This is a genomic window from Victivallis lenta, from assembly GCF_009695545.1.
In the GTDB taxonomy this organism is placed as follows: domain Bacteria; phylum Verrucomicrobiota; class Lentisphaeria; order Victivallales; family Victivallaceae; genus Victivallis; species Victivallis lenta.
The window spans coordinates 1-111,030 of sequence record NZ_VUNS01000019.1 but is presented as its reverse complement, the minus strand read 5'-3'; the positions used below and the strand labels follow the sequence as shown (position 1 = coordinate 111,030).

Sequence of the window (111,030 nt, the reverse complement as noted above, 5' to 3'; positions counted from 1 at the left end):
TCGCTTTTTAGGACAGCTGATTTACAACAAAGGGGGGCTACTTTTGAGAATTGGTGTGAAATAGATGAAAATGAGGGGGCGTAATCAGAAAATTACGCCATTTTGAAAATTGTTAGGACAGGTGTGATCTCAAATTTCAAATTCCACATTGAGAGCAACAGATGGATGACAACTTATATCAGGACGTGACTTTCAAGTAAAATGATATGAAACTTAACAATCCAAACCCTGATTGGCTTATTCAACGAATCGGCATATGGTCAAATGAAACTTTCAAATTTGAAACTGGGACTTTACGCTCAGAATCTCAAAATTATCGTTTCAAATTCTCCACTTGCAGAGTCATTTTAAGGGTGAAACGTCTCAAAAAGAAAGCCTCCAGTTTCATTTTCTGGAGGCTTAGTCTCAAGATACAAGCTATTATAAATAAGTATTTACACTTTCAGAACGTGCCGGACACGGTTCAAAATTTCCTCGGCAGGGATATCGGGAGTATCGAGCAACTTCAATGCTTCTTCGATCCGCTGGCGGTCGGATTTGGTCGTGATGGAAGCCACCGCCGCAATCGCTTCCATTTGAGCCTCCTCGCCGATATGAACGTAGTATTTATCTGCAATATCGGAATCGGTGCCGAGGATTGAAAGTAATACAGCTTTCGGGACACCCGCCTCAGCACAATGACTGGCGAAGCTGTGGCGCAGGGAATGAAAGCCGTAGACCGTAGCCTTCTTCTTGCGCCCCGGCACCTCCACGGATGGTTCCAACCCGATCCAGCGGATCACCCGGAGAATGTCCAAGCCGACTTTATTGCATCCGACATCTTTGCCGCTGGCATCTTTCTGCTTATAGCGAGCCGCACAGTTCGGGCAGATATATTCATCACGCTTCCATGCCAACGCTTCCTCAAGTACCGTCAATAGCTGATCGGCGATTGGAATCGTGACTTCTTTTCCGGTCTTGAATTGCTTGACCCAGATGCGCCGCCGTTCAAGATCAACCTTATGCCATTGCAGCAGAACACAGTCTTTCAGCCGCTGGCCGGTAAACATCCCCAAATGATAGATGACCCGGATTTCCGGTTTGTTCTTCACCTTGTGCGTAGAATCGGCCAGTACGTCCAGCAATGCCTGTTCCTGTTCGCGAGTAAAGGCAAGACGGCGTGTATTGTGTTCCTGCTCTTCGCGGTCTTTACGCCACAGGACGGGAGATTGAAAAGGAGAACCGTCGGGACAATACTCGATAAGCGTAGAAAAGATTTTCCGCAGCCGTTTGATCTTGCGATTGTGCGTATCGACGGCCAGTTGACGTTCCCGAAGCTTTTGCGCATAGGCATCAGCCAGCTCCGGCGTCACTTCATGAAGATATTGGCAGCTTTCCGGCAGAGATGCCAGGAAGTCCCGCAAGTCGGCTTCATAATTGAGCCGTTCGTTTACGGTCGCAGGGGTGGCGCGGTTCGGATGCTTGGAATAAGTGTTCCACACCTCGGCAAGCGGCAACACGTTTGCCGGTTTGATCAGATTGCGCGCGTGAGCGACGTGTGCCGAAACGACCTCTATGCTGGTTGCTTTCAGAACCGGAAGCAACTCTTTGACTTTCCGCTTCGCTTCTTCCTGATTTTTGGTTTTCAGGCTGATCGCTTTTCGTTCACCATTGATCTGATAGCGATAATAGTAAGTTCCGCTTGGTTTCTGGTAGATGGTGCCGACTTCCTGCTTCATGACTTTCCTCGCCATTGCCCTGTTTCCTCGTAACTATCCTTGTGAGCTAAAATACCACTGATTTCGAGGATTGAAAGGCTGAAACGGCACCGAGTGGCACTTTTTTGAGGAATCTGAGGGTAAAATGGTACACCCAAAGGGACTTGAACCCCTAACCTTCTGGTCCGTAGCCAGACGCTCTATCCAATTGAGCTATGGGTGCATCGCATGATATTATTTAATATAGCCCGCCTGAGCGGAAAAGCAAGCCGCTTTGAGGGGAATTTCAAGAAAAATTCCTGTCAGCGCCGGGCGAAGCGCTTTTCGATCTCCCGCAGGGTTATCGTGATCATCGTCGGACGTCCGTGCGGACAGAGCGTGCCCTGACGGCACTCTCCGAGCTGGCGCAGAAGCTCTTCCGCCGCCTGGCGGGGCAGCGCATCGTGCGCTTTGACCGCCGCGCGGCAGGCGGCGCGGGCAACGTATTCCAGCTCGACCGGCAGCTTGTGCTCGAGATTGTCCAGCAACTCCTGAAGCATGTCCGGAATCATCACCGTCAGCTCCCGGCTGCTCGGCAGCGCGGCAGGAACCGCATTCAGCATGACCGTGTTGCTGCCGAGCGGCTCCACGTCGAAGCCGACCGCTTCGAAGATTTTCCGGTTCCGCAGCAGCAGGGAGGCCATCGTCTGCGGCAGCTCAAGTGTCTGCGGCAGAAGAAGCGCCTGCGATGCGGCACCGTGGCGCGCCGCATCAAGCAGCCGCTCAAACATGATCCGCTCGTGCGCCGCATGCTGGTCGATCAGGATCAGCCCGGTTTTGCCGGAGGCAAGCAAATAAGTGTCGTCAAGCACGCCGATGATTCCGGTCGGCCATTCGCCGTTGAACGGAATATCCGGATAGTCGAACTTTGAACGGACCGCGAGCGCAGCCGCCGCCTCCGGCTCCGTTCCCGGCGCTGTGTCGGTCAGAAAACCGGCGTTTTCATTCGGCACCGGAGGATAATCCGGGGCCGGGGAGACATAAAGATCGTTTTCCGCCGGCTCCGGCCGCGATTCGGAAGAAACGGCGGAGTCCGCCGGAGACAGCCCCGCCGGGGGCGTCGCAGCCTGCGGGGGCGGAGTCGTCTCATACTCTTCGGCGGACGGCTGTCCCGGGGCAGGGGGGATGATCTCCGGCATCACCGGCTGCTCGCTCCGCCGCGGCTCGTATTGCACCGCAGCGGAATCCAGCACCATCCGGAGCGGGATTTGTCCTGAAAGCGGCAGTCCCTCCGCCCCGGCCGGAGGCCCGGCCTCGCGGGTGCGTTTGAGCGCATTCCCGACCGCCGCCGCAATCGCCCGGCTCACCGCGTATTCGTGCTTGAAACGGACTTCGCGCTTGGCCGGGTGCACGTTGACGTCGACGTCGAGCGGCGACATGACCAGGAACAGAATCGCCGGAGGAAAGCGGCCGCTCTCCGCCAGCGTCGCGTAGCCGTCCCGGATTCCCCGGTAAATCGCTAGCGACTCGACCGCACGCCCGTTGACGAAGGTCCGCTGCTCCCGGCGGCTGTTGCGGGTGAAGCCGGGAGAGGCGATATAGCCGGTGATCTCCATTCCGTTCTCGCGGTGGCTGACCGGCCAGAGGGAATCGGCGTAAACCCGCCCGAAGAATTCGCGCAGGCGCGGCGCGGCGTTTTCCGCTGCCGGGGAGTGAAAGACGCTTCGCCCGTCCATGACCAGTTCGAACGCGACCTCCGGGCGCGGGATGGCCAGTGCGAGAACGGCCTCTTCGATATGGTGCGCTTCGGTCGCATCGGCCTTCAGGAACTTTTTCCGCGCGGGCGTGTTGAAAAAGAGATCGCGCACCCGGATCGTGGTGCCGACCGCGCCGCCGCACGGACCGGCGTCGATAAGTTTTCCGCCCTCCACGACGATCTGCGTTCCTTCCAGCTGCCCGGCCGTGCGGGTCGTCAGCGTCAGGCGGCTGATCGACGCGATCGAGGGGAGTGCTTCCCCTCGGAATCCCAGCGTTACAATATTGTCGATGTCGTCTTCGCTCAGCAGCTTGCTCGTGCCGTGGGGCTCGAGCGAAAGCATCGCATCGTCCCCGTCCATGCCGCAACCGTCGTCGGAGACCGCAATGAGCCGGGAGCCGGCGCGTTCGATTTCAATGCGGACCCGCCGGGCACCGGCGTCGATCGCGTTTTCAACCAGCTCCTTGACCACCGACGCCGGGCGTTCGATGACTTCGCCTGCCGCGATGCGGTTGCTGAGCTGTTCGGACATTACTTTGATTTTACTCATGATCCGGCTCCTGGGCGGGGGCCGGCTCTGCGGCCGTTCCCCCTGCGGGGTGATTTCTTCTTTTGGCGTCGGCTTCGGCCAGGGAAAGATAATAGGCCGCCGTGCCGTCGTCGCCGAGCTCCTTGTAGGCCATGCTCAGATTCAGGTCGATTCCGGGCAGGTTCGCGTCGATGGCGCACGCGGCCAGAAGCTCGCGGATGCCCGCCTCGTACCACTGCATGCGGACCATCGACTGCCCGAGGTTGTTCCGGGCAACCGGGTCTTTCGGATAACGTGCGAGGATGGCGCGGAATACGTTGCTTGCGTCGTAGTAGCGCCCCGCCATGTAATAGACGTTTCCGAGCATCCGCTGTGCCGTGATATTGTCCCGGTCGAGATTCAGAATCCGTTTGAGTGAACGCTCCGCCTCCGGATAGCGTTTCTCTTCGAAGAGCCGGGTCGACTGGCTCAGCAGCTGGCGGATGATCTGCGGGGAGGGGGCCGGAAGCCGAGCGCTCCGGCGGCTTGCCGCATTCTGGCCGCCGTAACTGTAAATGACCGCGGCGGTCAGCAGCACGACGCCGAGCAGCGAGCCAGCCATGATGAACAGCTTCGAGGAATCCCGCTTCATCCGAGCGCGTCCCTTTCCGCCGGAAACGGGTGGAAACAGCGGACAAAGTGGCCGTTCTCCGGCTCCGTGCGCCCGGGGATGCAGTTCCGGCACTGTTCGCGTTCGGCCTCCGAGAGCGTTTCGAACCGTTCGCAGCGGTCGCTGAACCGGCAGCCGGGCGCGAAATCGTCGGCCGACGGCACATGGCCGGGAATGGTGGAGAGGCGTTTCCCGTCTCCGCCGAGATGCGGCACCGCCTTCAGCAGCGCGCGGGTGTACGGATGCGACGGGTGCTTCAGAAGCTGCCCGGTTGCCGCGTATTCGACGATGTTGCCGGCATACATCACGGCGACCCGGTCGGCCTTCTCGGCCACGATGCCGAGGTTGTGCGTGACGAGGATCACAGCCATGTCGCGCTTCCGGCGCAGGTCGTCGATCAGCTCGAGAATCTGCGCCTGAATGGTCACGTCGAGCGCGGTCGTCGGTTCGTCGGCAATCAGCAGCTTCGGGTTCCCGGCCAGCGCCATTGCGATCATGACCCGCTGCTGCATGCCGCCGGAGAGCTCGTGCGGATAGGCGTCGACCCGGGTTTCGGGCGCGGGGATGCCGACCAGCTTCAGCAGCTCGACGACCTCCGCGCGGCGGTCGGTCACCTCCGGCCGGTGGAGTTCAAGCACCTCGGCGATCTGGCTGCCGATGCGGAACACCGGATTGAGCGAGACGGACGGTTCCTGGAAAATATATGCGATGCCGCCGCCGCGGACCTTTCGGAGCCGCCGCGCGGAAACGCGGGCTAGATCGATCTCCTCCGCCCCCTCCCGGAACAGGATTGCATCGGCGGAGACCCGGGCCGGAGGCGTCGGCAGAAGCGACGTCAGCGCCAGGCAGCTGATGCTTTTCCCGCATCCTGATTCCCCGACGAGAGCGAGAATTTCGCCGCGCTCGACCTCGAAGCTCACGTTGTCGACCACGTGGGGAGCCCGGGAGCCGAATGCGATACAGAGATTTTTCACCGTCAAAAGAGCCATGTCGCAGAATCCGAAAAAACGCCGTGATATTTTTTATTCAATATAACACGAAATCCATTAAGATTCCACAATATTTCGATGCGGGGAGTAGAAAAAAGGGAAAATCGCAGTTATATTACATCACGAAAATGTGGTTGAATGATTTGAAATCCATCAACGGAAAGAGGATGCATGGAAAGAGCATTTATCTCCGGCCGGGGGCTGATCAGTCCCATCGGCGGAACGGTCGCGGAAAATGAAGCCGGGCTGCGGTCCGGAAAAAGCGGAATCATCCAGGAACCCTCCTTTGTCGAGCACAAACTCGAAAGCATCGTCGGCGGCAGCGCCGGGCCCGTCCCGTCCTGTTCGCTCATCGACCGCAAGACGCTCCGTTTCTGCCCCCCCGTCGGCGTCATGTCCGTCGTCGCGGTTCTCGAAGCACTGAACGAGGCCGGAATCGGGCTTGACGAGCTCCGGAACATGCGCGTCGCCGTCATCGGCGGCGTTGCCGGCGGCAACTACCTCGAGCTTTACAAGGAGACCGACAGCTACATGAAGGCCAATTACCGGCTCCGCAACGTGAGTCCGTACTGCGTTCCGCGCATCATGCCGTCGAACGCGGTGGCGAGTCTTTCGCTGATTCTCGGGCTGACCGGCGAATCGTACGATATTTCGGCCGCCTGCGCGTCGAGCGCGATCTCCGTCATGGTCGGAACACGGCTGATCCGTTCCGGACAGTATGACGTCGTCATCGCCGGCGGCGCCGAAAAGCTCGACTGGGTCCAGGCGCTCGGTTTCTGCGCCTGCCGCGCGCTGTCGCGCAAATTCAACGATACGCCGGAAAAGGCGAGCCGTCCGTTCGACCGCGACCGCGACGGCTTCGTGCTTGCCGAAGGAGCGGCCTACGTGGTCCTCGAATCCGAAAAACACCTGAAGGCGCGCGGCGGCCGGGCGATTTCGGAGGTCTCCGGCATCGCGTCGAACAGCAATGCGAAGGATATGGTTGTGCCGGACGCGACGGCGTCGGCCGACGTCATGCGCGCCGCGATCGCCGATGCGGGGCTCCGTCCCGATGCGGTCGGGTACGTCAATACGCACGGCACGGGCACTCCGGTCGGCGACCCGGTCGAACTGGCCGCAATCCGCGAAGTGCTCGGCACCGGTGCTGCGATCAACAGCACGAAATCGCAGACCGGCCACATGGTCGGAGCGACCGGCGCGGCGGAGATCATTTTCACGTCGCTGATGCTTGAGCGCAAATTCCTGTCGCCGTCGATCAATCTCGACAATCCGGACCCGGAATTCGGCTGGGCCGACCTGGTCCGCGAATGCCGCGACGGCGTCGATATCCGGCACGGCATTTCGAACAGTTTCGCCTTCGGCGGCACCAACGCCGCCGTCGTCATCTCCGACTGCGGGAACTGACATGAGGGGCGAGGGCAGGCCGCTGCGGCCGAAACTGCCGGACTGGCTGAAGGTCCGGGTTCGCGCCGGAGGCGGGGAAGGGGTGGCCGGAATCCTGCGCGACCTGCGGCTCAACACGGTCTGTTCCGGCGCGCTCTGCCCGAATATCGGTGAGTGCTTCTGTTCCGGAACCGCGACGTTCCTGATCCTCGGCGGAAGCTGCACGCGCAACTGCAGATTCTGCGCGATCGACCACAATCCGCATCCGGCTCCGCCCGAGGAGGACGAGCCGGAGCGCCTGGCCGAGGCCGCCGCCCGGCTCAAGCTCAATTACGTCGTGGTCACCAGCGTGACCCGGGACGACCTGCCGGACGGCGGCGCCTCCTTTTTCGCCGCCGTCATCCATGCGCTGCACCGGCGGCTGCCGGAAGCCGGAGTCGAGGTGCTGACCCCCGACTTCAACGGAAGCGGCGAAGCGATTGCGGCCGTTCTCGCGGCCGGACCGACGGTGTTCAATCACAACATTGAAACGGTCGAACGGCTGTCGAATGAAATCCGGACCCGAGCGACCTACCGGAAATCGCTCGAGGTACTGCGGCTCGCCGCGAAGGCCGGGAACGGAATTCCGGTCAAGTCCGGCATCATGCTCGGACTCGGCGAGACGGACGATGAGGTTGTCGAAACCCTGAAGGATCTCCGCCTGGCCGGCGTGTCGATCGTGACCATCGGCCAGTACCTGCCGCCGTCGGCCGATCATTGGCCGCTCGACCGGTTCGTGACGCCGGACGAATTTGCTCGTTTCGGGAAGATCGCAGAGGAGCTCGGCTTCTCCGCCGTCGCCAGTTCGCCGCTCGTGCGGAGCAGCTATCACGCCGGCGAACTGCAGAGGAAGGGCGAAGCCGGATCATAGGCGGCGGCGTTTTTCCGCGCCGAGCCGGGAGTGCGGTTGGCGTAGCAGTAGAGGCAGCCGTGCGGACAGCAGTTGACGCTGCCGATATCCGCGCTTCTGACGCAATTGCAGAGCGGGCGCTGCCCCGGGTCTTTCCGCTCATCGATTCCGCGCCCGCAGATCGCCCGGACCCAGGAGCTGCCGATGCAGGCGGCCGCCGGCAGACAGAGGCCGGACTCCGCGCACGCTTCGACTTCGATGCCGTATTCGCGCCCGATCCGGGCAAGCTCGGCTGCGAGGCGGTTCCTGTCCTTCGGCGGCGGGTCGCAAACCGATTTCCCGGCGGTGTTCCGGACGGTCCTGGCGTAGAAATCGAGAAAGCTGACGATGCAGCGCTCCGTATGACCGGCCAGGGCCTGCGCGAGCCGGCCGAAACGGTCGATATGGAACGTTTCGTCGTACTCCGGGGTAAAGAGGATCGGATCGTAACGCCAGGTCATTTTCCGCCTTCCGATCCGGCCGGCGAGGGCGCGGAACGTGTCGAGCCGCGTTTCCACCGGCGGCAGCCTCGGTTCGAAGTCGGCACGGTACGCATTCAGGGTGAAGTTGATGCCGAACGGAATGCCGAACGACTCAAGTTCTCCGATCCGGGCGAGAAGCGGCGCCGGATTCTTGCTCCAGAACACGATGCAGTCGGCCTCTTCCGGCGTCAGCCCGACCCGGCGGACCTGCGCCGGATTCATCGGGTTGCGGACCAGCGCGAAGCCGGCCCGCAGCCGGGCGAGCATCCACTCCATGTAGAAGGCCGGAATGTCGGTCCGGCGGCTGGCGCTGACGATCATTCCCCGGCGAGCTCCCACAGATAGAACGCCGCAATGCTGCCGTAGGGCGAATACCGCTTCCGGTAGCGCAGGAAACGTTCGCGGGGCAGGACTTTGTGTCCGTAAAGCCGCATGATTCCCTGCCGGATGCCGAAATCCCCATAGCTCAGCACATCCTGCCGTCCGAGTGAAAAGATCAGCAGCATCTCCGCCGTCCAGACGCCGATGCCCGGCAGCGCCGAAAGCTGTTCGACTACCTCGGCGTCGCTCATCTCCGGGAAACGGCCGATGGGCAGCGTTCCTGCCAGCACGGCTTCGGCTGCGCTCCGGATGTTGCGCGCTTTCTTCATCGACATGCCGCAGGATTGAATCTCCTCCGGGGACAGCGCCGCGACCGATTCCGGCGTGATGCGCTTCACCTTGTCGAGCAGCCGGTTTTCGACCGTGACCGCCGCCTTGCCGGAGATCTGCTGCGCGATGATGCCGCCGGCCAGGGCGGCGAACAGATCCGGCGTGAGCTCCCGCTCGAGCCGCCCCATCCGTTCGATCAGCGCCGCGAATTTCCTGTCGCGTTTCGACAGATGTGCAAGCGCTTCGTCACCGTATTCAAAACATGCCATCGATTCCGGCCTCCTTCTGTTCGAGATCATGATATCGATACCATATCTCGTTTTTTCCGGAATGCAACCGGTGACGCTCATCGAAAACGCTGCAGCGCGAGAATACCGAGCGTCAGCGCATAAAACGGCGCTGATAAATCGAACGAACCGTATACGCACCAGATGAAGGTGCAGCCGAGCAGAAACGGCAGCAGCGTCTCGAAGAAGGCGGTCACGGTTTCCGCCGTTCTCCCGGCGCCGCGCCGGAGTTCCGGCAGGTGCGCGAGTCCGAGCACGATGATCCAGAGCCCGATGCCGATCACGCCGAGCCGGTCGCGCCGGGGAAAGAGGAAAAAAACCGCTCCGGAGGCGACAGGCGCGAGAAGCGCCGAAGCAATCCAGTAACGGGCCGGTGCCGCGAGCGCGCGGAGCAGCGCCGCGCCGGACAGCAGGAAGAACACCGCGCAGCCCGCCAGCGCCCCGAGCGGCGGCCGCAGCCAGACGGCGAAAGCCAGAGCCAGTGTGAAGCCGGCCCGCAGATTGGATGGAAGGCGCCGTCTGCCGAACAGCAGCTCCCGGGTTATTTCGACGGTTTTTTTCATACGGTATTTGTGTTTGCATCAAAGATATAGTATATTTCTCAAATATCAAGTTGTGCAAGGATTTTTTTCAAAATGGCTCTGATTCTGGGAATCGAAACCAGCTGCGACGAAACCGCGGCTGCCGTTGTGAAAGACGGATATGAAGTTTTATCGAGCAGCGTCGCGTCGCAGATTGCGAAACATGCGGCGCACGGCGGCGTGGTGCCGGAGCTTGCGGCGCGCGAGCATCTGACCGCACTCACGCCGGTGCTCGACGGCGCGTTGCGCGAGGCCGGCGTCACGCTGGCGGAGATCGACGCGATCGCGGTCACGCAGGGGCCGGGCCTGATCCCGGCGCTGCTGGTCGGGCTGTCGTTTGCAAAGGGACTCGCGATGGGAAACCGGATTCCGTATGTCGGAGTCAATCATTTCATCGGGCATATCTACGGCGCGTTCCTCGATGAGGCGAATCGCGCGCTCGAGGACGGGGCAAGCTACCCGCTGCTCGCGCTCGTCGTTTCGGGCGGACATACCTCGCTCGTCCTCATCGGGCGGGACGGAAAGGCGACCGCGCTCGGCGGCACGATCGACGACGCGGCGGGCGAGGCGCTCGACAAGGGCGCGAAGCTGCTCAATCTCGGCTATCCGGGCGGCCCGGTCATGCAGCGGACGGCCGAGGGCGGAGATCCGCACCGGTTCGAATTCCCGCGCCCGCTGACCGGCGCGGCCGGGAAACCGCTCGCGCCGGAAAACCGGTATAATTTCAGTTTCAGCGGCATCAAGACTGCGCTGCTCTACCATGTGAAGCATCATGCGGACGAAAGCGGCAGACTGCCGGAGGCGCTGCTCAGGGATACCGTCGCCTCCTATCAGGAGGCCGTCGTCGACGTGCTGACCCGCAAGACGCTGGCCGCCGCGAAGGAGACCGGCGCGAAAACCATCGTGGTCGCCGGCGGCGTCGCCTGCAACAGCGTTCTGCGGGAGAGGTTCGAGCGGCTGACGCCGCCGGGCGTCCGGCTTCGCCTCGCGGCCCGCAAATACTGCACGGACAATGCCGCCATGATCGGCGGCCTGGGATATCATTACTGGAAGAAGCGTGAATTTTCGGCATTCGACATCGATTCGTTCGCACGGCTGCCGCAGATCACGCAGATTCCGTTTCTGGGATAGGAGTCATACGGAACAATGGTGAAATTGATTGTATTCGATCTGGACGGGACGCTGATCGACTCCCGGCACGATCTGGCCGGAGCAGTGAACCATATGCGCGGTTCGATGGGGCTTGAGCCGCTTGCCACCGAGAGGATCGTCCGTTTCGTCGGCAACGGCGTGGCGAACCTGGTGCGCCGCGCGATTGCGGATTCCGACGTCGATTTCGAGGAAGCCCTGCGGCGCATGAAGCGTTATTATGCCGGGCATCTGGTCGAGACGACCGCGCTCTATCCGGGCGTTTCGCGGGGACTCGCGGAGCTGCGCGAAGCGGGAATCCAGCTCGCTGTTCTGTCGAACAAACCGACCGATGCGAGCCGGAGGATTCTGGACTGCCTCGGCGTCGGCGGATGTTTCGCCGACATCATCGGCGGCGACTCGGATTTCCCGCTCAAGCCGGAGCCGGACGCATTGTTCGCTCTGATGCGGAAGCACAATGTGCCGCCTGAACAGTGCTGGATGTTCGGCGATCACTATACGGATCTCGAAGCCGCGCGACGGGCCGGCTGCCACCGCGCGCTCGCCCGTTACGGGTTCGGAGAGCCGCGCGAGGAAAAGTTTGAGTTCGAAGTCGGGTCGTTCCCGGAATTCGTCATGGCAATCAAGGGATTTTGAACGATAAAACAGGTCGACGAGGGAGGTTGTATGCATCACTTGAGATTCCGTCAGGTTCATCTTGACTTTCACACTTCGCCGGATATCCCCGGCATCGGAGAGAAATTCGACCGCAAAGAGTGGCAGGAGCGGCTGAAGAAGGCGCACGTCGATTCGATCACCTGCTTTTCCGCCTGTCATCACGGCTGGAGTTACCATCCGACCAAAGTCGGGGCGATGCATCCGCATCTGAAGTTCAACCTGCTGCGCGAGCAGATGGATGCGGCGAAGGAGATCGACGTCAAGGTGCCGGTCTATGTGACCGCCGGACTCAACTACCGGATTTCGCAGCTGCACCCGGAATGGAACGAGTATTCGCACGAGGGGAAGGGGCCCGAGCCGCTCACCGGCGGTTTCATCAAGCTCTGTTTCAACACGCCGTACCTCGACTATCTGTGCAGCCTGATCGAAGAGACGGTCGAACTGTTCCCGGATGCGAACGGCATTTTTCTCGACATCATCAACCAGGGGCAGTGCTGCTGCAATCACTGCATGAAAGGGATGCTGGAATCCGGGCTCGACCCGGAGAAGGAGGCGGACAGGATCGCCTTCGCCCGCAAGGTGCTGGAGAATTATTACGTCCGCACCACCGCCGCGGCGCGGAAATTCAATCCCGACATGCCGGTGTTCCACAACAGCGGCCACGTGACGGTCGGCGACACGGAAATCCTGAAACATTTCAGCCACCTCGAACTCGAAAGCCTGCCGACCGGCGGCTGGGGGTACGACCACTACCCGATGTCGGCCGCCTACTGCCGGAACCTCGGGCTGGACTTTCTCGGCATGACCGGGAAATTCCATACGACCTGGGGGGAATTCGGCGGGATCAAGCATCCGAACGCGCTGCGCTACGAGTGCGCCGCGATGCTGGCCAACGGCTCGAAATGCAGCGTCGGCGACCAGCTCCACCCGGACGGCGAGCTCGACGAGAGCACTTATGAGTTGATCGGCAAAGCCTATGCCGAGGTCGAGCAGAAAGAGGCGTGGTGCGACAATGTCGAGTCGCTGGCCGAAATCGCGATTCTCGCCTCTTCGGCGGTGAACTGCAAACGCGAGTCGCCGAGCGACGTCGGCGCCGGACGGCTGCTGCTCGAGGCGCATATTCCGTTCGACGTGATCGATTCCGGAATGGAGTTCGGACGCTACAAGTTCCTGCTGCTGCCGGACGACATCCGGCTCGACGACGCGCTGAAGGCCAAACTCGAACTCTTTGCCGCGCAGGGCGGCAAACTGATCCTGTCGGCCGGCAGCGGGCTCGCGGCGGGATCGGATGCGTTCGCGCTCTCCCTGCCGTTCACCGATGCGGGCTGGAGTCCGTATTCGCCGGACTATATCGAAGCGGCGCCGGGTTTCGCGCCGGAGTTTGCGAAGACGCCGTTCGTCATGTACCTTCCGTCGCGCCGGATCAAGGTCCGCGATGCGGAATCGCTCGGCAAGGTCTTCGACCCGTATTTCAACCGCAGCTTCCGCCACTTCTGCAGCCACCAGCATGCGCCGTACCGCACGGAGCCCTCCGGCTTCGACGCCGGCGCGATGAGCGGCAATGTGCTCTATTTCGCACACCCGGTCTTCACGATCTACCGCGCATTCGGCATGGTTTATCTGCAGGAGTTCGTCCTGAAGGCGATCCGCCGCTTCATCGGCGCGGAGCGGCAGGTCGAATCGAACCTGCCGACCACGGCGCGGGTCACGCTCTTCGAGCAGCCTGCCGAACAGCGGGCGGTCCTGCACCTGCTCTATGCGAATACGGTCAACCGGGGCGGCCCGGGCATCGCAATTCCGAATTCGCCGTTCAGGGAGAGCCGCCCGATCGAGGTCGTCGAAGAGCTGCTGCCGCTCCGCGACGTCGGAGTTTCCGTGAAGCTCGGCCGCCCGGTCCGCTCCGTCCGGCTCGTTCCGCAGGGGACGGAGCTGCCGTACCGGGAGAAAGAGGGGCGCATCTCCTTCACTGTGCCGGAGCTGCTCTGCCATCAGATGGTGGAGTTCGCCTACCGGTGACCGGTTTCACGGGAGAGCTGTTTGCCCGAACAGGAGTAAAGCAATATGACAGAACTGAAATTCCATGTCGATGAATCGAAATGCATCCGCTGCGGAGCCTGTATTCGCGACTGCGCGCCGGCGATTCTTGAATTCGATCCCGATTCCGAGTATCCCCGGGTGATCCCGGGGGCGGAGCCGGGCTGTACCCGCTGCCAGCACTGCCTGGCGGTCTGCCCGCGCGCGGCGGTCGAAATTTTCGGCCGCGATCCGGAAGAAAGTCTGCCCGGCAACGCGGTTCCGGACCCGGACGAAATCCTGTCGCTCATTGCGAATCGCCGTTCGTTCCGCAGTTACCGGCATGAGAATCTCGACCGCGTAACGCTCGACAAGCTCAAGGACATGCTGCGTTTCGTGCCGACCGGGGTCAATGCGCATTCGCTGCATTTCGCCTTTATCGACGAAGTCGAGGTCATGGATTCGTTCCGCAATTATGTCATGGACCGGGTCGCCGGCATGCTCGCGGAGGACCCGGACAACCCGTTCCTGAGCCGGATGGAGCGTTACCGCAGGCAGTTCATCGAAGGGCGCGACGTGATCTTCCGCGGCGCGCCGCATATGGTGGTTGCGGCGGCGAAGGAGGATTCGCCGTGTCCGGCTTACGATCCGGTCATCGCGCTGTCGTATTTCGAGCTTTACGCGCAGTCGCTCGGCGTCGGGACGGTCTGGTGCGGGCTTGCCCTGGGAACGCTCAATTATTTCCCCGAACTTATGGCGCGGCTGAAACTGCCGGAGGGCTACAAAGCCGGCTACTGCATGCTGTTCGGGCCGACCGGCCTGCGTTATCCGCGCGCGACGCAGCCGGATCCGGCCGGAATGCACTCGGTCGAATAAGATGCGGCTCCTCCCGGTTCAGTTCCGGCCGACGCCGCTGCTCGAAGCCGCCTCTTCGGTGATCCGCACGCTGAAGGGCGCCGGATTCGACAGCGGGATTGTCGGGGGAGGGGTACGCGACTCCCTGCTCGGGCGGCCGCTCTCCGACTGCGATATCGTGACTGCGGCGCGGCCGGAGGAGCTTGCGAAACTGTTCCCCGGGAGCCGTCTGGTCGGTGCGAGCTTCGGCGTTTCGCTGGTCCGGCACGGCGGTTTCGAATTCGAGGTCGCCGCCGCGCGGCAGGAGCGTTTCTACCTCGACGGGCGCCACCCCGGCGAGGTCAGGTATACGCGCGACCTCGCCGTCGACATGCAGCGGCGGGATTTCACCGTCAATGCGCTCTGGTACGATCCGGTGACGGAAATCGTGCATGATGCGGTCGGCGGAATCGATGATCTCGAACGCGGCGTCCTCCGCACGGTCGGGGAGCCCGAAGAACGGTTTTCGGAAGATTATCTGCGGATGCTCCGGGCCGTGCGCTTCGTTTCGCGTCTCCGGTTCCGGCTGGACCCGGCGGCCGAACGCGCAATCCGCCGTCTCGCCGCGAAGTGCGGCGAACTCACCGGGGAGCGGCTGCGCGGCGAACTCTCTTCGATGCTGACCGGGCCGGACCCGGCCGGAGCCGTGCGGCTTCTCGAACGGACCGGGATTCTTGCGGTCGTGCTGCCTGAGGTCGCGGTGCTGCGCGGCGTCGAGCAGCCGCCGGAATTTCACCCGGAGGGAGATGTTCTCACTCACACGCTGCTGATGCTCGAGCATATGGCGAAGCCGGACCCGCTGCTGGCCTGGAGCGTCCTGCTGCACGACGTCGGCAAAGCGGTCACGCAGAGCCGCGATGAAACCGGGCGCATCCGTTTCTTCGGCCATGAGACGGCGGGGGCGGAGACGGCGGCCGCCATTCTCGAACGGTTCCGCTTTTCGACGGCGGAGCGCGACGGCATCGTTCAGGCGGTCCGGAACCACATGCGGTTCGCCTCGGTTCCCCGGATGAAGCCGGCGAAGCTGCGGCGGCTTCTGGCCGACCCGAATTTTCCGCTTGAGCTCGAACTGCACCGGCTGGACTGCATCGCCTGTCACGGCATTCTCGACGTCTTCGTCTTTTTGCTCGACCGGCTGGCGGAAACGCCGCATCTGCAGACGCTGCCGGAGCCGTTCGTCATGGGGCGCGACCTCGTTGCGGCGGGAGTCCGGCCGGGGCCGCGCTTCCGGCCTGTGCTGGAAAAGGTGTTCGACCGGCAGCTTGCCGGGGCGTTCGCGTCGCGGGAGGAGGCGCTTGCCTGCGCGCTCCGGCTTCTGGATTCCGGCGGATGAAGCGCCGCCTTTTCTCGCCGGAACGGTTGTTTTTCGGCGGTTTGCGGTGTATATTACCCGATTCAAACAAACGAGGGTCTGTAAAAAATGTCGCTTTACCTGAACGATGACTTGAGTGCGCTCGATTACGTGCAGCTCGATTACCTGCGCGAATTGCAGCTGGAACGCCTGAAGAAAATTGTCCGCCACGCCTATACGAACGTCACCCTCTTCCGCAGCCGCATGGATGAGCGCGGGCTCACGCCCGACTGCATCCGGACGCTGGGCGATCTCGGCAAACTTCCGTTTACGGTAAAGGCCGACCTGCGCGACACGTATCCGTTCGGGCTCTTCGCGGTTCCGATGTCGCAGGTCGTCCGGCTTCACGCCTCGAGCGGTACCACCGGCAAGCCGATCGTGGTCGGCTATACCCGGCAGGATCTCGACATCTGGATGCAGGTCATGAAACGCGCGCTCGCGAGCTGCGGGCTCACCCACGAGGACGTCATTCAGGTTTCGTACGGCTACGGGCTTTTCACCGGCGGACTCGGCGCCCATTACGGTGCCGAAGCGCTCGGTGCGACCGTCGTGCCGACTTCCGGCGGCAACACGCAGCGCCAGATCATGCTGATGCGCGATTTCGGCACCACCGCCGTCTGCTGCACGCCCTCCTACTTCTACTATATGGTCGAGCAGGCGGCCGCGGTCGGCATCGACATGCACAAGCTGCCGATCCGCGCCGGCATTTTCGGCGCCGAGCCGTGGACCGAGGAGATGCGCAAGCGCATCGAGCACGACGCCGGCATCAAGGCTTACGATATCTACGGTCTCTCCGAAATCATCGGTCCCGGCGTCGCCATCGAGTGCTGCTGTCAGAAGGGCATGCATATTTTCGAGGACCACTTCTACCCGGAAATCATCAATCCGGAGACTGGGGAGGTTCTGCCTGACGGCGAATTCGGCGAACTGGTTCTGACCACGCTTTCGAAGTACGCGATGCCGATGATTCGCTACCGCACGCGCGACCTGACCCGCATCGTCGCCGAGCCGTGCGAATGCGGCCGGACCATCCGCCGCATCGAACGAATCTCGTCCCGCAGCGACGACATGTTCATCATCCGCGGCGTGAACGTCTTTCCGTCGCAGATCGAAACGGCGCTGCTTTCGGTCGAGGGGACCACCGCGAACTATAACATCCTTCTCACCACCGAGCACGGACTCGACAACATCGAAGTCGATGTTGAAGTCACGGAAGAGCTTTTTTCGGACAAGGTCCGCTCGATGGAAGGGCTTCAGCAGCGGCTGACCGCCGCCATCGAAGGCGTGATCGGACTTCGCGTCCGCGTTAAGCTCGTCGCCCCGAACACGATCCAGCGCAGCGAGGGCAAGGCGCGCCGCGTCATCGACCACCGCGAACGCTGACGGCGGGAAACCGGGAGGATGCACTCTTCCCGGCCGGGCTGCAGGAGAAGCCATGAACAACCGGTGGATGTCGCGAATTTTACTGTTTCTCTCGGGAATCAGCTGGCTGACGATCCTTATGATCGTCGTGAAGGCCGCGACCGGCTGGAGCGGCCCCGGCTGGTTTTCGCTCTGGATTTTTCCGGTCATGACCGCGGCGGCGGTCGGATTCCTGACCAATTTCATTGCGATCGAGATGTTGTTCAAGCCGTATGAACGAACCGGTTTCCACTGGCTGCGGCTGCTTTCACTCGGACTTTGGAAGCAGGGGATGGTTCCTGCCAACAAGGCGAAGATCGGCCATGTACTCGGCGAAGAGATTCCCGAGCGGCTGCTGAAACCCGGGGAAATCTCGCGCGAGATCGGCGCCCGGATTTCGGCTATGGCTTCGGATCCCGAGCTGCTCACGCAGGTGCGTTCCGCCGTGCAGCTTCTGCTGCGGAAGAACGAGGAGTCGGTCATCGCATTTCTGCAGCCCCGGGTCGAACAGTCGCTGCTTGCGGCGCTCGACCGGAACCTGACGCCGGAAAATCTGCGGAAATTCTGGGACGACGTTCTGGCCGGGCAGCTCGCTTCGCCGCAAGCGAGGGAACGGATCGCTTCCGGCATCGTCGCCGGGCTGAAAACGCGGACGCCGGAGATCCGCGAGCTTCTGCGGGAATTCATGCGTGACGGCGTCCGGAACTACGTCAACGACCGGCTGGCCTTCATCCCGCGCTCGGGCGATTTCGCATCCGGAATCGTCAACCATCTGAACTGGAACGATATCGAGCGGGAGATCGCCCGGAAGCTCGGCGATGCGAAAATTCACGGCCTCATCAGCGAAGAGCTCGCCATGCAGACGGAGCGGCTGCGCGCGTGGCTGCACAGCGACGAAGCCGCTCCGGAGCTCCAGGCGTTTCTCGACGGCGCCAAGGTCAAGCTCGCCGATTTCCTGCACGCCTACCTCGCCGAAATCGTTCCGCAGGCCGCGAATGAGATCCTGAGCTCGGATGCGCTCTGGAACTGGGTCCGTTCGGAGCTGCTGCCGGCATTGCAGCGCTACCTGGACTACTGGATGGCCCGCGACGGCCGCCGGCTCATCATCGACATGCTCGACATGAACCGCCGCATCGAGCAATCCATCGCCGACCAGAACGTGCGGGAATTTCACGCCATGATCAACCGGATCGCGGCCGAACATCTCGGCGCCATTCAGGTGCTCGGCTACATCCTCGGCGCCGCCGTCGGCCTGCTGCAGCAGTTCGCCGTGCTGCTGGCGCATTGAGTCCCGCCGTTTCTTTTCCGCATTTTACGCGTGCCGCCGCTTGACACGGAGCGCCGCGCACATTATGTTAGATTCATTGAAGGAAAGGACGTTTCGCCGTTCTGCCGCACAGGAGGAGTTATGAAAAAAACGGTTTCATTTTTATTGGGCCTTGCAGCCGCCGTCGCTTTGTATGCGGGGGAGACGGCCCCGTACAAGGTCTGCGTGCTCGACTTCACGACCGCTGATATAATCGGGCAGAAACGTTTTCTCGATGCGGCAAACAAAAAGATCGAAATTCCGGCGCAGGAAAGTCTGAATACGGCCGACCGGCTTTCGATCAACCGGGTCATGCAGGGTTTTATCCGGATGATCGACGCCTTCGACAGCGCCCGCACCAACCAGGCGAACCGCGACGCGCAGATCGAAGACAACCGCTGGAATCGGGCCAGAGCGCTTGAGCTGTACAATCTTACCGTCAGGGGAGAGGCCCGCCCGGTCGTTCTCGGCGGCGAATATCTGGCCGCGTATCTCGGCAGGATGAATCATCTGTTTCGCCCGGTCGAGGTTTCGCAGGTTACTGCGGCAATGGAGAAAGTGGCGGCCCGGCCCGGCTTTCCGGAACATTTCCAGCAGCAGCTTGCGGCCGAATCCGGTGCCGAGCTGCTGATTTTCGGGACCGTCTCCGACCTCCGCAGCCGCGAACGTTCGTTCAGGGGATACGGCATCGAGACGAAAACCATCACCTGGGAGCTCGACGTGATTCTGAAGGTGGCCGACCTCGGAACCGGGCAGATCGTGTACGGCAATGTCTACACCGGGACGCTCAGCGAACAGCAGCGTCCGTCCGCATCCGAAATCGACCATAACCGGTTTCAGACGCTGATGACCTCCGCGTTGAAACAGGCGGCCGAAGACCTCGCGGCAGTGGCCGAAAACGGCTTCCGCGCCCCGGCGCCCGCCGCGCAATCACAGGGAGAATAGCAGAATGATCAGGAAAATTCCGGCGATTGCCGCCGTCTGCATGTTGTTCGGCGCTCTTTTTTCCGCCGACCGGATCGCCATCGCCGAACCGGCCGCGAAGGGCGGCGTGACTCCGCAGGAGATCGAAACTTTCTGGGGCATGCTGGAGAGTTCGGTCGACGGCGGTTACGAGCTTGTTTCGCGTTCGGCGCTGAAACAGATGCTGGCCGAAATCGGTTTCACCGACAACTCCGGACTGGCCGAGCTGAACGCGAAGCAGAAGGCGAAGCTCGGCGAAATCAGGACCGTCAAATATATCCTCGTTTCGACCATCGGGAAATTCGGCAGGAGGCTGAATCTCTCGCTTTCGCTGATCGACGCCTCCACCGGGGATGTCCTGCCGGACCGGAAGGTGACGGATACGGTCGGCACGCTTGAGGAGCTGGCGGACAGGCTGCCCGGGCTCCTGCGCGAAATCGGGCTCGGCACCGAGGCGAAGAAGCGCGGAATCTACGCCATGCTGCACCCGGTCATCACTGCGAAGAATCCTCCCGATTACCTGTCGGCCAGTTTCAGCTCGGGGCTCGAAAGCTTCCTGCTGGGAAAAGGGATGCGGCTGCAGAATCTGAAGACGGTCGACTCGATTCTGCGTAAAAACGGAATCGGCAGCCTCGATGCGGCCGAGCCGGCGCTCTTCGCCCGGATCGGCGAGCTGCTTCGGGTCGACAGTCTGATCCGTCCCGAAATCACGCGTTTTTCGGTTACGGTGAAGCGGGAGTACATCGCGGCCTCCAAGCGGACCGTCGAGCGCCGGATCTGCAATCTTGACGGCGAAATCCGGATTCTATCGACCGGAACCGGGGAGGTCGTCGCCGTTATTCCGTTCCGTCAGAAGATCGATTTCGACGATGTTGAAGCGAAGGAGGACACCGACGACTGGACCGCCGAGGATTACGGCAAGTACGCCGTCGAACAGCTGATTCCGGCCATCGGCGAAAACGTGTTCCGGGCGATCGGCCGATAGAATTCGCGGGGAGGCTCGGGTGAAGGTTCTGACCAGGTTCCGGTTTGCGGCGGCGGCCGTGGGAGTGCTGCTGTTCACCGGCTGCTCGAGCATCACGAACTCGCATCTGCAGAAAGAGCCGCTGATGGCCGAGTATCTCGCCGGAAAGGACGCCCGGGTCGAGCTGCGTCTTTCGGAAAAGCTCAAGTCTGCCCTCAACACCGGCGACGAGCTCATGTGGCGGCTGGAAGCCGGAGCCTTCTTTTTCAATATCGGCGACTACCGGCGCAGCGTCAACGAATTCGAGCGGGCCGAGGCGCTGATCGCCGATTACGACGACCGGCCGACCGTCAGTGTGCGCGATGCGGGCGGGGAGGGCGGCGCGCTGTTGACCAATTTGAATGCGCTGCCGTATCGCGGCTTCGGCCGGGACCGCATCGCGCTCTCGATCTTCAAATCGCTGGCCTATCTCGGCGAGGGGAGGCCGGAGTCGTTTTTCGCTCAGCTCCGGCGGCTCCGCACCGCTCAGAAGGAGGTCCACGAGAAGTACCGGAAGTTCTTCGAGGAGGAGGAAAAATCGCTGGCCGAGGCGAAGAAGCGCAATCCCGGCGCCGCCTCCAGCGTCAGGGGAGGAGGTGCCGCCGTGGCAGGCCGGAGCGACAGTGCGGAATTCAACGCGGCGCTGGCCGAAACACGGAAAATCGCGCATCGCGGCTACGGAAACTTCCTGAATCCGGCTGCGCTGTTCCTGTCCGGGCTCGGTTCGCTGCTGGAAGGGGATGCGGACAATGCGCGCATCGACTGGGCGCGGCTTTACGAGGCGCTGCCGTCGAATCCGCTGGTGCGGCAGCTGTATGTGACGATTCTCGACCGGACGAAACAGAAAGTGCCGGAGGACCTCAAAGAGGTCAGGCCGTTCGATTTTCCGCTTGACCGCGACTGCGTGTATGTGCTCTTTGCGAACGGGCGCAGCGCGGCGTTCCGGCAGGTGGCGATTTATTACCCGGTCATGACCGCTTATCCGGTCTGCGAATATTATCCGGCGCCGTACCGCTTTCTGAAGGTCATCGCCGGCGGTCAGAGCGGCGAAACCCGGCTTCTGGCCGACATGGACGCGATTCTCGCGCAGGAGTACGACGAGCGGCTGCCCGGCATGATCACGCGGATCGTCCTTTCGACCGCGATCAAGGAGGGTGCCGGCTATGCGGGCGCCTGGGCGGTCGGCCGGGAGAATGAAGCGGCCGGAGCGGCGGTTCTGCTGGCCTCGATGGTCTACCGCGCGGCATTCAACACGGCCGACACCCGGAGCTGGGAGATTCTGCCGAAAGAGTTTCAGTTCTGCATTCTGCCGATGCCGGAGAACCGGACCGTCGTGCTTGAACCGGACGGCCGGAAGAGCGGAGAGAGAAGCGTGGTCATTCCGGAGGCGGACCGTTCCGCCATTGTTTACGTCAACGCCCCTGCCGCCGGAGAGCTTCGCGTGCAGGTGCTGGGGTTGCCTCAATAAGACAAGAAGGAGTCCGATATGAAAAAATTGTGGTTGTCTCTGTTGTCTGGCGGCTTGCTGCTCGCCGGAACCGGGTGCCAGAACACCGTGAACCGGGTCGAGAACGCCGACAAAACCATGACGCCGAACGTCGTCAACGACAAGCGGTTCGTGACCGACGGCTTTCTGGCCGACCGCCTGCAACTGACCGGGATCAATACGGCGACGACGCCGGACGGCCTGCTGCGGGTCCAGATTACGGCGGTCAACGTGCGCGTCGGCTTCTTCTCGCAGATGTGGAGCGGCCTGACCGGAGAAAATCCGTACAGAATCCAGTATCGCTTCACCTGGTTCGACAAGGACGGCATGGCGGTCGATTCGATTGTCTCGACCTGGAAGGAGATGACCGTCATTCCGGGCGAAGAGGTTCAGATCCAGTCAATCGCTCCGAGCCGCGATTGCAAGGACTTCTCCATCAGCCTGAAGGAGGCGGAATAACATGCGCGCGCTGCTGCTGGCGGCCGCCGCTGCCGTGGTGACGGGTGCCGTTCTCTGCGGCTGCAGCGGCCCCGAAACGAAAACTGAAGTGTACAACTGGGATGAATATACGGAAGATCATCCCGCCCAATAAGGAGAAAAATACCGATGAAAACAATCATGCTGTTTGCCGCCGGTCTCGTTGCCGCCGGTCTCGCTGCCGGCTGTTCTTCGACGAAAACCACGACCTTCGACCCGACCGATCCCGGCGCGAACACGGCCCGGGCGCTCGGCACGGTGTCGCAGGCCGAATGCTTCATGGCCGCGCGGGCGGCGGCCGAGAACGCGATGGCCAGCCCGAGTTTCGACCGCTTTCTCGCCCAGTACCGGCGGGAGAAGGGCGACACGCTCGCCGTGCCGCTCATGCAGGTCGGACACCTGCAGAACAAAACCGACGATCCGAATCTGCAGATGGGGCTGGTGACCGACGAACTCTGCACCGCGCTGCTGAATTCCGGGAAGGTCGAAGTCACGCTGGCGACCGGCCGCGATGCCTCGGCGACCTTTTCCGAGGCGCGCGACCTGCGTAAGGACGACAACTTCAACCAGAGCACCGTCGCCAAAAAAGGACGGCTGGAAGCGCCCCGGCTCAGTCTCGAAGGCGGCATCCTCTGGAACCGCGTCGACACCGACGGCGAAAAGGTGCAGGTCTACTCCTTCAATCTGAAGCTGGCCGACATCGACACCGGCAAAGTGATCTGGACCTATAACAAGCCGTTCGGCACGAAGAAAATCAAGGGCAGCTTCGGCTGGTAATCATCCGGGGCGGGCCGGGAAAGGGGAGAAATCATGAAAAAACTTCTGTTGCAGAGCGCTCTGCTGGCGGCCGGTTTCCTGCTGCTGGCCGGGTGCACGAATGTGGCGACCTTCGATTACAGCGCCGCCGCGGAGCCGATGGTCAGTTTCGCAGGGCCGCCGGAGGCGAAAAGCATCGCCGTGCTGCCGTTCCTCGATCAGCGGAGCCGTAAGAGCCTGCAGCAGCTTGCGCCGGCGGCGGACAGCGGATCGTTCTACCTCGGACTTCTGCCGCTGATGCCGTACGGCTACGTGAAGAAGCCGTTCCCGGAACGCAGCGACGACTTCGTGTCGCTCGGGCGGTTCCACTTCAATCCGTCGCTGGATCTGGCGGAGGCTTCGGTGCTGAGCTTGAAGGCGTCCCGCCTTTTCGGCCGCGTGGAACTGGCCGATTCGGCCGGCCGGACCGACGCGGAGTACCTCTGGCGCGGGAGCGTCAACAATACGTTCTATTCGGGTGCGATGCTGACCTACTGCATCAGTTACTTTCTCTCCCCGGCGCTCTGGGCGGTCGGCGCGCCTGAAGGTGTGTCGCGCAACGCGCTCGGCGTCAGCTTCGAGCTGGTTGAGCGCGCAACCGGCAGAATCGTCTGGCGCTACGATTACGACGGCGAGGATTACATCGTCCACTGGATCTATGCGCGGATCGGCAAAGACGTCAGCCTCTACGCGGACCTCATGCGGCAGGCGCTGAATCTCGCGCTGAGCGACCTCGCGCCCAGGCTGCCGGAACTTCAACGCTCCCGTTAAATTGCTCGCCGGGAAATCGCAGATGAATTGGAAAGCGATGTCGAGCGAAAGAATCGCAGTACAGTGCCGGATTCAAATAGAGCGGAGCAATTTGAATCCGTGGAAGCCGCTTTCCATTCTTCACGAACGCGGCGGCCGGCATGAATTTGAAATTGGAAAAAAATACCTGGAGAGCGGGGTGCGCCTGAACCGCATCTGCGGGGCGCAAATCCTCTCCCAATTGCAGCGACGGAGGAGTGAGCGAAGAAGCTTGCCGGCCGAAACGGTCGCTTTGCTGCTGCCGGCGATCGATGAGGCTGCGGACGATGAAGAGCTCGAAGTGCTGCTCCGAGCCTTGAGCTGGCAGGGGATTCCGGCGGGATTCCGGAAGCTTATGATCTATTCCCGCCATCCGAATCCGGCAATCCGGCATGTCGTCGCCTGGGGACTGCCGGGCGAAAACCGGGACGAGGCGGAGGTGCTGGCAGAACTCTCGCAGGATACTGAAATCGATGTTTGCGACTGGGCGCTCTTCAACCTCTCCAGCTGTACAACCGATTATCCGGAACTGCATGAGACATTGTGGAAGTTGACACAATCGAAGCTCCCGGTCATGCGCGGTCAGGCGCTGCTTTCCCTTGCACGCCGTCATGTAGCGGGCACGGAAAGTGCACTGATCGCCGAACTCTCCAGAAGCGATGGAGAAATGGAATTCAACTATATCTCCGAAGCAGTTGAACTTCTCGCCTCACCGGCTTTCCTGCCGATTCTTCAGTCTTTGACCAATCGCAATTTTCCGAAAGGAACATTCGCTCATCAATACATTCGCCGAATGCTCCATTGCTGCTTAAAACCCGGGAAAATTTCGAAAAGGACTTGAAACATCCGCTGTTTCGTGTTATACTGAGAAACAGTTTTCCGGTAGGCGAAGCTATCGGAGGGATACGGGTTACTGCCGCGAAGCAGTGGAGACACTGCAAGCCGGTCAGCAGTCCACATCGAAACCAAGGTGTGGACTAATGTAATTTCATCGCCCTCCGATGCCGAAGCTTGGACGGTGGGCGGTTCGAAAAGAAAGAGCCGCAGGAACGAACTCGAGAGTTATGCATCCGCCGCCGTCCGCACACGGCGGTTTTTTTATGCCCGGAATGCCGTTCCGCCGGAAACCGGAGCGGGCGCAAACCAACCAGAGGTGAAAAAATGGACGAAGGAAGCAAACGAAACGTGGAGCCTCCGGGACGAGGCGCTTCCGGCTGTCCGCATTCTTCGCGGCGCCGGAAGTGATTCCGTCCCCGGCTCCTCCCCTTTGCACACTGACGCAAACTGGAGATTTTGAGCATGAAGAAGAAAGTTTTTACCGCCGAACTCGAACGCAGGAGAAAACTGGTCCGGGAACGGCTGCTGGGCGCCGCACGAAACGGCGCGGAATCGGTGCTGCCGGAGTTTTCCGTCAGGGGACTGCAGGAGGATACGCTCCGCCGCATGCGCCGCGAATACGGCGAAAACCAGATCACCCGCCACGGGGAAGCACCGTTTCTTTCGCGGCTTGCCGAAGCGTTCATCAACCCGTTCACCCTGATTTTGTTCGCGCTTGCGGCGGTCTCATTCGTGACCGACGTCTGGTTCGCCGTGCCGGAAGAGAAAGACGCCATGACCGTCGGAATCGTGCTGACCATGGTGTTCGTGAGCGGGTTCCTGCGCTTTATTCAGGAGACCCGTTCCGGCAATGCCGCCGCCCGGCTGAGCGAGATGGTCCGTACCACCGCCGCCGTTGAACGCGATCCGGCGGGAAAAGCCGAGCTTCCGCTTGAGGAGCTCGCGGTCGGCGACATCGTCCATCTCGCCGCCGGCGACATGGTTCCGGCCGATGTCCGCATCCTCCGCTCGAAGGATCTCTTCATCAGCCAGGCCGCCCTGACCGGCGAGAGCGAACCGCTGGAGAAATCCGCCGCGGCTTCGTCCTGCGAAACCCTGCTGGAGAATCCGGCGCTGGCCTTCTTCGGCAGCAATATCGTCTCCGGCACCGCCGTCGCCGTCGTTCTCGCGGTCGGCGACGACACCGTGCTCGGCGGCATGGCCGGTTCGCTCGACGCCCCGAGGCCGGCGACCGGTTTCGAGAAGGGGGTCAACTCGGTTTCCTGGGTGCTGATCCGTTTCATGCTGGTCATGGTGCCGGTCGTGCTCTTCCTGAACGGCTTCACCAAAGGGAACTGGCAGGGGGCGTTTCTGTTCGCCGTTTCGATCGCGGTCGGCCTGACGCCGGAGATGCTGCCGATGATCGTGACGACCTGCCTTGCAAAAGGCGCGGTCGCGATGTCGAAGAGGAAGTGCATCATCAAGAATCTGAACTCGATCCAGAATTTCGGTGCGATGGATATCCTCTGCACCGACAAGACCGGAACGCTGACGCAGGATAAGGTCGTGCTTGAAATCCATATGGACATCCACGGCAACGAGGACCTGCGAGTGCTGCGCCATGCCTTCCTCAACAGCTTTCACCAGACCGGTCTGCGCAATCTCATGGATGTCGCGATCATCGAAAAGAGCCGGGAGATGTGGCCGGACGGCATTGATTCGCTCATCGAATCCTGCGAGAAGGTCGATGAGATTCCGTTCGATTTCGAACGCCGCCGCATGAGTGTCGTGGTCGCCGACCGCAGCAGCGGAAAAACGCAGATGATCACCAAAGGCGCGGTCGAGGAGATGCTTGCCGTATCGTCCCATGTCGAGTACCGGGGCCGCGTGGAGCCGCTGACAGACGAAATCGCAGCCGAAATCCTGCGCACGGTCGAACGCTTCAACGACAACGGCATGCGGGTGATCGCCGTGGCGCAGAAGAACAGCCCGTCTCCGGTCGGCGCGTTTTCGGTCCGGGACGAAGCGGATATGGTGCTGATCGGTTATCTCGCCTTTCTCGACCCGCCGAAAAGCACGACCGAGGAAGCGATCCGGGTGCTCGGCGAACACGGTGTGGCGGCCAAGGTGCTGACCGGCGACAACGACCGTGTGACCCGCTGCATCTGCCGCCAGGTCAAGTTCGGCATCGACCGCCTGCTGCTCGGCAGCGAGATCGAGCATATGGATGACGGCGAACTTGCCGCTGCCGTCGAAAAGACGAATGTGTTCGCGAAGCTCTCGCCGCAGCAGAAAGCACGGATCGTCGAAGTGCTGCGCCGCAACGGCCACACCGTCGGCTTTCTCGGAGACGGCATCAACGACGCAGCCGCGATGAAGGCCGCCGATGTCGGGATTTCGGTGGATACCGCGGTCGACATCGCGCGCGAATCGGCCGACATCATCCTGCTCGAAAAGGACCTGATGGTGCTTGAAAGCGGCATCCTTGAAGGGCGGCGGACCTACGCGAACATGATCAAGTACATCAAGATGACCGCGAGTTCGAATTTCGGCAACATGTTTTCGGTGCTGATCGCCAGCGCATTTCTGCCGTTCCTGCCGATGCTGAGCATGCAGCTCCTGCTGCTTAATCTGATCTACGACATCTCGTGCACGGCGATTCCGTGGGACAACGTCGATGCGGACTACCTGAAGAAGCCGCGCACCTGGGATGCATCGTCGGTGGCCGGCTTCATGCTGCGGATCGGACCGTCGAGCTCGGTGTTCGACATCACGACCTATCTTTTGATGTTCTACGTCATCTGTCCGGCCGTGTGCGGCGGGCTGCTGTATCACCAGCTCGGCAGCGAAGAGCTGCGCGAATACTACGAGGCCGTGTTCCAGGCCGGCTGGTTCATCGAATCGATGTGGTCGCAGTCGCTGGTGATTCATCTGATCCGCACGCCGAAGCTCCCGTTCCTGCAGAGCCGGGCTTCCTTTCCGGTGTTCGTGCTCTCGGGCGCCGGGATCGCTCTGGCGACCGCGCTGCCGTTTACCGGGTTCGGGGAACGGATCGGGCTGGCTCCGCTCCCCGGCATCTACTTCGGTTATCTGGCGCTGACGCTGATTCTCTACATGGCATTGACTCAGTTCATGAAGCGGCGCTACATCCGGCGGTACGGAGAGCTGTTGTGAAAGAGACGGATATGCATCCCGGAAATCGAATCCGCACTTGCTTTTTCGGAAATAACAGGTATAATGAATAAGTGAAGAGTGGAGTTGCAATGCGCCGGAAAAAAAGGACATTCCGGCGCAGCGGTCGCTTTTGGGAGGTTCGACATGAAGCAGGTACTGATCATTCTCGCGTCGCTCGACAAAGAGACCTGCCGCCGCTGCGTGAACGGCGGAGGGCTGGACGAATTCACGATTCCGTATTACCTGTTCCGCAAGGCCGGCTATGCGGTTTTCGTGGCAGCCCCGCACTGCGCCGGCAGGACGTTGGATCTCGAACTTCTGCGCGGAAACGCGCCGGAGTATCTGCAGGAGTGCTGGAAGGACGGTTTCGACCCGGCGCTGGCGCGGCTTTTCCCGCTCGAATCGGTTGCGGACTGGCAGTTCGACGCGGTGTTCTACCCGGGCGGCCGCTGCTGTCCCGGGGAACGGCTCGCGGCCGACCCCGGCAACACGCGGCTGCTCGGCCGCATGCTCGACTCCGGGAAGGTGGTCGGCGCCGTCTCCTACGGCCCTGCTGCGCTGCTCGGGGGAACCCGCTGCGACGGGCATCCGCTCGTGTTCCGGCGCGGCGTGACCGGACTCTCGAACGCGGAAGAGGATGCGAATCCGGAGGATTCTTCTTCCGTCCGCTTTCGGCTGGAGGACCGCCTGAAGAGCGCGGGAGCCCATTACCTGAGCCGCGAACCGTGGCTTTCGCACATCGTCGTCGACGGCAACCTCGTGACCGGGCAGAATCCGGATTCCGCCGCAGCCGTGGGCGAGGCGATGATTCACCTGCTGGAGCACGGCTGAAAGTTCATTCTCCCGTCTGCCGGATCGATCCGACTCCCTTGCCGGGCGCCGGATTTCTTTTTTTCGGGCGGGAATGGTCGAGAAAGAAGCTTTCGGCAACTGGAATTATCCGTTGTGCGGTGATAAAGTAAGGAAAAGTACCGGAAATCGGGCGGTCTCACTCCGGAAAGCGTGTTCCGCCCGAAGACAACGAAAAGGCATCCACAGTTATGAAATCGATTCTGACCATGCTCGGTATTGCGGCGGCGCTCCTGGCCGCCTGGAGCGCCCGGGCGGCAATTTACGACGCGATTCAGTTCGGCGAACCCGGTTCCGAAAAAAGCCACGGGCTGGAGAGCGACGACAGCGAAGTCATCCGGGGCGGTCTGGATGAGCCCGCCCGAATCCTTCTGCCCCGCGCCCCGGCCTCCTGGCAGGGCGGCAGCGTCAAATTCAAGCTCCGGGTCAATCCGAACCGGCAGAACTACGTGACGCTGAAGCTCTGGGGCGGCGACGTGAACGAAAATCTGCTGATACTGCATGCCGACGGCAGGCAGGTCGGCTACCGCAGCCGCGGGGATATCGGTCTGCTCGATTACGGCAGCCCGGAACCGGCCGTTCCGGGCCGGTTTTACTATGTGACGCTGCCGCTGCCGATGTCGGCCACCTACCGCCGGGAGCGCGTCGAATTCGAGATCGTTTCGACCGGCCGCATCTGGGAACCTGGACGGACCTTCGAGCAGTACCAGAAGAAGATGCTCACGCCGAGCCGCGGGCTCTACCGCTTTTACGTTCACGATCACAGCTACTTCAAACCGCCGGCGGAGGACAGGCAGGGCGCCCGTCCCGAGCCGGTGCTTCCGCCGCAGCAGCCGGAGTCGTTCGAGGCGCTGAAAGAGCGCGTCAACCGCGAACTCGACCGGCTCCTCGGTCCGGACGGGCGTTTTACGAACCAGATGCAGCTCCTGATGGCCGCCGAAGCCGCCGGGCTGGAGTGGAGCAGGGCCTGCCGGAATCCGGAGGCGGTCAGGCGGATCGTCGCCGGGCTGGACAATTGTTACCTGCGTTGGCGGGAGGACCCGTCTCTGGCCTCCGACGACCGTTCGGCGGTCTATCCGGCATGGACCGGGTTCGGCCCGGCCGCCGAGGCGGTCCGGCTGCTTCACAAGGATCTCGGTCCGTATCTTGACGAAGAGCTGCGCGGACCGGACGGGCAGCCGGTCCGGCGCCGCAAGGCGTGGGCCGATATGCTTGAGGCGGGCGTTCGTCACCTGGCCGCCTCCCGCAGCCGTCATCCGAAGCAGTCGATGATCGTCGATTTGAACCTGTACCGGAACAACCGGGGGCTCAGGCTGCTCGATCCGTCGAAGGGGCTGCCGCCGGAGGTGGTCCTCGGCTGTCTTTACGAGTCGGTCGGGCTCGAACCCTGGTCCGGCCCCCTGGACGGCAAAGGGAAACCGGTTCTGAAGTCCGGCGGGAGCGATCGTCTGTTCACCGCGAAGCGGCTGCCGAAGGAGTTCGGCTACGACGGCAATGACGGGGAACTGCCGGCGCTGGCTGCCGCGATCTATCAGGCGACGCGGCCGGAGCCCGGCAAGCCGGGGGATGAACGGATTCTCGGCGTGTTGCGCGAAATGATCCGGGCACGCAGCTTTTTCCGTTATCCGGCGCTGAATTTGGCGCACAATCCGGTCATGCGGCTCGAGACGGTCATCGGCTGGCGCGACATGCAGTTTCCCGGTGATGTGACCTACGTCCAGCGTCCCGAAAGCGGTGCATCCGTGCTGCAGGCGGCTGCGGCGGTGCTCGAACCGTACTCGACCGGAATCGTTCAGCAGATGTTCGGGGAGCGGCAGTTTTTTCCGTCGCTCGACAGGCAGATGGAGGACCGGGAGTTCCGCACGACGTTCGGGCTGCTGCATGTGCCGGAGCACTACCGGCTGCTGACGGCGCAGCCGGCGAGCTCTTCCCGGCTGCCGATGAGTGAAGGACAGCCGGACTTCGTCTTCAGCGACGAAGAGAGCGGTGTGCTCGCGGTCAAATACGGCTCGGAGATCCTGTACGCCTCGCTCTACTGGCGGGCTCCGCACGCGGTGAACTTCCTCGCCCGGATTCACCACGTCACGCCGGTGCTCGAACGTCTGGCCACAGTCCGGCAGGAGGTCGAATTCCAGCCGTCCGGCCGGATCTTCGTCCGGCCCGGCTGGACCAATTCCGGCGTCGGTGCCGGCGGGCTCAACTACCCGGACAACGTCCGCTCGATCCATGCCGGAGAAACCCTTCCGATCGCCCGGCTTCCGAAAACGGCCGGAACGGGGCAGGAGAATCCGCTCGCCGGACGGGGGGATTTCTACAAGCTTCTTTACGGTCCGTATCTCTTCGCCATGAATGCGTCGTCCCGGGAGTTCACCTTCACGACGCCGAAGAATATTGTCTATAAGCGCCTGCCGGACGGCGGCGAAATCGCGGGCGGAACCGTGCTGAAGGTCGCTCCGATGTCCACCGTCGTCCTGCGGAGGGCCAGATGAACCAATAACTGAAACAGACGGAGAGTTATGAGCAGGCTTCTGATCGGCATTGATTTCGGTTCGGACAGCGTCCGGGCGGTTCTGATCGACGCGGAGACCGGAGAAAATCTCGCTTCGCACGTCCATCCCTACCGGCGCTGGAGCGAAGGACTTTACTGCGATGCGGCGCAAAGCCGCTTCCGGCAGCATCCGCTCGATTATCTGGAGGGCATTGAAGTCGTCATCCGGCGCGTCGTCTCCGGAGTCGATCCGGCCCGGGTGGCAGGCATCGGCATCGATACGACCGGCTCGACGCCGTGTGCGGTCGATCGTGAAGGCACGCCGCTCGCGCTGAAGCCGGAATTCGCCGAAAATCCGAATGCGATGTTCATCCTCTGGAAAGACCATACCGCCATCGCCGAGGCCGCCCGGATCAACGAATACGCGAAAACGCACGGCGGAACCGACTACACGATGTACGAGGGCGGCATCTATTCAAGCGAATGGTTCTGGAGCAAGATCCTGCACACGCTGAAGAGCGACCCGGCAGTCCGCGGCGCCGCGTTCAGCTGGGTCGAGCACTGCGACTGGATTGCCGGCGAGCTCTGCGGACGCACTGATCCGCTGACCATGGTCCGCAGCCGCTGCGCCGCCGGACACAAGGCGATGTGGCATGCATCGTGGGGCGGGCTGCCGCCGGAGGAGTTTCTGAGCGGAGTCGATCCGCTGCTGGCCGGCCTCCGTTCCCGGCTTTACACCGAAACCTGCACCGCCGACGTTCCGGTCGGCACACTCTCGCCGGAATGGGCAGGCAGGCTCGGACTGCCCGGAAACGTCGTTGTCGCCGGCACCGCGTTCGACTGTCACTTCGGCGCGGTCGGCGCCCAGATCGCGCCCTATGAACTGGTCAAGGTGGTCGGAACCTCGACCTGCGACATCCTGGTCGCGCCGGAGGTGGACACCTGCGTCCGCGGCATCTGCGGGCAGGTCGACGGCTCGGTGATTCCGGGCATGGTCGGACTCGAGGCCGGGCAATCCGCTTTCGGGGACGTCTACGCATGGTTCAAGCGGCTGCTCGGCTGGGCCGGCGAAGTTTCGATTCCGGAGCTGGAAAAAGAGGCGGCGGCGATTCCGCCGGGTTCAACCGGCATCCTCGCGCTCGACTGGTTCAACGGCCGCCGCACGCCGGACGCGAATCCGCACCTGCGCGGCGCCGTCCTCGGGCTCAATCTCGGTTCGAGCGCTCCGATGGTCTACCGGGCGCTGGCTGAATCGACCGTGTTCGGCGCGCGCCGGATCATCGAACGGTTCCGCGAAGAGGGTGTTCCGGTCAAGGCCGTCGCGGCCATCGGCGGAATCGCGCGCAAATCCCCGTTCATCATGCAGATGTGCGCCGATGTCTTCAACCTGCCGATCAAGACGCCCGCCGCCGAACAGGCGTGTGCGCTCGGCGGGGCGATGTTTGCAGCGGCGGCGGCCGGGGTTTATCCCGACCTCGACGCGGCCATGCGCAAAATGGGCGCCGGGGTCGACCGCGTCTACGAACCGGATCCGGCGCACGCGGCGGTTTATGAGGAAGAGTACCGGCGATATCTCGCATACGGCAAACTTCTGGAAGAGGAGACCATGAAAAATGTTTAAGAAACTCAGGGAACAGTGCTGGAAGGCGAATCTCGAGCTGCCGAAGCTCGGGCTCGTCATCTATACCTTCGGCAACGTGAGCTCGATCGACCGCAATCGCGGCGTTTTCGCCATCAAGCCCTCCGGCGTCGATTACGACCGGATGGAGCCGAAGGACATGGTGATCGTCGATCTGGACGGAAACGTCGTCGACGGCGAGCTGCGCCCCTCCAGCGATGTGAATACGCACCTTGTCCTGTACAATGCATTTCCGCACATCGGAGGGATCGTGCATACGCACTCGACCCATGCGGTCGCCTGGGCGCAGGCGCTGCGTCCGGTGCCGATCTACGGCACGACGCACGCCGATCATCTCGCCGGCGACATTCCCTGCACGCCGCTGATGGCGGACGAACGCATCGCCAATGACTACGAAACCGAAACCGGCAACCAGATCGTCGAAAGCTTCAGGGCGGAAAAGTTGAATCCGGATGAGATTCAGATGGTTCTGGTGGCCGGGCACGGCCCGTTCACCTGGGGAGTCAATGCCGAGAAGGCCGTCTACCATGCGAAGGTGCTCGAAGAGCTCTGCCGCATGGCATACCTGACCGAACGGATCAATCCGGATGCGCCGCGCCTCAAAGCTTCGCTGATCGAAAAGCACTACAGTCGCAAACACGGAAAGAACGCTTATTATGGCCAGAAGAATTGACGAAAAAAAGTATGACATCTGGTTCATCACCGGCAGCCAGCACCTGTACGGGGAAGAGACCCTGAAGAAGGTCGCCGCCGACAGCCGCGCCGTCGTCGATGCCCTGAACCGGGACGGCAACATTTCTCAGCGCATCGTCTGGCGTCCGACCGTGACGACGCAGGCTGAAGTGACCGAAACCATCGTCGCGGCCAACAGCGATCCCGGCTGCGCCGGCGTCATCTGCTGGATGCACACGTTCAGCCCGGCCAAGATGTGGATCAACGGCCTCAAACTGCTGCAGAAGCCGATGCTGCATCTGAATACGCAGGCGAACTGCGAAATTCCGTGGTCCGAAATCGACATGGACTTCATGAATCTGAACCAGGCGGCCCACGGCGACCGGGAATTCGGCTTCGTCTGCACCCGGCTCGCTCTTTCGCGCCGGGTTGTCAACGGCTTCTACAAGTACCGCGAAGTGCAGCGGAAGATCGACGTCTGGGTCCGCGTAGCCGTGGCGTGGCGGGATTCGCAGACCATGAAAATCGCGCGTTTCGGCGACAATATGCGTGAAGTCGCCGTCACCGAAGGCAACAAGGTGTCGGCCCAGATCGCCTTCGGCTATACGGTCGACGGCTATGGCGTCGGCGATCTTCTCGAATATATCGGCCGGATCACCGACGGCGAAGTCGATTCGCTTGTAAAGGAGTATTTCGAGCTCTACACGGTTCCGGACCGCTCCGGCGCGGCCATGGCCTCGATCCGCGAAGCGGCCCGGCAGGAGCTCGGCATCCGCGCATTTCTCGAGACCGGAGGCTACTCCGGCTTCACGACCACCTTTGAAGACCTTCACGGACTCCGGCAGCTGCCGGGCCTTGCCGCGCAGCGGCTGATGGCCGACGGTTACGGCTTCGGCGCCGAAGGCGACTGGAAGACCGCGGCGCTGCTCCACTCGATGAAGGTCATGGCGTCCGGCCTTCCCGGCGGGGTGAGCTTCATGGAGGATTACACCTACCACTTCGAACGCGGCCGCGAGCGGGTGCTCGGCTCACACATGCTGGAGGTCTGTCCGTCGATCGCGGCAGGAAAGCCGTCGCTTGAGGTGCATCCGCTCGGCATCGGCGGAAAGGCCGATCCGGCCCGCCTCGTTTTCAACACCAGGCCGGGCCCGGCCGTCAATGCGAGCATGATCGAACTCGGCGACCGTTTCCGGCTCGTGGTCAACGAGGTTGAAGTCGTCGCTCCCGACGCGGACCTGCCGAAACTCCCGGTCGCCCGAACGGTCTGGATTCCGAAGCCGGATCTCGCCGAGGGGGCCCGGCTCTGGATCGAAGCGGGCGGCGCCCACCACTCCGTTCACGCTCCGGCGCTGACGTTCGAATTCATGCGCGACTATGCGCGCATGTCCGGCGCACAGTTGATCGAAATCTGCTGAAACGAAAAATTCCCGGAGGAAGCATGTCGTCTTCCTCCGGGAATTCATAATGCGGTTCAGACTCCCATGGATTTGAGGATTCCATGCTCGAGTCCGCGAATTTCCGCCAGTCCCTTCAGGCGGCCGATCGCGGTGTAGCCGGGATTCGGGCAGGGGGGCTTGGCCAGATCGTCGAGCATCGTATGGCCGTGATCGGGCCGGAACGGAATGCGCCAGTCGGCGCGTCCGGCCTTCTTGCGGCGCATCTGCTCTTCGATGATCGCCTTCACCAGGCCATACATATCGACAACGCCTTCGAGATGGTTGGCTTCGTAGAAGTTGCCTTTTCCGTCATGGGCGGTGCTGCGCAGATGGATGAAGCCGACCCGGTCGGCGCAGGCCTTGAACATCTCGACCACGTTGTTGTCGAGACGCCCGCTGAAGCTGCCGGCGCAGAAACAGACGCCGTTGGCCGGGGAATCGACCATGGCGAGCAGGCTCTTCACATCGTCGATGGTGCTGAAAATGCGCGGCAGCCCGAGGATCGAGTACGGCGGGTCGTCCGGGTGGATGACCATGATGCAGCCGGCCTTTTCGGCGACCGGGCACACTTCGGAGAGGAAGTGCTTCAGGTTCGACTCAAGATCGGAGCGCGTGAGCGTTTCGTACTTCTTCAGCATCGCGCGGACGTCTTCGAGCGTAACGCCTTTGAAACCGGGGAAGTTGTCGATGAGGCCGGTCGTGAACTTTTCGAGCGCTTCCGGGCTCAGGCTCTCATGGAACGCCTTCGCTTCGGCGACCTTTTCCGGCGTATACTCCTTTTCGGCGCCCTTGCGCTTCAGGATGAAGATTTCGAACGCCGCAAACTGCGCCTGGTTGAAGTACAGCGCCTCGGAGCCGTCCGGCAGCCGGTAGGCGAGGTCGGTGCGGATCCAGTCCAGCACCGGCATGAAGTTGTAGGTGATGACGCGGATGCCGCACTTGCCGAGATTTTCCAGCGAAATCTTGTAGTTTTCGATGTACTCTTCGCAACGGCCGCTGCGGGTCTTGATGTCCTCATGCACGGGCAGGCTCTCGACGACGCTCCAGGTGAGCCCGGCGTCTTCGATCAGCTTCTTGTGCTTCTCGATCTCCTCGACCGTCCACACTTCGCCGTACGGAATGTGGTGCAGTGAGCTGACCACGCCCGTCGCGCCGGTCTGGCGGACGAAAGCGAGCGGAACCGGGTCCTTCGGCCCGTACCAGCGAAAAGTCTGTTCCATATTGTACGGCATGACCTAGACTCCCGAAAAGGCGGAGAACGCGCCGTCGACCGGCAGCACCACGCCGTTGATGAAGGACGAAGCCGAGTCGTCCACGAGGAAAAGCAGCGCCCCCGTAAGATCCTCCGGCGTGCCGAAACGCCCCATCGGCGTATGCGCAAGAATCGTGTTGCCGCGCGCCGTCAGGCTGCCGTCCGGATTGGTCAGCAGCGTGCGGTTCTGCTCGGTCAGGAAGAAGCCCGGAGCGATCGCGTTCACGCGGATGCCGACCTTCGAAAAGTGAACCGCCAGCCACTGTGTGAAGTTGCTGACCGCCGCCTTGGCGCCCGAGTAGGCCGGAATCTTCGTGAGCGGCGTAAACGCATTCATGCTCGAAACATTGACGATGCTGCCGCATCCCTTTTCCGCCATGGCGCGGCAGAAAACCTGCGTCGGCAGCAGCGTGCCGAGGAAATTCAGATTGAAGACGAAACCGACGCCGGCCGGGTCGAGATCGAAGAAGGTCTTGAGCCCCTCGACCTGATTCTTCAGATCCTCGGGAAACAGATACTCTTTGCTCGTGGTCCCCTTCGGATTGTTGCCGCCCGCGCCGTTGACCAGAATGTCGCAGTCGCCGAACGCCGCCTTGACTGCCGCTTCGGCTTTTTTCAGGCTCTCGATGTCGAGCACGTTCGCAGCGACGCCGACCGCCCGGCCGCCCGCCGCGACGATCTCGTCGGCGACCTTCGCGGCCGCCTCTTCCTTCAGATCGAGAATTGCGACCTTTGCGCCGCTCGCCGCCAGGGACTTCGCCATGACGCTGCACAGGATCCCGCCGCCGCCGGTGACGACGGCCACTTTTCCGGTTAAATCGACTTTCATGATTCCTCCTTGCCTCCGGCGCCGGGCCGGAGCGTATGTTAATGTTGGCGACGGCGCTTCTACGCCGTCTCCTTATTGATGTTCTCGATGATGACCTTCAGCGCCGCCCCGAGCGCAGCTCCGATGCGGCCGCTTTCGGAGATTGTGATCGCCAGAGGACGGACCGGTTCCACGGCGAGACGCGCTTCCAGTCCGGCCGCAAATTCGGTTCCGAGGTCGCGGAAACGGCCGCCGAGCACGATCTGGGCCGGATCAAGCAGCATGGTCAGGAACGTGATGACATAAGCCGTTGCATCCGACAGATAGCCGATCGCCGTCACCGCACCCGGCTCGCGCCGTTTCCATGCTTCGGCCAGCGAAGCCGCATCGGGATTGCCGCCCGCATATTCAAGCAGAAACTTTTCGCTCATCGCCTGTTCGATCGGCAGCAGGGAACACCCGTCGGGGGAGGGGACGCACAACGTGCGGATTTCCCCCGCCGCACCGGAGCGCCCCTGCAGCAGCCGTCCTCCCAGGTAGATGGCAGTGCCGATGCCTCGCTCGGCCGAGATGAAGATGAAGTCCTCCGTCCGTCCGGCCGCGCCGAAATAGTATTCCCATAAAGCGGCGGTGCGCGCCCGGTTTTCCAGCAGAACCGGCAGCGAGGTCCGTTCGGAGAGCAGACCGGCGAAATTCCGCCGTTTCAGCGGGAAGTTCGCGCAATAAACGATCTCGTTCGACGCATGGTCGATCTGCCCGGCTATGGCGGCGCCGACGCCGCAGACCGGAGCCGCGGCCGCGTCCTTCAGCTCTCCGACCAGCCGGGCCGCCTGTTCAAGAATGGTTTCGAAACGGTTGTCGTGTGTAATCTCCCGGGTTACGACCGGAGTCCCGGCCGCATTGCAGAGAACGCCGCGCAGCAGAGACTCGTGGCCGATGTCGATTCCGATGCTCGCAAACCGGTCCGGTTCGAGCGTCAGCAGAATCGGCGGCTTGCCGCCGCTCGACACGCCGCATCCTGATTCCCGCAGAATCCCCTGCCGGATCAGCCCGTCCACCAGCGACGACACCGCCGGACGGCTCAGGTACATGCTCTTGGCCAGATCGGCCCGCGAACACGAACCCTGCCGGAGCAGCAGAAGCAGAAGCTTTTCGGAAGAAGACGCCATGTTTCCTCTTTGTTAATGTGATTTACAAAGTATAAAATACAGCGTTTTTATGAATTTCCAAACCGGAAATGAAAAAAAATCGATTTCTTTTGCCGCCGGAAAAAACGAGATTTGCGTTCGACGCAGTTTCAGCGCCGCCGGACCAGCCGCACGGGCGGGGCGAGCAGCTCCTGGGCGGCCAGCGACATGCCGAACAGACAGTCGTCGAGCGGATCGCCGCGAAACACCAGAGCGGGAAGATGTTCCGCCGGAATGAGCTCTCGGCTCAGCTTCATGACCGGTTCGCGCATCGATTCCTCCGGAAGTTCTCCGGCCAGCACGACAATCTCCGGATTCACCACGGCCGCGAGCGCCGCCAGCGTATCGACAATCTGACCGATCAGGCCGTTGCGGTTCGCCAGCCTCAGCGCCTGCTGTCCCCGGCTGATGCCGAAGGAAAGAAACGAGACTTCTCCGGCGAATCCGGAGAAGCCCCGGGTCAGCCTCCCGTCGACGATGATCCCGCCGCCCGGATAACGTCCGGGCGGGAATGAAAGGTAGCAGAGGGATTTCTCCGCATGGCGGACGAACCGGTTGTAATAACCGGCGGCGGCAAAATTCATGTCATTGTCGAGACAGACCGCGAACCCGAAACGTTCCTGCAGCCGTCCGGTTAAATTTTGTCCGTCGAGCTCCGGCAGTTCGCGGGAAGCGGGGAGGCCGTTCCGGACCGGGCCCGGAAACGACACGGCAGCCGCCCGGACCGGAAAGCGTTCTGCCGCCGTGGCGAGCGCTCCGGCAAGCGTCCCGAAATCGATCACTCCCGGCGAATGCGATTCGCGCCAGATGATCCGACCCGCCGCATCCGCCACACAGCAGGTCAGTATGCGGACGCCGTTTTCGACTGCCGGATGAAGCAGGGCGCTCATGGCATAGGTATTATTGTAGGTATAGAGCCGGGGAGGGCGCCCGCCGCCGGAGGCGGAACGAGCCGACTCTAGCACTTCGCCGGTCTTTACCAGTTCCGTCACCAGTGTTCCGCAGGTGGCGAGGCTCAGGCCGGTTTTCTCGGCCAGAAACTGCTTGGTGACTCCGCCCGGATATACTTTCAGCACAGCTTTCAGCAGCTCGAAATTCAACTCCCGCAGACGAATTCCGGTACCGTTCATTTCATTCATTTCAATGCATGTCTCAAATTAATACAAGACTTTTAATAAGTATTGTAAGAATTAATATAACAAGGAATTAATTGAAAATCAAGTCAGATAATCCTTTTTTATGAATCCTCGTGTCGAAATGTCATTCCGCAGCGGGAACTGTGATAACTTTGACCCCCTGCCGCCGAATGGTGTCGAGCAGCGGGCGGTTTTCGGTCCGGTCCGCCGTCACGAGGACATCGACCTGACTCCAGAACACCATCCGGGCCATGCCGTCACCGCTGAATTTGCTGTGGTCGGCCAGCATGACGGCGAGCCGGGCGTGCTCAATCATCGCCCGGGCGACCCCTGCGGTGGCGTCGCTTGTGTCGAGTACGCCTTCGGCGTCGAGGCCGCGCGCCGAAAAGAATACCGCGTCGGCATGGTAGCAGCCGATCGCCCGTTCGGCGCGCGTTCCGGTCAGGATGCCGGCTTTGCGGTCGAGCGTGCCGCCCGGAACAATGACCTCCGGCCCGTCGTCGGCCGGAAAACGCTCCCGCAGCAGCTCCGCGAGGCGGAGGGAGTTTGTGATCACGCTGCCGCTCTCGATGCCGCTGCCGAGACAGGCCGTCGTCGAGCCGCCGTGGATGAACAGCACGCTGTCGCGGCGGACCAGCTTCAACGCCTCCGCCGCGAGCAGGCGCTTCTCTTCGCTGAACCACTGTTCCCGCAATCCGAACGGAATCGACGGGTTCGATTCGGGCGGCAGCGGCCGGATTCCGCCGTGCACCCGCCGCAGAAGCCGGTTCTCGGCCAGGCGGTTGATGAGCCGGCGCGCCGTCGCAGGACTTGCGCCGATCAGGCCGGCGACCTCCTCCGTCGCGATGAAATCCCGCCCGGCCAGAAGCCGGAGAACCGTTTTTTCGTATTCGTTCCGCATGAAAGAATCCTCCTGTTTCCGTACAACATAACCGTTCCGTGCGCAAATCGCAAATCGAAACGTGATCGAATAATCATGTTTTCTGTTCATTTGCAAAAATATTCTCTGTTTCATGTTCGAATGCACTGGCGGCGGGAGATGGAACGCTCTATATTCGGCCAGACCAACAGGGAGGGGTTTGCTGAATCATGAAACGGAAAAAGATGCTGATCGCCCATCGCGGACTTTCCGCGACGTACCCGGAGAACACGCTTCCGGCCTTCGAGCAGGCGTTGCGGCTGGACGTCGACGCCATCGAATTCGACGTTCATATGTCGCGGGACGGCGAACTGGTCATCACGCACGACGACCGGATCGACCGCTGCAGCAACGGAACCGGACAGGTGCGGGATCTCACCTTCGAAGAGTTGCGCCGTCTCGATTTCGGCAGCTGGAAAGCGCCGGAATTCGCCGGAACGCGCATCCCGACGCTGACGGAAGTGCTCGATCTCGTCGAGGAGAGACGTCCCGGACTCTATCTCTGCGTCGAGCTGAAGGAGGACGACTGCGTCTGCGCCCGGAAGGTAATCCGGGAGCTCGAACGCCGGAACCGTCTCGGCAACTGCTCGATCATCAGCTTCCAGCCCGGCATGCTCTATTTCGCCAGAGGAATGAATGAGAATGTGTTCCCGCACGGTTTCATTCACGAATCGGAACTCGGGCTGCCGGAGAAGGAGGGGTATCTGAAACTGGTCCGGCGCGTCGGCGTGTCGCGCGGAGAACTCTCCGGAACCTTCTCGGCCAAACTGCACGCTCTCGGCATCGAAGTCGATTCCTGGGCCGCCGACAATGAGGAGGAGCTCCGCCGGATGCTCGACTGCGACGTCGACACGATCACTTCGAATGCGCCGGACCGGATCATTCATCTGTTGAAACCGCAACCATATGAAAGGAAATCCATATGAGCATCATCACCATCGTCGGCGCCGGCATGATGGGGTCGGCCATGTCCGGTCCCGCCGCCGACAACGGCCACGAAATCCGGCTGGTCGGAACTCCGCTCGACCGCGAAATCATCGACTCCGTCCGGGAAACCGGCTTTCATCCCACGCTGCATCAGCAGCTGCCGGCGGCAGTCGCCGCATTTCAGGCCGAAGAACTCGACAAGGCGCTTGAAGGCGCGGAACTGGTCATCGGCGGAGTCAGCAGTTTCGGCGTCGACTGGTTCGCCGAACATGTCCTGCCGCTGCTGCGTCCCGGCGTCCCGGTGCTGTCGGTCACCAAAGGGCTGCAGGACGGGCCGGATGGAACGCTTACGCCGTTCCCGCACCTGCTCGCGGAACGGCTGCCGGAGGAGAAACGCGGAATGATCCCGTTCAACGCGATCGGCGGCCCCTGCATCTGCTTCGAACTGCTTGAGCGCCGTCACACCATGGTTTACTTCTGCGGCGCCGACCTTGCCGTGCTGGAAAAAATCCGTGCGCTGCTGTCCACGGACTACTATCACATTCAGCTTACGACCGACGTCATGGGCGTGGAAGGATGTGTCGCCCTGAAAAACGCCTATGCAATGGGAGTCTCGCTCGCAGTCGGAATCGCCGACCGCGAGGTCGGAGAATTCGACGCGGCGGCAGCCGAGGCGCTCTGCACGCCGGGTGCGCCGGACCGGAACCCGGTCTACAATCCGCAGGCCGCACTGTTCGCGCAGAGCTGCCTTGAGATGCGACGCATCGTGAGCCTTGCCGGCGGCGACGGCGCGCTGGCCGGAGAACTGCCGGGGGCAGGGGATCTGTACGTCACGATCTTCGGCGGCCGCACCCGCCGGCTCGGTATGCTTCTCGGGCGCGGCATTCCGTTCACGGAAGCGCAGGAGATATTGAAAGGGGTCACGCTTGAGGCGGTTGTGATCATCACGCGCGTGGCGCGGGCTTTGCGCGCCCGCGGTGAAAATCCCGATTATTATCCGCTTCTGTTCCATATGGACGCCATCCTGAACGACGGAGCCGAAGTCGATCTGCCGTGGAGCAAATTCGGCCGTTGATCCCGGTCCGGCTCAACCGGCATTGTCGCGGCGAAGAACGCTCTGCCTTCGGACCAGCGCCGTCGGAACGGCGCGGTGACCGGCGGCGTCCTCCCGCTTCGCTATCCGTGCCAGGAGGCGGCGGAAAGCCGTCTCGGCCAGTTCCCGGCGGTCGAGCGAGATGGCACTGAACGGCGGCGTGCCGATCCGGCTGAGCAGCGTGTCGTCAATGGCGATAAGCGAAAGGTCCCGGGGAATCCGGATGTTCCGCTCGGCCATCCCCTGCAGAAGGAGCGTTGCGTCGTAGTCGGAGGCGACGATGATCGCATCGAGCTCCCGCGCCGCTCCGGCGACCGCATGGCCGCAGCTGATCACGGCGTCCTCTCCGGCGGCGGTAGGAGAAAGGTAACGGAACTCCCGCAGCGGCACGCCGTACTTCCGGCAGGATTCGCAGTAGGAGTCGTATTTCATCTGCTGAACCGGGTCGTGGACGAAGGCCAGCCGCCTGTGGCCGTTCTCAAGAAGGCAGCGGAACGCTTCGTCCATCCCCGGCCGGTAATCGAAGCCGACGCTGTCGTAACCGGTGTCGACCGCGTCGTCGAGCTGGATCAACGGGTAGGCGTCGGGAATTCCAGCCTGCCGGAGCGCCTTCCGGGAGACGCCGCCGAGGAAAATGATTCCGTCGGCCGAAGCGGAGTGGAGCTGGCAGATGCAGTGGAGCATTCGCGCATCGGTCCAGTCGGACTGCATCAGGATGGTCTGCAGGTCGTTCCGGTCCGCCGTGCGCTGCAGCTCCCAGGTGAGGTCCGCGAAATACGGCGAGCGGATATCCTGAACGACGATGCCGACCATCCCGCTCCGGCCGGAGACCAGACTCCGGGCGGAGCGGTTCGGCCGGTAGTTCAATTTCGCCGCCGCCAGAAAGATACGTTCCCGCGTCGCCGGAGACGCTTTCGAGAGATTGCCGTTCAATACCGCGGAAACCGCCTGGTAGGAAACGCCCGCCAGCTTTGCCACTTCTTTGATCGTTGCCATGATTCGATAATTCCAACCTTGCGTTACTGGAACAGTGGAACGTTCTACCTTCCTGTTCAGTAATTATAGATCATTTTGATCGAAAAAGCAAGCCGGAATTCATTTTTTATCGGTGAAACCGGCTCAGGCGTCGATACGCTCGCTGCCGCGATAGCCGATCGCCTCGAAAAGGTGACTCTCCTGAATGGATTCGGACTGCGCCAGATCGGCGATGGTCCGGGCGACCTTCAGGATACGGTCATAGGCGCGCGGGCTGAGCTTGAAGCGGGCGATCGCCTGGCGCAGCAGAAGCTGCCCGGCGGGCGCGATCCGGCAATGCTTCTGCAGGTCCCGCCCGGTCATCTGGCCGTTGGCGTGGAAATTCCGGTCGCGGAACCGCTCCTCCTGAATGCGGCGGGCCGCGATGACCCGTTCCCGGATCGCCGCTGACGACTCGCCGTCCGGAGACTTCAGCAGCTCCTCCTGCGTCAGCTGGCGGACCTCCACATGAAGGTCGATCCGGTCGAGCAGCGGTCCGGAGATCTTTTTGCGGTAACGCCGCTTCTCATCCGGCTTGCAGGTGCAGCCGAGCTCGTAGTCTCCCCGGCCGCAGGGACACGGATTCATGGCCGCGATCAGAATGAATTTGGCCGGAAAGGTACAACTGCCGTTGGCGCGGGAGATGGAGACGCTCCCGGTTTCCAGCGGCTGGCGCAGGACCTCAAGCACATTGCGCTTGAACTCCGGCAGTTCATCCAGAAACAGCACTCCGTTGTGCGCCCGGCTGATCTCGCCCGGCGTCGGATTCTTGCCGCCGCCGATCAACCCCACGTCGCTGGCGGTATGATGCGGAGCGACGAACGGGCGGCGGTTGACCAGCGGCTTGCCCGGCTCCAGCAACCCGAGGACGCTGTGAATACGGCTGGTTTCAAGTGTCTCCTCAAGCGTCATCGGCGGAAGAATACCGGGCAGACAGCTTGAAATGAGAGACTTGCCGGTTCCCGGCGGGCCGCTCATCAGGACGTTGTGTGAACCGGCGGCCGCAATTTCCATGGCCCGTCTGGCCATGACCTGGCCTTTGACTTCACTGAAATCCGGCAGATTTCCGTCGCCTGCCGTGCCGTCCGCCACGGCAGTCCGGCAGGGGAGCATCGGTTTACCCTGAAAAAAATCCGCCGCGTCACGAAGGGTGCCGACCGGAAAAACCGGAATGCGGCCGGAGGCCAGCGCGGCTTCCTGTGCATTGGCGGCGGGGACGAGCAGCGCGCCGACCTGTTTTTCTTCCCGCATCCTCAGCGCGATGGACAGAACGCCGCGGACCGGGCGGACCGTTCCGTCCAGCGCGAGTTCTCCGACCACTGCCGCGCCCGCGAGCTTTGCGCCGTCGATCTCCCCGGCCGCCGCAAGCATGACCAATGCGATGGGCAGGTCGAAGGCCGCTCCCTCCTTGCGCAGATCGGCCGGAGCCAGATTGATCACGGTCGTGCCCTGCAGCAGCGGACAGCCCGAGCTCTGCAATGCCGACCGGACCCGGTCCCGGCTCTCCTTGACCGCCGCATCCGGCAACCCGACGATCGACACGGCCGACGGGGAATTTGCGCCTTTCCGGTCGGCATGAATTTCGACTTCGACCGGAAAGGCGTCGATTCCGACCACCGCAGCCGAGTAAGTTTTCGCCAGCATGAGCGTCCTCTTTCCTTCGTTCCGGAACTATTATGTTACAAATACCGGGCAATCCGGTCCAGATTGAAATACCGTACCGTTCCCCCCCGGCGGGCCCCGGAGCTGATCCAGTCGGTCAGCTCCGACGGCAGATCGAAGGCGGCCAGCCGCTCGCGCTGGTCGTCGGCCCGGGCTGGAACCGCTCCGGGCGGCATCGGCTCGAGATAAAGCCTGCCGTTTCCCGGATCGAAACCGGCCGCGCGGCGGTGAGGAATCAGCGCCATCTGCAGAAAGAAATGGGCGAGGAACAGCTTCTCGAGCTCCGCCGGCTCGCCTTCGCGGATTTCGCAGTCGACGGTTTCCCCGAGCTCGCGCAACGGATTGACCGCATGCAGAACGCCGTCGATTTTACGGGTGAACTTCGGATATCCGGCCAGAATCTGGCGGCGGCGTTTCGGCCATTCCCGCCAGAGCGCATCGGCTTCGCGGTCCAGTGCACGGTCGTAAAAAGCGTCGGCGTTCGGGATGCCGCACGCCGACAGAAAAGCGGTCATCCGTTCCCGGCTCAGGATTTCGCGCAGCTCCATGGCCACCCGCCGCATGCGGTAGGCTCGGAACTGCCGGTCCAGAAAACCGGCCCGCCGCACGCCGAGCGCATCGACGAGCACAAAGCTTCGTTTCACTTTGTCGTACAGGATGTTGCCGAGATGAAAATCGGGGTGGAACAGGCCCGATTCAAGAATGTGTTTCAAAAAGGGAGCAAAAAGAGCGAGAAAGGGTTCGGGGTCCGCGCCGCCTCGCACAAACGTTCTCCAATAATACTCCGCCACCGACTCGGAATCCGGCAGTGCCCGAGTGATGAGGCATCCGCCGCGGGACGATTCACCGCAGGCCAGATATTCGACCACAGGGATTCCCTGCGACTCCAGGAGCTTCGCGCTCTTCCACTCGCTGCGGAACCGCGCCGCGCCGCGCCGGTCGCACTTCAGGAAATATCCGCCGGAACGAACCACGCGGCGAACCGGGTTCGCCTTGACCTCCTCGCCGGCCTCAAGCAGCGTCTCGGGGAATTCCCCGAGTTCGGCGCGCACGGCGTCCGAAGCAAAGCTCCAGCGGGACGGATGCGGCGTCATACCGGAACCTCCCCGAGCAGAAAATCGGTTCCGCCGAATTTGCGGATCCGCCGGTCGGCGAGCAGCGGCTGTTTCAGGAACTCTCCGACGCTGCCCGGCGCGTCCGGAATCTCCCAGACGACCAGCGCTCCGGCGGCACGCTCCCGCAGCCGCGGACTGCCGAGAATCTCCCCGAACAGCGCGGCTGACTGCGCATATGGAGGGTCGGCAAAAATGACGCCGGGGGAGGGGATGCGGCCGATATATGCCGCGACATTCCCGGCCGATGCCTGAATGACGTCGAATTCGCACTCGACCCCGGTTCTCCGCACTCGTTCGATGTTCTCCTCGATCACACGGATGTGGCGCGGATCGGATTCGACCAGCACCGCCTTCACGGCTCCGCGGCTCGCCGCCTCAAGCGCCAGCGCACCCGAACCGGCGCAAAGGTCGAGCACGCAGCTGCCGGCCAGCCGCCCGCCGAGACTGTCGAAAAGCGCTTTCCGGGCGCGTCCGGCCGTAGGCCGCACTCCGATGCCGGGCGGCACGTTCAGGACGATGTTGCGCGCGCATCCGCCGATGATCTGCATGATGTTATTCCCATTCGATGGTCCCCGGCGGCTTGCTCGTGATGTCATAGACCACGCGGTTCACGCCGTTGACCTCATTGATGATGCGGGACGAAATCCTTCCGAGCAGGTCATACGGCAGCTGGACCCAGTCGGCGGTCATGCCGTCCGAGCTCTCCACCGCGCGCAGCGCGATCACGTAGTCGTAAGTCCGTTCATCGCCCATGACGCCGACGGTGCGGACCGGCAGAAACACCGCAAAAGTCTGCCAGATGCTGTAATAGAGCCCGGCCTTCTTGATTTCGTCGACGACGATTTCATCCGCATCGCGCAAAATGTCGAGCGTTTCGCGGGTCACCGCGCCGAGGTGGCGCACGGCGAGCCCCGGTCCCGGGAACGGCTGGCGCATGACCACATCCTCCGGCAGCCCGAGCTGGCGGCCGACCTCGCGGACTTCATCCTTGAAGAGACGCGACAGCGGCTCGAGCAGCTTGAATTTCATCTCTTCGGGCAAACCGCCGACGTTGTGGTGGCTCTTGATCATCGCGGCGGGATTTCCGTCGATCGGAACGCTCTCGATCACATCGGGATAGGTGGTCCCCTGCGCAAGAAATTCGGCGTTTTCGATTTTTGCGGAGGCTTCGTCGAATACGGTTACGAACTCATTGCCGATGATCTTGCGCTTTTTCTCCGGCTCGTCGACGCCGGCGAGCTTTGAAAGGAAGCGGTCGGTCGCGTCGACGTAGATGAGCTTCATGTCGAAGTTGCGGCCGAAGAGCTCTCGGACCCGCTCCGCTTCGTTTTTGCGCAGCACGCCGTTGTTGACGAAGATGCAGTTCAGCTGCTTCCCGATCGCCTTGTGGATCAGCGCCGCGGCCACCGACGAATCGACGCCGCCCGACAGGCCGAGGATGACGTTCGACTTGCCGACCGTCGCGCGGATTTCCCGCAGCTGCTGTTCGATGAAGGACTCCATCGTCCAATCCCCCGCGCAGCCGCAGATCCGGCGGCAGAAGTTGCCGATGATGCTTTTCCCCTCCGGCGTGTGAACGACCTCGGGGTGGAATTGAATGCCGTAAAGATTCCGTTCCGGCATATGGACGGCGCAGAATTCGGTGTTGCCGCTCGAGCCGAGTACGCGGAACCCGCCCTCCGGCATCCGTGCGACTTTGTCGCCGTGCGACATCCAGACCTGCGTCTTCGGAGAAACGCCGACGAACAATTCACCGGGCTCCGCGATTTCGAGGATCGCCTTGCCGTATTCGCGCGCTCTGCCGCGGGCGATCTCTCCGCCGAGCGTCTGAATCATGAGCTGCAGCCCGTAACAGATGCCGAGGATCGGAATGCCGAGTTCGAAGATGGCCGGATCGCACTTCGGCGCGTTTTCGGCATAAACACTCGACGGGCCGCCGGACAGGATGATGCCCTGCGGGCGCTCCGCCCGGATGGTTTCGGCCGGCGTGTTGAACGGCATGATCCTGCTGTACACCCGGCATTCACGAATCCGCCGCGCGATCAGCTGACTGTACTGGGAGCCGAAATCGAGGACGATGATCGTTTCACTCATAGAGGTGGCTTCTCCTTTGCAAAGGATGGTTTCCTGATATTATTCCGTTAATATAGCACGAAAAACGGTGCTTTTAAAGGGGAGGGGACTTTCATTTTCGGAGTTTTCGGAGTATAGTTTCCCCGTTGCCAGGAAACGGGAATGAAAAACGATGAAAAAAATCGACCTGCGGCGCTTTGACGCCAATATGAAAACCGCGGAGGTGTGCGCCGGCGGCGGTGTATTCTGGATCGATGCCGACGATTCGCGCTGCCGGCTCGACGGCTTCGCCTTCCGCTCTGCCGGAGAACCGTTCCGGCGCCTGCCGTACAGTCCCGCCCTGCCGGAGGCGGTCAATGCGCTGGCCGGGCACACGGCGGGCGGGATGCTGACGTTCCGTACCGACAGCCGCCGCATCCGGCTCCGGGCGCGGCTCGAAAACCACTGCCGGATGGACCATATGGCGGCGACCGGCTCCGGCGGCTTCGATCTTTATGCGGGGCCGGCCGGACACCGCCGCTTTTCCGGCATTGCCCGGTTCGATCCGGCGGCGGCAGAATACGAAATTCTGCTGCTGGAGCGGGAACAGGGCGGCATGGAGGAGTTCCAGCTGAATTTTCCGCTGTACAGCGGCATCGGTTCATTGGCGGTCGGACTGGACGAAGGCGCCGTGCTTGAGACGCCCGCTCCCTGGAGCAATCCGGCTCCGGTCGTCATTTACGGCTCCTCCATCACACAGGGAGGCTGTGCGTCCCGGCCGGGCAGCGCATTTCCGGCCATGCTGAGCCGGATGCTCGACCGTCCGTTCCTGAACTTCGGCTTCTCCGGAAGCGGCAAAGGCGAACCGGAGGTGATCGCCGCGATCGCGGCGGTGCGAACCCCGGCGCTTTTCGTGCTCGACTATCAGGCCAATGCCGGAAGCGCCGGAATCCGCGATACGCTGGCGGGCGCCATCGACACGCTGCGCGAAACGCATCCGTCTGTTCCGGTACTCATTGTCAGCCGGATCCGCTGGAACCGGGAACGGCTCGTTACCGGCAGCGATTTCCTGCACGACGCCGAGGCGGAAGAGGCGATTGCATATCAGCGGACGGAGGCGGAGCGCCGCCGCGCGGCAGGCGACCGGCTGGTCTTTTTCCTGAACGGGGAATCGCTCACCGGGCCGGATTGGCATGAGTGCACGGTCGACGGAGTGCATCCGACCGACCTGGGTTTTCACCGGATGGCGGAAGGTCTGCTGCCGGTTATCAGCGAATTATTGACATTGACGGGAACACATCATGAATGACATGCTTTACTGCATCAAACTCGTAGACGACTCGGAAAACTTCGACCTGGCGGCCGAAATGCTCGCCGCACTTGAGCTGGAATCGAGCAGCTTTGAGGACAAGGAGAACAAGCGGGTCTGCCACACCATCTACGCGGCCGATCCGGAGACGGCGGCGGAAAACCTCGCACTGGTCACGAACGCCGTGAAAGAGTGGACGCCGCTCGGAGTGCGGATTTCCGCCATCGAACCGTTCGAACTCAAGAAAGAGGACTGGGCGGAAGTCTGGAAAAAATATTTCGACGTCATTCCGGTCTCGGAGACGCTGGTCATCAAGCCGAGCTGGCTTGATGTCCAGCGCAAACCCGGCATGGCGGTCGTTGAGATCGATCCCGGCATGAGCTTCGGAACCGGACAGCATGCAACGACTTACTACTGCCTGAAAACGATCGACCGCCTGGCCGGGAAGCCCGGCGTCAAAAGCATGCTCGACGCCGGCTGCGGCTCCGGCATCCTGACCATTGCGGCGGCGCTGCGCGGCTACGACCCGGTCGATGCCTTCGACAACGATCCTGACGCAGTGCGGATCGCGGCCGAAAACCTCGCGCTGAACCGCATCGGGACGGTCAGTCCGGTCGTCGGCGACGCGGCGGTCTGGCAGGGCAGGGCGGAGCAGTACGATCTCGTATGCGCGAACATTCTCGGCCATCTGCTCGTCGCATTCCGCAACAATATCGTCAGCTGGGTCCGTCCCGGCGGCTATCTGACGCTGGCCGGAATCCTGTCGACCGAGTTCGACGGTGTCGCGGCCGCTTTTATCGAACTCGGTTTCGAGGAACTCGACCGCGAAACATTGCGGGAGTGGACCAGCGGTCTCTTCCGCAAACGCTGAACGGAAGCGTCCGTCAATCCCAAACGGATGCTGCGGCCGCCGCATAAATGCGGTGGCCGTAGTCGTTCGGGTGGTTCACCCCGTTGCCGGTCACATCAAGAAACCGCTTCCCGGCAATCAGCGCATGCCAGAGTTCATTCACCGGAGCGTAGGCCAGGCGGGCGCCGCCATCTTCCGCGATCTGCCGCAGCTTCCGGGCGAAAACCGTATCTTTTCCAGCCGGAGTCAGGTCCCATTCCGGATTGCCGCTCATCTGCGAAACCAGCACGAACTCCATATCCGGATTTTTCGCCAGCCCCGCATCGACGATCCGACTGATATTCCGGCCGAACCCTTCCTCGGAAAGATGGGATAAATCATTCATTCCGTAAGCGATAAACAACAGGGCAGGGGGGAACTCCCGGCAGCACGCCTCAAGATGTTCCACTCCGAAAGCCGAACCGGAACCGGAAACCGCGCCGTTGACCATGCGGCAGGAGGTCCGCCGGGAAAGCCGTTCCGTCACCAATCCGGGCCAGGGGGCCTGTCCGGGCGCAACTCCGACCTTTTCCGTGGAATTCCAGCCGTCCGTGATGCTGTCGCCGATAAAGGCGATATCGAGCAATTTCTTTTCGCACAGACATTTCCTCGTCTTCGGCAACTTCGCCGGATCGGCGGCCGGAATTGCGGGGAAGGGGGCCCGGGTCCGGTAATCGATTGAAACCTGATGCCGTGCAAAGAAATCCGCCCGGTCGAAACAGACCAGCCCGGTCGGGGATCCGGACGCCGAACCGATTGCGTTTGCCCCTTCATCCGGAAACAGGACGGCGCGTTCAGGGGACGGATACAACCTCTCGCGCGTCAGAAACGGCATCGTGGAACCGGGCAGGCGGCGCAGCACACGGCCGCCCTGCTCCAGCCGGAAATCACGTCCTTCCGCATAAACCGCGCCGAGCGTCGGATTGTAAACCGCAGTCACCTCCTCCGCCGGAAACGCCAGAACTGCGCTCTCCGACTCCGTAAACAACACGGTTTCTCCACAAACATCACCGGTTTCTCTGTTCCACAACCAATCGGACAGCATCCTCTTTTTCCTTTCTGAAATTCACCTGCAACTTTAAAGTATACAGCCGATAAAATTCCTGTCAAGCCGCAATCCGTTTTTTCTCAAAAAACAGCAGTCCAAAGAGAGCTTTCTCCGCACAGATATATAACGTCGCATAATGTATGTTATGATAAATTTAAGACAGGGATTTCCGGGGAGGGGGGATCGATCGGAAAGCTGCGGCCGGTCTATCCCTCGCGGCGACCTTCGCAATCCTGCGGGATTTTATTGAATTTCATCGTCATTGATATTGATAATGTCAACCTTTGAACTTATTTTATAGGAATATCGTTTTTGACGGAGAATTCATTGCTGTTATATGAAAGAATATGATGTTGTTGTGATCGGCGGCGGTCATGCCGGGTGCGAAGCCGCTTTCGCCGCCGCGCGGGTGGGGGCGGATGTCCTGCTGATCACGCTGAATATGGACCATATCGCCCAGATGAGCTGCAATCCTGCTGTCGGCGGCATCGCCAAGGGGCAGGTCGTGCGCGAAATCGATGCAATGGGCGGTGCTCAGGGCTTAGTCACCGATGCCGCGTCAATCCAGTTCCGCATGCTGAACCGGACCAAGGGGCCGGCGGTCTGGTCGCCGCGTTCCCAGTGCGATAAAGTCGTCTACCAGCGCGCCATGAAGCTGCTGCTTGAGGAGACGCCGAATCTCGATATCCTTCAGGCCGAAGTGACCGGATTCCTGGTCGAAAACGGCCGAATCACCGGCGTAGAAAACCAGTTTGGAGACCGGATTCCATGCCGGGCGGTCGTCGTTACAACCGGTACGTTCCTGAACGGCAAACTGCATTACGGAATGCGTAATTTCCCGGGAGGGCGGGCAGGCGATTTCCCGTCCAACGCGCTTTCGACCGCGCTTTCCGGACAGCTCGGGCTCCGGATCGGACGCCTCAAAACCGGGACTCCGCCCCGCATCCTGGCGAAAACCATCGATTTTTCCCGCATGAAGCTCCAGGAGGCGGAGGGGCAGGAAGAGGAATTCTGCTGCTGGAGCAGAGAACAGCTCCCCCCCCTTCCCCATGCGCGCCGTCACGACATGCCGTGTCATCAGGTCTATTCTACCGAAGAAACCGCGCAGATCGTTCGCGACAATATTCAGTTTTCCCCGATGTATCAGGGAGTGATCAAGGGAATCGGCACACGTTACTGCCCGTCGTTCGAAGACAAGGTCGTTCGTTTTCCGCAGCACCCGGTCCATCTGCTTTATCTCGAGCCGGAGGGCGCCGACACCCGCGAATACTATATCAACGGCATCTCGACCAGTCTGCCGGTCGAAGTGCAGCGGGCCATGGTCCGGTCGATCCCGGGGATGGAACGGGCGGTCATCTCCCGGTATGCATATGCGATCGAATATGACTTTCTGTATCCGGATCAGCTCGAGCGGTCGCTGCGCGTCAAATCTTACCGGAATTTATTCAGCGCCGGACAGATCAACGGCACCAGCGGCTACGAAGAGGCTGCGGGCCAGGGACTTGTGGCCGGCCTCAACGCTTCCCGCCTCGCCGCGGGCAAAACGCCGGTCGAACTCGGACGCGACAAGAGCTACATCGGCGTTATGATCGACGACCTCTGCACCAAGGAGATTGTCGAACCCTATCGGCTTTTTACAAGCCGCGCCGAATACCGGCTGCATCTCCGGCAGGACAACGCGGATCTGCGCCTGTCGGAACAGGCGCATGAACTCGGCCTGCTCCCGGAAAAAAAATACCGGGAGTTCGAAGCGTACCGCCGGGAGCTCGAGCGGGTGCTGGCCGTCTGCCGCACGACGAAATCCTCCGGCAAGCCGCTGCTGGTTCATCTGAAGGATCTCCCGGACGGAATCTCCCGGGAGGAGGGCATGGCCCGCCTCCCCTTCCCCGCCGGGCTGCTGCCCGCGATTCCGGAGGGGCGTACCGGACGCCGGGTCTGGAACGAACTTCTGGTTGAAGCGCGCTACGACGGCTATCTGCAGCGCGAAGCGGCCGAGATCGGCCGAATGCGGAAACTCGAGGTGCTGAGTATTCCGGAAGACTTCGATTACAGCATCGTTCGCGGCCTGGCCGGCGAAGCGCGCCAGAAGCTCGAGCGGGTTCGTCCGACCACCCTGGCCCAGGCCGGACGGATCGACGGAGTGACACCGGCCGATATCGCGCTGTTGCAGGTGTCAATCGTCCGCCGGAGCCGCGAGGAGTCCGCCGGATGAGCCGCCCTGCCGCCACAGCCTGGAGCCGGCTGCGCCGAAGCCCGTCGGCCATGATCTCGCTCGGAGTCGTGCTGCTCTATGTTTTTGCAGCCGTCGGAACCGAAGTTTACGCAGCCTGGTGCGAGTCGAATCATGTGATCCCGGTCTACCAGCAGCCGGACGATACGGCGCGTTACGCTCCCCCCTCCCCCGAACACTGGCTCGGAACCGATTATCAGGGGCGCGACGTGCTGCTCCGGGCGATCGCCGGCAGCGCCACAGCAGTCAAAGTCGGCGTTATCGCCAGCCTGATCGCCGCCGTCATCGGCGTTGCGCTCGGTGCGGCGGCGGGGTTTTACGGCGGGAAATTCGATGACGCCGTGGTCTGGGCATACAGCACCTTCGCGTCGATGCCGACGCTGCTTTTCATTCTGGCCTTCGCGCTTCTCGTTTCGCGCAATTTCCTGTCGCCCGGAATGATGCATGCGGCGGAGCTGCTCGGCTCCGTGCTGCGGGCCGAACCCGGAATGCTCGCCGTCTACCTTGCGATCGGCATCACCGGCTGGATTACGCTGTGCCGGGTCGTGCGGGCCGAAACGATGCGGCTCAAAACCATGCCGTTCGTATCGGCGGCGCGGGTGGCGGGTGTCGGCAGCGCGGTCATTATCCGCCGTCATATTCTGCCGAACGTGTTCCATCTGGTCATCATCTACTTTACGCTTTCGTTCGCCGGCGCGATCATGCTGGAGGTCATTGTCAGCTATCTCGGATTCGGCGTGCAGAGTGCGCCGAGCTGGGGCGTCATGATTTCGGACGGACAGGAGCGGCTCTGGCGCGGCATCTGGTGGGAGATTGCCGCCGCGACCGGCTTCATGTTCGTCCTCGTGCTGGCGCTGAACGTTCTCGGCGACTCGCTGCGGGATGCGCTCGACCCCCGCCAGAGAACCTTGTGAGAGAAAGGATTTTTATGATGAAGACCTTCGAAGAGCTTTGCGAAATTGCCCGCAGAACCCTGAAGCCGCGCCGGCTTTCCCGAAGTTCCTCTGCCGGAGAAGTTGCGGCAGCCCTGCTGACCGATGGTGGAAACGTCTACACCGGGGTCTGCATCGACACGCCGTGCTCGATGGGATTCTGCGCTGAACATGCGGCGGCCGCCGCGATGGTGACGGCAGGAGAAAACCGGATCGTCCGCCTCGTCGCCGTATTTTCGAACGGCACGCCGGGGGCGCCGTGCGGACGCTGCCGCGAATTTCTCTGCCAGCTGCACGATGAAAACCGGCGATGCGAGGTCCTGCTTGACGGCGGCAGAATCGTCACACTCGGAGACCTGCTTCCGCACAACTGGAATTAGCTCCGATGTATGTCATGCACGAGTGGAGCCGATCAGCGCACGGAGACGGGGCGGAAGCCGCTCAGATGCTCCGCTTCGATGCCGTCCACCCGGAGATGGATGGCGACCGGCTCCCCGTTGCGGAAAAGCGCGGCATAGACCGGTCTGCGGTCCGCGGCGGGAACGAGCTTCGGGGCGGCCAGCCCCTTCAGAGCCTCTTCCGCCGGGAGAGAGGCTGACGGAGGGGAAGCCGCGAACTCGATTCGGATTTCCGCTTCCGGCGAAACCGCCCCCCTGCCCCGCAGCAGCAGAAAACACGGACGATTCCGCAGGTGTGCCTCAAGGTGCGCTTCGCCGATTTCAATCGCCAGCCGGCTTTTTTCGGCCGGAAAATTCTCCGGATAGACGATCTCCCAGCACTGCATCAGAGTGTCGTCCTCCGGGACGGCCGGCAGCGGCTTCAGGATCAGGTGCGGCAGCATCGGCCTGGCCGTTGCCGTTGAAGCCGGGCGCGGGCGGGCCGCCGGCTTCGCATTGACAGCCACGAGGCAGACCGGCGCTGCAAGGAGCGCCGCAATCAGCAAAGCCGCGACGGTTTCGAACCGTCTTTTGCCGCTGCGGGGCCGGACGGCGGCGGTCATGCTCCTGATCCGGCGCGACAGTTCACGCGGAGACTCGGCCAATCCCAGCGTCACCGCCGGGACCTGCGTTCCGGCTGAGGCGAAACGCAGCAGCAGATTGCCGTACTCGCACACTGCCTGCGGATGCCGTTCGAGGACCTTCCGGTCACACTCAAGTTCGCAGCAGCTGCGAAACCGCCGCCGGGCGATCAGCATGAACGGGTTGTACCAGATCAGCGCCCACAGAAAAAGGGCGCCCAGATTCAGGAGCGGGTCTCCGGCCCGGCTGTGATGATATTCGTGTTCGAGTAGCAGACCGAGCTCCTTGTCCGGCAAAGGGCGCAGCGCCTCCACCGGCAGGAGCAATTTGCGGCGGAATCCGCCGAACAGCGTCGGGCCGAGTCCGGGACGGCTCGAATCGAGCAGCACCACCGGAGTGCGAAGCGCGCCGTTCCGCATCAGGATTGCGCGCCAGGAGTCGAGCACCCGCCGGTCTGTAACCGGCGGCAGTCGGCGGATCACTCTTCGGCAGCGCAGATAGCGCCACAGCAAAAGCAGAAGCGCCGGAATCGGCAGGAACGCGATGATGCCGAGTTCCACATTCCGGCGGTGCTGCTGGAACCGGCGCCATGCGGCCCGGATGAGGGAGCGCGGCCGTTCTCCGGCCGGAGCGATTCCGGGCTGTCCCGCTCCGGCGGTTCGTGCCGACGGCCTTGCCGGCGCCGTTGCCGCGCCGGCCGTCCGGAGCGAAGAGAGATCAAGTTTGAGCGGCAATGCCGAAAAATTCATCTGCGGAACCAGCAGGAGCAGGATGCACCCGGCCCAGAGCAATCGGCGCAGCCCGGCGGAAAGCCGATGCCGCAGCAGGGACTCCGCGCCGAGCAGAAACAGCACGGCAAGCGCGCCGCGCAGAAGCGTTGCACAGAAATAGAGCTCAAACGTGGTCATGGGCGTTTTCCCTCTTTACTCCGGCTGCTGTTCATCCTGTGCGGCCGCCTTTTCATCGAGCAGCCGCCGCAGCTCCTCAAGTTCGCCGGGGCGGAATGACTCGTTCCGCACAAGGCAGGTCAGAAAGTTTCCGGCCAGGCCGTCGAACAGCCGGTCGATCACCGAGCGGCTGACGGTATACTGGTATTCGTCCCGACGGATCGCCGCCGAATAGAGAAACGACTTTCCCTGCGACTGGCGCTTCACGGCTTTTTTGCGGAGCAGCCGCAGCAGCAGGGTCTTGATGGTCGGCTCCCCCCACTGCGTCCGCATCTGCAGCCGGTCGACCAGCTGGCGCGAGGTGAGCGGGGACTCGACCCAGAGTTCTTTCAGGAGCTCCAGCTCCGCATCGGATATATTCATCTTTTTCATTGTATCATACCATAACCGTCCGGCGGCCCGTTGTCAAATTCATTTCAGATCTTTATAATTGAACATCAGCGTCGCCAGCAGCAGGAAGCCGACGGTGTAAAGCGAGAGCGTCGACAGATTGACCAGCAGCTTGTTGACCGGCAGCGGCGAGAGCCAGAGCAGGAACGAATTGTTCATGACCTCCGAAAGCAGATAGGGCCGGATGCTCTCGCTGAACGGCAGCGCGGCGATTACGTAGGAGACGAAGTAGAACGAGATAACCGTCACGGTCGCCGCGCTCATCCGGTTGAACACGGTCGAAAAGAAGAGCGTGATCGCCCCGAGCGCGGTCAGCGAGAAGGAGAAGTAAACGGTCGCCGCAAAATAGCGCAGCAACGCGCCGCGGACTCCCATGATGACCACGTCGGTGCCGAACACCCGATCGGTCAGCATCACCAGCTGCGTCGGAGAAATATTGAGGACAAGCACGCCGATTGCGATATTGAGAGCGGCGAAGTAGAGACAGTAGAGCAGCGTCGCCAGGTAAACCGCGAAGAACTTCGAAAGGATGATCCGGCTGCGCGAACGCGGGCGGGAGACATACAGCTTCAGACTGCCCTCCTGCATCTCCCCGGCCACGCAGTCACCCGCGAGCGTGGCGACCACGATCGGCATGAGGACGATGAAGGTCGGCACCATCGCGATCCGGGCGAAGAAAAGGCCGTCCAGGTAACTGGTCAGGTCTTCGACGTGAAAATTCATCGTCTTGTCGAACCGGCGGAAGAAGTTGCCCTGTGCCGAACGGAAAGCCAGATAGCAGAGTCCGAGAAAGAGCAGATGCCCCCCCAGCATGACGTAGTTTTTCTTCTGAATCCGCAGCTTGACGAGTTCATGGCAGAGGCTTCTAAGCATGGCCGTTATCCCCCGCCGTTTCTTTGAGAAAGAAATTTTCGAGCGTCTGCCGTTCGACGGCGAGATGCGTGACGTTGAATCCGTTCTCGACGAGCAGGCGGTTCACCGCTCCGGCGCAGGATTCGCCGAGTTCGAGCAGAATGCCGTCCGGCCCGTTCTCGATGCCGCACGGCGGCAATACGTTTCCGGCAACGGCCCGCCGCAGGAGAGCGGCTGCCGATTCCGGACGGTCGGTGCGCAGCCGGAGCCGCGGACGGCTGTCGAGCAGTTCGCCGATCTCCCCCCACGCTTTCAGCCGGCCGCCGTCGATCAGGATCAGGTGGTCGCAGATCTGCTCGACCTCGGACAACAGATGACTGCTGACCATGACGCTGACGCCGAATTGTCTGTTGTATTCACGGATGATCTGGCGGATTTCGACGATCCCGGCCGGATCGAGCCCGTTGGTCGGCTCATCGAGGATGATGAACTCCGAATCCGGCAGCAGCGCGAGCGTGATGCCGAGGCGTTGCCGCATGCCGGTGGAAAATGAACCGACCTTGCGGTCGAGCACGGATTCAAGCTCCATGAAGCGCAGGATCTCTGCACGTTTCTCCCGGTAGGCGCGCCCGTGGCCGCCGGAAAAGATATCGAGGTTCGCCCGTGCGGACAAGTCCGGAATGAAGGCGGGCCACTCGATTACGGCGCCGATCCGCCGCATGGCCTTCGTGTGCTCTCTGTGCGCGTCGAAACCGTCCACAAGAACGAATCCCTCGGTCGGCCAGATGAGTCCGGTGATGAGCTTGATGAGCGTGCTCTTTCCGGCTCCGTTCGGCCCGATCAGCCCGGTCACGCCGCCGTCGTTGATTTCCAGCGACACATCGTCCAGGACGACCCTTCGGCCGTAACGCTTGGTCAGGCAGAAGCATTCAACACTCATTGAACCTTCTCCTTCATGGCGTTATCGCTGATCCGGAGGGTCAGGTAGAGATAGTTCCGCGACTTTACTTCGCCCGCCGGGCCGTGAAACGCGCCGCCGTCGTAGAGGAGCGGGATGCGGTAGCCGAGCATCTGAAGCTCACGGTCATCCGCGCGTTTGCCGTTGATTCCCCATTCGCGCCCCCATACGTAACTGCTGCCTTCGTTTTCGAACAGCCGTTCGGTGTCGGAAGGGCAGCGGAAGACCTTTTCATTTCCACCGAGATACGGCTGAAGCGTTTCGACGATGCCGGGAAGCGATTCCTCCCCCTCCCCTGCTGTTTTCGGCATGATCCGGCAGGAGGGCAGCACGGAACGGCTGTCGTTCAGATACGATTCGAGCGCGGTGCCGATCTGCCGCAGATTGCCGGTGCAGGCGGTCCGCCGCGCCCGGCTCCGGGCTCCGTTCAGCGCCGGCATCAGCATGCCGGCCAGAACCGCGATGATCGCGATTACGACCAGGAGTTCGATCAGGGTAAAACGGCATCTCATGGTGATCTCCTTTCTTACGGCAGCTTCAGCGTCTGAATCCAGATATTCGTGATCGGCGCGAACTTGCGGCGTTCCTCCGGCGTGAATTCGCTGTGGATCATGCGCGTGACTTCGTTGTTGAACGCCCTGCCCTCTTCGGATTCGCGGATCTGGGTCAGCATCTGGCGCCCTTCGGCGCTCTGCGCCTCCTTGTGCCACTTTTCGGCCTGCTTCTGAATGGCGTCGAACATCTTGTCCTGCTCATCCTCCGGCATGGCGCGGATCTGCCGGAGCGTTTCGCCCACGGCGCCGGTCAGCGCCCGGATCCGGATCTCCCGCTGTTTCTCCTCCGGATATTTCCGCAACTGCCGCCGCAGATGCGCGAGCACCTCCCTGCGTGAACCGCGATTGCTCTGCGGCGCGAATGCGCGCGCCAGCGTGTCGGTCAATTCTTTCTCGCTCCATTCGCTTTTGGCGAGAATCTCCTCCGAAGTCAGCGGCTCCGGCTTGAGACCGACCAGCAGCCAGAGCAGCACGGCCAGCACCGGCATACCGATCAGGGCCGGATACAGCAGCATTTTCCAGCGCTCGGCCGTCCGTCGCTTCGCCCGGCCTGCGGCTTTGGATGATTCCTTCATGGTGCCCTTCCCTTCTTGCATCCGAGATTGTCACTGTGTCGTTTTTATAAAGTTACAAGTGTAATCGCAAAATGCAAGCTGGAAACGGAATATTTTTCAATTATTTTATCTGCAAATAATATAATTTATTTTAAACCAATACATTACAATAATTACACTTGTAATCAATGAGCAGATGAAAAAACGGAGTCTGCCGGCAAAACGGATGATTTTCGCCTGTCCGTCAGTCCGGCAGACTCTTTTCCGCCCGCCCATTTGGTCATGGTGATACAATTCTTGCGAATTGTCAACAGCAAAACGGGGAGATATTCAAGAAAAAGGGACGGTTTCGACACCGTCCCGGCCGGGATGCATTCGTATATGGCCGGCGCGGAGTTATTCCTCCTCCGCCTCCTCTTCGGCCGTGCGCGGCTGCCGGGTCAGGAGCACCTGCTCGACCCGCCGCTCGTCGACCGATACGACCCGGATGGTCACTCCCGCTTCCGGCAGCTCGACCACGGCGCCGACCGTCGGAATCGCGTTCAGTTCCCCGAACACCAGGCCGCCGATCGTGTCGTACTCCTCCTCCGGCAGCAGAATGTCGAGCTTCCGGGCGATCTCGTCGAGCCGCATCGACCCGCCGATGCGCCACTCGTTCTCCGCGACCTCTTCGATCTCGACCTCCGGCTCGTCATATTCGTCGTACAGGCTGCCGACGATCTCCTCTAGCAGGTCTTCGACCGAAACGATGCCCGAGGTGCCGCCGAACTCGTCGAGAATCACCGCCATGCCGAATTTCCGGCTCTGCATGTTGCGGAACAGGATGTTGGCGCGCATGGTTCCGGGGGCGAAATAGACCGGTTTCAGCAGCTTCCGGATGTCCGGAGCCGCCTCCCCCTTCAGCTTGGCCGAAAGGTATTCGCGGAAGTGCAGCATGCCGACGATGTCGTCGATGTCGTTCCGGTAGACCGGCACGCGCGAAAAACCGCAGGAGAGCAGCACACGCTCGACTTCGTCGGGAGGCGTGTCGATCTCCAGCGCCACGAGCTCCGTCCGGTGAGTCATGACTTCGGCGGCGGTCGTGTTATTGAATTCGAAGACGTTTTCGATCATGCGCTTTTCATCGCTCTCGATGGCGCCGTTCTCCTCGCCGATGTCGACCATCATGCGGATCTCCTCCTCGGTGACCTCCTGCGAGGCGCCGGGCGACAGGCCGAACATGCGGAGCACACCGTTGACCGACGCATTCAGCAGCCGGACGAAAGGAGCCGTCACCTTCGCAGTGAAATCGATCGGACCGGCCGCATAGAGCGCGACCTGCTCCGCATAACGCAGCCCGAGCTGCTTCGGCACAAGCTCGCCGAACACAAGGGACAGATAGGAGAGAATCAGTGTGATCAGAACGACGATGATCCCGTCGAGCGTTCCGCGCGGCAGGAAGGTGACTCCGCTGTCGCAGAGCAGATCGGTCACCGGGTCCGAAAAGCTCTCGGCGGCGAATGCGCTCGCCATGAATCCGGCGAAGGTGACGCCGACCTGCACGGTGGCAAGAAAACGGCCCGAATTCTCCGTCAGTCGGACCAACCTCCTGCCGCGCGCCCCTCCCTCCTGCCCGAGCCGCCGGATCACCGCCGGCTTCAGGGAGATCAATGCGACCTCGGAGGACGCGAAAAACGCGTTCAGCAAGATCAGAAAAAACAGAAACAGCAACTGCAGAAACAATAAACTGCCGTCTTCCAAAATAAATCCTTTTGTTCGAGTCAAGCCGCTGCGGTTCGGAATGAATCACGCATAAAAACGGTTAATCATATTGTAATATAACAGAAAAAAAGATAAATGCAATCCGGCGGAAACGGAACCCGGGGCGGATATCGCGGAATTTTCCGTGCGGACCGTTGCATTCGGCCGGTTCGGTTTTATATTAATGGCCGGTTGTTTTCCACTTCATTCAGACAGAAGGAGTTTTTCCCTATGAATCTCGAACACATCATCGAGGCGCAGTCCGACCTGCTCGGCGCGCTTCGGAAATTCGCGGCCGGCGAACTGGACTCCGCCGCAATGAAACCGTTCGGAGCCCCGTTCGGCATCTATCAGCAGCGCGACGGCAAATTCATGAACCGGATCCGGCTCACCGGCGGCGAAATTCCGGCGGAAACGCTCCGGTTCCTGCGCGGACTCGTCTACCGGAGCGGCGCGGAGTTCGTCCATGTCTCGACCCGGCAGAACATCCAGCTCCACGGTGTGACGCCGCTCAATTCGATCGAAGTCGTCCAATCCTGCACAGCCAACGGCCTGCCGTACCGCGGCGGCGGCGGCGACACGTTCCGGAACATCTCGATCACAGCCGGCAGCGGCATCGCGCCGGACGGTTCCTGCGACCTGGCCCCCTATGCGCGTTTCCTGACCGATGCGATCTTCGACTGGGACATCGCCTTCAAACTCCCGCGCAAGATCAAGATCGGCATGGCCTCCCCCTCGGACAAGGGACTCGCGCTGCGGCAGGACCTCGGCTTCGTCGCGGCTTCCGACGCGGACGGCAACCCCGGCTTTGCGGTTTACGGCGCCGGCGGCTTCGGCCGGGAATCGGCGGCGGGCATCCCTCTTTTCGACTTCCTGCCGGCACGGAATCTCGTCATGGCGGCGCGGGCGATGGTCGAGCTCTTCAGCGACCACGGCGACCGGACCAACCGCGGCAGGGCGCGCATCCGCTTCATCCGCAAACGGCTCGGAGACGAGGCGTTTCTGAAGCTCTACCGGGAGTATTACGACCGGCTTGATCCGGCTGACTATCCGGCGCCGCCGGCCGTTCCGCACGACTGGCCGCTCGCCGGCCGCCGCAAAACGTTCGACGCCGTGCCGGAGCCGGATAGCGAAGAGTACCGCAAATGGCGCGCTGCCGCGGTGCGCCCGACCCGTTTCGGCGCCGACACCGCGACGGTCACGCTCTTTGTGCCGCGCGGCGTGCTGAGCCCGGACGAATTTGCGGCGGTCGCCGATCTGATCTCGGATTTCGGCCTGCCGGCGGTCCGGCTGACCTTCGAACAGAACATCGTGCTGCCGGTCGTATCGGCGGCGGCGCTGCCGCACCTTTACCGGGCGCTCCGGCAGCTGCCGGTCGACCTGACGTTCCGCAGTTTCTCCGGCCAGCTCGACTGCTGCATCGGCGCAACCGTCTGCAAAATCGGCGTGCTCGATGCGCCGAAATACGGTGAACTCGCTGCGGCGGCGCTCGACCGCTATTTCGAAGCGCATCCGGAGGAACGGGCCGAAAAAGCCGTGAAGCTGATCGAACTCATGCATTTCTCGGGCTGTCCGAACTCCTGCACGGCGCACGAAGTCTCCTGTTTCGGCTTCCAGGGGTGCAAAAAGACGCTGAACGGTGTGCTGACCGACTGTTTCGTTCTCTGGCGCAATCCCGAATTCCCGGCTTCACCGATCGGAACCGATACCGGCGAAGTGATCCCGGCCGCCGAAATCGGTGAGCGCGTCATCGAACTTCTGAAAGAAGAAAAGATTCTGAACGGCTGAACCGGATGAGAACGACACAAATTCTCAGCCGCGGCTGGAAATTCCGGCGCGGAGAGCAGCCCGGCGCGGAAGCCGCCGGTTTCGACGACTCCGGCTGGGAGTCTGTACGGCTGCCGCACGACTGGGCCATCTCCGGTCCCTTCGCCGCGGAGAACGACCTCCAGGTCACCCGCATCATGCAGGACGGCGAAATGGAGGAGACACGCCATTACGGACGCACCGGCGCGCTGCCGCATATCGGCACCGGTTTTTACCGGAACGTGCTCGAGATTCCGGCCGAATGGGCCGGCAAGGCGTTCCGGCTCGAATTCGACGGGGTCATGAGCCATGCAACCGTCCGGATCAACGGCCGCGAGGCGGGCGGGCGGGCGTTCGGTTACAGCTCCTTCGCGGTTGATGCGACCGGGCTGCTGAAGCCGGGCGCGAACGTCATCACCGTCCGCGCCGAAAACCGGTCCGCCGCGTCGCGCTGGTATCCGGGCGCCGGAATCTACCGCGAGGTCCGGCTTCTCACGCTCGAGCCGTCGCATTTCAACTATAACGGGGTCCGGCTTGACGCATCGGTCGCGGACCTTGAAAAACGGCGCGGACGGCTCCGGCTCTCGGCTTCCCATACCGGGACCAGGCAGGCGCGGCTCGCTGTCTCGGTCTCGGCTCCGGGCGGCAGTTGCGCCGCCGCATTCGAATGCTCTCCGGAGGGAGGGGAAATCGAACTCGACGCAATCCGGCTCTGGTCGCCGGATGCGCCGGAACTCTACACGGTGGAAATCGAACTGCGGGAAAACGGCGTCGCCGTCGACCGGGTCACGCTGCGCTGCGGCTTCCGCCTTGTCCGTTTCGATGCCGATGCAGGGATGTTCCTGAATGGGAAAGCGTTCCGCATGAACGGCATCTGTTTGCACCACGATTTCGGGCCGTTCGGAGCGGCCTTCTCCCTGCCCGAGCTGCGCCGCCGCTTCGGGCTTTTGAAGTCCATCGGCTGCAACGCGCTGCGAACCAGCCACAATCCGCCGGACCCGAAATTTCTCGATCTTGCCGATGAGACAGGGTTCGTCGTCATCGACGAAGCGTTCGACTGCTGGGCCGCCGGAAAAGTCGCCAATGATTACAGTTGCGATTATCCGGCCTGGCACCGGACCGATCTCGCCGATCTGATCCGCCGCGACCGCCACCACGTCTCGGTCATTCTCTGGAGCATCGGCAACGAAATCAACGAACAGGGGCTGCCGGGCGGCGCAGCCGTCGCGCGCGAGCTTGCCGCGCTCTGCCATGAACTCGATCCGTCGCGCCCGGTTACGGCCGGGCTCGACCGGCCCGATGAAGCGTTCGCCAACCGTCTGCCGCAGGAACTCGACATCGCGGGGTGGAACTACAAACCGGCCCGCTATCCGGAATTCCATGCGAAACTGCCCGGCATACCGCAGTTCGGCAGCGAAACGGCGTCAACCTTCAGTTCGCGCGGCTGGTACGATTTTCCGTTCCTCGCCGAGCGGATCATCCGCGAAAACCGGCAGTGCTCGAGCTGCGACCTCGAGCATCCGCCCTATGCGACGACGCCGGATCACGAATTCGAACAGCAGGACGCCTGCCCGTGGATCATGGGCGAGTTCGTCTGGACCGGCTTCGACTACCTCGGAGAGCCGTCGCCCTACAACAGCCACTGGCCGGTCCGCAGCTCGTACTACGGAATTTTCGATCTGGCCGGACTGCCGAAGGACCGGGCGTACCTTTACAAGGCACGCTGGTCGGAGGAGCCGGTGCTGCATCTGCTTCCGCACTGGAACTGGCCCGGACGGGAGGAGACCCTCCTGCCGGTTCACGTCTACACGAATTATGACCGGGTCGAGCTCTTCCTGAACGGCGTTTCGCAGGGGGTCCGCGAACGTGCCGGCACGCCGCGGCTGGTCTGGGAAGGCGTTCCGTACCGGCCCGGCGAACTCAAGGCCGTCGCGCTCGACTCCGAAGGGAAAGCCGTTGCCTCCTCCCTCATGCGGACGGCGGAGGAACCGGCCGCGCTGCGCCTCTCCGCCGACCGGGCCGTTTTCGCGGCCGGCGGAGAAGATCTCATCTGCGTGACTGTGGAGGCAGTGGACCGCAACGGAACTCCGCACCCGCTGTCCGCGCTGCCGGTCAGCTTCCGGACCGAAGGGGCCGGCGCGCTCGCGGCGCTCTGCAACGGGGATGCGACCTCGCTTGAAGTGTTTACCGGGAATTCGATGCGCCTGTTCTCCGGCAAGTGCGCCGCATTCCTGCGCGCCGGAGAAACGCCCGGAATTCTCACGCTGACGGCGGAAGCGCCGGGCCTGCCCGCCGCAAAGCTCGCCGTCAAAGCCGAATGACCGGACGGATCACAGCACCCGCGAGAGGAAGTCGCGGAGCCGCGGATTCGACGGACTGTTGAAGAATCCGCCGGGCTCCCCTTCCTCGAGAACGCGGCCGCGGTCCATGAACATGACGCGCGTGGCGACCTCGCGGGCGAAACCGATCTCGTGGGTCACCACAATCATGGTCAGCCCCTCCCCGGCGAGCTCCTTCATGAGCGAAAGCACTTCGCCGACCATTTCCGGATCGAGGGCCGAGGTCGGCTCGTCGAACAGAATCACATCCGGATTCATGACCAGCGAACGCACGATCGCGATACGCTGCTTCTGGCCGCCGGAGAGCTGCTGCGGGTACGCATCGCGTTTCGCGTAGAGCCCGATGCGTTTCAGCAGCGCGTCGGCCTTCGCCACTGCCTCGACGCGGGTCGACCGGCCGGTTTTGACCGGCGCGATCGTGATGTTCTCGAGAATCGTCAGATGCGGGAACAGATTGAAGTGCTGAAACACCATTCCGACCTGCTGCCGGAACTTGTTGACCGGCGTCTTCGGCGCATTGATCTTCCTGCCTTTGAACAGGATCTCGCCGGAGGTCGGCTCCTCAAGCAGATTCAGGCAGCGCAGGAACGTGCTCTTGCCGGAGCCGGACGGCCCGATGATGAAAACGGCTTCGCCGTGAAAAATTTCAGCGGAAACGTCATCCACCGCGCGAAGCGGACCGAACTCCTTCACCAGATGGTTGATCCTGAACACGGGAGCGCTTCTGTCGATCGCCTTATTCATTGTTCTTGAGTCTCCGTTCGAGTTTGCCGAGCAGCCAGCTGAACAGCATGACCACGGCCAGATAGATTCCGGCGACCGCGATGAGCGGCAGGAACGCCGTGTAGGTCTGGCTGCGGATGATGTCGCCGCCCTTGGTCAGGTCCTGAAGCGCGATGTAGCCGGAGACGCTGGTCTCCTTCAGCAGCACGATGAACTCGTTGCCGAGTGCCGGCAGGACATTCTTGAACGCCTGCGGCAGAATGATGTAGATCATCGTCTGCCCATAGCCGAGTCCGAGGCTGCGCCCTGCCTCGAACTGCCCTTTGTCGACCGACATGATGCCGCCGCGGATGATCTCGGCGACATAAGCCCCCGAGTTCACGCCGAAGGCGACGATCGCCACCAGCACCTTGCTGATGTTGACCGAGCCGAAAATCACGAAGTAGATGATCAGCAGTTGGACGACCACCGGCGTTCCGCGGATCACGGTCAGATAAACGCGGCAGAGAAAATCGAGCAGCCGGAGCTTGCCGGTCTTGTCGTGCGTCGAACGGATCACCGCCACCGTAAAACCGACCAGCACCCCGACCAGCACGGCGCAGAAGGCAACCTCGATCGTGACGAGGAATCCGTCGGAGAGATAATGCCAGCGATCATCCTTGATGAAGTTGATGTAAAACGATTCGCTGAAATCCGCCCAGCTCGACCGTAAGTAATTCAATGCCGCATTCATGTGGGAGTCCGTTTACTGCTTGACGTACTTCGCCTTGATCTTCTCGAGTCCGCCGTTTTCCCGGAGTTCGTCGATCACGGCGTTGATTTCTTCGAGCAGCGCCGTATTCTTCCTGTTGACGGCGATCGCATACTCCTCGGTGGTCAGCGGCTCATCGAGGATGACCAGATTCTCGTGCAGAGCGACATGCACCTTCGAAGGCTCCCCGTCAAGCACGACGGCATCGAGCTTGCCCGCATCGAGCGCGGCGACCGCAAGCGAACCGTTCGGGAACCGCTCCGGCTCCCGGATGTTCTTCGTCACATAGAGGTCGCCGGTCGTGCCGTGCTGGACGCCGATGCGTTTCCCCTTCAGATCGGCGCTGCCGCGGATCTCGGAATCCTTCGGCACGATGACGACCTGCTGCGCCGTGACATACGGACGGGAGAACCCGACCTGGCGCTTCCGTTCGTCGGTGACGGTGATTCCGGAAGCGGCGACGTCGGCCTTGCCGGCCTGCACCGCCGCGATAACCGAGTCGAAGCTCATATCTTCGACGACGAGCTCGCGGCCGGTTTTCTTGGCGACGGCTTTCATCAGATCGACGTCGATGCCGACGATTTTCCCGCCTTCGCGGAACTCGTAAGGCGGAAACGTGGCTTCGGTCACCATCACAAGTCTGTCGTCATTCCGGCCGCAGCCGGACAAAGCAAACACCAGCAGCAGAGCGGCCGGAACGGCGGAGATCAGTTTCAGTTTCATGAAATCCCTTTCCATTCAATCGTATTGACGACATAATATAAGCCGCCCCGGCCGTATTTTCAACGGGATACGGCCGAAAAGACGGCTCTACCGCTCGAAGACAAGCCGTCCCGATGGCGTCACGATCTCGCCGCGCATGTTTCTGATGCGGGCGGTCGCGACCGGCGACCGGCGGATTTCGGCGAATCCCGGCTTCTCCGGCCGGACGCCGAGGACACAGGCGTGATAATAGTACACGGCGACTGCGCTCCAGCCGTGGCAGAGACTGCCGGCATTGTTGAAATCGGCCTGGCCGAACGCGGTTTCCCATACCGTCGTGGAGCCCTCCGCCAGCATCGGATAAAATTCCCGCTCGATCCGGCTTTCCAGATAGAGCTGCGCCTCCCGCGGCCCTTCGGCCAGCACCCGGACCAGGTACGGCATCGAGCTCGGCGTGACGCGCAGGTGCTTCTCCGCGAGAATCCCGTCCAGCACCGTCCGGCGTTTCTCTTCCGGAACCGCGCCGGTATAGAGCCCGAGCAGCTGGACGAGTTCGTGGGTGCGACCGTCGTCTCTCCGGGTCAGCAGACACTGCTTCTCCGGCGACCAGAAAAAGGCGTAAACCGCGCGGCGCAGCGCGTCGGCCCGCTCTATCCAGGCCGTCTCCCCGGTCAGGCGGAACAGCGCATCGAACATCTCGACGGCGAAGAGGCTGCAGGGCGCTTCGAACTGTGAATCGCCGGAATCTCTGCGGTTTCCTTCGAGACCGTCGCACCACTCGTAGAAATGCCAGAGCTCGCCGGAGGCCGGCAAGTGTATCAGCCCGGTTTCGGCGTCCCGCAGCGCCAGAACGGTTTCGGCCACCCGGAGCGCCTGCTCCCGGCAGGAGTCGAATACCGCGCGCGAACCGCTGTACAGATAGTGCTCCCAGAGCGCGATCACCCAGATCATCGAGAATGCCGGAATCGGCGGACCGGAGAGAGACGGAGCGGTCAGCGTCAGAAACCCGTCCCGGCGCTGGCCGCGAGCGAGCAGCCGCAGCGACTCGGCCGCAAACCCGTAGTTGCCCCAGACCGTGTAGCCGAACAGCATCTGGTTGCGGGAGTCGCAGCCGTAGAGCGACTGCTCGCGCCACGGCGTATCCTCATAATGCTCGTGCATGCAGAGCTGCAGCGTACGCACCGAATTCCGGTACAGTCTGCAGGCCTCGGCGGAATCGCAGTCAAACTCCGCCGGCGGCGGGAGTTCAAGCTCGGTCGGCCGCAGCGCGATCCGAAGGAGCCCGACCTCCCGCACCGGATCGGGCGGAATCACGTTCAGCTGCAGGTAACGCGCACCGACGCGGCGGCGCAGCGTCCAGCGGCGGCGCCCCGCCCCCGCAATATAACGGTCCGTGAAGTTCCGGTCGCCGATGCGGTTGCGGACGCGGCCGTCGGCAATATGTTCGCCGTGGGAGATGTCGACGACGGTTCCGGGCGGCAGGTCGACCTCCGTTTCGATCAGCCCCGCATATTCGCTGCCGAGATCGTAGAGGAACCAGAAGCCGTTGCCGGGCGAGTCGCCGTAACGGTCGGCGGCGACCTGCTCGGCATAGGAGCCTTCCCGGCTTTCCCGCCGCAGGGAACCGCGCCGGATCAGCCTGCCCGGCACCGGCTCCCGGTTGACGAGCAGCGGGACCGGGCGCGGAACCGGCCGGCCGCGGCGCGCCGATTCGACGGCGGCGCACCAGCCGGACTCGTCATCCTCGCACCGCGCGTCGTAGCCGACAACCATGCCGAGCTGGCTGGTCAGCTTGTCGAGACGGTCGCGCAGAAAGGCGGGATTGATCCGGGCTTCCCATGCCGGAGTGCTGCCGCAAATCGAGTCTCCGGCCCCGAACTCCGCCCAGAACCCGGCATCGCCCCGGATTCCTGTGGAAAAGTCGATGCCGCAGTAGTAGACGTCGAAGAAGAGCAGATGCGTTCCGGCTTCGGCGCGGAACCGGATTTCACTGTATGTTTTTTCCGCCGGATAATCGCTGAATTGTCCGCGCATAAGTTCGCGGCCGTCCCAATATGCGACGAAGTCGGAATCGGCCGAGACGCGAAGCACGGCCTCCGCCGCCTCCGGCAGGTCGACACGACGCCTGAACTGAGAAAACTGATGGGGCAGGACTTCGCCCGCCGCCCGGATCCAGACCGCTTTTTCAATGCTCATTGCAATATCCCGGAATCGTTCAAAATGATGGGTTCAGCGTCACGGACCACCGGGTCCGGAACGAAGTTTTCAATATAACCCGCTTCCCTCTCTCCGTCAAGTCCCGGAAAGCGCGGGAAGCGGACTTGACGGAATGAATCTTCCGGTGTATCTTATCAATCCGTATTTCCTGTCCCCTTTCGAAAGACCGGTTTATGAACGATAAAGTCAAGGGCTTCGTTGTCGGAGCCGTCGCCGCGGCCACATACGGCATGAATCCGCTCTTCGCCCTGCCGCTCTACAAGGAGGGACTGAGCGCGGATTCGGTTCTCTTCTACCGCTATTCGATGGCAGTGGCGATGCTCGGCGTCATAATGAAATTCACGAAGCAGTCCTTTGCGCTGAAGCGGAGGGAACTCCTTCCGCTCGTCATCGGCGGGCTTCTGTTCTCCGGGTCCTCGCTCTTCTTATTCCTCTCCTACCGCCATATGGATGCGGGAATCGCATCGACGATCCTCTTCGTCTATCCGGTCATGGTGGCGGTCATCATGGCGCTGTTCTTCCATGAAAAAATCACGCCGGTGACGGTGTTCAGCATTGTGCTGGCCCTTTCCGGCATCGCGCTGCTGTACAAGGGCGGGGACGGCGGACCGCTCAGTTTTGCCGGGATCACGCTTGTGATGCTCTCGGCCCTCGCCTACGCAATTTACATCGTCGGAGTCAAGGTGTCGGCGCTGCGGGAGCTGCCGGGGGCGGTCCTGACCTTCTACGCGCTGCTTTTCGGGCTGTCGATCTATGTGGTGCGGCTGAAATTCGGGCTGGAACTGCAATGGATTCCCTCCTGGACGGCGCTGGCGAACATTCTCATGATCGCATTCCTTCCGACGGTGATTTCGCTGGTCTGCACGGCGCTGGCGATCCGTTACATCGGTGCGACGCCGACCGCGATTCTCGGCGCCCTCGAGCCGGTCACCGCCGTTTTTTTCGGCGTGATGGTGTTCGGTGAACAACTGACCTTCCGGCTGGCGACCGGGATTGTGATGATCATCGTCTCCGTTTCGCTGATCATCACGGGGAAAGCGGCTGCCGGACGCCTGAACGACGCCTGGTTCCGGCTGGTGAAGCATTACAGCAGGAAATAGAGCACTCGCAGCCGTATTGAGAAAAGAGAAAGAACAACCGGAGCCGCAAATCCTGTTAAAGCGCGAACCGTCGATGCTGAAGATGCCTCGGCGGCTCTGCCGCCTTCCCTTATACGATCGTGTAACCGCCGTCGGCCATGACCACCGCGCCGTGAACGAAGGAGGCCTGTTCGTCCACGAGAAAACGGACCACGTTCGCAATCTCCTCCGGCTGCCCGAACCGCTTCAGCGGCTGCAGCGCGAGAAAGCTCTCAAGCCCGCGCCGCTCGTCGCCGGTATCGCGCGCTCCGTCATGAAGTCCCGGCGTATCGACCGTTCCCGGCGCGACGGCGTTCACCCGGATGCCGTGCGGCTGCAATGCAATCGCGGCGGCACGCGTCATTGAGGCGATCGCCCCTTTCGAGGCATGATAGGCCAGATATCCGGGAGAACCCACCACCGCAAAAGTCGAGGCGAAATTCACAATCGCGCCGGGAATTCCCTTTGCAATCATGCGCTTCGCGCTTTCACGCAGGAAAATGAAGCTGCCGGTCACATTGATCCGCATAACCTGTTCGAACTCCTCCGTCGTCGTTTCGAGCAAGGGCTTATTCAACTGCCACGCGGCGTCGTTGACCAGAATATCGAGCCGCCCGAAACGGCTGTCGACCTTATCCAGCACCGCGAGAATCTGCTTCTCGTCGGAGACGTCGCAGCGGACGAACGACACCCTCGCAGACGCTCCGGCAAGCTCCGTTCCGCTCTTTTCATCAATATCAGCGACAATCACCTGTGCGCCGTCGTTCGACAGACGCCGCACGACGGCGGCTCCGATTCCCTTGGCTCCCCCCGTGACAACTGCGACTTTTCCCTGTAATGAGGCTTCCATCATCCGTTCCTTTCATTCTGAACTTTGTCCATATAATTTAGCATGGATTCCTCCGGACGGCAATTCCGGAGAAATGCCGAGACTGCCGGAACGGACTTTTTTCGTTTTTTTATCATCTACACTCGTAATTATCATCTACATGTGTAGATTTATTAATGAATCAGCAATCCGAGAGGGAAAATAGGAAACCGATTCAGATTACCGAAGCCGAAGCTGGAACCTGATCGGGCAGCTGGAGGGCAATCGGTACACCGGTGTTTACCTGCAGGAGGCCGTCCGGGACAGCTCCGTCCGCCGCAAGTCCGGCGCTGATCGGCGTCAGCGGCCGCTATTCGGCAGAGGAACTGAAGCAATGGGCAAACGGGATTCTCGCGCACGCCGCCCGAAACTGATCCCGGATTTGCAGGGACGCGGCAATCCGGCTGCGTCCCCGTTCTGCTGTTTGCTTTTTTTGCGAAACCGGATTTGCAAAACCGGCACACCTGATGTATCCTAAAGAAAGCGCGGGAGGAATCGCGGCGGTCCGGCTGCCCCTGGGGATCGCCGGAATTTCATCTTCCTCAGGGAAAGGGAGATGTCTGATTGCCGCCTATACCGGTCCTCTTCCGCATCGGGAACAGGAATCGCCTGAATCAAACCAGAGGAGACGCAGCCATGAACACGGATCAACTCGTCGGGAAACACATTCTGACCGGCCTGACCTGGACGGACGCCCGGGGGAAACTCCTGCGCCGGACGGAGTATCACGGAATCATCGTCTCCGCCGGCAACGGCGCCGTCTGCTTCAAACGGGCGGAGGATGACGGCGAATTCACGATCCCGCTCGATCCGGGGTCCCTGCAGCCGGCCGATCCCGATGCGGTCTACACCTTGTCGGAGAGCGGTAAAACCGTCACCGGAGTTGACTACGTTTCGGTATGGACAATCCACCCGGCTGCGGAGAAAATAAAGTGAATCCTCTTCGACTCAGCCTCGCCGACTGGTGTTTCCGCCCGCCGGAGGCTGCTGCCGAAGCGTGGTTCCGTCAGGTTCGGGCGATGGGGTACGACGGGGTCGAGCTCGTGCCCGCCGAGCGGCGGCAGGCGGCTCTCGATGCCGGACTTGAAATCGTCAGCCTCGCCGGTCCCGGCATGGCGGACGGCTTCAGCCGCCGGGCCAACCGCGCGAAGCTGACGGACGAGCTCAAACGGCTCGCCGATGAAGCTTCCGCCTGCGGAGCGCCGTACCTGGTCGTCTTCAGCGGGAACCGCGGCGGCATGAGCAGAGAGGAAGGGTTCGAAAACTGCCGCGAAGCTTTTTCCGGGCTGCTGCCGGAATTGCGGGGCAGCGGGGTGAAACTGCTTTTCGAGATGCTGAACTCCTTTGATCACAAGGATTATCTGGCTGACCGCGAAGCATTCGGTTTCGAGCTGGCGGATGCCCTTGACGATCCTGATTTTCTGCTGTTGTACGACGTTTACCATATGGCGAAAGCGGGCGACGACCCGTATGACAGCGTTCCCCGGCATATCGACCGGATCGGCCACTTTCACATCGCGGCACTCGAAAAGCGCGGCTTCCCGGCGGAAGGGGCCGCGATCGACTACCGCCGGCTCCTGCTCCCGGTCAGGGAAACGTACACCGGATTCTTCGGCATGGAGTTCCTGAGCGGAAATCCGGCCGAAGATGCGGCAAAAGCCGAAAAACTGTTCCGGAGTTACGCCGGAACAGAGACAGTCAAGGAGTTAAGGCATTCATGTTGAAAAAAGAGTTGTCCCGCGTGGCGCCGGACTACCGGCGCATGGTCGCTGCGGCCGAAAACTGCCGCAGTGAAATCCTGCCGCTCTACGAGCATAACGTATCCTGCAAAATCATCGACGAACTGGCCGGCAGCGATGTCTGCGGCCGGATGGAGTCCGGTGACTTCGATGCGGCGTTTGCCGCCTATGGAGAGTTCTTCCGGCTGGCCGGATATGATGTCGTCACCTTCGAATACTGCATCGGCGCGGCCATGCCGCCGGGCGGAGCGCTGCGCGGCGGCATGGGGCCGATCCAGAGCCGGGCGGATCTCGAAGCGTTTCCGTGGGAGCAGGTTCCGGACCGCTACTGGGATCTGGCCGCACCGATGTTCGAAGCGCTCGGCCGCCGGATGCCGTACGGCATGAAGGCGATCGGCGGCGTCGGGAACGGCGCCTTCGAACTCGCCGAAGATCTCGTCGGGCTGCAGTACCTGCCGTTCCTGGAAGCTGACGATCCCGAGGCTCATGCCGAGCTCTACCGGAGAATCGGAGACCTGATGGAAACGATCTGGACGCGATTCCTGAAGGAGTTCGGAGAGCTCTACTGCGTCTGCCGGATCGGCGACGACCTCGGCTTCCGCAGCTCGCTGCTGACCATGCCGGACACCGTCCGCCAACTGGTCATTCCGCAATACAAGCGGGTCATCGACCGCGTGCATGCCGCCGGAAAGCCGTTCCTGCTGCACTGCTGCGGATGCATTTTTGAAGTCATGGACGACCTGATCGCGGCCGGCATCGACGCGAAACATTCGAATGAAGACGCGATCGCTCCGTTCGAACGCTGGATTCACGATTATTCGGATCGGATCGGCCTCTTCGGCGGCATCGACATGGACTTCATCGTGTCGCGCTCCCCCGAAGAGATCCGCCGGAAAATCGACGCCGAGGCTCCGCGCTTCCGTGATCTCGCCAACGGCTTCGCCATCGGAACCGGCAATTCGATTCCGGACTATGTTCCGGCGGAAAACTACCTCGCCATGCTCGAAGCGGTCAACGCCTACCGCGACAGCCTGAGCCAGAGGTAACTGCGGCGAGGCGGCAGCGTGCAGCGGAGCCGTTTCTCCGCTGCGGGTTTCACACTCCCCTCCCCCATGACGGTCGTGACCGCGTATTCGGAGAGCCGGACCGGTAATTCGAATTCGCGCTCCGGCGCCGCATCGAGGTCGCGCAGCAGAATCAGGTGGCAGGTCGATTCGTCCGCCGTCGTCGTGAAGAAGCCGGAGGTGGTCGTCCCGTCCGGACACGGCCCGACCGGATAGGCGACTCCCGCATGCAGCTCGTCCCGGAAGCCCCGCCAGACCGGAAGGATCCGGCCGAGTTCCGTGCGCGACTCCGCCGACAGCCCGGAGAGTTCGCACCAGATCAGCGGCGAAGCCGCCATCACCGACGCGAAAATCCAATCCAGCGGATAACCGGCCGGAGCAAGCGGATCGTTCCGGTACTTGTCCATGTTGCGCTTCGGATTCAGACACTCGAAGCGGAGCCGGACCGGCGGGATCGCCTGCGACAGCTGCCAGAGATTGCGGAACGTCGCATACGGCCACCAGCGATGCCAGTCCGTATACCGGTTTTCGACAAAGAGCGTTCCACAGGACGGCATGCCGAAATAACCGGGCCGGATTTCGGCGGTCACATCGAGGTCGAAGGTCAGCGCTCCCGCCGTGCGCCGGATCGCCTCCGCAAAGAAGCGGCGCAGATTCGCCTCCCCTTCGCGGGTGCGCGACTTGACGCCGTCGATCTTGATCCATTCAACGCCGAATTCCCGCTGCAGGCGGCATACGGTATCGACGTCCCTGCGCCAGTTCGCAAAGTCATTCGAGGAGTCGGGTGAAAACCAGAGCCCGAGACCGACCTTCCGCTCGGCGGCCCGTTTCACCAGCGGAGCGAGGCCGTTCGGGAACCGTCCGGCATGCACACGCCAGAACTCCGGATCGGCGGCGTGATATCCCTCCCAGACGCCCCCGCCGGCCTCCTGCGCTTTCGAGGAGTTGACCGTGACGCCGCCCTGCCAGCCGTCGTCGATCTGACAGACGTCGATGCCGAGTGAAGAGGCGATATCGATCTCGGAAAGCATGAACGCCTCGTTCAACGCCTGGTCGCGGTTGCGGTCGCCCCAGGTGTTTGAAAGCGCGAGGCCGTCGCGCCCCGGCTTCACGATGCGCAGCTCCTGCTGGTACAGATGCAGCGCCCGCGTCAACCCGGTCATGCCGCCGTCATAGCCGATCACAGCCCACGGATAACGGTCGCTGCAAAGAGCAAAAGCCGCCGTATCCCATTCGAAATCAACCGGGTCCGGCAGCGGACGGCGCTCCGGCAGCGGCGCGAATTTCAACAGAACGATCCCCTGCCCCGAAAGCGGGTCCTCCACCGCAAACAGCGTCCCGCGCAGCGAAAGCGGCTCGGCCGGGGAGAGGCGGAGCTCCTCAATCTGCAGCAGGTTGTCGTGACGGTCCGTCTGGTCCGCAAACCGGAAAAAGCGGAGCTTCAAATGGGCGCAGCCTGGCCGGAAGAATTCACAGCACGCAGCTTCATCCGTTTCCGCCGCCGCTGCGGGGTCAGTTTCGAGGCCGGTCGGCTCGTCGCCGCCGGTACGGCGGACGCTCTCTGTCTGCTGCGGCGCAATCCGCTCGACCGTGACGGCCGGAACTCCGGGCGTCACGGCGAAATGATAGGAGATCACGCCTCCGGGCGCATCGAGTTCCAGGAATGCATGGAGCGCCGGAGCTCCGACCTCCGTCAGCGGAGAACCGGCGACCCGGAAACGCGGAACGACCGCCTCCTCCGTTTCCGGAACCGGTGCCGGCGAAAGCAGTTCACGGCCGTCGAACAGGACCGACAGCGGCACAAGCCCGCTTCGGGTTATGTGCCAGCTGCGCGAAAAACGGCGGTTGCCGAGCTTGACGACTCCGGCATTCAAAGAGGCGAAACAGCCGGTCGGCACAGGGCCGGCGGCGGAACAGTCGGACAGGATCATCCCCATAGCCATGCAGCTCCCGCGTTTCAGAAAGAGACGTTGACGTCGCCGTAAATCCGCGTGGGCGGGTCCATCAGCACGATACCGGCCGGAACGCTCCAGTCGCGCTCCCAGCTCTGCAGCAGCAGCGGATCGGTCGGCTCACCCCACGGATTCAGGTCTATGATGAGAATTTTGCCGCTGCTGGTAAAATAGATATCCATCACCAGCGTCTTGAGCGGCAGGAGCCACGCGATGCGGTCAACAAAGTCGGCGGCCTGCTCCCAGAACGAGTTGCGGACCCCTTCGAGCCGCCGGAAGTGGCGGATCAGATGGTACTGGCTCATGGCGTTCAGTTTGCCGTCGCGGATGAAGAGGCGGAATTCGCGCGTCCGGTTCATGCGCCGGAACGGGCGCAGGCAGATGTATTCGGCTTTTCCCTCCGCCGCCGCCTGGCGGACCTTTCCGCTCAGCGCCAGATATTTCCAGGTGCTTTCGGGCGAAAACACCGCGCCGCGCTTCAGTTCGAAACGCTCGGTGTCCGTCGGCGCGCAGCAGTCGACGCACGCAAACGCGTTGCCGGGAATCGCGCCGAGCGGCTGGCGCAGGTCTTCCAGAATGGAGGCGACCGCCGCGCTTTTATCGTGCTCCCCAGTCTCCCCTGCCGCCAGCGCGGCGATCACGTCGGAGCGCATTTTGACGAACGAGGTCAGGAACGTGTGCCCGGCCAGAACCGGATACCAGTTCGGCATCCGCAGAAAATCATTCACATCACTCATCGAATCTCCTCCCTCCAGATTCCATTCCCGCCCGTTCGATCCGGCCGGCAGCCACCAGCCAATAAATCACCAGGCCGATCATATATACCGTGCCGTACCTCAGGAACGGCAGGTCGAATGCCGGAAAACAGCTGGCGAACAGCATCACCGGAAAGCCGGCGTAAATTCCGATCTTCCAAAATGTTCCGAGCGTCATGCTCCGCAGCTGGCGGCCACCGGTGAACCGGAACACCAGAGCAAACATCCCCGTGTAGAAAAACGGCAGGATAAAAGCGGTCAGAAAGTGAAAAAGCAGAAGCATCACCGCCATTACGGCACAGATATTGGTCATGACATAATGTTTCGTCCAGACGGCCGTCGTCTCCGGCATAAACGGAATTTTGCCGGGAACGTCCCGCAGTCCGGCCAGAAAACTCTTCAGCTCCGCAGTCGAACAATTGCGCCCCGACGGAAACAGACTGCCGATCGGAAACACGCTGCACTGCCAGGAATCCTCGCCCAGCGGCGTCAGGACGATCAGCTGTTTCGGCGTCCAGACCACCCCGACGGTGGTGAGAAGCAGCTCCTTCTCCGGTATCACGACTCCGTCCGGAGTCGACGGGAAATATGAGACCCACCTTCCGCCCGAAATCGCGTAGGTCCGCGCCTTGTCCGGCTGTATTTCCGGCTTCAGGCCGTATGCATTGAATTTCAGATTGCCGAACGCATCGAAAAATCCCGTGGCGAATCTGTTGATTTCCGGGCCGGTCCTCACCGCCTGCACCAGCGTGACCGCAAAGGCGCAGAATACCGACAGCAGGAACAAATGCAGAACCGTCCGTCCCCACGAATTCCGGCAGAGACGGGGAAAGATCTCCGTGCCGCGGCAGGTGCCCAGGAGCGCGTTGAAAAAACCGACCTGATCTTTCATCGTCTTATTTCACCTTGATCCGATGGAAATGATGCTTCTCCCCGTAACGCTGCAGCTGGCGAAGCTCGCGCTCGACCTTGCCGAGTTCGACCGGTTCGACGCGATCGACGAACAGCTTTCCGTCCAGATGGTCGAGCTCATGTTGAATGCAGCGCCCGAGCAGGCCGCCGCACTCGCACTCCACCGGCTTGCCGTCAAGGGTCATCGCCCGGAAAAAGACCCGGGACGGACGCTCCACCGGCGCCCATACGTCCGGCAGCGAAAGACACCCTTCGTCGCGGCACTCCGTTTCGGGCGAACTCGAAATGATCTCCGGATTCACCACCACCAGCGGCATCTCCGGCAGCAGCAGCTTCTCACCCGCGCTCGGAATATCGCTCATCGACTCCATCGGCAGATTCAGCACGACCATGCGGACCGATTCGCCGACCTGCGGCGCGGCAAGGCCGACTCCTTCGAACGCCTTCACAACCTCGATCATCTTTTCGGCCAGCAGCCGCAGCTCGGGCGTAATCACGCCGACCGGCCGGGCGACTTCCCGCAGGACCGGGTCGCCGAGTGTGTGAACCACATACCGCTTCTTATTTCTGAACAGCATCTTTTCTCCTGTATTTCAATATGTTACCACTAAAACAAGCTTCTGCTTTCCCTTTCGCGCCAAGAGACGCAAAAACCGTCGGAGTACTCCGACGGTCAGAAAGCGGTCCGGCAGGTTCCTTACTTTTCCGGCGCCTTGGTCGGGTCGGCCGGAATCGCCGGAGCCTTTGCGGGCGCGGCCGGTTCATCGACCACCACCGTTGTCGAACGGTTCGCCGGAGGAATCTGGCTCTGGCTCGCCGGAGCCTTCAGCCCGGAATCCATCGTCGTTCCCGCCGGATTGGCCGGGGGGATGAAGCTTTCGTCGGCCGGAGCCGGCACTGGCTGCGTCTCCGGCGAATCCGCCGAAACCGGCGTATTCTTCAGTTCGCCCGGAGCGGTGTTCTCGGGGTCGCCGTAGTAAGCGGCGGAATTGGCCGCCACCGCCGCATCGAGCTGCGCCTTCGCATTCTGGATGTTGATGTAGCTGCTGGCGAGGTTGGTTTCAGCCTCGACCAGGTCGCGCTGCGCCTCGTTCAGACGGGTCAGCTCGGTATTGCCGGCCTTGTACCCTTCGTCGACCAGGTCGCGCTGCTGCGCCGAAAGATCGCGGGTTTTCTCGAAGATGCGGGTCTGCTTGACGCTCTGCACATAGTTCGCATACGCGGTACGGACCTCGCTGACCACCTCGAGCCATTTGGCGGCGACGGAGAACTCGGCGACCGCGAGGTTCGCCTTGTATTCGCGGATCTTGTTCTCACGGATCAGCCCGTTGAAGATCGTCCAGTCGGCGGTCAGCCCGTAGCCGATCGACGGCGATTCGCTGTAAGTCCGCTTGGCCGGATTGTTGTAGGGTTCCCCGCTTTTGGCGGGCGGCTCGCTCTGCCAGCCGCTGCGGCGGTTCAGGCTCGTGCTGTAGCCGAAATTGAAATATGCGTTGACCGTCGGCGAATAGGCGCTCCAGGTCTGGTACATCTGGTATTTGGCGACTTCGAGCTGTTCGCGGTAGCCCTTCAGGTCCGGCCGGTTCGCCAGCGCCGTGTCGAGATAAACATCGACCGACGGCAGGTCGCTGAAGTTCGTCTTGAAGTCGGACGGAAACTTCAGCTCCTTCGGGAAAGTTCCTTCCGGGTAACCCATCAGGACCGCGAGCGCATAGATCGCCGTTTCGTACTGGTAGTCGGCGCTGATCAGGTTCGTCTCGGCCGAGTTCATCTGGATTTCGAAGTTCAGCACGTCGGAGAGCGGAACCGCACCGGCCTGATACTTGAGCTGCGTATCGCGCAGGCTCGACTTCTGGAAGTCGCGGTCCTCTTCGGCGATGCGCTTGTTTTCGATAGCCAGCAGAACCGTATTGTAGGCGTAGGCGACGGCGCGCATCATCGTGCGGGCTTCGTCCTCTTCGAGCATCTTCTGGTAGTCGAAGTTATGCCGGTAGATCAGGACGGAGAATTCACGCGCCAGACCGTCGAACACGAGCCAGTTCACGTTGATCGCCGTGCTCGTGGAAATGCCCTCCGTATAATTCGGCGTTCCGGTCGTATTGACGGTATTGCGGGTCCAGGTTTGCTTGTCGCCGAGCGAGAAGCTCGCGCTCACGGTCGGCGAATAGGCGCCCCAGGCCTGCAGGTAGCGCATCCGGGCCGCATTGACCGCGTGATAGGCCGCAATGTAGGTCGGATTGTTCCTGATGGCGATCCGCTGGGCATCGGCCAGCGTCAGGTCGGTGATGTCGTCCAGCAGGCGGTCCGCACCGTCCTGCTTCCGCTGGGTATAGGTATCCCCCATCGTCGCCGCCGGCGGCAGCGGGTATTCGTAACACCCGCCCGCGGCTGCCAGCAGAAGACCGAACGCGCCAACCTTGAATACGTTTCTCAGCTCCATAATTTTCCTTCACTCCCAAAAACTGTCAGGAATCTTGAAATGTTATTGATACAATAACTGCAAATACTTTTAGGTTATCCTAAGGAATATAACCGCAATTTTTCGATTTTCAAGTCCGTAATTGTTAAAATAACGCGCTTTCTTCCCCCGATATTGCACCGGAAACGAAAAAAAACGGAAAAAAAAACGAATCCGGCTTGTATTTTCCGCCGCATTCGGTAGATTACCCTCCGGAGGAGGAAGGGCCGTCGTCATGAAATTTATCCTGTTGCTGTTCATTCTGCCGGCCTGTCTGCCGGTGCCTGCGGCGGAGCGCGCCTTCTATCTCTGGCAGCGCAGCTGGACGCCGGAAACGGAACTGGCGGTCCGCGCATGCGACCGGCCGCTTTCGGCATTCGCGGCAGAGCTTTCCCGCGACAAAACCGAACGCTCCGCCGCACCGGCCGAGTTCTGGCGCCGTCCCGGCGTCACCGCCGTTTTCCGGCTTCGCCTCGACGCCTTCAGCACGGAGGGATTCCGGCGGCTTGCTGCCGAAATCGTCCGGAACGGCTGCCCCCGGGTCCAGCTCGACGCCGATATACCCGAGCGGCGGCTGGCGGAATATGCGGACCGCCTGAAGGAACTGCGGCAGGCGCTTCCCGCATCCGTCCGCGAATTCTCCATTACCGCCCTGCCCTGCCACCTGCCGCACGCCGCCTTCGCCGACGCGGCCCGGCAGGCCGACTATTACGTGCTTCAGCTGCACGGACTCGACGTGCCGCGGAACATCGAAGAACCGTATGCGCTGCTCGACCCGGCCGTTGCCCGAACCGCGATCGTCCGGGCCCGGAAGCTCGGGCGGCCGTTCCGCCTCGCGCTGCCGACCTACGCCTACCGGCTCTCGTTCGACCCCGGCACCGGAGCTTTCGCCGCCATCAGTGCGGAGGGCGGCGCTCCGCCGGAGGGACGCTGGAACAATCGTCTGGCCGCTCCGGACCCGGCGCTGCTCCGCGATCTCCTGCGGGAAAATCCAGATCTGCCAGTCATCTGGTTCCGGCTTCCGGTCCGCGGCGATCTGCTCAATTACGACCGGGAAACGATCGCACAACTCGAAACGGGAGTCATCCCGGTCGAGCGGCTCGATATCGAGCTGCGGCGGACCGCGCCGAACGCGGTCGAGCTCCGGGTCACGCCCCGCGCCCGGATTCAGCTTGAACCGCTCCGGCTTGAACTCTCCTGGCCGCGGCGGACCGGCGAATTCGACCTCGCTCCCGGCGTGAGGAACGAATCCGGCAACCGGGCGTTCGCCGTTCTGCCGGACCGGCTCTCGGTTCCGTTCGGCGGCTGCGGCACACAGGTGCGCGCCGCCACATTCTTCATCGACGAAACCAATCATCCTGTCATAAAGGAAATAAAACCATGAAAAATTTGCTTGCCGCACTGACCTTCGGTCTTTCCGCCGCCGCGGCTCTCGGCTGCGGGCCGTACTTCCCGGAATCCTATCTGGCGTTCGAAACGCCGCGAACCGGCGACTTCGATCTCGCCTGCCACATCAAGGCGCTGGCGGAGCATTTCCACCCCGACATGCCGATCGTTCCGAAGCCGGCGAAAAACGTATCCACCGCCGAGGGAACCCGGCTCGATTTCCTGGCCGCCGCAGCCGCGGCCGGCCTGCCGGAGCGGGAATGCCCGGTTGCGCTCGAACGTTATCTGGCGTTCTGCCGACAGCCTTCCCCGGAAGCGGTTCCGTCCGCCCTCCCCGCGAAGCTGCGCGAGTTTTATCTGTATGCGCTCGGAAGAAATGCCGTAATGACCGACCCGGACGACCGCTGCCCCGAAGCATGGCGGGAACTGCTATCCCTGCCGCCGGAGCTCCGGCATTACCGGACGACCTGGGTGCTCTATATGCTCGGCAATCTGCAGCTGAACCGGGCCCCGGAGGAGGCGTTCCGGTACTACACCCGGCTGCGCGAAGCCGCCCGCGAGGGATTCGCCGACACGATCGGTCTCGCCTGGCTGAGTTTGCGGACCAACGAAAAAACGCCGGGGCCGCAGGCGCTCCGTTATATGGTCGCCGCTGTGGCCGGCGGGCGCACCCCCGATCTGTGGGCGTTCCGCCGGATCGCCGGAAAGGCCGCGAAAGAGAATGCGAAAGAGGCGCTGGCTGATCCGGTCGTCCGCGAAGTTCTGCTGGCGACATCCGCCGATCCGCTCCCGCTGCTCGCCCGGCTGCAGCCGGAAACGAAGCCGCTCATGGCCGAGCGCCTCGCTGCGCGCTGTTACTTCGACAACCGTCTCGATGCCTGCCGGGCGCTGCTGGCGCTCTGTCCGGAAAACTCCCTGATCCGCCTCTATCTCGAAGCGCGCCTGGCACGGCGCGAAGGGGATATTCCGCTCGCGGCAGACAAGCTGTCGCGCTGGCTGAGAACTTACCGCGCGGCTGGAAAAACCGGCTTGACCTTCCATCCGGATGAAGCCAAGCGGCTGTACGCAGTCGACGCCTCCGCCGCCGGAAACAGCTTCCCGGAGGAGGTGAACGGCGTCCTCGGAACCATCCTCGTCGAGCAGCAGGACTTCCTTGAAGCGCTGCACGCCTTCCTGGCGGCGGGCAGCTGGAACGACGCGGCGATCGTCGCCGAACAACTGCTGCCGACCGATCGGCTGATCGAATACTGCCGGAACCATGCGTCCGACCCGGAGAATGCCCGGCAGGCACGGTTGCGTTACCTCCTCGCGCGGCGGCTGATGCGCGAGTACCGCGTGGAAGAGGCCGGCGCATTCTTTCCCGAAGCGATGAAGCCGCTTTATGAACTCTACCGCACAGCAAACCGCCGCGCCAACGATCCGTCGCTGGCGGAAGGCGAACGGGCGCTGGCGCTTTTCCAGCTCGGCCGGCTTCTCCGGCAGCGGGGCTTCGAGCTGCGCGGGACGGAACTCGAGCCGGATCAGTTCATCGTGGCGGGGGCGCATGAGGAGCTGCCGTCCCAGAACTGGCGCGATGGGCAGTTTCCGCTGAAAACCGTCGACTGGTACTTCTCGGACCTGCCGCGCGGCCCGGAACTCATCAACTGGAGCGCGCCGCTGCCGAATCTGAACCGGCTGGCCCGCCGTTTTCACTATCGCAGAATCGCTGCGGATTTTTTCGCGCGCGCCGGAGTGCTGGCCGACGACCCGGCGCTGCGCGCGGCGGCGTTCTGGTCCGCCGGGTACTGCCTGAAGGACCGCCATCCCGACGAAGCCAACGAATATTACCTGATGCTCTGCGACTCCGGCGACGCGCCGATGGCTGCCGAAGCCCGGCAGCTGAAGTGGTTTCCCGCCAATCCCGCACTGGAGCTTCTGGTATTCAAATCCCCGCTCGAAAAGGAGCCGGGGAAAGAGGAGATCGCCGAGGCGGCATCTGCAAAAAACGGCAAATGAATCCGTTTCAGGGTGGCATTCCCGTTCCCTGCCATGTATATTATCATACAGTAACGAGGAGGACGTTATCATGAAAAAGATCAGAGTTGCGTTTTTTGACACCAAGCCGTATGACCGCAAATCATTCGACGCGGCCAATGAGAAATTCGGTTTCGAGCTCACCTATTTCGAAGCGAGGCTGAATCCGGCCTCGGCCCGCATGGCCGCCGGCTACGACGTGGTCTGCGCCTTCGTAAACGACGATATCGGGGCGAAAACCATCAAGGTGCTCGCCGAAGAGAAGGTTCAGATGATCGCCATGCGCTGCGCCGGCTACAACAACGTCGACCTGGCGGCCGCCTACGGCAAGCTGGTCGTCGTCCGCGTGCCGGGCTACTCGCCCTATGCGGTCGCCGAGTATGCGCTGGCCATGTACATGACGCTGAACCGTTCGCTGCACCGGGCCTACAACCGGGTGCGTGAAAACAACTTTTCGATCAACGGGCTCATCGGCTCCGACCTGCGCGGCAAAACCGTCGGCATCATCGGGACCGGCAAGATCGGCATGGTCTTCGCGGAAGTCCTGCAGGGGTACGGCGTCCGGATTCTCGCTTACGACATGTATCCGAACAAGGCCATGGCGGAGAAGCTTCACATCGAATACGTTCCGCTCGACGTGCTGTACCGCGAATCCGACGTGATCTCGCTGCACTGCCCCCTGACCCGGGAAAACGTCCATATGATCAACGCCGAAGCGATCGGCGAAATGAAGCAGGGCGTATATATCATCAACACGAGCCGCGGCAAGCTCATCGACACTGCCGCACTGATCGAAGGGCTCAAGAGCGGCAAGGTCGGCGGCGCCTGCCTCGACGTCTACGAGGAGGAAGGCGACTACTTCTTCGAAGACCGTTCGGATGCGCCGATCATCGACGATGTGCTGGCGAGACTGCTGACCTTTCCGAACGTGCTCGTTACTTCGCACCAGGCGTTTTTCACGCGCGAAGCGGTATGGAACATTGCGAACGTCACGCTGGAGAACATCCGCGACTATTTCGAGAAGGACGAGCTGCCGAACGGCATCTGCGAGATGTGCGACGGCAGCAAGGGCTGCTCCTCGAAGCCCTGCGGAAAATAAGGGCGGGAACGAAGGCGGGGCGGAGGCCGGCCGGACAAACGGCCGCATCCGTCCCGTTTTTTATTCGGTATCCGTCTGACGGAACCGGCTTTGTTCCGAGTTCCGATTTGCGGCGGTTTCGCGTTCCCGGATCAGGCCGAAGATCTTCTGCATGAAGGGGTCCTCGTTCTCCAGATAGCTGCGGCAATCGGCGGGCACGGGATGAGATTGGCAGGCGAAATGCTCTTCCGCCGACATCGGAAGCTCGACTTCGATATCGAGGTGGAGCGTATCCGCCGCGCTTCTGCAGTTGGAGAGGTCGACCGCCGGTTCCACGGAGATGATCAGCTTGCTGTTCGGCAGCGCAAAATGGTACGGATCGATCCCCATGCCGAGCATCTTTGTCCCCGGGAAGCCGACAGCCGTCACATGTTCGCTGCCTTTCGCAATGGCGACCAGCGTCCCGGCGGCAGAGTACACATCGTGGGCGATCACGTAAACATGTTCGGCGGAAGCGTTTTCGCCGTTCTTCATCGTTATGGTGAACTCCTGCACATCGAATTCGCGGTCCGCGAGGAACGGGATGCGGCGGACATTCGGAAAAGAGTACCGGTCTATCAATACCCCGTTTTCTCCCTTTTGTCAAGCACCTTCTTTTCATAATTTCCGCAAACCCGTGACAATTGCGGCATCATCCCCAGGAGATCCGTCCGTTCTGCCGGTAAACTCCTTTGCGTCCGTTTGAAACTTCGCTTTCCACCGGAGCACAGGAAGGTGCGCCGGCGTTACGCCGGCCGGATGGTCTGATATATTTTTATCAATTGCAGCACACCAGCCGGGATGGTTTGATATATTTTTATCAATTGTGGTTGAATAAGTTGCAACAAAAATATATTTTGCAAAAAGATCTGTTTTTACCCTCCCGGACGCTTGAAAAAACGGAAACAAGGCGCTATTTGGTAAAGAAGCCCGAAATTTTCAAATTTCACAGGAGAACCAAGTATGAGCTGTAATTGCCAGGGCGCCTCCGGGACCGTCATCCGGACTCCCGAAGAGGCGGCGAAATTCGACGAACTCGAACGCTACATCGCTTCCCTTCAGGTGGACAGAATTCCGGATCGCCGCCGCGGTTCGCTGATCCAGATCCTGCACAGGGCGCAGAATCTGTTCGGCTACCTGCCCGAAGAGGTTCAGGGATTCGTCGCGGCCCGGCTCGGAATTTCCCGCGCGGAGGTTTACGGAGTCATCAGCTTCTACAGCTACTTCACCGACAAGCCGGTCGGACGCTATAAAATCAACGTCTGCACCGGAACCGCCTGTTTCGTCAAAGGAGCCCCGAAGGTGCTCGACGAACTGAAGCGCCGGTTGAACATCAAGGAAGGCGAAAGCACGCCGGACGGCCGCTTCTTCCTCGGCGCGCTCCGCTGCGTCGGCGCCTGCAGCCTCGCCCCGGTGGTCATGGTCAACGACAAGGTCTACGGCAACATGACCGCGGACAAGGTCGCCGACATCCTCAGGGAGTGCGGGGAATAACCGGTACCGACGAAACAGGAATATACTTTAATACCATCGAAACAGAAACAATGCCTTTCTCTTCAGAGAGCGGGGCCCCCCGAAAAGTGTCATCCGCCGCGCAAGCGCTGTGGATGACAGGCCCGACTTGTCCTCCGCAGCCTCGGCGAAGGAGGAAGGAAGGCCACTTTTCAGGGAACATGGGAGAGTCTGTCATGAAAGTTGAAAATGCCGCGCAGCTGGCGGAAATCGCCGCTGAACTCAAATCCCGGCCGCGCCCGCCGGTGAAACTGCTTGTCTCGCTCGGAACCTGCGGCATCGCCGCCGGAACCCAGCCCGTCTTGAAGGCGATCAGGGACGAAATCACCGAACGCCGCCTCGAAAATGCGATTGAAGTCAGCGAAGTCGGCTGCATGGGTCTCTGCTTCGCCGAGCCGGTCATCATGCTCGTCGACCGCGACAGCGGCAAGCGGCTGATCTACGGGGATGTGACGCCGCAGCAGGTTCCGGCCATCCTGTCGGCCGGAACCGGGGCGCCCGCGACGGGAACCCGCACGCTCGAACGCACCTGGTATTATCCGGAGACGGAAAGCGCCTCCCCGGACGAACTTCAGGCCCGCATCGTGCTGCGCAACACCGGCCGGATCAACCCCGAGAAAATCGAAGAGTACATTGCCGAGGGCGGCTATTCCGCACTCGCGACCGCGCTGACGAAGATGAAGCCGCAGGAGGTGATCGAAACCGTCATCGCCTCGGGCCTGCGCGGACGCGGCGGCGGCGGCTTCCCGACCGGCAGGAAGTGGCAGTTCGCCGCCAATCAGCCGGAGGGTGAAAAGTTCATCATCTGCAATGCCGACGAAGGCGATCCCGGCGCATTCATGGACCGCGCCGTCCTCGAAGGAGACCCGCATTCCGTGCTTGAAGCCATGGCGATCGGCGGCTATGCGATCGGCGCGTCGACCGGCGTCATCTACATCCGCGCCGAATATCCGCTGGCGGTCAAGCGGCTCGAAATCGCGATCGCCCAGGCGAAAGAGCTCGGCCTGCTCGGCGGAAACATCTTCGGCAGCGGCTTCGATTTCGGCATCGAGATCAAATTCGGCGCCGGCGCATTCGTCTGCGGAGAGGAGACCGCGCTGATCCACTCGATCGAGGGGATGCGCGGCGAACCGACTGTCAAGCCCCCCTTCCCCGCCGTGCAGGGACTCTGGAAGCGGCCGAGCGTGGTCAACAACGTCGAAACCTACGCGAACGTCTGCGCAATCATCCGCAGGGGAGCCGACTGGTTCCGCGCGATCGGCACCGAGGGTTCCCCGGGCACGAAGGTGTTCGCCCTGGCCGGCAAGGTCACGAACGTCGGGCTCGTCGAGGTTCCGATGGGCAGCACGCTGCGTCAGATCATCTTCGGCATCGGCGGCGGCATCAAGCACGGGCGGGCGTTTAAAGCGGTCCAGACCGGCGGTCCCTCCGGCGGCTGCATCACTCCGAAGCACCTCGACCTGCCGATCGACTACGAAGCCCTGAAGGGAATCGGCTCGATGATGGGCTCCGGAGGCATGATCGTCATGGACGAGGACGACTGCATGGTCAACATCGCGAAGTTCTTCCTCGAATTCACGCTCGACGAATCGTGCGGGAAATGCACTCCGTGCCGGATCGGCAACCGCCGTCTTTACGAGATGCTCGAGGAGATCACCGACGGCCGCGGCACGATGGATACGCTCGAAAAGCTCCGGACGCTTTCGGCCACGATCAAGGATACCGCTCTTTGCGGGCTCGGGCAGACTTCGCCGAATCCGGTGCTTTCCACCATGAACAATTTCGAGGAGGAGTATCTGGCGCATGTGAAGGAGGCCCGCTGTCCGGCCGGCGTCTGCGTCAGGCTGATCCGTTACGAAATCACCGATAAGTGCGTCGGCTGCGGGCTCTGTATCCGTCACTGCCCGGTGAACTGCATCTCCGGCGAGAGAAAGATGCGGCATGAAATCGATCAGTCGCGGTGCATCAAGTGCGGCGCCTGCTACGGCGTCTGCAAGTTCCACGCGGTGGAAAAGCATTGAGCAACAGACAGAGAGGAGCATTTCCGAATATGAAAGTCAATCTGAAGATCAACGATTCCCCGGTTTCCGTCGAAGCCGGGGCCACGATTCTGGAAGCGGCCGAGCTGCTCGACATCCGCATTCCGACCCTCTGCCATATGAAAATGGACTGCCTGAACTTCGAGCACCGCTCCGGCTCCTGCCGCGTCTGCGTGGTCGAAGTCAAGGGCCGCCCGAATCTCGCCCCGGCCTGCAGCACCCCGGTGACGGAAGGAATGGAGGTTCACACCAATACGCTGCGGGCGATCAACGCGCGCCGCACGATCCTCGATCTGCTGCTTTCGGATCACCCGAAGGACTGTTTGATCTGCCCGAAAAACCTCGACTGCCAGCTTCAGGCGCTGGCGCAGGAGCTCGGGCTGCACCACCTGCTCTACAAAGGCGAGCAGTCCACCTACAACCGCGACCTTTCGAGCAAGGCGATCGCCCGCGACCTCGACAAGTGCATCATGTGCCGCCGCTGCGAAACCGCCTGCAACGTCATCCAGACGGTCGGCGTCCTCTCCGGCGTCGGGCGCGGCTTCGAAGCCGTGGTTGCTCCGGCCGGCCTCAAGCCGCTGGTCGAAACCGAATGCGTTTTCTGCGGCCAGTGCGTACAGGCCTGCCCGGTCGGCGCCCTGACCGAGATGGACTACAAGTATCCGGTCTGGCGCATGCTGAACGACCCGGCCAAGACCGTGGTGGTCCAGACCGCCCCCGCGGTCCGCGTCGCAATCGGCGAGGAGTTCGGCATGGCGCCCGGCTCGGTCAGCACAGGAAAAATGGTCGCGGCGCTGCGCAAGCTCGGTTTCGACAAGGTGTTCGACACCGACTTCGCGGCCGACCTGACGATCATGGAGGAGACGACCGAGCTTATCGAGCGCGTCAAGAGCGGCGAAAATTTGCCGATCCTGACCAGCTGCTGTCCCGGCTGGGTCAAATTTCTCGAGCACCAGTTCCCGGACCTGATCTACATGCCGTCGACCGCGAAGTCGCCGCAGCAGATGTTCGGCGCAATCGCCAAAAGCTACTACGCTGAAAAGATCGGCGTCAGGCCCGAAGATCTGATCGTGGTTTCGGTCATGCCGTGTCTTGCGAAGAAGTACGAGGCGTCGCGCGAAGAATTCAGCCACAACGGCGTTCCCGATGTCGATATCGTGATTTCGACCCGGGAGCTTGCCGACATGATCCGCGAAGCCGGCATCCAGTTCAGCCAGCTGGAAGATCAGGAATACGACTCCCCGCTCGGCGAATCGACCGGCGCCGCCGTGATTTTCGGCGCGACCGGCGGCGTGCTTGAAGCGGCGCTGCGCACCGCGGCCGACTGGCTGGCCGGCCAGGATCTGCAGGAGATCGACTTCACCGCCGTGCGCGGCATCAGGGGAATCAAAGAGGCGACCGTCAATATCGCCGGAATCGAGCTGCATGTCGCAATCTGCTCCGGACTCGGCAACGCCCGCAAGCTGCTGAATAAGATTCAGCGGGGCGAAGCGGATTATCAGGCCATCGAAATCATGGCCTGTCCCGGCGGCTGTCTGAACGGCGGCGGGCAGCCCTACCACCACGGACACGGGCAGATCCTTTCCAAGCGGCTTGAAGCGCTCTATCGGGACGACAAGAACGCGCCGATCCGCAAATCGCACCAGAATCCGTCGATCCGGAAGCTGTATGCGGAGTTTCTCGGAGAGCCTGGCAGCCACTTCGCCCACAAACTCCTGCACACGCATTACATCGCCCGCAGCAAGAAGTAAATCGGAACACCGCCATATTGCGGGCCCCGGAGTCGGACGAAGTGCCGCCTCCGGGGCCTGCGGCGTATCAGGGCTGCCCGGCGGGAAGCGGATCGAGCTCCTCGAGCAGTTCCACGCCGGAGAGACGCAGAAAGGTCCAATAGGGCAGCAGGATGACGGCGCGGACATACGGAATCCCGAGCAGGAAACCCAGCAGGCAGCAGGTCAGAACGTAGCCGATCAGCAGGCAGATGCCGAATCCGAACAGAATGACGAGCATCATCAGCCAGAACAGAAGACAGATCCAGAAACGGCGCCGGAAGAGCGCATTCATGCGCCGCAGCCCTTCGGAAAAGCCGACCCGGTCCCGATACATGATCGGAACCAGGAGAAAATAGAAAAACCAGATGTAAATCCCCGCAACCAGCGAGATCAGAAACCAGGCTCCGCCGAGGAAGAGCAGGGAATAGACCCGGGACGCACCGAACGCCAGCCACTCCCGCGCGGCGCCGCACTCCTTCAGCCAGTCGAGTATCACGCTGCCTGCGAGGAAGAAGAAGAGAAGGTTGAACAGAAAGAGAGCAGCCGTCACCAGAAGCGACCCGGCAAAATAGGAGTTCCCGATTGACCGGAATTCATTCCACGGCTTTCTGATTTCAGTGCTGTCGCGCATCAGATCGTCAAGAAAGACGAATTCAAAGCGGCAGTAAAGCCAGTAGCAGACGACCAGAAGAATAACGATCAGAGGGGCGGCGATGCCGATGAACAGGCTCCAGCCCTGGACGGCTGCGGGCTCCCACTGCAGCTCCGTGCCGAGCCGCTGCAGGAACGAGCCGTCGGTCCCGTTCAGAACATTGTCGAGCGCCGCCAGCTTATCGGCGGGGGCATGGGACGCGGTGTCCGCCGCATCATGCGACAACGCATTCGAACCGATATTCAGAATCGTGGAAATGTCGCCGGATAGCGAGAGCATCCAGCAGCAGAAGCCGAGCATCAGCCAGCGTTCGATGGAAAACGGCCGGAACAGAATCTGCACCATGCGCGTCCAGGCGCGGGTCAGGACCCGGTCCAATGAAATGTGACGATCGGCCATACGGTTCCTCCTTTGTTCCCCAAAAAGCTGCCCCCCTTCCTCCTTCGCCGAGGCTGCGGAGGACAAGTCGGGCTTGTCATCCACAGCGCTTGCGCGGCGGATGATACTTTTCGGGGGCCCCGCTCTGCGGTGCTCCGTGCGGCTCCGCCGTACTCACACCTTGGAGAAAGGCATTGTTACTATTTCGATGGTATTAACATACCATCTCTTTTGCGATTATGACTGGTATAAAATAATATCCGGCGGAACGCGATGCAAGCCGGGACGGAAAAATATTTGCGTAAATCGCCCGGATATGCTATATTCAGAATATGAAACGAAAAAATGACCAGGCCGGGAATAATTTCAAGCTGATGACGGCGTCCGGCGTCATCCTCCTGCTGTTCTCGCTTTATTTCATCCGCGAAACCGTGCTGCTTCCCTGCCGCGAAGCGATCGCTTCACGCAGCTGGCTTCCGACACAGGCGGAAGTCGTCTCCGCCTCGCTGACCGCGCGCGGAACCGAACTGCGGATCGACTACCGCTACACGGTCGGCGGACGGCCGTACGGCTCGCACCGGTATGATTTCTTCGGCCGGACGCACGGCACGGCGGAGACGCTCCTGCCGCTCCTGCGCCGCTTTCCGGCCGGAAAGCGGATCACCTGCCATGCGGACCCGCGACGACCGTTCGAAGCGGTCATCGAACGCTCCGTTCCGGGACGATATTACGTCCGGCTGGCCGCAGGGCTGGCCGGGGCGGCGGCCGGACTGCTCCTGATCGTATGCGCGTTCCGCAGCAGGTTCCGGCGGCGACCGTCCGTTCAGTGACCGTTCAGATAGTCCGCGGCGTAAACGAAGGCGCCGGCGGTCCAGCCGAGCATCTGCGGCATTTTGTATTCGTCCTTCACGTCGACCGAACCGGTCACCACGTTGTACTTCTCCCACAGAGCGCCGGTCCGCTCGAAATTGCGCACCACCGTATCGACGTATTTCCGGGCGATGCGGCGGGCCGCATCGGTAAAGCCGTAGCGGTCGAGCCCTTCGATCGCCACAAAATGCAGCGGCGCCCAGCCGTTCGGGTAGTCCCACTGGTAGACGCGGCCGGAATCGTTCTTCTCGCAGGCGGCCAGGCCGTGCTCGCATTCGAGTTCATGCTCGACCGCATACAACGTCGACTCCGCCTGTTCCGGCGTCGCAATGCCGCACCAGAGCGGAAAGAGCGATGCGCACGAAAATACGTTCGAGTGCCGTTTCGTCACGAAGTTGTAGTCGAGAAACACGCCGCGCCGGTCGTTCCAGCAGTAGCAGTGGATCAGCTCCTTGCGGATCTCGGCGCTGTGCTTCCACTCGTCGGAGCGCTCGAGGTCTCCGAGATCGCGATAGAGCTCGCCGAGCTCATTGCGGCTTCGCACGAGCAGCGAATTCAGGTCGATCGCCGCGAAATCGGGGCAGCGGCGCTCGAAGCGCGGGTTGAAATCCCAGCCGGACTCCGCTTCGGCCATCGCTTCGCGCGCGGCCGCCCGCATCTCCTCCTCGGTCGCCTCGGCCGGATACCCGAGACGCGCGACGCAGCACGGGTAGAACGCCATCAGCTGCTCTTCGGTCGCGTCGGTGCCGTAATGAGTAAGTCCGCACCGGTCGCGGCGGCGATATTTCCAGAAATGCAGCTCAAGTTCAAGCGCACGCGCCGCACGGCGCAGCCATGCCCGGTCCTCCGGATACACCGATCCGGTCAGCTCCAGCATTGCACCGAAGACGGGCGGCTGGGAACGGTCAAGGTAATAAGTCCGGTTGCCGTTCGGAATGAAACCGAGCTCGTCGGCTTCGTAAATCAGATTTTCGCAGTTGTCCCGCACGAGCTCGGGGTGTCCCTGCAGCGCCAGGCCGCGGCTTGTGAAATAGGTGTCCCAATAGTAGAACTCCTGAAACGCGCCGTCGGCGCACGGCACGGTGTACGGGTGCGGCAGCCCGATCAGCGTCCCCTCCGAAACCGGATTGAAACGGGTCGTGTTCCCCCAGTTCGCGGCGATGTAATCCAATACTTTCTGCATAAATCCGGCGCTCCTCAAAAAAGTTGTCCCTGTCGTAATATATCAGGGTTGTCAGACAATGCAAGCCGGAAGCGCCTCACCCCATGACCAGTTTCGAACGGATGCGGGAAGCCAGGAGCGAACACTCGAACAGCAGGCGGTCGAAGTTCCGCTCCCCTGCCCGGTCGCCGTAAAAGGAGACGCCGTAGAACTGACCGCCGTATTCGACCGGAAAGGTGATGTTCCAGCGCGCCTCCGGCTCGCGGCGGAACAGATAGCCGTTCCGGGCGACATGCTCAAGCAGGTCCCGGATCTCCGCCAGGTCCGCCTTGGCGGCGTGTTCGGCGTGCCGGGCGTGGATATCGGCCCGGAAACGTTCCAGCGCCTCCCCGGGCGGGAGGCTCATCGCCAGAATCGCAATCGCGATATTCGACCGGTAGAGCGGAACCCGGTACGGCAGGCCGATCCGGTTTTCATCCGAAAAAGCGTCGCTGCGGTACAGATAGACGACCTGCCCGCTCTCGATCCCCGCAAAAGCGCCGTTCACTCCAAGTTCGTCGACCCGGCTTCTGACCAGCGGATTGACCGTGCGCGGCAGGTGCGAACTGTGCACCGCATTCTGTCCGATCCGGATCAGGCCGAGGGCCGGCTCGAAATTGCGGTATCCGGCTTTGGTCAGATATCCGGTCTCCACCAGGTCCGCCGCGATCCGCGACAGCGTGCTCGAATTGATTCCGAGCCGGCCGCTCAGTTCCTTGAGGGAAACCGGCTCCGGCGAAGCTGCGACCGCTTCAAGCACCTGAAAGGTTTTTTCCAGCAGTTTATTTTTCATCCTCACTCCGTTTCATGCAATTTCAGAAAAGATAATCCGTTTCTCCCCGGATTACAAGCCGACTCTCTCTTCCGCAATGAAAATTTCAATTTCAATATTATAATATCACATTATGATATTTCAATATTTTAATATTGCATTTTTAAATTATCGTCTTGTTTTTTCATCTGTAATCCGGTATAATTATTACGGAATCGAAATTCATCCGGAACCAACCATATCCCAAGGAGAATGCAAAGATGATGAATCACTCCGTATCCCGCTTCACCCTGATCGAACTTCTGGTCGTGATTGCGATTATCGCGATTCTGGCCGGAATGCTGCTGCCCGCCCTGAACCAGGCCCGCGCCCGGGCCCGCGACACCCAGTGTACGGCCAACCTCAAGCAGCTCGGCACTTACATGTCGATGTACCTCGATCAGGAGCGCGGGCGCATGCCCTCTTCGTTCCGCAACTACGGCGGCGGTGCAACCACGATGACCGGCACCTGGCAGGATGTGCTCTATTATGCGAATAATTCCGGCGCCAAACAGGAGAAGGGCAGCTATCTCGCGGCCGACAAAAAACGGCCTTCCGGCGTCTTCGCCTGTCCGTCCAGCGTCACTTCGACTGAAAATGAAGCGCTGGTGCGCCATTACGGAATCAACCACCGCATCACGCCGGACTGCCCGGACAACCAGGGCGGCTACGCACTGTCGAAAATCCGCAACGCCTCCGGGCGCGCCATGCTTTTCGATATCTACCGCAGCGGCAGCAGCCCGAACGGCAGCCGCGCTCCTTACTCCCCGGCAGCCCAGAACCGGGCGGAGATGGTGGACAACGGCAAAAACGGCACCTGGCGGCACAAAGGCGGAAGCGGCGGAAACATCTGCTTCGTCGACGGCCATGTAGAAGGACGCAGTTTTGAAGAAATTCCGTATAACCGCCTGAACAGCCAGTCCGACAACAGGGGAGATTTCTGGTGCAACGTCAACTGAGGCGTTTTTCAGCCGGACCGGAACTTGAAATACGGCCGGACCCGGATTCTATTAAAGAAGATATCCTGCAACATTGAGATACGGAGCAGAAGAATGATTATTACCAGACGCAGACTCTCCGCCGACTTCGTCGTGGTCGGCGGCGGCATCGCCGGACTCTGCGCGGCCGTCGCCGCCGCGCGCAACGGAGCAAAGACCGTGATCATCCAGGACCGCCCGATGTTCGGCGGCAACGCCTCGAGCGAAATCCGCATGTGGATCTGCGGCGCTCACGGCGAAAACCGCAAGGAGACCGGACTCCTCGAAGAGCTTCAGCTCGACAACTATTACTACAATCCGACCATGAAGTACACGATCTGGGACGATGTCATGTACGGATTCGCGAAGCAGGAGAAAAATCTGACCGTCCTGCTGAATACGACGGTCGAAAAGGTCGAGACCGAAAACGGCCGCATCACTTCGGTTACCGGCTGGAACCTCACCGAATACTGCCGCTACAAGGTTGAAGGGAAACTGTTCGCCGACTGTTCCGGCGACAGCATCCTGCGTCTCTCCGGTGCGAAATACCGCAGCGGCCGCGAGGCGCGCGATGAATTCGACGAGCCGCACGCCCCGGAGAAGGCCGACGCCAAGACGATGGGCAATTCGATCCTGATCCAGCTCCGGCGCACCGACCGGCACATTCCGTTCCGGGCGCCTGAGTGGGCGTATCATTACACCGAGGAGACGCTGCCGAAACGCAATTTCGAACCGGAAGGCAACAACTTCTGGTGGATGGAGTTCGGCGGCGTCATGGATACGGTCGGAGATGCCGACGCAATCCGCGACGAGCTTTATAAAATCGCCTACGGCTGCTGGGAGTACATCAAGAACCATCCGGACGGCCGCGGCCGCAAGTGGGAGCTTGACTGGATCGGCAGCCTGCCCGGCAAGCGCGAGAACATCCGCTACGTCGGCGATCACGTGCTCTGCCAGAAGGAGGTCGAAGCCGAAGGGAAATTCGACGACGCGGTCGCCTACGGCGGCTGGACCATGGACGACCACCACCCCGAAGCGATCTATTATCCCGGCGCGCCGACGATCTTCCACCCTGCGCCGTCGCCGTTCGGCATTCCGTACCGTTCGCTCTACTCGGTCAACATCGACAATCTGTTCTTCGCCGGGCGCAATATTTCGACGACGCACATGGCGCTGAGTTCGACCCGGGTCATGGCGACGACGTCGATGCTCGGCCAGGCGGTCGGCACCGCCGCCGCGCTCGCGGTGAAATACGGTGAATCGCCGCGCGGCATCTATGAACGGCATCTGGACGAACTCCAGCAGACGCTGCTTGACCAGGACCAGTTCATCCCGAATATTCCGCGCCGGGTTTCGCCGCTTTCGCTCCGGGGGGCGATCAGCTGCGAAATCCTGCGGAACGGCCGCGACCGCGACTGGGACGACGGCAAACAGGGCGCGGAATTTCCGGCCGGCGGAGAAGCCGTCTACCGCTTCGATGCGCCGGAGACGGTCGGCGGCGTCCGGCTCGTTTTCGACAGCGATCTTTCGGACCTGAAGCGCCAGCTGAATGTGGAGGATCACCAGATGTTCCGCGCCATGCCGGCGCAGCTGCCGAAAAAGTTCCGGATCGAAGCAACGGTCGGCGGCCGGAAGCGCACGCTGGCCGAAGTCGCCGACAACCATCACCGGCTCGTCCTGCTCCGCTGGGAGCCGGTTCCGTGCACGGAGGTCAGGCTCGTGCTTGAGGAAGGGTGGAGCGAACGCCCGATGCGCGTCTTCGATTTCGAAGTCCGGTAAAGCGGCAACAGCGGCAACAGGCCGGGGCCATGCAGGTTCCGGCCTGTTCCGTTTTCTTCCGGCGTCAGGCCGAACGCCTTGTGCGGTAGCCGTAGAGCGCCACCACGGCAAAACAGATCAGCGGCAGCGCAAATGAGAGGTTCACAGCCGGGAAGCCGAAAAATTCGCCGCGGTCGATGACCGCCGCCTGCAGCGGCGGCAGCACCGAACCGCCGAGAATCGCCATGATGAGCCCCGCCGCACCGAACTTCGCATCGTCGCCGAGCCCCTTGAGCGCGATGCCGTAGATGGTCGGGAACATCAGCGACATGCACCCCGAAACGGCAACCAGGCAGTAGAGGCCGAAAACATTGGTGAAGCCGATTACGCCGAGAGTGAAGACTCCGCCCGCAACCGCCAGAATCAGCAGCAGCTTGCCGGGATTCAGGTAGCGCAGCAGGAATGTGCAGATGAAGCGGCTCGCGCAGAAGAGGACCATCGCGGCGATGTTGTACTGCTGCGAAAGCACCTCCGCCGCCCGCTCATCCATCCCCTGCCCGAGAAAAATCCGGGTGCCGTACTGGATGATGAAGGTCCAGCACATGATCTGCGCGCCGATGTAGAAGAACTGCGCGATCACTCCGTCGCGGTAGCGAGGAATCCGGAAAATCCGCCGGAGCGTCGGCAGGAAATCGATCTTGTGCGACTGGTCGGCGCTGGCCGGCATCTTCACGAACCGGATCAGCAGAAACAGCGCGATGATGACCAGCCCGATCAGCAGATAGGGACGGATCAGCACCGTCAGATCCGCATCGCGGACCCGGGCGAATTCCGCATCGGTCAGCGCGGCGCGCCCGGCCGTATCGAGCGGGGAGAGCCGGGACTGGATGAACTCCATTGCGACATACATGCCGAACAGGGAGCCGATCGGATTGAACGACTGCGCAAAATTCAGCCGCTGCGTCGACGTCTCTTCGCTCCCCATCGACAGGATATACGGATTCGCGCTGGTTTCGAGAAATGACAAGCCGCAGGTCAGGATAAAGTAAGCCATCAGGAACGGATAGAAATTCCCGGTCAGCCTGGCCGGAAAAAACAGCAGCGCCCCGACCGCATAGAGCGCCAGCCCGAGCAGGATGCCTGCCTTGTACGAATATTTCCGGATGAACACCGCAGCCGGGAACGCCATCGCGAAATAGCCGCCGTAAAAGGCGACCTGCACGAGCGAGCCTTCAGTCGTGGTCGTGCGGAAAATCTTCGCAAACGCCTTGACCATCGGATTCGTGATATCGTTCGCAAATCCCCACAGCGCGAAACATGCGGTGATCAGAACAAACGGCAGGACATAGCTGACGCCGTCCCGGTGCAGCAGCGGAATTTTCTTCTTCTCCATCTTTCGGCTCTCCTTCTCGCCAATATTCACGCAAAAACATGCGTGATGATCTCCCTCTCCGCTACACTATATCCGAAAGACGCGCTTTTACAAGGATTCGGAGCGGTACTTTTTTCAAAAAAATATAATTTACAATTGTCAATTATGTATTTGATTTTATAATTTACAGATGTAGATTAATCTCCGGCAAACCGGAACGGGAAAGGGCGGAACAGTGAAAAACACAGTGGTGACGAACAGTGAACTCGAACTTTTGAAGCTGTTATGGGAGACTTCTCCCCTGACTGCGCCGGAACTGACGGAACGGGCGGCCGCCTCCTGCGGCTGGGACGCCAGCACGGTGAAGACCCTGCTGGCGCGGCTGGTCGGGAAAGGCGCCGTCCGGCAATGCGGCCGCAAACGCTTCTACTTCTACCGGCCGCTGCTGAGCCGGGAGGAGTACCGCGAAGCGGCCGGCGAACGGCTGGCCGCTCAGGCGTTCGACGACGACTGCGCGGCGATGGTCAGCTTCTTCGTGCGGAGAGGGAAGCTTTCCGCCGCGGATATCGCGGAACTGAAACGCCTTCTCGACGAACAGGAGACGGAAAATGAGTGAGCTCGGCACTTATCTCCTCGGCATGCTGCTGCGCGGCTGTCTGCTGGCGCTTCTGCTGATCACCGTTGAACGCCTCTTTCAGGTACGTCCGGGCCGGAAGCAGCTTCTCGTACTGCTTTGTCTCTCCTTTCTCCCCTTGAGCCAGCCTGTCCTGCGCCTGCCGTCGGAGATTCAACTCCGGACGATGCAAACAGTCCGGGAGGAGCGACCGGCGGCACCGTCTTCCCAGACGGGGAGTGCATCCTCCGTTCCCGCCCCGGTCTCCCTGCATCATGCGATGGGCCGAACTGCCCTGTTTCTGATTGCGGCCGGACTGTTTCTGCTGCTGAAACGATTGCACCGGCTTCGTCGCTGGACGCGCCGGGTACGCAGCCTGCCGCCGATTTGCGACGCACGCATGGCAGCCCTGCTGAACCGGGCAAGGAATCTGACCGGAAACACCCGCCGCAGGATCGATCTCCGCGACGGCGGTTCGCTCAATGCCGGGCCGCTCTCCTGCTGCGTATTCCGTTCCGTCATCCTGCTTCCCGCGGAGCGATGTGGCCTTCTGCCTGACCGTGAACTCCTTATGTTGCTGACCCATGAATGTCTGCACCTGAAGCGGCGCGATCCGCTGCGGACACTCCTGCTCACGCTGACCGGAACGCTGTTCTGGTTCAATCCGCTTATCCGCCTCTGCCGCTCCCGGCTTGAGCAGTTCCGGGAGATGGAGTGTGACGCACAAACGGCGGAGCTCCTGAACCTGACTTCCGCCGGACGCGGTTCGTATGCCCGGCTGATCCTCGATTTCGCCGCAGACGGCAATGTTTTTCCGCCTCTTCCCGCCTGCAGCCTCAGCCGAAGCGCCGAAAACATCCGGCAACGCATTCAGGGAATCACCATGAACTCTCCCGCATCCTCCCGCCGCCTCCGCTGCATTATGCTGTGCGTACTCTTTTCCGCCGGGATTGCGGGCTGCTGCCTGACGCCGGGCGTCATGAAACCGGAACCGGCCGGGAAAAGGCGGAGCTTCCCACGGGAGACAACCTTCACAACGTCGCCGTACCCTGCGAGCGGGCTTCTATTGCGCTGCAAGGCGGTCCGGCATGAATCCGATTTCATCCTGTTCCATTTCGACCTGAAAGAAAAAGGGAAAACCATTGCCGCACCGCGAATTGCCGTCCCGGACGGAGACAAGGGGGCAGTGGAAATGGTGACAGATTTTCTGCCGCGCGAGACCTTTCGCCGGGAGTTCCCGTCGAAGAATTTCGGAATCGGAGCCCTCGACGGCTTCGGCGCGGTTATCCTCTGCCGGGGAAAATTCCTCGATGACGATCATGCCGAAGTCAAATGTTCCGTCTTTCTCCGCAGCGGCGGCCGGTTCGACGAAAAGAAAAAAGAATTTCAGGAGAAAACGCTGGTGCGGGAGTACGCGATTCCGCGCTTGAAACTCGGCGAAACAGTGACCTTCTCCCTCGATCGGCCCAACCCGTACGAGACCGCAGCCGCAGAATAAGCCACCGGTCATGATTCGCAATACCGCCGCCGGCAGAGCGGCACGGAGCCGGGCCGGCGGCGGCAGGCGGTCAGATGATCTCAAGGCCGTTGCGGTCCGGCAGCGCCGGGAACGGCTTGTGCGGCTCTTTCAAATAGAAGTAGGCAACCGACGAAATATCGTCCTGCAGCGGCAGGTAACGCCCTTTGTCGCGCCAGCCGATCGCCTGGATCGTAACCTTCAGACTGCTGTGAAAATGAATTGCATCGAGCACGTGGAAGCGGTAGAGGCTGTGACGCGCGCCGGTGCGGTTCTCCCCGCCGAACGGATAGCCGAGAAACGGAGAGCTGAAGGTTTTATTGAAACACCAGGCTCCGCCGAAATAGTCCTCGGTGCCGGTGCCGCAGATGGTCGGGAATTCCGTGTCGCCGTCAAGGAACATCTTGACCTCGCCCTCGCCCCACCAGCCGTTGTTGTTCTGCTGCCAGGTCATATAACAGCCGACGAAGTTGCCGCTCCCTTCAACGCCATCGAGAATCGTGTAGTCGTCGCCGTACCTGAGCGGATTCGTCCGGTTGAACCGGGCGTGGAAATATGCGTCTCCGGCCGGCTCGTCGAGCTCTTCGAAGTTGATCGTGTAAAAGAAGCCGTCGATTCCCTCGTCCGGCAGCAGGTTCTCCACCGTGATTTTCGCGTGGCGGGCAAACGGCATCGGGAAGTAGCAGTTCATGCCGTTGGTCGGATTCACATTGATCGGAACGGCGACGATCTGCGCCGTATGCAGACAGGCGTTGCAGAAGAAGTCGCCGAGCGGAACTTCGACGCTCGGAGCCTCTTCCCCGTCCCAGTACATCCGAAGCACGATGTTCCGCAGATGCTTTTCGTTCACCGTAATCCAGATATGCCGGATACAGCCGGGGCCGTCGACATCCATCAGCGTCGTAACCGCCGCCGGCGCGAGCGTGATGCACGGACGCACCTTCCACTTTTGCCCGAGCTCGCGCGCGCAACTGTTATTGCCCCACCCCTGCCCGATGCGGACCACCTCGGGCTGCGGCGTATCGCTGACCTCGGCCATGCCGCCTCGCCCGGGCTCGCCGTAGACATTTTCAGCCGAAATCGAACGCGAACGGGCCGTCGAAATCTTCGTGAGGGAATCGAGTGAACCAAACATTTTCCATTCTCCTAGTTAATATTTTTCTAAAAGGTTATCCCCCTTCCTCCTTCGCCGAGACTGCGGAGGACAAGTTGGGCCTGTCATCCACAGCGCTTGCGCGGCGGATGATACTTTTCGGGGGCCCCGCTCTCTGAAGAGACCATGCCCGACACTGCGTGTCGTGCTCGTCTCAAAAGACCATGCCCGACACTGCGTGTCGTGCTCGTCTCAAAAGACCATGCCCGACACTGCGTGTCGTGCTCGTCTCAAAAGACCATGCCCGACACTGCGTGTCGTGCTCGTCTCCGGTGTTCCGTGCGGCTCCGCCGTACTCACACCTCCGAAAAAGGCATTGTTTATTGTTTTCCAAAAAGTTGCTCCCTCGGCCGCGGGGATTTGTCTTTTCCGATGGAAACGTGTATATTATACCACAAAAAATCGTTTTCCGGTATGGCATAAACGATTGAAAGAATGGCATAAACGATGAAAGTCCGCTACCTGAAATTCGAAACGCCGCGCCGGGAGGGGCCGCTCGCGGTCTCCGGCGTCGGCATCGGCGAGGAGATGGAGCCCGGACTGATCGACCGGCCGCATGGAACCGGAGACCGGCTGCTGATGTTTTTCGCAGGTCCGGTCCGGCTCCGGGTCGCGGACGGGGAGCTTCAGACCGAAGGCCCCGCCCTGCGGCTCTGGCGGGAGGGAGCCGGTCACTTTTACGGGAATCCGGTCGAACGCTGGAGCCACAGCTGGCTCCATTTCCACGGCAGCTGCGTTCCGGCCCTGCTGGCGGAGGCCGGGCTTGCGGAGGAGTTCTGTTTCGAGTGGAACGACATTCCGCTGCTCGAGTCGTGCCTCGCACCGGTCTACCGCGAGATCACCGCCATGCCGGAACCGGATCCCCGGCTGCTGCGGAATCATCTCTCCTCCCTGTTTCTCGAAATCAGCCGCGCCCGCAAAAGCGGCAGAAGGAACCGGATTCCGGACTCCTATCTGCGTGTCCGCCGGCTGATCGTCTCAACCCCGGAACAGGAACTCGACCTGGCCATGCTGGCCCGGATGGTCAGCCGTTCCGTACCGGCCTTCGCCGCGAATTTCCGCCGTCACTTCGGAGTCTCCCCGATCCGCTGCCAGCTCGACAGCCGGATCGAACTCGCGCGGCATCTGCTGCACGACCGGAATCTGTCGGTCAAGGAGATCGGCGAACGCTGCGGCTACCCGGATGCATTGCAGTTTTCACGCATGTTCCGCCGCCGCACCGGACTCTCTCCCACCGCTTACCGGCAAAGCGCCTCCGATGCATGAAATCCGGTCGAATGGTCACAGATGCTGGCCGCAGTCGACACAGAGAATCTCTCCGGTGATTGAATCGTTGCGGCAGAGGAACAGAACCGCTTCGGCAAGATCGGCCAGCCCGACCTTCCGGCGCAACGGCAGCGTCGGAAGCGTTTTCTCCATCTTTCCGCCCGGCAGCCACGCAGGGGGCAGGACGGGACCGGGCGCAACCGCGTTGAAGCGCAGATTCCGGGGGCCGAGTTCTCGCGCGAATTCGAGCGTCGCATCGGCCAGCGCGCGGCGCGACAGCGCGTAAGCTCCTCCCCGCGCCGAACCGTGCACGACCTCCTGATCGAGCAGGTTGACGACCGCTCCCTCCCGAAGCTGCTGCGCCGCAAAAGCGCGCATCAGGGCGAGCGGGCTCCAGAAATTCACCTCGAAATGCTCCCGGTCGCGCGCTTCCGGCCCGGCAGCCAGCTCGCCCGGCTCGAACATCGAGGCGTTGTTGACGAGGATATCGACCGGCCCGCAGGCTTCGAACAGTTTCGCAGCCTCCCCCGGAACGGCGAGGTCGGCCGTCAGAATCCGGCACCGCTCCGGCGCCGGCAGCGCCGCCGCCAGCTCCCCGGCTTCGTCGCGCGACCGCCGGACGTGAAGCCGGATATCGGCTCCCGCCGCGGCGAAGGCGCGGACCAGCTCCGCCCCGACCCGGCGCGCGCCGCCGGTGACGAGAACGGTTTTTCCATCAATATTCATGAATTTTCCCGGCAAATCTTTTGAAAATACGAATCAGCCATATTATATTCCATAGTGGAAGCGGTTTCAACCCGGAAAAGAAAGGAACTTCAATGAAAAAGCGTTTTACCCTGACCGAAGTCCTGGTCGTGGTGTTTCTGATCGGCGTTCTGACGGCGATCGGGTTCGGCATGTACAGTTACGCGATGAACTCGGCCAAAGAGAGCGCCACCCGCGCCCTCTTCTCCCGCCTCAACGCCGCGCTGGAATCCTGCAATACGAAGTTCGGCATCATTCCCCCAAGTACTACTCAAGCTGAATTCAATGAAATAACAGTAACTGTGGATAGTACCTCAGGGTTGATCAAGAAACTTGAATTCGGCGGTCGGACATTCGACTCCTCCGGTTCTCAGGCGGAAAAAGACTACCTGAAAGAATTCCTGAGTCAGATTGATGCCGAAACCCTGAAAGAGAGCATCAATTCCAATGATAAACTGGAAGACAGCTGGGGCAACCCGATTTTCTATGCCTATCCGGGGAAATTCAATAAAACAGGTTATGATCTCTATTCCGCGGGACCGGATGGATATATCGGCGTGCTTGCGAAGCAAGGCAAGGGGGTTCCTCTGACAAGCGGCAACTTAAATAACAGTAGCCTCTATTTTGAAAAAGACAGCAGCCCCTATTTTAAAGATAGTTCAACTAATGAACTTCTGTCTGACGACATCTTCAACTTCTGACGGATGCCGCATTCCGGGCCGCCTCATTGCGGGGCGGCTTTTTTCTGTCTGCAAATCAGGATTCCGGCACCGGTGACGAAGCAGAAGGCGACATCGCCGAAAAACGGAAACGGCGGCAGCGACAGTGCGAGGCCGTGAATCAGGAGAACCATTCCTTCAAACAATGCTCCCCAGGCGAGCAGCGGAAGCAGAACGGCATATCGGCGCGGACGGACGGCACAGCAGAGAAAGAGGAAGCCGATGATGCTCCAGCCGCCGGACGCCATGCGGAACCAGTAACGGACCATCGGCCCTTCCTCCGTCATCTCCTTGCCCAACCCCTGAAGCAGGAACTCCATGACGTTCCACGGCAGCAACGTGCCCAGAATGGCGACTCCCCAGCCGATCGCGGCCGCATAGACCAGCAGTTGCAGGATGCGCGTTCTGTACGGAAACATCATTCCTCCGGATGTATGATATGGTTGATTGCTCAACAACATACACCGGGAGGAAGCGGAATGCAAATGCGACTCAGCGCGCCGGCGTCAGCACCGCGTAGCCGTACGGCGGCAGCGAAAGAGAGAAACGCCCCTCTTTCACCGGAACCGCCTCTCCGGAGGAAAGTTCGCGCCACGTTCCGTCCGGAACTCCGGGGACGGCGATCTCCCATCGGCCCGGCCGCGCGCCGGAGTTTGCAAAAAGGAGCGCCGTCTCGTCTCCGCATCGGTTCACGGCGCCCAGCAGCTCGACCGCCTCGTCCGGACTGCCGGGGCGCGTGATCCGCATTTCGCGCGGGATTCCGAGACTCCGCTCGACAATTCCCCCGATCAATTGCGAAAGCTCGGTCGAGTAGAGCGAATCGAACGCGCAGTAGACCACCCGTCCGTCGTTCGACATGACGATCGACGGGTAGGCGTCCTGATTTGCGGCCAGCGTCCGATGCGCATCCAGCCGGCTTTCGGGAATGTAGCCCGGAATCGCCTGTTCCATCGGCAGCGGATTCACACGTTCGGGTTCCTGCACGATAATCTCGGTCGGAAACTGTTCGGCCAGAGCCGGATCGACCTCCACCAGCCGCATCTGGCCGCGATTCCACGGCGCAGGCTCGCGCCTGTCGATGCCGAGCAGCGGCGGAAGGCCGCGCGGTTCAAAAAACTCGTTGCGGTCGAACGCCTTGCCGAACGCCAGCAGTTTTCCGCCGTTTTTCAGATAGGAGGCCAGGAGTTCCAACTCGGCATCAGTCAGGATCGAGCGGGAGGGGACGACGAGAAGGCGGTAATCACCAAGCTTCCCCGCCAGTTGCGACTCCGTGATGAAGTCGACGGCAAAATGCTGATTGCGAAGAAGATCATAGGTTTGAGAGACCCGTTTCGCATATTCGTCCCGCCTCGGCGGCTCCGGGTCGCTGCCGTAGTGCAGATTCGCCGTGTCGGAGAGCAGCACCGCGATCTGCGCCTTCGCGCGCGGCAGCGAAAAAATCGTCTGGTTCGCATCGATGAGCCGGAACAGTTTTTCAAGCTTCTCCCGCACCGGCGGCGGCGTGGCTTTGTCGGAGTAGAAGCCGAACTGCGGCTGTTCGCCGTTGCAGAAGAAGAAAATCCCGCGGCAGCCGCCGAGGATCTGCACGAACATCTGCAACGCGGCGTGGTCCGGCTTCACCGGCGGAATCCCCTTCTGTGCATGCGTTTCGTACGAAATGACCGGACCGCCGCCGGAGAGCGACCGGGCCGCCTCCATCGCGTCGCGATAATGGAGCAGAGAGCCGTTGTAGGCGTCGCAGCCGTAGATATCCTGTGCCGCGGCCTGCAGCGGTATATGGTTGACCTGAAGCGCGTCGCCGAGCAATGCCGTCACCGGGTGCTTGCCGGAGAGCTTCATTTCCGGGGCCTCGGCCAGCAGGATCGAACGCTGCCAGGCGAAAAAATCCGCAAACGCCTGCTGGTTATAGCGGAACCAGCAGTAGAAAAATTTCCGGTTTTCATCCGGCGCGGCGGGCGGAACGATCGTTTCAAATGCGGCGAATTGCGTTCCCATCGCCTTATTGAATGCGTCGATCGAGCCGTGCTGCCGTTTCATCGCGTTCCGGTAGGCGTTCAAGGCGGCCGGTGTCGCATCGAGCCCGTAGGCCGGTTCGTTCCAGCTTACGAAGAGCGCGGCATTCGGGTCGTCGCCGACCTCCCGAGCCACGGTTCGCCAGAAGGTTTCCAGCGCATTCCGGTAGGCCGGGTGATGCAGACTGTGCCGGAACCAGAGACCGACCGGAGCACCGTTGATGTCGGCGGGAGCCGGTCCCGCCGTTTTGCCCAGCCAGCCCGGTATGTAGTGTCCGGTCAGCAGCGGAAACAGCACCATGCCGTTCCGCCGGGCGGTCTCGTGCAGATCGCGGATGCGCCGCACGCCGGCCGGATCGATCCTGTCCGGCCCTTCCGGCAGCACATCGCGGAGGCTGTACTCCTGATGGATGCTGTTGAAGCCGGACGCCTTCGCCTTTTGCATCTCCGCATCGGTCCGCCCGAACACCAGCCCGAGCGGGAAAAACGGGCGGTTGCGAAAATAGAGACGTCCATCAACGCTTTTGGCGCGTCCCGCTTCCTGCGTTATTTTTTTTTTGCGCGACTGATCATCGATCAACCGCTGCATGAACTTTTTCGGAGTTCCGTCCTTTTTCACCAGACTGAAAGTGATATCATTGAAATTGATGCCGGGAACCTGTTTCTCCAGTTTTTCCTTCATCGCCTTCGACGCCTCCGAACCCGCATGGTAGGCATAGACGAAATATTTGCTGTAAATTTTCGCCTTTTTGTTGAACTCCATACATCCGGTCAGCATATCGCACTGACGTTCATCAAACGACTTGACCGGATCCTCCTTCGGGATGCCCCATGCCTGGGCGATTCCCTCGCCGCTTGCACCGAACTCGGTGTTCCAGAGCGGCTTTGCCGCGTCGCCGTTTTCGTCCATGATCTTCCGCACCCGCGCCCCGCGCCCGATGAACGACCACGAAAGCGGCATGCCGTAGGTGTGAAGCGCGAGCACGTCGAAATACTCCCGGCCGCCGTGTTTGTAAAGCCCGTGCGGAAATTCGTCGCTGTCGACCATGCCGCCCGTCACAACGACCGCTTTCGGATTCGCGGCCCTGATCATCGGCGTAACGACCTTCAGCATTTCGACGTAACACTTCGCGCGCTCCTCCATCGGAAGCTTTGCATTTTTTCCGAAAAGATCCGTGAACGCGACATCCATCTCGTTCCACAACTGGAAATATCTCACGTCCGGGTAACGCTTTGCGAGCATTGCCATGAACTTCCCGAACCGTTCGTAGGACTCCTGCCGATTCGCAAAACCCGTGCCGGGCGCGTTACCGTGGACGATCACCAGCGGTTCGAGGCCGAACTTCTTGTAATCCGCAAACCGTTTGTCGAGCTTTTCCAATTCATTCCTGTCATAAACGCCCGGAGTTTTCGTTTTCTCAACAGCATACCAGTAAATTGTATGCCGGACGGTTTTGATTCCGGCTTTTTTCAAATTCGCGGCGACCTTATCGTCGAGATGATGGATATTGATACAGAACTCCGGCTCAACCGGAATGGTTTCTCCATTTACCCGGTATGGAGTCTGACGCGGCGAGCGCTCGCACTCCTTTTTCATCTTTTCCGCAAAATCCCGCTCCTCTTTCCAGCCGGCGGAGGCGGATGCGGCAATCAGGCAGCCAAGCCCGATCATGCAGAACAGTTTCCTGTAAAATCTCATGCTTTTATTACCTCAAACTATCATTATTAAAGATTTAACGCTTTTCCACCACGTCCTTGAATCCCTTCATGAAGTACTGGTGCAGTTTAATGCTTCCGACATGCCCATCGTACATGACCGCATTCGTAGAGCCCAGATGAACAGCACGCGAATAAGCCCCGGATGACGAATCGGTCTGATCCCGGACAAGCGGAACACGGTTCCAATCGGTTCCGTACATCGTGCTGTATCCGGTTGTCGACTTTTTCGTCAAATAACTCGGGCTGAGCATATATTGGTAATCGCCGAAATTCGCATTCTGCCTGAAACCGTCTCCATTTCCCGGGCATCTGATCGTTTTAGGACGGCCGTTCCCGGCTCCATTTTGGATTTCTCCGCTGTTCGGGCTGCCGAAAGTCGGCAAATAGTCCGGAGCCAGCAACCCGAGCCCGACACGCTTTTTCCAGTCACTCACAATCAAACGGTTATGGCTTTCCTGTCCATAAAAATACGGATGAAAATCCCGATTGTCATTCGAGTACATGTTAAGAGCAATTCCAGTCTGCTTTAAGTTGCTGACACAGGAAGCCGCCTTTCCTCTTTCGCGCGCCTGATTCAACGCCGGAAGCAACATCGCAGCAAGAATCGTAATGATTGCAATAACGACGAGCAGTTCGATCAGGGTAAAATGTTTTCTCATTTGCCTTTCCTCCGTAGCGGGATCATCCTCAAAATTCCTCGTTCATATACTTCCACTGCCAGGTCTTGCCGAAATAGCGGCTGGACGCAATGGTTCCGGCGTGACCGCCGTAGTAGAGCTGATTGGTCTTTCCGGCATGATAGGCCTGATTGAAGGCGCCGACTTCATCCTGAACCATCATGACCGCGCTCCAGCGGATCTTGAAATCCGGGTGCAGGCCGGTCTGTTTCGAAATCTTCCCGTAACCGTCGTAATAACGGTAATTGTAATCGCTGAAATTGACGGTTTTCACGAAGCTGTTCAGATTCGACGGGCAGTGCATGAGGCGCGATCTGCCGTAACCGGCCCCCTTGACGACATCGGCGCCGGTAACCTTGCCCTGCATCGGCAGATAGGACGGCGTCAGCAAGCCGAGGCCGCAGCGGGTTTTCCAGTTGCTGACCGCCCGCATATCCCCCTCCCACTTGCTCGGAATCTGATCGGCATTGTCATTCGCGTACATGCCGATGCCGAGCCCGACTTGCTTGAGCTGGTTCAGACACGCCGTCGTCTTGCCTCGCTCGCGCGCCTGGCTCAATGCCGGCAGCAGCATCGATGCCAGAATGGCGATGATCGCAATCACAACCAGCAGTTCGATCAGGGTAAATGGACTCTTTTTCATCCGTCTTTTCCTCCGTTTGCGCATAATGCTCAGTATGTGAAGTGACGGTTCGGAAATATGAATAGCAGAGCCAACAGCTGCAAAGAAAGGAAGATAACGATGTCTAACGGTCAGGAAAATGGAAACAACGGTCATACGGCCGCGGCGAACGCCGGCGGCGGCAGAAAATATCAGGCGGCAATGCAGTGCATTGCAGATAAGCAGCTTGAGTATTCTATGGCAGTCCCGTGCAACTTCACATACTGAGCATTATACGCCTCTTGCGTCCGGTCGGCGACGGAGTCGCGGATCACGAGCGGCATCTCGGGCGTCATCCGGCCCGGGGTCAGCGGTCTCCGGTTCAGTTTCGTCACCAGCAGCTCGACCGTGTGCCTGACGATCTCCTCCACCGGAAAGCGGACCGTGGTCAGCGGCGGAATGATCGTCGCCGCCTGCGGCACATCGTCGAAGCCGACCACGGAGAGTTCGTCCGGAATCTTCACGCCGTTCCGGTAAGCCCAGCGGTAGACGCCGAACGCCATCTGGTCGTTCCCTGTGAAGATGGCGGTGACTCCGCCGTCCTTCATAATCCGCTCCGCGCCGGAAATGCCGCTTTCAATGGAGTCCTCTCCCTCGAAAACCCAGCCCGGCCCGAACTCCGCGCCGCGTTCGCCGAAAAACGTCTTCATGACGCCGACCGTCGTATCCGCCCGGTCGTACATCCGGACCGGAGAAGTGATGTAGCCGATCCGCCGGTGCCCCCTGTCCCACAAAAACGAGAGAATATCCCGCGTCAGTTTGTCATAGTCGAGCCAGACCGGAACCGGCTGCTCGCGGATGTTCGTCACCACAGGAACGCTGCCGCAGAGCT

Annotated in this window: 96 protein-coding genes, 1 tRNA gene and 1 riboswitch; of the genes, 49 read left to right on the top strand and 48 right to left on the bottom strand. The window is 61.4% G+C overall.

Features of this window, described 5'->3' with window-relative positions; all coding sequences use genetic code 11:
- Nucleotides 1-434: 434 nt before the first annotated feature.
- The 5 genes from FYJ85_RS15875 to FYJ85_RS15855 form a co-directional block, all read right to left on the bottom strand.
- Nucleotides 435-1,718, bottom strand: a complete 1,284-nt coding sequence (locus tag FYJ85_RS15875; protein WP_206213238.1) for a tyrosine-type recombinase/integrase — start codon at nucleotides 1,716-1,718, stop codon at nucleotides 435-437.
- A 125-nt stretch (nucleotides 1,719-1,843) separates the two neighbouring features.
- Nucleotides 1,844-1,920: transfer RNA gene (locus tag FYJ85_RS15870), tRNA-Arg, on the bottom strand.
- Between the two features lie 79 nt (nucleotides 1,921-1,999).
- Nucleotides 2,000-3,982, bottom strand: coding sequence for a DNA mismatch repair endonuclease MutL (mutL, locus tag FYJ85_RS15865; protein WP_106051272.1), 1,983 nt, complete (start codon nucleotides 3,980-3,982; stop codon nucleotides 2,000-2,002).
- Complete coding sequence (locus FYJ85_RS15860) at nucleotides 3,975-4,592, bottom strand: tetratricopeptide repeat protein (protein ID WP_154419472.1); 618 nt, start codon at nucleotides 4,590-4,592, stop codon at nucleotides 3,975-3,977. The genes mutL and FYJ85_RS15860 overlap by 8 nt, the downstream gene beginning before the upstream one ends.
- On the bottom strand, nucleotides 4,589-5,599 hold the full coding sequence (locus tag FYJ85_RS15855) for an ABC transporter ATP-binding protein (protein WP_106051274.1): 1,011 nt from the start codon (nucleotides 5,597-5,599) through the stop codon (nucleotides 4,589-4,591). The genes FYJ85_RS15860 and FYJ85_RS15855 overlap by 4 nt, the downstream gene beginning before the upstream one ends.
- A gap of 171 nt (nucleotides 5,600-5,770) precedes the next feature.
- On the opposite strand from FYJ85_RS15855, the gene FYJ85_RS15850 reads away from it, so the two are divergent.
- Complete coding sequence (locus FYJ85_RS15850; RefSeq protein ID WP_106051276.1) at nucleotides 5,771-7,003, top strand: beta-ketoacyl-[acyl-carrier-protein] synthase family protein; 1,233 nt, start codon at nucleotides 5,771-5,773, stop codon at nucleotides 7,001-7,003.
- Nucleotide 7,004: 1 nt separating this feature from the next.
- Nucleotides 7,005-7,892, top strand: a complete 888-nt coding sequence (gene lipA / locus FYJ85_RS15845; RefSeq protein WP_154419471.1) for a lipoyl synthase — start codon at nucleotides 7,005-7,007, stop codon at nucleotides 7,890-7,892.
- Here the strand turns inward: lipA and FYJ85_RS15840 are convergent.
- From FYJ85_RS15840 to FYJ85_RS15830, 3 genes are all read right to left on the bottom strand, one after another.
- Nucleotides 7,850-8,713: a DUF1848 domain-containing protein gene (locus tag FYJ85_RS15840; protein ID WP_154419470.1), complete on the bottom strand. Its 864-nt coding sequence runs from the start codon at nucleotides 8,711-8,713 to the stop codon at nucleotides 7,850-7,852. The genes lipA and FYJ85_RS15840 overlap by 43 nt on opposite strands.
- Nucleotides 8,710-9,312 (bottom strand): DNA-3-methyladenine glycosylase family protein, encoded by a 603-nt coding sequence (locus tag FYJ85_RS15835; RefSeq protein ID WP_106051280.1) that lies wholly within the window; start codon nucleotides 9,310-9,312, stop codon nucleotides 8,710-8,712. Before FYJ85_RS15835 ends, FYJ85_RS15840 begins: the two co-directional genes overlap by 4 nt.
- A 77-nt stretch (nucleotides 9,313-9,389) precedes the next feature.
- The gene (locus FYJ85_RS15830; protein ID WP_154419469.1) at nucleotides 9,390-9,893 is read right to left on the bottom strand and encodes a hypothetical protein; all 504 of its coding nucleotides are present in this window, start codon (nucleotides 9,891-9,893) and stop codon (nucleotides 9,390-9,392) included.
- Between the two features lie 72 nt (nucleotides 9,894-9,965).
- Here FYJ85_RS15830 and tsaD point away from each other — a divergent pair, with 72 nt between their 5' ends.
- The 21 genes from tsaD (at nucleotide 9,966) to araA (ending at nucleotide 35,248) form a co-directional block, all read left to right on the top strand.
- Nucleotides 9,966-11,042, top strand: a complete 1,077-nt coding sequence (gene tsaD, locus FYJ85_RS15825) for a tRNA (adenosine(37)-N6)-threonylcarbamoyltransferase complex transferase subunit TsaD (RefSeq protein WP_106051283.1) — start codon at nucleotides 9,966-9,968, stop codon at nucleotides 11,040-11,042.
- Between the two features lie 15 nt (nucleotides 11,043-11,057).
- The gene (locus FYJ85_RS15820; protein ID WP_106051285.1) at nucleotides 11,058-11,696 is read left to right on the top strand and encodes an HAD family hydrolase; all 639 of its coding nucleotides are present in this window, start codon (nucleotides 11,058-11,060) and stop codon (nucleotides 11,694-11,696) included.
- 30 nt (nucleotides 11,697-11,726) lie between these two features.
- On the top strand, nucleotides 11,727-13,733 hold the full coding sequence (locus tag FYJ85_RS15815; protein ID WP_154419468.1) for an alpha-amylase family protein: 2,007 nt from the start codon (nucleotides 11,727-11,729) through the stop codon (nucleotides 13,731-13,733).
- A gap of 45 nt (nucleotides 13,734-13,778) precedes the next feature.
- Nucleotides 13,779-14,606, top strand: a complete 828-nt coding sequence (locus FYJ85_RS15810; protein ID WP_106051288.1) for a nitroreductase family protein — start codon at nucleotides 13,779-13,781, stop codon at nucleotides 14,604-14,606.
- A gap of 1 nt (nucleotide 14,607) precedes the next feature.
- Nucleotides 14,608-15,957, top strand: coding sequence for a CCA tRNA nucleotidyltransferase (locus FYJ85_RS15805; RefSeq protein ID WP_154419467.1), 1,350 nt, complete (start codon nucleotides 14,608-14,610; stop codon nucleotides 15,955-15,957).
- Between the two features lie 87 nt (nucleotides 15,958-16,044).
- A complete protein-coding gene (locus tag FYJ85_RS15800; protein WP_106051291.1) occupies nucleotides 16,045-17,358 on the top strand; it encodes a phenylacetate--CoA ligase family protein in 1,314 nt (437 codons plus the stop codon).
- A gap of 52 nt (nucleotides 17,359-17,410) precedes the next feature.
- Nucleotides 17,411-18,664 (top strand): DUF445 domain-containing protein, encoded by a 1,254-nt coding sequence (locus tag FYJ85_RS15795; RefSeq protein WP_106051293.1) that lies wholly within the window; start codon nucleotides 17,411-17,413, stop codon nucleotides 18,662-18,664.
- Nucleotides 18,665-18,784: 120 nt separating this feature from the next.
- On the top strand, nucleotides 18,785-19,627 hold the full coding sequence (locus FYJ85_RS15790; protein WP_106051296.1) for a hypothetical protein: 843 nt from the start codon (nucleotides 18,785-18,787) through the stop codon (nucleotides 19,625-19,627).
- Nucleotides 19,628-19,631: 4 nt separating this feature from the next.
- The gene (locus FYJ85_RS15785; RefSeq protein ID WP_154419466.1) at nucleotides 19,632-20,630 is read left to right on the top strand and encodes a hypothetical protein; all 999 of its coding nucleotides are present in this window, start codon (nucleotides 19,632-19,634) and stop codon (nucleotides 20,628-20,630) included.
- A gap of 19 nt (nucleotides 20,631-20,649) precedes the next feature.
- Nucleotides 20,650-22,116: a COG3014 family protein gene (locus FYJ85_RS15780; protein ID WP_106051300.1), complete on the top strand. Its 1,467-nt coding sequence runs from the start codon at nucleotides 20,650-20,652 to the stop codon at nucleotides 22,114-22,116.
- An 18-nt stretch (nucleotides 22,117-22,134) separates the two neighbouring features.
- Nucleotides 22,135-22,593 (top strand): YcfL family putative periplasmic lipoprotein, encoded by a 459-nt coding sequence (locus FYJ85_RS15775; protein WP_106051302.1) that lies wholly within the window; start codon nucleotides 22,135-22,137, stop codon nucleotides 22,591-22,593.
- A 1-nt stretch (nucleotide 22,594) separates the two neighbouring features.
- Nucleotides 22,595-22,726: a hypothetical protein gene (locus tag FYJ85_RS24090; RefSeq protein ID WP_268878770.1), complete on the top strand. Its 132-nt coding sequence runs from the start codon at nucleotides 22,595-22,597 to the stop codon at nucleotides 22,724-22,726.
- 14 nt (nucleotides 22,727-22,740) lie between these two features.
- Nucleotides 22,741-23,388 carry a hypothetical protein gene (locus FYJ85_RS15770; RefSeq protein ID WP_106051304.1) on the top strand — a complete coding sequence of 216 codons (648 nt, stop codon included), beginning with the start codon at nucleotides 22,741-22,743 and terminating at the stop codon, nucleotides 23,386-23,388.
- Nucleotides 23,389-23,421: 33 nt separating this feature from the next.
- Complete coding sequence (locus tag FYJ85_RS15765) at nucleotides 23,422-24,177, top strand: hypothetical protein (protein WP_154419465.1); 756 nt, start codon at nucleotides 23,422-23,424, stop codon at nucleotides 24,175-24,177.
- 22 nt (nucleotides 24,178-24,199) lie between these two features.
- Nucleotides 24,200-25,036, top strand: a complete 837-nt coding sequence (locus tag FYJ85_RS15760) for a hypothetical protein (protein WP_154419464.1) — start codon at nucleotides 24,200-24,202, stop codon at nucleotides 25,034-25,036.
- A gap of 30 nt (nucleotides 25,037-25,066) precedes the next feature.
- Nucleotides 25,067-25,226, top strand: a riboswitch (M-box (ykoK) riboswitch).
- Between the two features lie 268 nt (nucleotides 25,227-25,494).
- Nucleotides 25,495-28,185, top strand: a complete 2,691-nt coding sequence (gene mgtA / locus FYJ85_RS15755) for a magnesium-translocating P-type ATPase (protein WP_106051312.1) — start codon at nucleotides 25,495-25,497, stop codon at nucleotides 28,183-28,185.
- A gap of 144 nt (nucleotides 28,186-28,329) precedes the next feature.
- Nucleotides 28,330-29,016, top strand: a complete 687-nt coding sequence (locus FYJ85_RS15750; protein WP_154419463.1) for a type 1 glutamine amidotransferase domain-containing protein — start codon at nucleotides 28,330-28,332, stop codon at nucleotides 29,014-29,016.
- Between the two features lie 209 nt (nucleotides 29,017-29,225).
- Entirely contained in the window at nucleotides 29,226-31,523 is a 2,298-nt protein-coding gene (locus tag FYJ85_RS15745) for a hypothetical protein (RefSeq protein WP_154419462.1), read from the top strand.
- A gap of 27 nt (nucleotides 31,524-31,550) precedes the next feature.
- On the top strand, nucleotides 31,551-33,143 hold the full coding sequence (locus tag FYJ85_RS15740) for a ribulokinase (RefSeq protein WP_154419461.1): 1,593 nt from the start codon (nucleotides 31,551-31,553) through the stop codon (nucleotides 33,141-33,143).
- On the top strand, nucleotides 33,136-33,834 hold the full coding sequence (locus tag FYJ85_RS15735) for an L-ribulose-5-phosphate 4-epimerase (RefSeq protein ID WP_106051320.1): 699 nt from the start codon (nucleotides 33,136-33,138) through the stop codon (nucleotides 33,832-33,834). Before FYJ85_RS15740 ends, FYJ85_RS15735 begins: the two co-directional genes overlap by 8 nt.
- Complete coding sequence (araA, locus tag FYJ85_RS15730) at nucleotides 33,818-35,248, top strand: L-arabinose isomerase (RefSeq protein ID WP_106051322.1); 1,431 nt, start codon at nucleotides 33,818-33,820, stop codon at nucleotides 35,246-35,248. The genes FYJ85_RS15735 and araA overlap by 17 nt, the downstream gene beginning before the upstream one ends.
- Nucleotides 35,249-35,304: 56 nt before the next feature.
- On the opposite strand, the gene uxuA is transcribed toward araA, so the two are convergent.
- From uxuA to FYJ85_RS15705, 5 genes are all read right to left on the bottom strand, one after another.
- The gene (gene uxuA / locus FYJ85_RS15725) at nucleotides 35,305-36,501 is read right to left on the bottom strand and encodes a mannonate dehydratase (RefSeq protein WP_206213237.1); all 1,197 of its coding nucleotides are present in this window, start codon (nucleotides 36,499-36,501) and stop codon (nucleotides 35,305-35,307) included.
- Nucleotides 36,502-36,504: 3 nt separating this feature from the next.
- Nucleotides 36,505-37,350: an SDR family oxidoreductase gene (locus FYJ85_RS15720; RefSeq protein ID WP_154419460.1), complete on the bottom strand. Its 846-nt coding sequence runs from the start codon at nucleotides 37,348-37,350 to the stop codon at nucleotides 36,505-36,507.
- A gap of 59 nt (nucleotides 37,351-37,409) precedes the next feature.
- The gene (locus FYJ85_RS15715) at nucleotides 37,410-38,498 is read right to left on the bottom strand and encodes an ROK family transcriptional regulator (RefSeq protein ID WP_154419459.1); all 1,089 of its coding nucleotides are present in this window, start codon (nucleotides 38,496-38,498) and stop codon (nucleotides 37,410-37,412) included.
- A gap of 128 nt (nucleotides 38,499-38,626) precedes the next feature.
- Nucleotides 38,627-39,655 (bottom strand): ROK family protein, encoded by a 1,029-nt coding sequence (locus FYJ85_RS15710; RefSeq protein ID WP_154419458.1) that lies wholly within the window; start codon nucleotides 39,653-39,655, stop codon nucleotides 38,627-38,629.
- A gap of 121 nt (nucleotides 39,656-39,776) precedes the next feature.
- Complete coding sequence (locus tag FYJ85_RS15705; RefSeq protein ID WP_206213236.1) at nucleotides 39,777-40,553, bottom strand: DeoR/GlpR family DNA-binding transcription regulator; 777 nt, start codon at nucleotides 40,551-40,553, stop codon at nucleotides 39,777-39,779.
- 188 nt (nucleotides 40,554-40,741) lie between these two features.
- On the opposite strand from FYJ85_RS15705, the gene FYJ85_RS15700 reads away from it, so the two are divergent.
- Nucleotides 40,742-41,497 carry a glycerophosphodiester phosphodiesterase gene (locus tag FYJ85_RS15700; RefSeq protein ID WP_154419456.1) on the top strand — a complete coding sequence of 252 codons (756 nt, stop codon included), beginning with the start codon at nucleotides 40,742-40,744 and terminating at the stop codon, nucleotides 41,495-41,497.
- On the top strand, nucleotides 41,494-42,573 hold the full coding sequence (locus FYJ85_RS15695; protein ID WP_154419455.1) for a glycerol-3-phosphate dehydrogenase: 1,080 nt from the start codon (nucleotides 41,494-41,496) through the stop codon (nucleotides 42,571-42,573). The genes FYJ85_RS15700 and FYJ85_RS15695 overlap by 4 nt, the downstream gene beginning before the upstream one ends.
- Before the next feature lie 12 nt (nucleotides 42,574-42,585).
- Here the strand turns inward: FYJ85_RS15695 and FYJ85_RS15690 are convergent, their stop codons facing one another.
- From FYJ85_RS15690 to guaA, 5 genes are all read right to left on the bottom strand, one after another.
- Entirely contained in the window at nucleotides 42,586-43,587 is a 1,002-nt protein-coding gene (locus FYJ85_RS15690; RefSeq protein WP_154419454.1) for a LacI family DNA-binding transcriptional regulator, read from the bottom strand.
- 123 nt (nucleotides 43,588-43,710) lie between these two features.
- A complete protein-coding gene (locus FYJ85_RS15685; protein ID WP_106051339.1) occupies nucleotides 43,711-45,249 on the bottom strand; it encodes a YifB family Mg chelatase-like AAA ATPase in 1,539 nt (512 codons plus the stop codon).
- Nucleotides 45,250-45,284: 35 nt separating this feature from the next.
- The gene (locus FYJ85_RS15680) at nucleotides 45,285-46,361 is read right to left on the bottom strand and encodes a hypothetical protein (protein WP_106051341.1); all 1,077 of its coding nucleotides are present in this window, start codon (nucleotides 46,359-46,361) and stop codon (nucleotides 45,285-45,287) included.
- Nucleotides 46,358-46,930 (bottom strand): RsmD family RNA methyltransferase, encoded by a 573-nt coding sequence (locus tag FYJ85_RS15675; RefSeq protein ID WP_177994792.1) that lies wholly within the window; start codon nucleotides 46,928-46,930, stop codon nucleotides 46,358-46,360. Before FYJ85_RS15675 ends, FYJ85_RS15680 begins: the two co-directional genes overlap by 4 nt.
- Before the next feature lie 4 nt (nucleotides 46,931-46,934).
- Nucleotides 46,935-48,476, bottom strand: coding sequence for a glutamine-hydrolyzing GMP synthase (gene guaA, locus FYJ85_RS15670; RefSeq protein WP_154419452.1), 1,542 nt, complete (start codon nucleotides 48,474-48,476; stop codon nucleotides 46,935-46,937).
- Between the two features lie 151 nt (nucleotides 48,477-48,627).
- Between guaA and FYJ85_RS15665 the strand changes: the two genes are divergently transcribed.
- Nucleotides 48,628-49,743, top strand: a complete 1,116-nt coding sequence (locus FYJ85_RS15665) for an SGNH/GDSL hydrolase family protein (RefSeq protein ID WP_106051347.1) — start codon at nucleotides 48,628-48,630, stop codon at nucleotides 49,741-49,743.
- A complete protein-coding gene (locus FYJ85_RS15660; protein WP_154419451.1) occupies nucleotides 49,736-50,614 on the top strand; it encodes a 50S ribosomal protein L11 methyltransferase in 879 nt (292 codons plus the stop codon). The genes FYJ85_RS15665 and FYJ85_RS15660 overlap by 8 nt, the downstream gene beginning before the upstream one ends.
- Nucleotides 50,615-50,627: 13 nt before the next feature.
- Here FYJ85_RS15660 and FYJ85_RS15655 read toward each other — a convergent pair whose 3' ends face one another.
- Nucleotides 50,628-51,623 carry a GDSL-type esterase/lipase family protein gene (locus FYJ85_RS15655; protein ID WP_206213235.1) on the bottom strand — a complete coding sequence of 332 codons (996 nt, stop codon included), beginning with the start codon at nucleotides 51,621-51,623 and terminating at the stop codon, nucleotides 50,628-50,630.
- A gap of 394 nt (nucleotides 51,624-52,017) precedes the next feature.
- On the opposite strand from FYJ85_RS15655, the gene mnmG reads away from it, so the two are divergent.
- Genes mnmG through FYJ85_RS15640 form a run of 3 tightly spaced genes read left to right on the top strand, consistent with a single transcriptional unit; the run spans nucleotide 52,018 to nucleotide 55,222 of the window.
- Complete coding sequence (gene mnmG, locus FYJ85_RS15650; protein WP_154419449.1) at nucleotides 52,018-53,892, top strand: tRNA uridine-5-carboxymethylaminomethyl(34) synthesis enzyme MnmG; 1,875 nt, start codon at nucleotides 52,018-52,020, stop codon at nucleotides 53,890-53,892.
- Nucleotides 53,889-54,824 carry an ABC transporter permease gene (locus FYJ85_RS15645; RefSeq protein WP_154419448.1) on the top strand — a complete coding sequence of 312 codons (936 nt, stop codon included), beginning with the start codon at nucleotides 53,889-53,891 and terminating at the stop codon, nucleotides 54,822-54,824. Before mnmG ends, FYJ85_RS15645 begins: the two co-directional genes overlap by 4 nt.
- 14 nt (nucleotides 54,825-54,838) lie before the next feature.
- Complete coding sequence (locus FYJ85_RS15640; RefSeq protein WP_206213234.1) at nucleotides 54,839-55,222, top strand: cytidine deaminase family protein; 384 nt, start codon at nucleotides 54,839-54,841, stop codon at nucleotides 55,220-55,222.
- Nucleotides 55,223-55,254: 32 nt separating this feature from the next.
- Here the strand turns inward: FYJ85_RS15640 and FYJ85_RS15635 are convergent, their stop codons facing one another.
- From FYJ85_RS15635 to FYJ85_RS15605, 7 genes are all read right to left on the bottom strand, one after another.
- On the bottom strand, nucleotides 55,255-56,769 hold the full coding sequence (locus FYJ85_RS15635) for a M56 family metallopeptidase (protein ID WP_154419447.1): 1,515 nt from the start codon (nucleotides 56,767-56,769) through the stop codon (nucleotides 55,255-55,257).
- Nucleotides 56,770-56,784: 15 nt separating this feature from the next.
- The gene (locus tag FYJ85_RS15630; RefSeq protein WP_154419446.1) at nucleotides 56,785-57,180 is read right to left on the bottom strand and encodes a BlaI/MecI/CopY family transcriptional regulator; all 396 of its coding nucleotides are present in this window, start codon (nucleotides 57,178-57,180) and stop codon (nucleotides 56,785-56,787) included.
- Between the two features lie 39 nt (nucleotides 57,181-57,219).
- Complete coding sequence (locus FYJ85_RS15625) at nucleotides 57,220-58,071, bottom strand: ABC transporter permease subunit (RefSeq protein ID WP_106051361.1); 852 nt, start codon at nucleotides 58,069-58,071, stop codon at nucleotides 57,220-57,222.
- Nucleotides 58,064-58,990, bottom strand: a complete 927-nt coding sequence (locus tag FYJ85_RS15620; protein ID WP_106051363.1) for an ABC transporter ATP-binding protein — start codon at nucleotides 58,988-58,990, stop codon at nucleotides 58,064-58,066. Before FYJ85_RS15620 ends, FYJ85_RS15625 begins: the two co-directional genes overlap by 8 nt.
- Nucleotides 58,987-59,520, bottom strand: coding sequence for a prepilin-type N-terminal cleavage/methylation domain-containing protein (locus FYJ85_RS15615; RefSeq protein WP_106051365.1), 534 nt, complete (start codon nucleotides 59,518-59,520; stop codon nucleotides 58,987-58,989). Before FYJ85_RS15615 ends, FYJ85_RS15620 begins: the two co-directional genes overlap by 4 nt.
- A 14-nt stretch (nucleotides 59,521-59,534) precedes the next feature.
- Nucleotides 59,535-60,137, bottom strand: coding sequence for a hypothetical protein (locus tag FYJ85_RS15610; RefSeq protein WP_106051366.1), 603 nt, complete (start codon nucleotides 60,135-60,137; stop codon nucleotides 59,535-59,537).
- Nucleotides 60,138-60,512: 375 nt separating this feature from the next.
- On the bottom strand, nucleotides 60,513-61,856 hold the full coding sequence (locus tag FYJ85_RS15605; protein ID WP_158703620.1) for a hemolysin family protein: 1,344 nt from the start codon (nucleotides 61,854-61,856) through the stop codon (nucleotides 60,513-60,515).
- A 231-nt stretch (nucleotides 61,857-62,087) separates the two neighbouring features.
- On the opposite strand from FYJ85_RS15605, the gene FYJ85_RS15600 reads away from it, so the two are divergent.
- Together FYJ85_RS15600 and FYJ85_RS15595 are read left to right on the top strand one after the other, a co-directional pair.
- Complete coding sequence (locus tag FYJ85_RS15600; protein ID WP_206213233.1) at nucleotides 62,088-63,644, top strand: nitrite/sulfite reductase; 1,557 nt, start codon at nucleotides 62,088-62,090, stop codon at nucleotides 63,642-63,644.
- A 5-nt stretch (nucleotides 63,645-63,649) separates the two neighbouring features.
- Nucleotides 63,650-65,983 carry a glycoside hydrolase family 2 TIM barrel-domain containing protein gene (locus FYJ85_RS15595; protein WP_154419444.1) on the top strand — a complete coding sequence of 778 codons (2,334 nt, stop codon included), beginning with the start codon at nucleotides 63,650-63,652 and terminating at the stop codon, nucleotides 65,981-65,983.
- A gap of 9 nt (nucleotides 65,984-65,992) precedes the next feature.
- Here the strand turns inward: FYJ85_RS15595 and FYJ85_RS15590 are convergent, their stop codons facing one another.
- The 4 genes from FYJ85_RS15590 to FYJ85_RS15575 all read right to left on the bottom strand — a co-directional run bounded on the left by FYJ85_RS15590 (nucleotide 65,993) and on the right by FYJ85_RS15575 (nucleotide 70,373).
- Nucleotides 65,993-66,745 carry an amino acid ABC transporter ATP-binding protein gene (locus FYJ85_RS15590; RefSeq protein WP_154419443.1) on the bottom strand — a complete coding sequence of 251 codons (753 nt, stop codon included), beginning with the start codon at nucleotides 66,743-66,745 and terminating at the stop codon, nucleotides 65,993-65,995.
- Nucleotides 66,738-67,457: an amino acid ABC transporter permease gene (locus FYJ85_RS15585; RefSeq protein WP_154419442.1), complete on the bottom strand. Its 720-nt coding sequence runs from the start codon at nucleotides 67,455-67,457 to the stop codon at nucleotides 66,738-66,740. Before FYJ85_RS15585 ends, FYJ85_RS15590 begins: the two co-directional genes overlap by 8 nt.
- Nucleotides 67,458-67,469: 12 nt before the next feature.
- Complete coding sequence (locus tag FYJ85_RS15580) at nucleotides 67,470-68,198, bottom strand: basic amino acid ABC transporter substrate-binding protein (RefSeq protein ID WP_154419441.1); 729 nt, start codon at nucleotides 68,196-68,198, stop codon at nucleotides 67,470-67,472.
- A gap of 87 nt (nucleotides 68,199-68,285) precedes the next feature.
- Nucleotides 68,286-70,373 (bottom strand): family 78 glycoside hydrolase catalytic domain, encoded by a 2,088-nt coding sequence (locus FYJ85_RS15575; protein ID WP_154419440.1) that lies wholly within the window; start codon nucleotides 70,371-70,373, stop codon nucleotides 68,286-68,288.
- A gap of 194 nt (nucleotides 70,374-70,567) precedes the next feature.
- Here FYJ85_RS15575 and FYJ85_RS15570 point away from each other — a divergent pair, with 194 nt between their 5' ends.
- Entirely contained in the window at nucleotides 70,568-71,494 is a 927-nt protein-coding gene (locus FYJ85_RS15570; protein WP_106051377.1) for an EamA family transporter, read from the top strand.
- Between the two features lie 109 nt (nucleotides 71,495-71,603).
- On the opposite strand, the gene FYJ85_RS15565 is transcribed toward FYJ85_RS15570, so the two are convergent.
- On the bottom strand, nucleotides 71,604-72,365 hold the full coding sequence (locus FYJ85_RS15565; protein WP_206213232.1) for an SDR family NAD(P)-dependent oxidoreductase: 762 nt from the start codon (nucleotides 72,363-72,365) through the stop codon (nucleotides 71,604-71,606).
- A 651-nt stretch (nucleotides 72,366-73,016) separates the two neighbouring features.
- Here FYJ85_RS15565 and FYJ85_RS15560 point away from each other — a divergent pair.
- The 3 genes from FYJ85_RS15560 to FYJ85_RS15550 are packed head-to-tail and all read left to right on the top strand — an operon-like array spanning nucleotide 73,017 to nucleotide 75,165.
- A complete protein-coding gene (locus FYJ85_RS15560) occupies nucleotides 73,017-73,316 on the top strand; it encodes a hypothetical protein (RefSeq protein WP_154419439.1) in 300 nt (99 codons plus the stop codon).
- Nucleotides 73,313-74,104 (top strand): TIM barrel protein, encoded by a 792-nt coding sequence (locus FYJ85_RS15555; RefSeq protein WP_206213231.1) that lies wholly within the window; start codon nucleotides 73,313-73,315, stop codon nucleotides 74,102-74,104. The genes FYJ85_RS15560 and FYJ85_RS15555 overlap by 4 nt, the downstream gene beginning before the upstream one ends.
- Nucleotides 74,098-75,165: a uroporphyrinogen decarboxylase family protein gene (locus tag FYJ85_RS15550; protein WP_154419437.1), complete on the top strand. Its 1,068-nt coding sequence runs from the start codon at nucleotides 74,098-74,100 to the stop codon at nucleotides 75,163-75,165. The genes FYJ85_RS15555 and FYJ85_RS15550 overlap by 7 nt, the downstream gene beginning before the upstream one ends.
- On the opposite strand, the gene FYJ85_RS15545 is transcribed toward FYJ85_RS15550, so the two are convergent.
- The 5 genes from FYJ85_RS15545 to FYJ85_RS15525 all read right to left on the bottom strand — a co-directional run bounded on the left by FYJ85_RS15545 (nucleotide 75,138) and on the right by FYJ85_RS15525 (nucleotide 81,242).
- On the bottom strand, nucleotides 75,138-77,120 hold the full coding sequence (locus tag FYJ85_RS15545) for an alpha-galactosidase (protein ID WP_206213230.1): 1,983 nt from the start codon (nucleotides 77,118-77,120) through the stop codon (nucleotides 75,138-75,140). The two genes, FYJ85_RS15550 and FYJ85_RS15545, sit on opposite strands and share 28 nt — an antisense overlap.
- A 20-nt stretch (nucleotides 77,121-77,140) precedes the next feature.
- The gene (locus FYJ85_RS15540) at nucleotides 77,141-77,872 is read right to left on the bottom strand and encodes a cell division cycle protein 123 family protein (RefSeq protein ID WP_106051388.1); all 732 of its coding nucleotides are present in this window, start codon (nucleotides 77,870-77,872) and stop codon (nucleotides 77,141-77,143) included.
- Nucleotides 77,865-78,782, bottom strand: coding sequence for a hypothetical protein (locus FYJ85_RS15535; RefSeq protein WP_106051389.1), 918 nt, complete (start codon nucleotides 78,780-78,782; stop codon nucleotides 77,865-77,867). The genes FYJ85_RS15540 and FYJ85_RS15535 overlap by 8 nt, the downstream gene beginning before the upstream one ends.
- Nucleotides 78,783-78,786: 4 nt before the next feature.
- Nucleotides 78,787-79,380 (bottom strand): peptide deformylase, encoded by a 594-nt coding sequence (gene def / locus FYJ85_RS15530; RefSeq protein ID WP_106051391.1) that lies wholly within the window; start codon nucleotides 79,378-79,380, stop codon nucleotides 78,787-78,789.
- A 119-nt stretch (nucleotides 79,381-79,499) separates the two neighbouring features.
- On the bottom strand, nucleotides 79,500-81,242 hold the full coding sequence (locus FYJ85_RS15525) for a TolC family protein (RefSeq protein WP_154419435.1): 1,743 nt from the start codon (nucleotides 81,240-81,242) through the stop codon (nucleotides 79,500-79,502).
- A 253-nt stretch (nucleotides 81,243-81,495) separates the two neighbouring features.
- Between FYJ85_RS15525 and FYJ85_RS15520 the strand changes: the two genes are divergently transcribed.
- From FYJ85_RS15520 to FYJ85_RS15510, 3 genes are all read left to right on the top strand, one after another.
- On the top strand, nucleotides 81,496-82,644 hold the full coding sequence (locus FYJ85_RS15520) for a DUF3142 domain-containing protein (RefSeq protein WP_106051394.1): 1,149 nt from the start codon (nucleotides 81,496-81,498) through the stop codon (nucleotides 82,642-82,644).
- Entirely contained in the window at nucleotides 82,641-84,641 is a 2,001-nt protein-coding gene (locus FYJ85_RS15515) for a hypothetical protein (protein WP_154419434.1), read from the top strand. Before FYJ85_RS15520 ends, FYJ85_RS15515 begins: the two co-directional genes overlap by 4 nt.
- A gap of 70 nt (nucleotides 84,642-84,711) precedes the next feature.
- On the top strand, nucleotides 84,712-85,758 hold the full coding sequence (locus FYJ85_RS15510) for a 2-hydroxyacid dehydrogenase (protein WP_106051397.1): 1,047 nt from the start codon (nucleotides 84,712-84,714) through the stop codon (nucleotides 85,756-85,758).
- A gap of 60 nt (nucleotides 85,759-85,818) precedes the next feature.
- Here the strand turns inward: FYJ85_RS15510 and FYJ85_RS15505 are convergent, their stop codons facing one another.
- A complete protein-coding gene (locus FYJ85_RS15505) occupies nucleotides 85,819-86,358 on the bottom strand; it encodes a hypothetical protein (protein WP_106051399.1) in 540 nt (179 codons plus the stop codon).
- Nucleotides 86,359-86,739: 381 nt separating this feature from the next.
- On the opposite strand from FYJ85_RS15505, the gene FYJ85_RS15500 reads away from it, so the two are divergent.
- From FYJ85_RS15500 to FYJ85_RS15490, 3 genes are all read left to right on the top strand, one after another.
- Nucleotides 86,740-87,270 carry an NADH-quinone oxidoreductase subunit NuoE family protein gene (locus FYJ85_RS15500; RefSeq protein WP_106051400.1) on the top strand — a complete coding sequence of 177 codons (531 nt, stop codon included), beginning with the start codon at nucleotides 86,740-86,742 and terminating at the stop codon, nucleotides 87,268-87,270.
- Between the two features lie 194 nt (nucleotides 87,271-87,464).
- The gene (locus tag FYJ85_RS15495; protein ID WP_154419433.1) at nucleotides 87,465-89,309 is read left to right on the top strand and encodes an NADH-ubiquinone oxidoreductase-F iron-sulfur binding region domain-containing protein; all 1,845 of its coding nucleotides are present in this window, start codon (nucleotides 87,465-87,467) and stop codon (nucleotides 89,307-89,309) included.
- Nucleotides 89,310-89,338: 29 nt separating this feature from the next.
- The gene (locus tag FYJ85_RS15490; RefSeq protein WP_106051403.1) at nucleotides 89,339-91,078 is read left to right on the top strand and encodes an NADH-dependent [FeFe] hydrogenase, group A6; all 1,740 of its coding nucleotides are present in this window, start codon (nucleotides 89,339-89,341) and stop codon (nucleotides 91,076-91,078) included.
- A 67-nt stretch (nucleotides 91,079-91,145) separates the two neighbouring features.
- On the opposite strand, the gene FYJ85_RS15485 is transcribed toward FYJ85_RS15490, so the two are convergent.
- Nucleotides 91,146-92,150, bottom strand: a complete 1,005-nt coding sequence (locus tag FYJ85_RS15485; RefSeq protein WP_106051405.1) for a DUF7544 domain-containing protein — start codon at nucleotides 92,148-92,150, stop codon at nucleotides 91,146-91,148.
- Nucleotides 92,151-92,461: 311 nt separating this feature from the next.
- Here FYJ85_RS15485 and FYJ85_RS15480 point away from each other — a divergent pair, with 311 nt between their 5' ends.
- Nucleotides 92,462-92,959: a DUF3592 domain-containing protein gene (locus FYJ85_RS15480; RefSeq protein ID WP_154419432.1), complete on the top strand. Its 498-nt coding sequence runs from the start codon at nucleotides 92,462-92,464 to the stop codon at nucleotides 92,957-92,959.
- On the opposite strand, the gene FYJ85_RS15475 is transcribed toward FYJ85_RS15480, so the two are convergent.
- Together FYJ85_RS15475 and FYJ85_RS15470 are read right to left on the bottom strand one after the other, a co-directional pair.
- Nucleotides 92,953-94,182: a trehalase family glycosidase gene (locus FYJ85_RS15475; RefSeq protein WP_106051408.1), complete on the bottom strand. Its 1,230-nt coding sequence runs from the start codon at nucleotides 94,180-94,182 to the stop codon at nucleotides 92,953-92,955. The two genes, FYJ85_RS15480 and FYJ85_RS15475, sit on opposite strands and share 7 nt — an antisense overlap.
- Before the next feature lie 76 nt (nucleotides 94,183-94,258).
- Nucleotides 94,259-94,993: an IclR family transcriptional regulator gene (locus FYJ85_RS15470; RefSeq protein ID WP_106051409.1), complete on the bottom strand. Its 735-nt coding sequence runs from the start codon at nucleotides 94,991-94,993 to the stop codon at nucleotides 94,259-94,261.
- Nucleotides 94,994-95,232: 239 nt separating this feature from the next.
- On the opposite strand from FYJ85_RS15470, the gene FYJ85_RS15465 reads away from it, so the two are divergent.
- Both FYJ85_RS15465 and FYJ85_RS15460 read left to right on the top strand, forming a co-directional pair.
- Nucleotides 95,233-95,970, top strand: coding sequence for a type II secretion system protein (locus FYJ85_RS15465; protein WP_154419431.1), 738 nt, complete (start codon nucleotides 95,233-95,235; stop codon nucleotides 95,968-95,970).
- Nucleotides 95,971-96,063: 93 nt separating this feature from the next.
- Nucleotides 96,064-97,767 (top strand): FAD-dependent oxidoreductase, encoded by a 1,704-nt coding sequence (locus tag FYJ85_RS15460; RefSeq protein WP_154419430.1) that lies wholly within the window; start codon nucleotides 96,064-96,066, stop codon nucleotides 97,765-97,767.
- A 64-nt stretch (nucleotides 97,768-97,831) separates the two neighbouring features.
- On the opposite strand, the gene fucP is transcribed toward FYJ85_RS15460, so the two are convergent.
- On the bottom strand, nucleotides 97,832-99,139 hold the full coding sequence (gene fucP / locus FYJ85_RS15455; RefSeq protein WP_154419429.1) for an L-fucose:H+ symporter permease: 1,308 nt from the start codon (nucleotides 99,137-99,139) through the stop codon (nucleotides 97,832-97,834).
- Nucleotides 99,140-99,353: 214 nt separating this feature from the next.
- On the opposite strand from fucP, the gene FYJ85_RS15450 reads away from it, so the two are divergent.
- Both FYJ85_RS15450 and FYJ85_RS15445 read left to right on the top strand, forming a co-directional pair.
- Nucleotides 99,354-99,734: a BlaI/MecI/CopY family transcriptional regulator gene (locus FYJ85_RS15450; protein ID WP_154419428.1), complete on the top strand. Its 381-nt coding sequence runs from the start codon at nucleotides 99,354-99,356 to the stop codon at nucleotides 99,732-99,734.
- Nucleotides 99,727-101,229 (top strand): M56 family metallopeptidase, encoded by a 1,503-nt coding sequence (locus FYJ85_RS15445; protein ID WP_154419427.1) that lies wholly within the window; start codon nucleotides 99,727-99,729, stop codon nucleotides 101,227-101,229. Before FYJ85_RS15450 ends, FYJ85_RS15445 begins: the two co-directional genes overlap by 8 nt.
- Nucleotides 101,230-101,299: 70 nt before the next feature.
- Here the strand turns inward: FYJ85_RS15445 and FYJ85_RS15440 are convergent, their stop codons facing one another.
- Entirely contained in the window at nucleotides 101,300-102,382 is a 1,083-nt protein-coding gene (locus FYJ85_RS15440) for a glycoside hydrolase family 172 protein (RefSeq protein WP_106051416.1), read from the bottom strand.
- 465 nt (nucleotides 102,383-102,847) lie between these two features.
- On the opposite strand from FYJ85_RS15440, the gene FYJ85_RS15435 reads away from it, so the two are divergent.
- The gene (locus FYJ85_RS15435; RefSeq protein ID WP_154419426.1) at nucleotides 102,848-103,666 is read left to right on the top strand and encodes an AraC family transcriptional regulator; all 819 of its coding nucleotides are present in this window, start codon (nucleotides 102,848-102,850) and stop codon (nucleotides 103,664-103,666) included.
- A 15-nt stretch (nucleotides 103,667-103,681) separates the two neighbouring features.
- On the opposite strand, the gene FYJ85_RS15430 is transcribed toward FYJ85_RS15435, so the two are convergent.
- Nucleotides 103,682-104,392, bottom strand: coding sequence for an SDR family oxidoreductase (locus tag FYJ85_RS15430; protein ID WP_154419425.1), 711 nt, complete (start codon nucleotides 104,390-104,392; stop codon nucleotides 103,682-103,684).
- Between the two features lie 92 nt (nucleotides 104,393-104,484).
- On the opposite strand from FYJ85_RS15430, the gene FYJ85_RS15425 reads away from it, so the two are divergent.
- Nucleotides 104,485-105,111: a type II secretion system protein GspG gene (locus FYJ85_RS15425; protein ID WP_154419424.1), complete on the top strand. Its 627-nt coding sequence runs from the start codon at nucleotides 104,485-104,487 to the stop codon at nucleotides 105,109-105,111.
- Nucleotides 105,112-105,134: 23 nt separating this feature from the next.
- On the opposite strand, the gene FYJ85_RS15420 is transcribed toward FYJ85_RS15425, so the two are convergent.
- From FYJ85_RS15420 to FYJ85_RS15400, 5 genes are all read right to left on the bottom strand, one after another.
- Nucleotides 105,135-105,551, bottom strand: a complete 417-nt coding sequence (locus FYJ85_RS15420; protein ID WP_154419423.1) for a hypothetical protein — start codon at nucleotides 105,549-105,551, stop codon at nucleotides 105,135-105,137.
- A 70-nt stretch (nucleotides 105,552-105,621) separates the two neighbouring features.
- Complete coding sequence (locus tag FYJ85_RS15415; protein ID WP_154419422.1) at nucleotides 105,622-108,840, bottom strand: cellulase family glycosylhydrolase; 3,219 nt, start codon at nucleotides 108,838-108,840, stop codon at nucleotides 105,622-105,624.
- A gap of 34 nt (nucleotides 108,841-108,874) precedes the next feature.
- Nucleotides 108,875-109,519, bottom strand: coding sequence for a prepilin-type N-terminal cleavage/methylation domain-containing protein (locus FYJ85_RS15410; RefSeq protein WP_106051424.1), 645 nt, complete (start codon nucleotides 109,517-109,519; stop codon nucleotides 108,875-108,877).
- Between the two features lie 28 nt (nucleotides 109,520-109,547).
- The gene (locus tag FYJ85_RS15405) at nucleotides 109,548-110,180 is read right to left on the bottom strand and encodes a type II secretion system protein (RefSeq protein WP_154419421.1); all 633 of its coding nucleotides are present in this window, start codon (nucleotides 110,178-110,180) and stop codon (nucleotides 109,548-109,550) included.
- A 170-nt stretch (nucleotides 110,181-110,350) separates the two neighbouring features.
- A partial coding sequence (locus FYJ85_RS15400; RefSeq protein ID WP_206213229.1) for a LacI family DNA-binding transcriptional regulator occupies nucleotides 110,351-111,030 on the bottom strand: 680 nt, incomplete at its 5' end.

Excerpts from the sequence above, each read along its gene's own strand:
- FYJ85_RS15875 (WP_206213238.1), bottom strand. The coding sequence starts at position 1,718 with ATGAAGCAGGAAGTCGGCACCATCTACCAGAAACCAAGCGGAACTTAC.
- mutL (WP_106051272.1), bottom strand. The coding sequence starts at position 3,982 with ATGAGTAAAATCAAAGTAATGTCCGAACAGCTCAGCAACCGCATCGCG.
- FYJ85_RS15860 (WP_154419472.1), bottom strand. The coding sequence starts at position 4,592 with ATGAAGCGGGATTCCTCGAAGCTGTTCATCATGGCTGGCTCGCTGCTC.
- FYJ85_RS15855 (WP_106051274.1), bottom strand. The coding sequence starts at position 5,599 with ATGGCTCTTTTGACGGTGAAAAATCTCTGTATCGCATTCGGCTCCCGG.
- FYJ85_RS15850 (WP_106051276.1), top strand. The coding sequence starts at position 5,771 with ATGGAAAGAGCATTTATCTCCGGCCGGGGGCTGATCAGTCCCATCGGC.
- lipA (WP_154419471.1), top strand. The coding sequence starts at position 7,005 with ATGAGGGGCGAGGGCAGGCCGCTGCGGCCGAAACTGCCGGACTGGCTG.
- FYJ85_RS15840 (WP_154419470.1), bottom strand. The coding sequence starts at position 8,713 with ATGATCGTCAGCGCCAGCCGCCGGACCGACATTCCGGCCTTCTACATG.
- FYJ85_RS15835 (WP_106051280.1), bottom strand. The coding sequence starts at position 9,312 with ATGGCATGTTTTGAATACGGTGACGAAGCGCTTGCACATCTGTCGAAA.
- FYJ85_RS15830 (WP_154419469.1), bottom strand. The coding sequence starts at position 9,893 with ATGAAAAAAACCGTCGAAATAACCCGGGAGCTGCTGTTCGGCAGACGG.
- tsaD (WP_106051283.1), top strand. The coding sequence starts at position 9,966 with ATGGCTCTGATTCTGGGAATCGAAACCAGCTGCGACGAAACCGCGGCT.
- FYJ85_RS15820 (WP_106051285.1), top strand. The coding sequence starts at position 11,058 with ATGGTGAAATTGATTGTATTCGATCTGGACGGGACGCTGATCGACTCC.
- FYJ85_RS15815 (WP_154419468.1), top strand. The coding sequence starts at position 11,727 with ATGCATCACTTGAGATTCCGTCAGGTTCATCTTGACTTTCACACTTCG.
- FYJ85_RS15810 (WP_106051288.1), top strand. The coding sequence starts at position 13,779 with ATGACAGAACTGAAATTCCATGTCGATGAATCGAAATGCATCCGCTGC.
- FYJ85_RS15805 (WP_154419467.1), top strand. The coding sequence starts at position 14,608 with ATGCGGCTCCTCCCGGTTCAGTTCCGGCCGACGCCGCTGCTCGAAGCC.
- FYJ85_RS15800 (WP_106051291.1), top strand. The coding sequence starts at position 16,045 with ATGTCGCTTTACCTGAACGATGACTTGAGTGCGCTCGATTACGTGCAG.
- FYJ85_RS15795 (WP_106051293.1), top strand. The coding sequence starts at position 17,411 with ATGAACAACCGGTGGATGTCGCGAATTTTACTGTTTCTCTCGGGAATC.
- FYJ85_RS15790 (WP_106051296.1), top strand. The coding sequence starts at position 18,785 with ATGAAAAAAACGGTTTCATTTTTATTGGGCCTTGCAGCCGCCGTCGCT.
- FYJ85_RS15785 (WP_154419466.1), top strand. The coding sequence starts at position 19,632 with ATGATCAGGAAAATTCCGGCGATTGCCGCCGTCTGCATGTTGTTCGGC.
- FYJ85_RS15775 (WP_106051302.1), top strand. The coding sequence starts at position 22,135 with ATGAAAAAATTGTGGTTGTCTCTGTTGTCTGGCGGCTTGCTGCTCGCC.
- FYJ85_RS24090 (WP_268878770.1), top strand. The coding sequence starts at position 22,595 with ATGCGCGCGCTGCTGCTGGCGGCCGCCGCTGCCGTGGTGACGGGTGCC.
- FYJ85_RS15770 (WP_106051304.1), top strand. The coding sequence starts at position 22,741 with ATGAAAACAATCATGCTGTTTGCCGCCGGTCTCGTTGCCGCCGGTCTC.
- FYJ85_RS15765 (WP_154419465.1), top strand. The coding sequence starts at position 23,422 with ATGAAAAAACTTCTGTTGCAGAGCGCTCTGCTGGCGGCCGGTTTCCTG.
- FYJ85_RS15760 (WP_154419464.1), top strand. The coding sequence starts at position 24,200 with ATGAATTGGAAAGCGATGTCGAGCGAAAGAATCGCAGTACAGTGCCGG.
- mgtA (WP_106051312.1), top strand. The coding sequence starts at position 25,495 with ATGAAGAAGAAAGTTTTTACCGCCGAACTCGAACGCAGGAGAAAACTG.
- FYJ85_RS15750 (WP_154419463.1), top strand. The coding sequence starts at position 28,330 with ATGAAGCAGGTACTGATCATTCTCGCGTCGCTCGACAAAGAGACCTGC.
- FYJ85_RS15745 (WP_154419462.1), top strand. The coding sequence starts at position 29,226 with ATGAAATCGATTCTGACCATGCTCGGTATTGCGGCGGCGCTCCTGGCC.
- FYJ85_RS15740 (WP_154419461.1), top strand. The coding sequence starts at position 31,551 with ATGAGCAGGCTTCTGATCGGCATTGATTTCGGTTCGGACAGCGTCCGG.
- FYJ85_RS15735 (WP_106051320.1), top strand. The coding sequence starts at position 33,136 with ATGTTTAAGAAACTCAGGGAACAGTGCTGGAAGGCGAATCTCGAGCTG.
- araA (WP_106051322.1), top strand. The coding sequence starts at position 33,818 with ATGGCCAGAAGAATTGACGAAAAAAAGTATGACATCTGGTTCATCACC.
- uxuA (WP_206213237.1), bottom strand. The coding sequence starts at position 36,501 with ATGCCGTACAATATGGAACAGACTTTTCGCTGGTACGGGCCGAAGGAC.
- FYJ85_RS15720 (WP_154419460.1), bottom strand. The coding sequence starts at position 37,350 with ATGAAAGTCGATTTAACCGGAAAAGTGGCCGTCGTCACCGGCGGCGGC.
- FYJ85_RS15715 (WP_154419459.1), bottom strand. The coding sequence starts at position 38,498 with ATGGCGTCTTCTTCCGAAAAGCTTCTGCTTCTGCTGCTCCGGCAGGGT.
- FYJ85_RS15710 (WP_154419458.1), bottom strand. The coding sequence starts at position 39,655 with ATGAATGAAATGAACGGTACCGGAATTCGTCTGCGGGAGTTGAATTTC.
- FYJ85_RS15705 (WP_206213236.1), bottom strand. The coding sequence starts at position 40,553 with ATGCGGAACGAATACGAAAAAACGGTTCTCCGGCTTCTGGCCGGGCGG.
- FYJ85_RS15700 (WP_154419456.1), top strand. The coding sequence starts at position 40,742 with ATGAAACGGAAAAAGATGCTGATCGCCCATCGCGGACTTTCCGCGACG.
- FYJ85_RS15695 (WP_154419455.1), top strand. The coding sequence starts at position 41,494 with ATGAGCATCATCACCATCGTCGGCGCCGGCATGATGGGGTCGGCCATG.
- FYJ85_RS15690 (WP_154419454.1), bottom strand. The coding sequence starts at position 43,587 with ATGGCAACGATCAAAGAAGTGGCAAAGCTGGCGGGCGTTTCCTACCAG.
- FYJ85_RS15685 (WP_106051339.1), bottom strand. The coding sequence starts at position 45,249 with ATGCTGGCGAAAACTTACTCGGCTGCGGTGGTCGGAATCGACGCCTTT.
- FYJ85_RS15680 (WP_106051341.1), bottom strand. The coding sequence starts at position 46,361 with ATGACGCCGCATCCGTCCCGCTGGAGCTTTGCTTCGGACGCCGTGCGC.
- FYJ85_RS15675 (WP_177994792.1), bottom strand. The coding sequence starts at position 46,930 with ATGCAGATCATCGGCGGATGCGCGCGCAACATCGTCCTGAACGTGCCG.
- guaA (WP_154419452.1), bottom strand. The coding sequence starts at position 48,476 with ATGAGTGAAACGATCATCGTCCTCGATTTCGGCTCCCAGTACAGTCAG.
- FYJ85_RS15665 (WP_106051347.1), top strand. The coding sequence starts at position 48,628 with ATGAAAAAAATCGACCTGCGGCGCTTTGACGCCAATATGAAAACCGCG.
- FYJ85_RS15660 (WP_154419451.1), top strand. The coding sequence starts at position 49,736 with ATGAATGACATGCTTTACTGCATCAAACTCGTAGACGACTCGGAAAAC.
- mnmG (WP_154419449.1), top strand. The coding sequence starts at position 52,018 with ATGAAAGAATATGATGTTGTTGTGATCGGCGGCGGTCATGCCGGGTGC.
- FYJ85_RS15645 (WP_154419448.1), top strand. The coding sequence starts at position 53,889 with ATGAGCCGCCCTGCCGCCACAGCCTGGAGCCGGCTGCGCCGAAGCCCG.
- FYJ85_RS15640 (WP_206213234.1), top strand. The coding sequence starts at position 54,839 with ATGATGAAGACCTTCGAAGAGCTTTGCGAAATTGCCCGCAGAACCCTG.
- FYJ85_RS15635 (WP_154419447.1), bottom strand. The coding sequence starts at position 56,769 with ATGACCACGTTTGAGCTCTATTTCTGTGCAACGCTTCTGCGCGGCGCG.
- FYJ85_RS15630 (WP_154419446.1), bottom strand. The coding sequence starts at position 57,180 with ATGAAAAAGATGAATATATCCGATGCGGAGCTGGAGCTCCTGAAAGAA.
- FYJ85_RS15625 (WP_106051361.1), bottom strand. The coding sequence starts at position 58,071 with ATGCTTAGAAGCCTCTGCCATGAACTCGTCAAGCTGCGGATTCAGAAG.
- FYJ85_RS15620 (WP_106051363.1), bottom strand. The coding sequence starts at position 58,990 with ATGAGTGTTGAATGCTTCTGCCTGACCAAGCGTTACGGCCGAAGGGTC.
- FYJ85_RS15615 (WP_106051365.1), bottom strand. The coding sequence starts at position 59,520 with ATGAGATGCCGTTTTACCCTGATCGAACTCCTGGTCGTAATCGCGATC.
- FYJ85_RS15610 (WP_106051366.1), bottom strand. The coding sequence starts at position 60,137 with ATGAAGGAATCATCCAAAGCCGCAGGCCGGGCGAAGCGACGGACGGCC.
- FYJ85_RS15600 (WP_206213233.1), top strand. The coding sequence starts at position 62,088 with ATGAATCTCGAACACATCATCGAGGCGCAGTCCGACCTGCTCGGCGCG.
- FYJ85_RS15595 (WP_154419444.1), top strand. The coding sequence starts at position 63,650 with ATGAGAACGACACAAATTCTCAGCCGCGGCTGGAAATTCCGGCGCGGA.
- FYJ85_RS15590 (WP_154419443.1), bottom strand. The coding sequence starts at position 66,745 with ATGAATAAGGCGATCGACAGAAGCGCTCCCGTGTTCAGGATCAACCAT.
- FYJ85_RS15585 (WP_154419442.1), bottom strand. The coding sequence starts at position 67,457 with ATGAATGCGGCATTGAATTACTTACGGTCGAGCTGGGCGGATTTCAGC.
- FYJ85_RS15580 (WP_154419441.1), bottom strand. The coding sequence starts at position 68,198 with ATGAAACTGAAACTGATCTCCGCCGTTCCGGCCGCTCTGCTGCTGGTG.
- FYJ85_RS15575 (WP_154419440.1), bottom strand. The coding sequence starts at position 70,373 with ATGAGCATTGAAAAAGCGGTCTGGATCCGGGCGGCGGGCGAAGTCCTG.
- FYJ85_RS15570 (WP_106051377.1), top strand. The coding sequence starts at position 70,568 with ATGAACGATAAAGTCAAGGGCTTCGTTGTCGGAGCCGTCGCCGCGGCC.
- FYJ85_RS15565 (WP_206213232.1), bottom strand. The coding sequence starts at position 72,365 with ATGATGGAAGCCTCATTACAGGGAAAAGTCGCAGTTGTCACGGGGGGA.
- FYJ85_RS15560 (WP_154419439.1), top strand. The coding sequence starts at position 73,017 with ATGAACACGGATCAACTCGTCGGGAAACACATTCTGACCGGCCTGACC.
- FYJ85_RS15550 (WP_154419437.1), top strand. The coding sequence starts at position 74,098 with ATGTTGAAAAAAGAGTTGTCCCGCGTGGCGCCGGACTACCGGCGCATG.
- FYJ85_RS15545 (WP_206213230.1), bottom strand. The coding sequence starts at position 77,120 with ATGGGGATGATCCTGTCCGACTGTTCCGCCGCCGGCCCTGTGCCGACC.
- FYJ85_RS15540 (WP_106051388.1), bottom strand. The coding sequence starts at position 77,872 with ATGAGTGATGTGAATGATTTTCTGCGGATGCCGAACTGGTATCCGGTT.
- FYJ85_RS15535 (WP_106051389.1), bottom strand. The coding sequence starts at position 78,782 with ATGAAAGATCAGGTCGGTTTTTTCAACGCGCTCCTGGGCACCTGCCGC.
- def (WP_106051391.1), bottom strand. The coding sequence starts at position 79,380 with ATGCTGTTCAGAAATAAGAAGCGGTATGTGGTTCACACACTCGGCGAC.
- FYJ85_RS15525 (WP_154419435.1), bottom strand. The coding sequence starts at position 81,242 with ATGGAGCTGAGAAACGTATTCAAGGTTGGCGCGTTCGGTCTTCTGCTG.
- FYJ85_RS15520 (WP_106051394.1), top strand. The coding sequence starts at position 81,496 with ATGAAATTTATCCTGTTGCTGTTCATTCTGCCGGCCTGTCTGCCGGTG.
- FYJ85_RS15515 (WP_154419434.1), top strand. The coding sequence starts at position 82,641 with ATGAAAAATTTGCTTGCCGCACTGACCTTCGGTCTTTCCGCCGCCGCG.
- FYJ85_RS15510 (WP_106051397.1), top strand. The coding sequence starts at position 84,712 with ATGAAAAAGATCAGAGTTGCGTTTTTTGACACCAAGCCGTATGACCGC.
- FYJ85_RS15500 (WP_106051400.1), top strand. The coding sequence starts at position 86,740 with ATGAGCTGTAATTGCCAGGGCGCCTCCGGGACCGTCATCCGGACTCCC.
- FYJ85_RS15495 (WP_154419433.1), top strand. The coding sequence starts at position 87,465 with ATGAAAGTTGAAAATGCCGCGCAGCTGGCGGAAATCGCCGCTGAACTC.
- FYJ85_RS15490 (WP_106051403.1), top strand. The coding sequence starts at position 89,339 with ATGAAAGTCAATCTGAAGATCAACGATTCCCCGGTTTCCGTCGAAGCC.
- FYJ85_RS15485 (WP_106051405.1), bottom strand. The coding sequence starts at position 92,150 with ATGGCCGATCGTCACATTTCATTGGACCGGGTCCTGACCCGCGCCTGG.
- FYJ85_RS15480 (WP_154419432.1), top strand. The coding sequence starts at position 92,462 with ATGAAACGAAAAAATGACCAGGCCGGGAATAATTTCAAGCTGATGACG.
- FYJ85_RS15475 (WP_106051408.1), bottom strand. The coding sequence starts at position 94,182 with ATGCAGAAAGTATTGGATTACATCGCCGCGAACTGGGGGAACACGACC.
- FYJ85_RS15470 (WP_106051409.1), bottom strand. The coding sequence starts at position 94,993 with ATGAAAAATAAACTGCTGGAAAAAACCTTTCAGGTGCTTGAAGCGGTC.
- FYJ85_RS15465 (WP_154419431.1), top strand. The coding sequence starts at position 95,233 with ATGATGAATCACTCCGTATCCCGCTTCACCCTGATCGAACTTCTGGTC.
- FYJ85_RS15460 (WP_154419430.1), top strand. The coding sequence starts at position 96,064 with ATGATTATTACCAGACGCAGACTCTCCGCCGACTTCGTCGTGGTCGGC.
- fucP (WP_154419429.1), bottom strand. The coding sequence starts at position 99,139 with ATGGAGAAGAAGAAAATTCCGCTGCTGCACCGGGACGGCGTCAGCTAT.
- FYJ85_RS15445 (WP_154419427.1), top strand. The coding sequence starts at position 99,727 with ATGAGTGAGCTCGGCACTTATCTCCTCGGCATGCTGCTGCGCGGCTGT.
- FYJ85_RS15440 (WP_106051416.1), bottom strand. The coding sequence starts at position 102,382 with ATGTTTGGTTCACTCGATTCCCTCACGAAGATTTCGACGGCCCGTTCG.
- FYJ85_RS15435 (WP_154419426.1), top strand. The coding sequence starts at position 102,848 with ATGAAAGTCCGCTACCTGAAATTCGAAACGCCGCGCCGGGAGGGGCCG.
- FYJ85_RS15430 (WP_154419425.1), bottom strand. The coding sequence starts at position 104,392 with ATGAATATTGATGGAAAAACCGTTCTCGTCACCGGCGGCGCGCGCCGG.
- FYJ85_RS15425 (WP_154419424.1), top strand. The coding sequence starts at position 104,485 with ATGAAAAAGCGTTTTACCCTGACCGAAGTCCTGGTCGTGGTGTTTCTG.
- FYJ85_RS15420 (WP_154419423.1), bottom strand. The coding sequence starts at position 105,551 with ATGATGTTTCCGTACAGAACGCGCATCCTGCAACTGCTGGTCTATGCG.
- FYJ85_RS15415 (WP_154419422.1), bottom strand. The coding sequence starts at position 108,840 with ATGAGATTTTACAGGAAACTGTTCTGCATGATCGGGCTTGGCTGCCTG.
- FYJ85_RS15410 (WP_106051424.1), bottom strand. The coding sequence starts at position 109,519 with ATGAGAAAACATTTTACCCTGATCGAACTGCTCGTCGTTATTGCAATC.
- FYJ85_RS15405 (WP_154419421.1), bottom strand. The coding sequence starts at position 110,180 with ATGAAAAAGAGTCCATTTACCCTGATCGAACTGCTGGTTGTGATTGCG.